Genomic DNA, 115,343 nt, shown 5'->3' with positions numbered 1-115,343 from the left:
TGGTCGGGGATGTTACTGCCGTAGCCTTCTCCCAGGGCATACCCCGTTTTACGGTGCAAGTGGGTGAAGAGCAGTTCCTGACCAACATTACCTTGGCGCAAGTCGTACTGGTCCGATAGAGGAAAAGGAGACAATCAATGTTTGGATCTATCTACACCGGTCTTACCGGCATGATGGCCTTTTCACAAGGTCTGGATGTCATCAGCAACAATGTGGCCAACCTCAATACACCTGGATATAAGGGGAATGATCTGTTATTCCAGGATATTTTCTATCGTTATGGACTCTCTTCCGACTCCAACGCCAACTATCCAAGCAGCGAGATTGGAAACGGGGTTACCGGTGATAGAACTTTGATGCGCGAAGCTCAAGGAGAAATCCGTGAGACCGGCAACCAGAATGACGTGGCCATCGATGGCAATGGCCTGTTTATATTGCGAGACGGAGAGGATATCTACTATACCCGTGCCGGCCAGTTTGAAATCGATGACGATGGCTATCTCGTCGATCGTGTCAATCAGGCGAGGGTCGCCGGATTTGAAGATGGAGAACTGGTTGACATCAATGTCTCCGAGTTGGGTAATAACCGCCCTCGCGCAACCACCGAGATTATATTGACCAATAACCTATCCATAAATGGTGTTGAACATGAAATCCCGGAGGTGGAGGTTTTCGATGCGCTTGGCGGATCACATCTAATCGATCTTAAGTTTATCAATGACGGCGATTTATGGCGGGTGGAAATCACCGATGATGCGGAAAACATGATCGCCAGTGATGGCGAGATCCGATTTCGCACAGACGGTTCGCCGGAGGAGGGGTTCAATCGCTTCAGTTTCCAGCTTGCTCCCGATGACGTACCGGCAACCGAAATCCTCTTGAACTTCGGCGAAGCCGGTAGTTTCACAGGGGCCACATCATTTGCCGCGGGTGAAACTTCGGACCTTGTGGTTGAGTCCCAGGATGGCTATGCACGAGGTGCGTTGATCCGCATGGGATTCGACCGAGATGGTACCTTGACTGTCGAGTATTCAAATGGCAAGGATAATGAAAGCACCCAACTTGCCTTGGCCTGGTTCGATGACATGCAGGCACTACGCCAAATCGGCGGCGGACTCTTTCTCGCGGGCGAAGAGCTTGAGCCGATGATCGATACGCCAATGCAAGGTGTGATGGGTGAGATCGTCGAGGGGAGTCTTGAGCTATCCAATGTCGAGCTGACTCTTGAGTTTACCGATCTCATCATTATGCAACGGGGATTTCAAGGATCCTCACAGATCTTGACCGTGTCCAACGAAATGATACAGCAGCTGCTGGATATTGGGCGGGGCGGCCGATGAGTAGTCACCCATACCGATTGATAGGTGAACGCCTCGGTGGCTCGTTTAAGCAGGCATTGGAACCAATTGTCAAGGGTTGGGCGGAGGATTGGCTGCCAGACAATACAACATATTCACTGAATAGGCTGTTACCGCTCTTCGACTATTGCCAGGAAAATGGGACAGCGGAGATAGATCAGTTGGTCAGCTGGGTGGACGACAATTGGTGCGGATTGCTAAAGCCTGTCGAGAAGGGCCTTCTCGGCAGTATATTGATAGGCGTGACAGATAAAGAGCTGCGTAAGATGGCGTCCTCGACGTTATTGCAGGATGTCGCACAACAAGCACTGAGTGAGCTGGCTCAGCGAATTCTCTCAGCAAACAAAACCGCCTATGAAAGTGTGCCGATAGTCGTGACTGACAATCCAATGCCCAAGGGATCGGAGTTACGAGGATCCGGAGCGTTAGCACTCAATATCAGAATAGGGGGTCTCTCTTTAGATTATGTTGTTTCACCGATGACAGTCGAGCGCTATCTTGAAGCTCAGGAATCGCCTGCTCAGACATCACCACAGAAGTTGACCCGGCTACATGCTGCTCTCGCAAACCAAAAATTAAGTGCCAGGGTTTCCCTGGGATCTGCAGCATTGAGTCTTGGAGAACTGGCGACCATGCGCATCGGCGATGTTGTCGCACTGGATAAGCATATTGATGAACCAGCTTTAATGAGACTTGGATTCAATGGTGATGCATGTGACGGTTTTATTGGTACAAAAGGGGAGTCCCTGGCGATTCGTCTTTCACGGGTCGGTGATCAAAAAAGTTAGTGAGCAAATATTATGTCTAAATATGTGAGTAAAAACAGCGGCAACTCAGTCGAGCAAGTTCAGCTCAGCGAGTTATCAGATAACCAACCGCAGGGCCGTGCACTTTTCAAAAGCAATTTCGAAATCATTAAAGATGTACGTGTGACGCTGGAAGCCTGTGTAGGAGAGGCGGAACTCTCGGTCAGCGAACTCTATGACCTCAAAGCCAATTCGATTGTAAAGCTGGAGCGTGATGCCCAGGCGCCTATCGACCTGGTATTGGATGGCCGAATCGTTGCACGCGGTCAGTTGGTTGTTACCGGGGATAATTTCGGCGTGTGCATTACCGAGATTCTCAATAAAGATGAAGTCTAGTTCGTTGACAGTACGAATTCCTATTAATCTCAAACAATCAGGTATGAGCGATGCGATTTAGCCTGGTGTTGATCGTGCTCAGTATTGGAGTTTTATTGTTGTGCACAACAGCTGTGCAAGCAGAGGACTCGGATCTTCCATCTCCGGCTGCTACGGAATCATCGACTACGGAACCAACCCAGGGCTTACCGCTACGGAAAGACAGTGTTATCCCTCAGGGAACTCTGTTGCGTGTCTCAGTGGCCATCGTTATCGGCTTGATTTTGGCTATTGCAGTAGTCTATCTCATTAAAAGGTATATATTCGCGCGAACCCCGATTGGCACCAGCGACCAGCATATGCAGCTGCTCGAGGTAAAGCGCCTGTCAACCCGGCTCATGCTGTTCAGGGTACGTGTAGACGACAGGACAATAGTCCTCGCCCAAAGCGGTGAACAGTTGATTGAACTCGATCCCAACAAGGCCTACGCAACCAGGCAAGAAGTTATTGATGAAGATAATTGATAAACATCATAGACTGAGCCCACTTGCATTCCTCCTGCTTTTATTTGGATTGATTGTTACCACGGTTCCGTCCTCCATATCGGCGGCAGATATAGAGTTGCCCGGTATCGGTATCGAGTTGAATGAGGCAGAGGGAGAGGAGGGGGAGGTCGCAACTGCGATCAAGATCGTGCTTGGTCTGACTGTACTGAGTCTGGCCCCGGCGATAATGATCGTGATGACCTCATTTACCCGCATCATAGTCGTCCTCGCCATATTGCGTCACGCCTTTGGAATGCAGCAAACCCCCCCCAATACAGTATTGATCAGCCTGGCATTGTTTCTTACCTTGTTTAACATGTTACCAACACTGAATTTAATCGATGAAAACGCCGTTCAGCCCTACGGCAATGGCCAGATAAACAGCAAGGAAGCGTTCCAGACGGGCATGGCGCCACTCAGGGACTTCATGATACGCCAAACCCGCGAACAAGATTTGGCATTGATGGTGGAAGTCTCTGGCGGACAAATGCCTCAAACCATCGACGATGTTTCTAATCTGCAGGTTATTCCCGCCTTCATGCTAAGTGAGCTCAAGGCGGCATTTCAAATAGGTTTTATAATTTTTTTACCATTCGTACTCATCGATATCGTCGTTGCCAGTATACTGATGTCGATGGGAATGCTGATGGTGCCGCCGATGATGATATCGCTACCGATCAAGATTCTGATGTTTGTATTGATCGATGGATGGAATCTGGTAGTCCACTCCCTTCTGGGTAGTTTTGTCTAAAGCTGGCCAATATTACTGCAGCGCGAATGGGAAATGTTCGGTAATGGACAAGGAGCAGGAACACGAACTTTGGCTGGCTGCAGGTCAGGACAGTGACAGTACTGCCCGACTGACACTTATCGAACACTATACTTATCTGGCCAAGGTGATTGCCAATCATTATTATCGAATCCGACCTGATGACACTGTAGAGTATAAGGACTACTTACAATACGCCATGCTCGGACTGCTCGAGGCGGCACAGCGATACGATCCTGGCAGGGGCGCATCATTTTCCACATATGCCAACTATCGAATCAAAGGGGCAGTTTTGAATGGCTTGGAAAAAGCCACTGAACAGCGAGAACAAGCCGCTTTCCTGCGAAGATACCAGCGTACCAGGATAGAATCGATCACCAATGCGCGAAATCAGTCCGACCAAGATCCATTTACTGAAATGGTTGGTATAACAATCGAACTGGCATTGAGCTTCATGTTGGAAGATGCAGGCATCCTGTTAAATGAAGAGCCGGAGGCAGATGAACTGTTCAATGGTGAGGTGGAAAAAGCACTCTCAACGCACTTGAGCGCACTTGTAGATCGCTTGCCCGAACGTGAACGGCTAATCATCCGCAGCCATTACTTTCATGGGATAATATTTGAAGATCTAGCTAAATTTTTAGACATATCAAAAGGTCGGGTATCTCAATTACATAAGCAAGCGTTGCAACGAATCCGCTTCGACTTTGATATGGGATCGAGTTTGGACAAGCGGTATTAAGGTGAGCATACTTCAAGCAAACTATTCTTCTCCTGTTAACCGTTTCTTAACACCCCAGCAAAAGTGTCGGCATGGAAGGGCAACACAATAAAGCACATGGGCCAGGTTATCGCGTCGGCGTTGTGTAGCACCGTATCGAATCGAACTGATTTTGCTGAGCAGGCATCCCAGGATGTTGCTGCGGTTACTGCCTGGAAGCCGAGCAAATCGGATCAGAAGAACACCTATATCAATGACTTGATCCAATCTGAGCGGCCGGACGGCCTTTTATCGGAAACCTTGCAGGCCAATCCAAGCCCGCAAAAGACTTTGTTGTCACTGCGCATTCGACAGGCACAGCGCCGGCAGGAACAGGCCACCCGCCAGCCGAGCATTGAGGCTGGTTGACCGGCGAGCGGATGGAAGACAGCGATGATGGCTACGCATTAGCGCTCAATGTGAGCTTGTAGATCGATTTATGGCAGAAACTCGCGGACGATACCGCAGCGCGTGTCTCCATGCCGACACTGTCAAGTTACATGTTTTGTAAACAAATAGATGGCAAATGGAGGTTACGCCACGTGGCCCCTGCTATCAACCCAATCTGAATTTCGCAAACGTACAACATGTCCTGGATATCGCGAATCATGTAAACCAAAACAGAGCCACGAGCATTTAGAGAAGAAGATGTTATGAAGGAATCGATCACCAACCAGGTCGGGCGCATTACAAGCGGAAACGTGAATGCACTCCTTGATGCCGTTGAAAACGCAGCGCCGGATCTCGTAATGGAAGAGGCGATCCGTGAAGTCGAGGGGGGGGGTAATCGACGAGGTGCGTGCTGATAATGCCACCTCTGTAACCATTCCCGGATTGCTTGTGTGGCACAGGACCTACTGTTTCCACTTAAAATAATCCACTGCATTTTTGTAACGGACCTTTTGGGCAACTTCGGCAGGTAGCTGCTGTAACCACTCACGATGAAAGTCGAGGAAACGCGAGAGCTGCTGCCAACCCGTATCAGGCTCGTCCCAGGGATTGAGTCGTTCCACCGGCCAAACCGGGTCAGATCCGATCATGAATCGATCCGCGTAAGCGATCACGAAATCCCGCCATTCAGCTTTCAATAAACCCGTCTCATCGGCGATACGTCTTCCCACATGCCGCCATGGATCGCGAGCTGACAGCTCCACACTCAGGTTTGGGCAATGTTTCAATGCGCGCGCCACCTCACCTGGCGGCAGAATCGATCCGGCATGGGCCCACAGGAAGCGGGTTTTCGGATGTGCACTGCAGAATCCAATGAGATAATCGGCCCTGGAAAATTCCGTATGCACGAGTACGGGCACATCAAACTCCGCCGCGAGTTCAAACAGGCCGGAGATATTCGGGTTCTTCCAATCAGTGACAAAACCGCTGATCATATGAAGTTCACCAATACCCCGGTAGTGACCCGATTCCAATGCCAGTCGGACACGCCCAACCAATTCGTTATCGAAATACCAATTCGACCAGTCGATACCGTTCTGATAGACCCCATAAATAGGTATTACTATCTCAGGCGCCAACCGCTGCAGTTCGAGCGCCAGTTCCGGGGGAGTGCCGGTAACAACCGCTAACGTGACATTGTTATCACGCAAGATGTTGATGGCCTGTTCCGGTTCCGTGACCTCTTTCTGATTCCACTTCCAGTGCAGATGAGTATCAGCCAGTTTTGCCGGTCCTTCATCGCTGATACAGGGTGAAGAAATCGCGAGGAGTGAAAGCAGGGCAGTGAGCCATATTATTTCTGTGAGTCTGGTCATGAATATTCAGACAACCTATTCAGCATTGTACACCAAACTCACAATAGTTCCTGAATACTATTTTTGCCATTTCCCGGATACCATGACGTGCTCCTACGTGAAATCCAGAACGCTCGTGTTGGTATTGGGTGGCGGATTTCACGTTGCGTGCAGCCGATAGTGCTCATGACCAAGAGTTTAACAACGACTGGTGGAGTGTAATGCGTTTACTTCGAGTTATAGGAGAAGCTGCCGATATACAACTTGAATTTTCGCAAAAGTCAGAGCCAACCTGTTCAGTTAACAGGTTATGGCTACTCGCTTCGGAAGGGTTTTTGAATTGTGGAGAACAAAATCCAAAACCTTCACTCGATGTTGAAGCAGACACAAGATCCGTCAAAACGGCGTTGTTGGATCCTCTTCAGACGAGGGCAAAGGTTATTAACCTCAATAGACTGGCATCCAACTATCTTGCACAGAAGAGCTTACCGACTTCGCGCTCCGGTGAGCAATCTTGAAGCACTATTTAACACTGCAGGTTTCGGGAATAGTGCCACACGAGGAAGAATAGGAACGATTGGTAGAAGGGCAGCAATCACTTCCTATCGTTGGCAGGTCGAGGGTAGGTGAACCATGTCTGTCCTGTTTCGTTAATTTGGCAACATGTTTTAAGATGACTGGCATATCCATCATTTAACATAATATACATTATGCATCTTTTAATATTTTATACTTTAATCAAATAAGTAACTTTAAGAATAATACTTAACCATCTTATTTATATGAATATTTTTTAATCCAGCATGGTAAACCTATCCTACTCCTCGAGATTGTTCATCTTTCAACAAATCTTGAACTCAAGTTTCTTTTTTGTGGAAAATGTTTTCGTATCCGTCGCTTCTCACGCAATTCATTCGGCATTACCGCCTCGTACTACATTCTTTGTAGAGAATCATGCCAGATTCCTTCCCTTTGTTCTTTAATGCTGGCATTGTTATGGCCTGGTTCCCAGATTCATTCATGATGAGAATCAAACCAGGATCGAAATAATAGCGTTGCGCTATGTGAAATCTAGAGAAGTTCCTGCACAAGTATTCAGTGCATTTCAAGTAGGATTACGCCGCTGAGCGTTTCTCAGACGCATCAGAACTGTTTTCATGCGAATGCACCTATTCTCACTTCACACCTGGTATGTATTTCGAATTGACATGAGCAAGATAGAAACCATTCGTGCTTATCATCAACGCACCAAGCATCACCTGGACGCCTATGCACGTGGTCCGGAGTACCTGGATTGGGATAACCAACCCAATCCGTTTCGCAGGTTCTCGGGTGCTCCACTGATTTCACTGCCACTTGATCCAGACCCGAATGGCGGTGTTGCTACACTCGACCAGGTGGGTATCGCCAAGCTTCTGGAACTATCCATGGGGCTCTCTGCCTGGAAAATGTTCGGACCGGACCGCTGGGCTTTACGCTGCAATCCATCCAGCGGCAATCTCCATCCCACCGAGGCCTACGTTGTATGCAGCAAAGTTACCGGACTGGACGACGGCATTTACCACTACGCACCGCGGGAACACGCTTTGGAACAGCGAGCGGCCCTTGTCGGTGGCGAAGCGTTTACCTATTGCCTGCTGGGCCTGACTAGTATCGCCTGGCGTGAAGCCTGGAAATATGGTGAACGGGCCTACCGCTATGTACAGCTGGATGTCGGGCATGCCCTGGGGGCGGTACGATATGCTGCAGCACTGCTGGGATGGCAGGTCAGCTTGTTGTCGGTTGGCGATAGCGCTATTGGTGACTTACTAGGCCTGTCGAGGGAAAGGGATTTCAAGGGCGCCGAACAGGAACAAGCGGATCTGTTGATGCAGATTCATCCCGTTGGTTCAAACCTGATTGCCAGTCTGCCTGAAGGTGATCAGTGGCAGGGCAAGGCCGATACCCTCGGTGGGGACCCCTGTTTAAACTGGCCGATAATCGACACGGCGCACCAAGCCTGCCATGAAGATTCGCCGCACTACCCGGTATCCCTCACTCCATCGAAACTTTCAGGTGAAAGTGCCACCCATCTTACGCAATTGATTCGGCAACGCCGCAGTGCTCAATCGTTCATTGGTGAGCAAAGCACCCTTGGGATGTTATCGCTACAAGGTTTTCTGCAAGCGTTGATGCCGCAAACCGGCACCCTGCCCTGGGACTTTTGGCCTGGTACGCCAAGGTTGCACCTGGTGCTATTCATCCATCGGGTCGAAGGGCTGCCGTCAGGTGTGTACGCATTACCCCGTCACACTGATGCCCTGTCCCCATTGCAATCGGCCATGAGTGAAAGATTCGTTTGGCAGCCGACGTCGATAACAACCGATGACCTGCCACTCTATTGCCTGGCTGAAGGTGACGTGCGTAAAGTGGCGCGTACTCTCTCCTGCCACCAGGAGATCGCATCCGCCAGCAGCTTCAGCTTCTGTATGCTGGCAGAATTCGAGCAAGCCCTGGCGCAAGGAGTATCAAGCTATCGACACTTGCACTGGGAAGCAGGATTGATTGGCCAGGCGGCCTACCTGGAAGCGGAACGTATCGACATGCGCGGCACCGGAATCGGCTGCTTCTTTGATGACAGCGTGCATCTCACGCTTGGCATAACCGATACGCAGTGGCAAAGCCTGTATCACTTCACTGTCGGTTTTCCACGTGTCGATGCCCGTTTACAGACGCTGCCGCCTTATGAACACCTTGACAAACATCTGTGTGATTGAGTGAAACTCGATCATGGATTGCTCTAATAAAAAAGGCTGTTTCACAACAGCCTAAGGGGGGTATCGGACAATACGAAATATCAAAATAGATGATACCGTGTATTCTCGGTCATCAAACTGTATTGTAACATTCGCAGGTCCAATTCTGGTATCTGAACAAGCGTTTTGTTCTTCTCAGATAAGATTGTCCAGCTTTCGACTGTTTCAAGTGGCACATTAAGGACTTTTGCAACATCCGTGCAGCTTAGATTTTTATCCCCCATGATTTTAAGGAGATCTTGGTTAATTGTATTCATTTCGATCTCCTTTTGCAGAGCACTAAAAGTCGGTGATAACAACATTGTTTAGCTTCTTAGCTTTGATGTCATCCAGGCTGGGCATGAGATCGTATGCAACCAAATTCTGGCCAGAAAAGCTCTTATGGAGTCTGATTCGGTCCATCCATTGACTAAGACTATGGCGTTGATCAATCAGCGACTGTTCTCCGCTTACCATTAAAAGATGTAAGTAAGCAGTCCAATGCACATCGGCATAACTGTAGTCACCTACAATAAATTCCTTGTTGGCTAACTGGGTATCAAGTGCATCCAGTGGTGAAATCAGGGCTTGGCGTGCCACATCAACAGCGTTGGTGTTCGCTTGTGCTGAATTATCACTCATAGGCTTTAATACCAATTCATCCATGATTGTCTGCACGTGTGGTGCTACATTGGTACGAGCTATATCTATCCAATAATTCTGTTCTGCCAACACTGCTGCATTTCTGGGCGCAAGGCGATTGCCCAATCCTCGCCCTTCTATAAAAGTAAGAATACCCAGATCACCAGCCACCTGATAGTGGGCCTCTTTTAGTGCAGGCGTGATGCCCAGGCTTGAGATGTTCAGATAGTCCTCTGTTTTGTCTGCTCCCTGGGTGATATCCAGTATACCGCACTCGATTTCAATACCCTTTTCAGCAGCAATGATGACTGCTTTTAGGGTATTTGCATCACCAGGAAAGCCTAACAATTGCATCACATACTGGGTTTTTTTTAGGTCACCAGCGGTGCCATATCGACCTTCTGCATCCAGACTCTGTGTCGCGCTACCAAATGCGAATAGATCTGTCATATCATCTTCTCCTGATTAAGGACCTATCAGGCCACTGATTTGAGGCGTTTTTCGCGGATCTCTTCCAGCGAAGCCAGACTGGTATAGGTCTGTTTTTTACTGACTTTGCTTGTGTGGCTCTTGACCTGGTCATACCATCTCTTGATGTTTGGCCGGTCATTTACCAAGTCCTGGTGATCCGCCAGAACACACAGATGAACCGCGGCTGTCCAGTGAATGTCTGCAAACGAGTAATCACCGACAATATAACGACGCCGGTCCGAGAGTACGTTATCTAGGGTGTCCATTACCTGTCCGATCTCTGCTTTTGCAGCCACGACCTCAATCTCAACCTTTGCTTCTTGGGTATTTTTTAACCCGGCTGTAAGGACGCTTACATTCGGATCAATGAATCTTTCTGCAACATCCACCCAGTAATTCTGCTCACCAAGAATTGCTGCTTTTTTCGGATTTAGTGATCCTCCTTCACCACGAACGTCCATGTAGGCCAAGATAGCTTGAATCCCACTGACTATATATCCACCTTCCTTGAGACAGGGCGCCTTGCCAAATGGAGACAATCGACGATACTCTGGATCATCACAGGCGCCAGCCTCGATATCCAATAATTCACAGTTAAGACGAATATCCTTTTCTGCTGCCATAAGTAAACACTTGTTGGTGTTTGGGTCAGCAGGATACCCCCGCAGACGCATATCAGTGGTTTCATTTTGCTTTTTTTTGCTAAAGAGTCTCATAAATCTATTCCTCCTTTGGGATTGTTTCGTCCCATCCGCCTGTAGAGATCCACGAAATCATTTTTATTATGGGATCTCCAACAGGCATGTGCGTATGTTGTGGTTACTCCCAACGGAAGGGTTCGTCCTTCGCGATGGCAAAAAACATCCAGACATTGAAAAGCAGGATAAAAATAAAACAGATGGATGTTCCAAGCGCCCAAAGTGGGTCAGTATGGTGCTCCCCAACGCCTAGCTTGACCAAACCCCAACCACTGGCGGCTGTAAATAGTAATACAAAAAAAAGTGCTTTATAGGTTGCCATGTCTGTATCCTCAATGAATTTGTAGGGGTAGGAGAATGCCAGGCATCGGCACCCTCCTCCTTCGGCCCGAAATTATGCGCGACTTACATGAGCCGAAAGTTCGTCCATGTCATGCCAACCGGCCTTGGCATTCATACGCTGTGCGATCCGTCGCTCACCCTCTGAAGCCATTTCCGCATCCCATTTAGCCAGGTGAGGTTTGATGAAGCTCTCCCACATAGGTGGTACCAGTAATAATGAAAACATCGCGTAATAGCCAAGACCCGTGTCTGGTGAGCCGACCTCCTCCAGCTCCCAAAAATGAGTCTCCCCACGATCGTGATGATCACCCTGACGACCGATTTCTATAAATCCAAACTGAGTGAATGGTGACTCACCAACATCCCAGGAGTGACGGTACTCGATGGGTTGCCCCTTCTCGCGAATAAGGCCGTAATGCTCAAGAAAATTTAGTACTTCCAGTTCAAAGCCGGAAATCACCCATGTGATGGCCATAATCCCAAGTCCTTCCCAACCACCAGCGAACCAGAAAAGGAAGACGGTAGGCAGGCTTATAAAATAACCCCGGATCCAACGATTGGCAGGTGAAAAAAACATCTTCCCGAGCCGTTTTAAGCGCTGTTGCTCCATGACGTAAAGAAATCGTGACTGACCGAAATGTGACAGCAGATAGTGCCTATAGATATCTCGTCCACGAGGACAGGTTGCAGGATCATCTTCATGTGCCAATTCAAGGTGGTGGTTGTAGACGTGTGCGTAACAGAAGTGTGCAATTCCGCTCAACCCCATCATCCAACGAGAGAGAACGAACGTCCAACCCTTGGTATGAGAAAGCTCATGGCCAAACATGATACCCAATCCCATATATAAAGCGCATGAAATTGCTGCACCAATCAGTTCAATACCTGTAATACCTGTCTGGATACTGAGTGCAGGTAGGGAGATGCCGGCAATTTCCATTGCACCAAGAATTTCCGTTGAGCCTATGGGTACGCCTGTTGTATATTCATACACACGCCATACAAGTGATAGTTGTAAGGCCACGAACACAGGGAATTGCATATACATCATGGTATTCAACAGCCACGGTATGCCGTTGAGTTCACCATTCTTGTCGGTACCGGCTGGTCTGGCATGGGTTGGCAATACGCTAGTTACCCAGTCCAGTATGATTGAAGCTACGAACATCGCTACGCCGAGCCAAACCCATGGACCACCGATCACAATACCTATTAACGATGCGACGATAAGTGCTGGTGTTAGAAAGTATCTTAAATTGACCATAAATTTATTCATTTGAGATCCTCCAGTTCTAGTACAGGTGCGATATTAAATCTAATAAGAGAACGTCTTCAGTCCTATACGTATCACTACGTGTTTTCTTATTTAATGCTGAAAAAAAGTGATATTTAGCAAAATAGTGTTGCTTAAATAGGTAGAACTACATATACGTGGAGAAAATAGTATATGTAAAGTATTGAGAAAAATATTACACGCCAGTCGAGTTCAATTCACTCGAGATACTTGATAGGTCATTGACGGCCATTTGGCATGCTGCTGGCATCAAGGAATTTGTCAAAATGTATCTCACTATTGTTGACCCCTTGCTGCTTAAGTGACTCGATTGCTGCATCAATCATTGGCGGAGGACCACACAGGTAGGCCTGCGCTGAAGCCCAGTCTGATAGTTGACCGGGAATGTGCTCGGTCACCATGCCGCGTAATCCCTGCCAGTCACTATCAGCCGGTTCATCAGATAGAACTGGGATAAACCGCAATTTACTTCCAGAATTCCACTGATTTTCCAATGAACTCATTGCATCCAAGCAATAAAGGTCTGCCTGAGTCCTGGCTCCAAACAGATAGACGGTATCCCTGGTGCAACCCTGGTTGGCAGCATGCTCCAGCAAGGCCTTAATGGAACTCATGCCGCTACCACCAGCTATACATACTACAGGCCCTTCACCTTCTCTCAGCCAGAATGAACCATAGGGCCCACTCACAGTTACCGGGCTGCCAGTTCGGTCTTCCTCAAACAACCATGTTGTAAGCTCACCATTTGGTACTTTACGGATGAAAAAAGTGAGTTCATTACGATCATCATCTTCCGGAGCTGCTGCAAATGAGTATGATCTTGGACGGCTAATTCCTGGAAATGTGATATCGGCATATTGCCCTGCTTTGTAGTGACCACCCTTTACACGTAAAGGGTGGTCGATGGTTATAGTCAACTCCATGATATCGTGCGTCAGCATACGTGTTGCACTCAATACTCCTTCTGTTGTGCTTACACCTGCTGCTTCTGCATCACCAGTGCCTAATTCAACCTCAACAACAATATCGCTCTTGAGCTGTGATTGACAGGCCAGGATCATGCCATTATTCAACTCATCACCATCGAGTACATATGCAAAATCTGAGAGTTCTTTAACTTTCCCCTCAACTAAGCGGCATTTGCAAGTACCACAACTTCCTACACGGCAGTCATGGGGCCAATTCAGACCGGAAGCCAGTCCCGCCTTAAGCAGGTTGTCACCAGCTTGTACCTCAAGGCTCTTTCCAGAAGGCTGGACTCTGGCCTGGAACTCTTTTTTCGATTTTCCAAAAAGGCCAAACATATTATTTCTCGCAGCACTAAAGCTTAATATTGAACCCTAACAATACCTTCCTTGGTAAATTCACTAGGGTTATTTTTTGGACTCAGGCATTGATTGTAATAGACCGAAGTTCATTGGCCTTTATTTCATCAATGGTGGGAAGAACGTCGTAGGCTATGTAGTTTTCCTTACTTGTGCTCTTATGCGCTTTTACCTTATCCCACCAACTTTTTACTGCAGCGCGAGATGAGATAAGATCACCCTTCCCAGTGATTTCACAACAATGGACATATGGCGCCCAATGGATGTCAGCTAATGAATATTCTCCAACGATAAAGTCACCACGATAACGGTTATCCTGTAGCTGAACATCCAATGCGTCAAGCAATGCAGCTAGTGCTGCAACAGTAGTTTCGTCAGCATCACCTGATATTAATTTTGCAATCTGGGGCGCTGCGTGCTGTGTAGCCAATTCAGACCATTGATAATGAATTGCACGTGCTACACCATTTCGTGGAATCAGCGAAGGTCCAAAACCCTTATCGTTGAGATAAGACATAATGGTTGATGTACCGCAAAGAACAAAGTCCACATCTTTAAGGCAAGGAGTAGTACCAAATGGTGACATAGATCGAAACTCCTGGGAGTCAGCAGATAATGCTGTCTCACCCACTACTCGACTATCAATATCTACTCCCTTTTCACCTGCAGTCATCAGGCATTTCAGGGTATCCGGGTCTTTTGCAATACCGAATAGCATCATCTTGGTTTTCAAGTGGTCGCCTAACATAATCTTGGTTTCTCCTCGTCTGGTATGAGATGAATAATAACTGTTAAATGCACCTAATCTTTATACTTCAAAGCACCAGATGGACAGCTATCGACAACTTTCTTTATTTCTTCAGCACTGGCCGCATTTCCATCAATGACAAACCTGCCATCATCGATCTTGAAAACATTCGGCAGACCTTTTACACAATTACCTGCGTGCTGACAGCTTTTTTCATCCCAGCTGATTTTTCCCATTAGTTTGCTCCTGATGAAATGTCATTCTAGTAATTCGTTATAAGCGTAATTCTTAGACGTGAACGATATCGCCCTTCATTGAATAGAGAATGCACAAAACCTCATCTCTCTCTTTCTGGCCAACACTATTTTTGTCAAGTGCACTTAATACATCATCAACAACGGCAACAAATTCCTTATCGCTGATATTCATGCCTTTATGGGCAGTGAGCATATCATCGCCAGTATAGGTTTCAGGCCCGCCGATACCCGCCCCGAAGAATTCACGTACTAGTCGCTTCACATTATCAGGATCACTTGCTGCATACCGCTGTTTTATTGCAGGATTACTAACATGGTTATCCCAGATGTCATCCACGATAGCAGCGATGCCCTCCTGACCACCTAATCTCACATATAGAGTTGATTCTGCTTCGCTCATAGTTCTCTCCAGTTTTCTTACATGGTGGACTTCTACTAATGAAAGTTGTAACACCTGCCATTAGCTATAGAAATAGTTAGTATTAATCATACCGGCGCGACAAATGCACGACGAAAGGTGTTATACAAGATGTTAGATTCGGCATCGTCAAGGGTATATACGTAGTAACACGTGAAAAGCCCCGACTATGACTAAGAGTATTCAGGTTGAAACTCTTGATCAGCTAGTAATGATGATTTACCGCTGATCTATAGCGGCATATTGAAGTTAGTATTGTGAATGTGGATTGGAGCGGATCAAGCCATTGTGTGAAGCATAGCTAGACGAACAACATCAGAGAGAGACTTGGCATTGAGCTTTTCCATGATCTTTGCACGATGTAATTCTACAGTCCTAAAACTGATGAATAACTCCCGGGCAATCTCCTTATTACGTCGACCTGCTACAAGCAGTTCCATTATTTGATATTCTCTGGGCGTCAATTGTGCAAGCAGCTTGCCTGACTCGAGTTTTTGTTGCTCCAATTCATCCTTTTTTGCTGCATTGCTCAGGCATTTATGTACCCGATCCATCAGATCTTCGCTGTCAAATGGCTTTTCTATAAAATCTTGTGCCCCATCCTGCATTGCGCGTACTGCAACAGGGACGTCGCCATGGCCTGTGATAATAATAACCGGCAGCAAACACCCCCTATTCTTCAGCTCCTCCTGAAGCTCAGGTCCGGTCATTTCTGGCATACAAACATCAAGCAATAAGCAACCAGGGCCTACTTTATCGATTTCATCTAAAAAGGCCAGAGCTGAACTATAGGACTTTGACTGCAACCCATCAGCCTTGGCCAGTAGGGTCAATGCACGACGAACCGGTTCTTCATCATCGACAATATAGATAGTCTGTTGTTTATTCATCAGCGTTTATTGGTAGTGTAAAACTAAAGCTGGCGCCACCCTGTGGCGTATTACTTACAAGCATCTGTCCAGCATGTGCTTCTACTACGGAGCGTGCAATAGCAAGTCCCATACCCATACCTTTTTCTTTTGTACTAAAAAATGGTTGGCATACTTGTTTGAGCATGGATTCATTCAATCCAGGACCAGTATCTTCTACTGATATTCTTATATTTTCAGAGTCGTCTTGTCGGCTGGAGATAGTCAGAATTTTACTATCACTGCAGATATCCTGCATTGCATGACAAGCATTACGCACTAAGTTGAGCAACACTTGTTCAATCAAAATTCCATCACCTGTGACATTTGGAAGATTATCATCCAATAACAACACTATTTTTATATCGCTCCAATAAGCGTCTACATTGGCTAATCGAATAACAGAATTGATTAGATCATTTAGATTGATTGATACTTGCCGGAGCTCATCGTTACGCACAAAATCACGCAGCCTGATAATAATCTCGCGTGCGCGGTTTGCTTGTGTTTGAATCGAAATGAGACTATCAGTAATATCATCAAAAGATGATGTTCCAGCATCGAGAAGTTTCAGTAAAGCCGTACTCAAACCACCAATGGCGCTCAACGGCTGTGCAAGTTCATGTGCTATTTGGCTACTCATTTCGCCGATGGTGGACACTCTGGATGCTTGGGCCAACTCAAGCATGTGTAACTTTTCCCGTTGTTCTACCTCCTTCCTGTCAGTGATGTCAGTAAACACCCCCAGACAACCCATATATTGTTGGTTTTCGTTAAAAATAGATTTCGGTGATGTCAACGTATAGATTAAGTTGCCATCCTTTCGTAGCCAGGTGGTTTCGAAACTTTCCTGATCCACAGATGGATTGTCAGCCATTCTCTGGAGCATAATATCCTTGGTATTTTCGTGAACCAGGTCGATAAGTGGTTGTCCGATAATCTCTTCTCCGGCGTATCCAAAAAGGTCGCAGAAGCGTTGATTAATAAAGGTGATATTGTACTGGGCATCGGTTAAGGCTAGTGCCTCACTCATCGTTTCTACCAGTTCGCGATAGCGGTGTTCGCTAGCACGTAGCTCATCAAGGGCTTTATTTCGATCCTCCTCAGCATGAATTCGATCTGAAACATCCTGTAGAATGATGGTTGCACCAAGTTGCCCAGAACGGTCAACAAAAGAGGAAGCATTTAATTCTACAAACCGAATTGGGTTAATCCCTATCTGAAATATCTCAGACATCCTTCTGCCAAGCGGTGCAACACAACGAGCAATTATAGCTTGTAGCCTATCCCTCTCAGACTCTGTAAACAGATCACCAAGAAGGGTACCCAGGGCATCACGTTCATTGATATCCAATACCTGGCAGGCATGGCGATTTAAATTAAGTATGGCTCCGTTAATATTGATATTCACTACACCAATAGGTGCATGATCAAGCAATCGTTCATAATAGCTGGTAATTGGTGGGCGGCTTCTCGATATTGATCCCAGACTGACCTGAGCCGCTTTCATTGAACCTATGTAGCGTCGCCGTTTGTGGACCCTTTCCACTGCGTCATATAATTTTTGTGGTAGGTATTCAGCATTGGCTATCGAACAGAGTAGAACATCATTACCAATAAATGGGGCAAACTTTAGTGCATTTTTGAGCTTTTGGTATTGTTCGGGTTCGGTTAGTATTAATACGGGTATATCGATACCAAGTGACTGAATACGCTGTGCGATCCGCACCGGCTCTTCAAGACTTACACCAAGCACTAGAGCATCAACACAGACACGTCCTTGTTCCAACCCGTTATACAGTTGCTCTAATGCTGTCAAATCCTCTAAATTAAGTTTTGAATTTAGCTTCTCATGGATCAAGCGGTAGATAGGCGGGTCAACATTAAGAAGTGCAACATTTCCCATAATACCACTGGATACTAAATTGTTAGTGGAAACACCTAACCTGGCATCAACTTCTTGAGGCTGATGTTTTCCATCCTTATACTGATTATGTAACTCACCACGTTCACTCCCTTTGATCGCACGACTCACGACTTATACCCCCAATATTGGCAGGCCGAGTAATACTCTACCTGTCCATGTTCGCAGCATGTCTGTAGTGGGAGCCATAACATGTGCTGCTCTAGCATCACGTAAAAGTTGATGCAGTCGAGAGTCGTCTCGGTAAGCAAGCCCCCCCGTTAGTGTCATAACCTCATTGACTACGGTCACTGCGCAATCAGCAACCTCTGCCTTCGCTGTAAACACCGTCGGAAGTGCATCTGGATCTCCAGCATCAAAAGTTGCTGCCGCGTGGTAGCACAGACGTCGGGTCCGCTCCAACATCCCCCATAGCGTTCCAAGTCGGTGTTGCACGACAGGTAGTTGAGAAAGCCCTGTTCCACTTTCGGTGTATTGACGTCTGAGTAGATGGATTCTCGCCTCTTCCAAGGCAGCACTCGCTATACCCAGGTAGGTGCCCGTCATTGCCATAAGAAAAAATGGTGCAACGACTTGAAACACATACCATATCTGATCACCCTCTTCGCCAAGCAAGTTGTCTCGGGTTATAGCTACCTTATCCAAGGTCAGGCTGGTGGATGAGTTACCGCGCATTCCCAATCCAGACCAGGGAGGTCCCCAACTCAAACCTTTAGCGTCAGCGGGCACCACAATACAGGAAAACTCACCCATTGGGCCATCCTGGTCAGCTGCCACAGTTGAGATAACGTATGAATCCGCATGCTGGCCGTTGGTTACAAATGTCTTGGTGCCTGTAACGTGATACTTTTCCGGGGATTTAGCATCCAAGCGTGTATTAGGTATATAGAAATGAGAGCCAGTCCCCGCCTCGCTAAGGGAAAGCGTTGTGAGATGCTCCCCAGCAGAAATTGGATGTAGAAAACGCTCTTGTTGGTCTGTTGTTGCCTTGGCAGAGAGCACAGCTGAACCCACGCAATGCATGCCAAAACACATTGCCGTAGATGCACATTCCTGTCCGAGCAGTTCGCATACCTGAGCGACAGCAAATGAGCCATGCCCAAGACCCCCGTATTCTACGGGCACAGACAGCCCGGCAATCCCTGCCTGCTGCAACGCGCGAAGGCCCTCCTCTGGCCAGCGTGCTTGCTTATCGACATCGAAGGCGTTTTTAGCGACTACACCTTTTGCTATGTGCTGGACCTGCTCAAGAATGGATTCCAAGTCTCGAGGATACATGGATAGGTGACCTTAATGGGCAGTTATATTCATTATGCTATATGCGATTGAGTCATTCAATCCAACTAGTAGCAGCTCGCAAGTTTTAGTCCATACTTTATTTCCTTCAACCTGTTGGGGTGAAAGTTAAATCTGATATTAGCCAGCATGCTCAGGATTTATTACATCTTGTACTGTATATCTATTGAAAATCAATATCTAAGTGATGTCTGTAATTATTATCCTGAAAGACTTTGTACTGGCGAGTCCATATTTCGGTACAAAATAACCGTAACACTCAAATGACACACCGTAATATTACGTGTCTCACCCACGTGACAACAGATATTCACTGACATATACCATAGCAATATCTACCTTCATAGCATACACGTAGTTCTGCGTATATCGCTGTACAGCTTGAATCACTAGAGTTATCTGTCAATGGCAGGCAAATGCCATCTTTATATAAGTTCACGGACGACATCTAGCGCACAGAGTACATTCCACTGCTGGAGGTAAGGCCGATGTCCCGAGCGATAGTATCCAATATTGTGTTCCGGGTTGAGACAAAGTGGCGACAACAGACGCTTCATGGCGTTCAGATTCGTGGCTACCCAGTTCTAGATATTTTAACCCTAGCTCAGCAGGTCGAGAGCTTTGCGAAAATTAAAGGCCGAGTACTCACCCCTAATATAGGCGTCAGAGTGGCCTGAAGCGACCATAAATATCTCAACTAGATGGGAATAACATGAAAAACTCAACTCACAAGTCTCGACACGCATCGCTATTAGCCGTTGCTATTGGCAGCATCTTCTCAGCAAACAGCATTGCCGGCCCACATGGCTATGACCTGCATAATACCCTTTCACCCGCTTCGGGAGGTATGGCAGGTACCAGCCTGGCGCGCCCACAAGATGTTACATCTTCCGTCTTTGGAAATCCCGCGACACTTACCCAATTCAAAGGCACCAAGTTCAGCTTTGGTGCAACATTCTACATGCCTGAAGTCGAGCTGACACACGATGGCAGCATAACCGGCACAGCATTCAGTGAGGATTCCGGTACGGATATATTTGCTGTGCCCAACACCGGGATTACTCAGGATCTTCGCGGTTTGGGGATTCCGGCAACCATCGGTTTGGGATTGACAGCGGTATCTGGCATTGGGGCTGAGTTCAGGGGTGATCCAGGCAGCCTCGGAGCTGGAGCGGAATTCATCATACTCGGTGTCAACGCAGGGCTTGGCTACGAGGTCAGCAACAATCTCTCTTTAGGAGCCGCTGCCACTATCAGTTTTGCGGAACTGGATCTTGGTCTTTCATCGACTTCTGCAGCCACCCACGACATTGGCTTGAGGGCTACCTTCGGTGCCACTTATGATTCCGGCCCGACGACAGTTGGAGCCTATTATCAAACAGAACTGAAACACACCTTCGACAATCAGGTCCAGACTAGTGCTACAAGCTATGCTAGCCCGGAAATCGAACAACCGGCCAATATTGGATTCGGTATTGCTAATGACAGCCTCATGGGTGGAAATCTATTGTTGGCAGCGGATATCACCCACAAATTCTGGGATGACTCAAAATTCTGGCAGGATGTTTACGATGATCAGACTGTCTTCTCCATGGGTGCTCAATTAACGAGTGGAAACTGGAAATACCGAATCGGTTATGGTTACGGTGATGATCCTACAGATACAGGAACCACAGGACCTATCGGAGGTATCTCACAAGTCTTCAGTAATGTTGGTCCAATACCTTTGAATCAAGGGGTTACCCAGTATATCCAGGCTACCCAGGCCGAAGTTATTTATAAACATAGACTTACGGTTGGATTTGGCTATCAAGGCTTTATAGCACCACCTATCGATCTTGATGTTCAGTTTGGCTGGCAGTTCGCGGAAGATCGTGACTATGGTACGGGTAACCTTTCAGGCGGCGGCCACACCAATGCCGAAACCCATTCTTGGCATACGGGTTTTGCATTGACCTGGAATCTCTGATGCGTGGTATGAGGGTTTTTACCGAAGCCAGCAGTCTCTGCAAAAGGAGGCATAATGATTACTGAAAATGCGAACAGAACTCACTATGGTTTGGTGAAAGCTGCTGTTCACAATAACAGCAATCTTGCTTGTACTGTCAATGAGCATATTCTCCGTTCATGGAGACGCTGTCTTAACGACCATGATCTGGATCCGGATCATAACCCGGAACCGATTATCGTCGATCATTCCGACCTGAGGGAAAGGAAGGAAAAATACTACCAATTATCCGAGATAGCACATTCAGAAATGACCAACCTCTATCAGCAGGTTGCAGGGTCTGGTCACTCTATTTTGCTCACCGACAATGATGGGGTAGTTGTAAATTACGTTGGTGACCCAAAATTCACAGGTACCGCAGCCCAAACTTCTCTTCAATTGGGTGCGGTTTGGACTGAGTCCGCACAAGGAACCAACGGTATGGGGACTTGCTTAATTGAAAAACGTCCTTTGATTATTCACCAGAACGAACACTTTTTCTCCAAAAACACCCATCTAACCTGTTCTGCAGCACCCATCATGGATCCAACAGGGGTTCTGGTTGCGATTTTGGATGCATCAAGCAGATCGCATCAGGCTCAGCAACATACCATGGTTATGGTAAACATGTCGGCTCAACTGATTGAAAATCGACTATTCCTTTGCTGTATGCACGATGATTATATAATTCGGTTTCACAGTCGAAGGGAGTTCATTAGTACATTAGGTGAGGGTGTACTTGCCTTCGATGGTGATGGACGCATAAATGCAGCCAATCGTAGCGCCTTGTTCCAGCTTGATATACCCGACATTAAGGATATCCTCGGTCAGCGGATTGAAGAACTGTTCGACGTACGTATGAGTAATATTATGAGCAATGCCCACAATAAGATCACAGCCCCGATAGTACTGCGTGATGTCAATCATGGGCGACGTTTCTATGCCGGTTTTCAACCACCCAACAAGAAGCATGCTGATAAACGACAGTCTCAAAGATTATCAGTATCAAATTCTGAGGATTCACCTGCGCTGGATGGCCTGGAGTTTGGTGACACACGCATGCGTCGGAACATTGAACGCGCCAAAAAACTATTAGAACGAGACATACCCTTTATTTTACTTGGAGAGACAGGCACTGGAAAAGACGTGTTTACCAGCGCCATACACAAATCCAGTAGCCGTGCGGATAAACCACTGATTGCGGTCAACTGCGCATCTTTGCCTGAAACGCTGATTGAGAGCGAACTGTTTGGATACCGTCCAGGTGCATTCACCGGTGCGAGTAAGGATGGTTCTCGAGGCAAGATTGCACAAGCAAATGGTGGAACTCTGTTCCTTGACGAAATCGGTGACATGCCTCTACATCTGCAAGCCCGCCTGTTAAGGGTTTTGGAGGAGCGAGAGGTTATCCCTATCGGTGGAGAGATTCCGATAAAAGTGGATATTCGTTTGATCAGCGCCACTCATAAGGACCTGAAATTATTGGTCGAGGAAGGAAGATTCAGGATAGACCTCTATTACCGACTCAACGGCATCAGTCTGCAGATGCCGCCGTTGAGAGATCGTGAGGACAGACGTAGTTTGATCATGCATTTGTTGCAACAGGAAGCGGACGGTCCACAAATGATTACGATTGACGATGAGGCACTGGATATCCTTCAGGACTATCATTGGCCTGGCAACATTCGTCAGTTGCGCAATATCCTTCGCACCCTTATTGGCCTGTGTGACAACACGGTAATTAGAGTTGACGACCTGCCAGATGATGTTTTTGACAACGTAAAGGATCGCGAAACACAACAGCACTTGCGCCCAACGAATCCATTAGAGATTGCTGAACGCGATGCGATTTTACGTGAAATGGAAGCTGCGTACTGGAATGTAACCCAGGTTGCATCCAAGTTACACGTCAGCCGCAACACTCTTTACCGAAAAATGCGAAATTTTGATATCCGTCGACCAGATTGATCCTATCCCTATTTATCGGCTGTACGCTTTTCGTGCGACCAATGCGGATCATCTTCAGTGATATCTCCCACCGGCGACGCAAAACCATCGGCAACAATCTCATTAACATTGCTGCCAGTGAGGTTCTGCATGAAGAGTACCAGGTAATCAATCTCCTGTTCACTTAACCCCAGTGGTCGGATACGCGGATCCAATAACTCATTCGAGACACCACCTTGATTGTAAAATTCAACGACTTCTCGCAAATTACTCATGGACCCATTGTGCATATAGGGTGCAGTCAACGCCACGTTTCGTAAGCTTGGTGTGTGGTACTTCCACCGGTCATTTGGATTCTGCGTAACCTCGTAATAGCCCACATCTGTCGGCGGAGGATGGCCAACCATATCTATGACCTCCCGTCCCACCTCGATATAGACGCCTGGTGCAACCAGGATCTTCTCCTTGTCGGGCCTGATTCCCATAGATTCGCGGTAACCCATGCCGGTGTTATGCATCTGGTCGTCGGTAAAGAGTGCGGACTCTTCTCCTATCGTATGGCAGGATGAACAACCCGCTTTACCTGTAAACAGTTCATAGCCCTTGATTGCCCTTGCAGACATAGCATCATGCTGTTTACCATAATACCAGCGATCGAAAGCAGAATTGCCTGAAGCCAGGGTGCGCTCATAACTGGCAATTGCTTTGCTTACAGTCTCCATATTGACACTCTCTCCGTCGAATGCCTGTTCGAAAAGGCCACGATAATCAGCCAGGCTTCGGATCTTCTTGATCACTGCTCCAACTGATGGATTAGCCATTTCATTACGCGCCAACAGTGGCCCCCATACCTGTTGTTCAAGTGACTCTTCTCGGCCGTCGTGAAAAAGTCTTTGTAGATATCCACTGTTATAGAGAGTTGGAGAATTACGCCGCGTGCTTCGCCCTTCAAAGCCGATAGCCATGGCTAATTCATTGTTTGTAAACCCTTGCTCAGGGATATGGCACATGGCACAGGAAAATGTGTCATTGAGTGATAATCGCCGGTCATAGAACAATTTTCGACCTAGCGCAATTTTTCTACGCGTCACCTGATTATTCGTCGGTTGCGGCATTGCTGGCAAGCCAAGTGGAGGGTTCTCAATATACGCAAGCAGGTCCGTTTGCTTGCCTTTTCGTTGTTCTACCGCCAGGCTGCGTGTCTCATATGTGTCCGATTCATAACCATCTTTATAGTCGCCTGGTTTTGATAATTTGGAAAACTGATTAAAATTGTCCAGGTTGTTGTTTACTAGGGTCTGTGACTCTGACAGTACTGTCTTGGCGTCATTGATAATAAGTTCTGGATATAAAAATGATACGCTGTAGATATTGCGAATCTTCTTCTGTGGATCAATAAGAAAAACCTTCAGCACATGTGAAAAGGATGGGAGGATATTGCCACTTTCATCTATATCGCGTACCACCGATTGCCCATAGCTTTCCAGGATAGGGTTTATGTCATTTAATGACGCGGTAGTGATAAATCGCCAATCACCGCCTTGGGCGAGCCCAGTACCGTAATGTGAAATTATCTCGGGTGTATCAAATGTCGGATCAAAACTCAGGCTGATCATACGGAAACGATCATGTAATTGAGGATCTGTTTTAATGATTTGTTGCAACTTGTACATTACCGCAGTCGCTAGTGGGCAACCGTTGATATCACTACAAGTACTGTAGAAAAAACTGAGTAGGACTATTTTTCCATTACCCAGTAGGTCATGCAGGCGCTGTATCTCTCCCTGTCCATTTATGATGGCTCCATTGGCCGCATTCCCAATAGGTGGTAGTTTGTAACTACCTACCTCAGGTGGGGGATATTCAGGATCGGTATAGAAAGGTGCCAGTACCGCTGGTTGATCTGATTCTTGGGTCTGGAATGCTGCGGCATACGAGTTCGGGCTTATAACCAAACAGCTGACAAATAATAGGTAAGCTGTAAAGTTCTTCATGCAATCAGCCTCATTCTACCAGTTAGCCAAAAAAAAACCCTAAGAAGGGCCTCAAAACGGAGAGGAGAAAAAACTCTACCCAAATGAATGGGTAGAGTTTAAGAGGAAGCTATTCAGTAGCCGCCAAATCGGTACCATTCAATCTATCGTCACGTTTGCCATAGAGTGCGTAAGCACCGAAACGCATCTGGTGAGCGCGCCCCAGTTTCTCTTTATAGAAATCAATCTTGAACTGCTCAGTAAGATTATTTCCATCCCAATGATAGGACTTGAAATACTGCTCATCGTCTTTACCTTTCTTGTCCCAATTGGCCAATAGAGAGCTGGTGTAGTAGACGCGCTTCCCATCCCAACTTGACGAAGCCATATTCACTTGGGCTGCTATCTGTTTCTCATAGACTTGTTTGGGGCTGTGAGGATCACTTAGATCAAAGTAACGAGTCTTTCCATCCATGAAAGTATTCACCCAAAGGCCAGAGTCATCAGAGGCAATTGAAATATCCACTGGGAGTGGGATCTTAGACGGATCACCAATATCAGCAACAGCTTTGGAATGCCATTCACCATGCTTATCTTCGTAAATCAACCAGATTTTTGAGGTCAATGCTGTAGTGGTCACGCACCAGTTGTTGTTTGGCTGCCATGCACAACGGACTTCCAGCGGAGCACCGGGAACATCCAATACCTTCTTCGGTTTACGTGTATGCAGATCCCACACTACGACAGTATTGCCGAAGCGTTTCATCGCCTCTTTGTCTTGTAGCATTTTCCCGAAGTCCATCATATAGTTGGACCAGCCAGTAAAAGAAGATGAAACCATTACGTTGCGACGCGGCAAGGCACGAACATCATAACCGTAACCGTCAGCGAACTTTCCAGCTTTTTCCGCGCCTTGCAGATTCGCATCGGTCGGCATCCAGTGTGTTGCAATATATTCACCGTCATTGGTGTACTCTACCAGTGCAGTACGACCACCATGATCTTTATTGTTTGACAAGCCTGTTATCATCATACGGCCTGGAAGCGCATAGGTGGTGTGCGGGCCGACAACACCGCCGCTTTTGGCAACAAAATCTGTAACTACATGATGAAGTTTTGGTTTACCCGGATCACTGAATACATCAAAGACGAATATTTTGTTGGTATCCAGGCCTCCAGCCCATAAATAACGACGGTCATCAGTAAAGCCGGAATGGTGTGCCTCATTTCGGCCACCAACGGACAGACTGTTGACCACCTTGCCGTAATGTTTGGATTTTGGATTGACATCGACGGTAACCAGCTTGTCCTGTCCATCACCAACACCTTCAACACCAAGTGTCCAGACATAAACAAAGTCTTCCTGGCCGACGATTTTAGCCATGTAAGGTGACTGACACGTTTCATCTGCCACTGCTGTAGTTGATAGAGCAGATACTGCAGCACCAGTCACAAGGGATATTGTCAGTGCGACCTTACCGACCTGCTTCAGGGTTGTAAAATTCATATCATAATCCTCAAATTTACTTACATCTACAATCAGGTGGTTCGTGTGAAAATAAACCATGGCTAAAAACAATGTTTTACACCGACCACATTATTCACTGCCATTGAGGGACAGTTAGAAATACATCTGCAATGAAGGTGCCAACTATCAAGATGCACTCATACCCCAGCAAAATGCAACACTCTGAATTACGTGCAATGTTTGTGGTGTAACACCCAGGTTACAACCAATACCAGTGGCGTATTAGCGGCGTAACACTAAGCGGTATCCCCTACCCTCTGTAACGGCTGTTAAGGGATTGGCATCATTTGTGCTGTTTGTTGATGTGAACCACTGCTGGAGAGTCTGATGCTGTTGATTGTTAGAAACTGTCTTATGCTCATCGTGATATCTGCTGTTGGCGTCTGTAGTGCTAAGGAGGTGGGTGGTGATTTCACTTTGGTGGCACACGATGGCTCCGAATATTCCTTGCAGGATTCTCGCGGCAAGGTGGTTGTGATTGCTTTTGGTTACACTTTCTGCCCCGATATCTGCCCAACAGCTTTAAGTACAATAAGTAGCGCTCTCAACAGTCTCGGCGATGATGTAGATCTAGTTGACGCGCTATTTGTTTCGCTTGATCCTGAGCGTGACACACTTGAGCACCTGGCTGAATACACCCAGTATTTCCATACAAACCTACTGGGATTGACTGGTACGCCAGAACAACTGCATGAGATTGCCAAGCTTTATCAGGTCAGGTATGACTTTGTCGATAAGGGAACAAATAAGTATTACACCATGGACCATAGCGCCAACCTCTACATTATCGACGCCGAAGGCAACCTCGTTCGGATACTACCGCATGGACTACCTCCTCAGGCATTACTAGATAGTCTACGTTTCGCCATCGTGACATCGCAGCAGTCCATGTCGCATCAGTCAACTCATCACGAGACATTTGTTAAGCGGTAACACAACACCCCCATAGCAATTCCGCAGCTATGAAAGAGAATAGTCAACCGACCATTTAGATCCGTCTGATCCCCAACGCTGAACATGATCGGCACGCAGAAAAGGTATTGCAGTAACGGTTCTGTTACCTATCACTGAGACTTTTTAACACTTTGATATTGTATTGGTTTGTTTCGTTATCTATAATTGTATCGTACGATACATTATTTAAATATGAAATCACCCACACACAGTTTCTATCACTACCTGGAAGCGGCTTACGACCACTTCAACAAGACGTTGTTTAACGGGCGTCTACCCACCTGTCTTCTGACCGTGCAGCGCGAGAAGAATGTCATGGGTTACTTCTCGGCTAACCGCTGGACCGATGCTGAGGGACGTATCGTGCACGAGATTGCGGTCAATCCTGCCTACTTCGCCCGGCACAATATGATGGAGGTGTTGCAGACCATCGTGCATGAGATGGTGCATAACTGGCAACACTGCTTCGGCAAACCCAGCCGCAGCGGTTATCACAACAAGGAGTGGGCCGACAAGATGGATCAGATCGGTCTGATGCCAAGCAGTACCGGTCTGCCAGGTGGCAAGAGAACCGGGCAAAAGGTAAGCGACTTTCCAAAAAAAGGGGGCGCATTTGAGCGTGCCGCCAGGGCATTCATTCTCAAATCCAAGGGCCTCCCCTGGGTTGACCGTTTCACTGCCCTCACCCCATCCTGCCAGCCGAGGGAACAGGATCATGCCTGGGAAGAAGATCTGGACAACTCAGCTATGGAAGAGAGGATTGATGACGAAACCCTGGCCGCCCTACTCCACTGCCCTATCAGTGAACTCTTCAGCGATCTGGTGCCCAGTGAGCAACTGCAATTGGCGGCACGCAAGAAGGTGAAGTCGCGCTACACCTGCGCCCACTGTCAAACCAATGTCTGGGGTAAATCAAACCTGAAAATTTTGTGTGGTGAATGCGGTGCTGCCTATGTGGAACATGAGGCCGCTTAAAAGAGCTTGAATATGAATTGCAGGAGAGCTACATGAATCGAGTCTGGATCCATCAAGAGAAGCGTCGTTACTATCGAGTACACCTGCAGCCGGATCTGTTCGGGGCTTGGACAATCACCCGCTGCTGGGGAAGCCTGGACAGCCAGCAGGGCCAGGTGCGAACCGAACTGGTGGCCAGTCAAGGTAAGGGGCAGCAGATCCTGGCCGGCATCAACAAGCGAAGGGCCAATCATGGTTATCGATTGACGCATTCACCCGTTTGAGTAGTGGTATGGCCATCACTATGTTATCAGCTGAAGAACTCGAACAACGCATTCGCGATGGTATACCCATTGCCGGGCAGATGGCATTCCAGGTAGATGATTTACAGCACAATTGGTTCGCGAATGACCGCAGACCGTCCAATTCAGTGCATACCTTATTCCATGCTGTTAGCAAGTGCTCCATCATTGAGCAGAGCAAATCACAGCTACTTCATACCTGACTAACAGCCATAAATGTATGATTTAATATACATGTTGTATTTCAGTAACTTACTATTATATTTTAATCTAATATATCATTGTTGATTTATCGTTAAATTGGCTCATTGTTTGCTTCTAATTAATGCTTATTGATCTGAGTAATGAAGCTGATGTCGTTATCTGTCCCCTACACTGTGTTTGTCGCCAAGCAGCTGGAGATCCAGGCATTGAAGCGTTTGAAGACGCGGTCCAATATGGTTGGGGTGATCGGCCATATGATCCACGTGCTGCAGAGCGAACGCGGTGCATCCAGTATCTATCTCGCCTCCTCGGGAAGGCGTTTTGAATCGACCCGCCTGGAACTCATTCGCGAGTCCGAAGCGGTTGAGAACTCTCTGCGGGATAAGATCGAGCTTGAACTGGATTATTCCACCCACTCCAATGCCAAGATCATCTCGCTGATGGCGTGGGTGCTGCTCGGTCTCGACGCCCTGCCCGAGCTGCGCAAGCGAGTCACTGAACAACAACTCTCGGGCAGCGATTCGGTAGCCGCTTTCAGCCGTCTCATTGCGGGAATGATCTCATTGATCTTTGAGCTGGCCGATGCTGCGATCGATCCGGATATCACCCGCTTACTGGTTGCCCTCTTCAATCTCATCGAGGGCAAGGAGTTGGCGGGGCAGGAACGCGCTATGGGCGCCCTCGCCTTCGGCTCCGGTCATTGCGACAATCCACTCCAGCAACGGATATCCCACCTGATCGATGCGCAACAGCGTAATTTCCGCATATTTTTGGAATTTGTCGACGAGTCGATAGAGACAAAGTGGCAAGCAATGGAAGCGATGCCCTTTGCCGATGAACTACAGCGGCTGCGCAACATATTAACCACAGCAGAAACAGATACCCTACTCGATCCCAATCTCAGCGACACATGGTTCGAGTGTTGCAGCGAACGCATAACCGCCATCTGGTCAGTTCAGTGCCACATGGTGGATAGACTGGAAGCAAGATGTACCAGGCTGATTGCCGAGGCTGAAGCAGAGCTGCTCGATTCCAAAGGGTTATTGCGCGCACTGCGGGAAAGCCCTCCAGCCAGAGCGGGCGTCATCGACCGTTTCTTCGATCCGGAATTGCCTGTGGAACAGTCCCTGAGTTTCAGACCGGCCACGGGTAAGGATCAGGATGGGTCCCACTCCATCATCGAGCTGTTACAGGCCCAGTCTCAGCGCCTGGCCAATGTCGAGGTGGAACTGGAAAAGTCCAAGCGGGCCTTGAATGAACGCAAGATTATCGAGCGCGCCAAAGGCATTCTAATGGCGCGTTATGATCTGTCTGAAGACGCGGCCTATAAAAAGATGAGAGCGGCATCGATGGATAAGAACATCCGTTTGGTGGATGTTGCAGAATCCATCTTGCCTCTGTCATAGATCAATCACTGGTCGCGGATAAATCCCAATATTTTGGGGAGTGGTATAGGCGCGCCAGTTGAAGCTCCCGCTCGAGCTCCATCTCCCGTGGGAGGTGGTCGCCAAACCGGGTGAACAACTCTTCCTGGTCGATGGTTTCGTGGCGGGCCACTTCCCGGTCGATATTCATGATTTCGAAAAAGTCGGCTTTATCGAAATCCAGTCCCTCCCAATTAAGGGCATCATGGGATGGCACCCAGCCTAAGGGGCTCTCCACGGCGTGCGCACAACCGGTGCAACGGTCAACCACCCACTTCAGTACCCGCATATTCTCGCTGAAGCCCGGCCAGATGAAGCGACCGTGCTCATCCTTGCGAAACCAGTTGACCCGGAAGATGGCGGGTGGTGTGGCAACGTTTTTACGTCCGATACGCAGCCAGTGTTTGAGGTATTCCGCCATGTTGTAACCGCAGAACGGCAGCATCGCCATGGGATCGCGCCGCATGGCGGCCTGACCGATGGCGGCTGCGGTCGCCTCCGAGCCCATGGTCGCGGCCATGTAGACCCCATGCTCCCAGTTGTAGCTCTGAAACACCAACGGAAAGTTGTGGCTGACACGACCGCCAAACAGAAACGCGCTGATCGGCACACCGGCGGGATTCTCCCACTCCGGATCGATGGAAGGACAGGCGGCAGCGGGGGCGGTAAAGCGGGCATTGGGGTGTGCCGCCGGACGACCACAACCGATAACCCAATCATCGCCGCGCCAGTCGATCATATGCTCGGGCGGATCCTCGGTCAGTCCTTCCCACCATATATCCCCATCATCCGTCAGGGCGCAATTGGTGAAGATGCAGTTCTCACGTAAGGCGGCAATCGCATTCGCGTTGGATGATTCATTGGTGCCTGGGGCAACACCAAACAATCCATACTCAGGATTGATGGCATAGAACTTACCGTCCTCGGGATTGGGTTTTATCCAGGCAATATCATCACCAATAGTTGTGACCTTCCAGTCGTCAAAACCCTCCGGTGATTTGAGCATTGCAAAGTTGGTTTTTCCGCAGGCGCTGGGAAAGGCCGCCGCCACATAGAACTTCTCCTTCTTGGGGGTTTCAACGCCCATGATCAACATGTGTTCGGCCAGCCAACCCTCATCCCGCCCCATTACCGAGGCGATACGCAGGGCAAGGCACTTCTTACCCAGCAGGGCATTACCACCATAACCACTGCCAAAGGACCAGATCTCCCGGGTCTCGGGAAAGTGGGTAATGTATTTGTCCTCGATGTTGCCGGCGCAGGGCCAGGGGACATCTTCCTCACCCGGCTGTAAAGGTGCGCCAACTGAGTGCACGCAGGGGACGAATTCGCCATCCTCACCCAGTACATCGAGTACTTTCTGACCCATACGGGTCATGATGCGCTGATTCACCACCACATAAGCGGAGTCCGAGATTTCCACACCGATATGTGCGATGTGAGAGCCAAGGGGTCCCATGCTGAATGGAATGACATACATCGTCCTTCCCTGCATGCAGTCTTTGTACAATCCATTGAGGATCGATTTCATCTGCTTGGGATCCATCCAGTTGTTGGTCGGCCCGGCGTCTTCTTCCTTCTCCGAGCAGATATAGGTACGCTCTTCAACACGGGCCACATCGCTCGGATGGGAACGGGCCAGATAACTGTTGGGCCGCTTCTCCTCATTGAGGCGAATAAAGGTGCCGCTTCTGACCATCTCGTCACACAAGCGGTCGTACTCTTCCTGTGAACCATCGCACCAATAAATCCGGTCCGGATTGCATAGCTGAGCGACTTCATCGACCCAGGCTAAGAGTTTACTATTGTTAGTGCGAACTGCGCCGTCATGTTTCATGGTCATGGTGAAAGTCCACCTCTCTTTTTCGTTACATTACCAGCTTTATGTTTGCTTTTTTTACCGATATCCCACTCGAACAATAGGATAAATATAATAGATCACAGAGAACCCGGGCAACCAGTATAAGGAACTCGGCTAAAATTAGCTATCCCGGGCTAAGTCGGGTTTCTGACCTGTGCAGTTAATCGAAAGCTGCATGGGTTATCGACAAAAACACAACAAAAACAAACAATAGCAATGAAAGCCCTTTCCAGAAGAATAAGGGATTGCGCTCAAGCAACGGTGCGCGCGTTTTGTTCAGCATGCTCCGGTTGGGATGACGAAGATCGTATATGAACTCCGATATTTCGTCATGGCGTTTATAAGGATTGGCATGAACCGCTTTACGAATGGTCGCGTCTATCCAGACGGGAATCGTGCGTTCATCGTCGAGTACAGATCGATAGACAAGCTTGCGTTGCGCCGCCCTGCTGGTGGCCCTTGCCACTTGCACACCATAGGGTAAGCGCCCTGACAACATCTGATAGGCAATAACCCCAAGGGAGAAAAGATCCGAACGAGTAGTGCCCGCTTCTCCGAGAAAGTACTCAGGGGCTGTGTATTGTGCGGTACCGAGGATCTGTTGTTGTTCGATACCGGTAATCTCATCCACACCAGCCACCCTGACGGAACCGAAGTCGATGAGCTTTACCGTACCGGTCTTGTCTATCATGATGTTGTTCGGTCTGAGATCCTGGTGCAGCATCTCCTGACGATGCAGTGCGTACAATCCCATAGCGATCTGCTCCACGATATTGCGTACCGCTTCGAGATCGGGGTTTGGGTTGTCGATCATCCATTGGGCCAGGGTTTGGCCATCTATATATTCGGTAGCGATGTAGAGGTAGTTGCGTTTACGTCGCTGTTCGCAGGGTTTGAGCAGGTGAATATTGTCCACCCGCCGGGCCACCCACTCCTCCATCAGGAAACGTTCCAGATATTCTGCATCGTCCCGCAGATCAATTGAGGGGATCTTGAGGCTGACCTGTTGTTGGGTCTCCATATCCACCGCGAGATAGACATGACTGCGACTGCTGTGATGCAGCTCGCGCACGATTTCATAACCATCGAACTGCATCCGCTGTCGCAGTTCCGGCGGGAAGGGCAACTGGGATGCCTGCCGGTGCAGCTCATCGATATCATGTTGTGGCAATTGATCGATGCGTACGATCTGTAGTGTCAGGTTGTCATCACTGCCCTGCTGCAGTGCATGATCCACAATCGACCTGGCTGCTTGATCGAGATCGTCATGATGCCGATTAATCGTCTCGGTGAAGATACGTTCCTCGACAAACTCATACACACCATCCGTTGCGAGTATGAATATGTCACCGGCATCGATGGCAAGTGTGTGGTAATCGAGATCGAGCCAGTCACGCATTCCCAAAGCGCGGCTGAGATAACTCTTATCCCGAGACACCCACAGCCGATGATCCTCAGTCAACTGTTCGAGTCGGTTGTCGATGAGGTTGTAGATCCGGGCATCCCCGGCGTGAAAGATATGTGCAGTAGCTGATTTAAGCACCAAGGCGGAAAAGGTACAGACATAGCCACGATTCAGATCGTAACGATAGGGACTGTTACGCGTCTGTGCATATAACCAGGAGTTTGTCGCCTGCAGTACACGCTGCACCGAACGCTGCACCGACCATGATTCCGAGGTTGAATAGTAGTCCTCAAGAAAACCGTTGACCGAGGTCTCACTGGCAATCTGACTGACATCGCTGCTGCTGATACCGTCAGCCAGGGCAATGGCGATACCCTTGGAGCTCAACAGTGGCTCCTTTGGCATCATCGCCCCATGGAAGTCCTGGTTGATCGGTTTCTGCCCCTTGTCAGAGCATTGACCGATAGCGATGCATAGGTGTGTTGTCATGTAAAAAACTCAGCCCCTGATGGGGCTGAGATATTACCCCACTGGAGAGATCAAGCGGGTGCTTTCATGGTGGACTGAGTGGAGGCGCGTGCTTTCACCTCCGCTGCCGGACGTCCTTTCAGCATACGTTCCGGGCTGGTGCGTACATGGGTGAAATAGAGGGGCAGTCCAACCAGGGCGAAACCGCCGACCAGGTTGCCCAATGCGGTGGGCAGTTCGTTCCAGACTATATATTCCATGAAGGTGAAGTCACCACCCATGATCATGGAAAAGGGAAACAGGAACATGTTGACGATGGAGTGCTCGAAGCCCATGAAGAAGAAGAGCATGATCGGCATCCACATGGCGGCCATCTTACCGCTGGCGGAGGTTGAGATCATGGCGCCGACCACACCCATGGAGACCATCCAGTTGCACAACATGCCACGGATGAAGATGGTGATCCAACCATCCAGTCCATGTGCCTGGTAACCGAGGGTACGGGATTCGCCGATCGTACTCACCTTCTCCGCCAACGCGCCGCCATCGATGTTGTAACCATAGGTGAGGATGAACGACATCATGAAGGCCACCGACAAGGCGCCGGCGAAATTACCGATAAAGACCAGCCCCCAGTTACGCATAACCTGGCCGAAGGTGACACCGGGCCGTCGGTCAATGAGCGCCAACGGCACCAGGGTAAAGACACCGGTAAGGAGATCGAACTTCATCAGGTAGAGCATGATAAAGCCGACCGGGAATAGTATCGCTCCCACCAGTGGCGATCCCGTCTTGACAGCGACAGTGATGGCGAACATGGCGGCAAGAGCCAGTATTGCGCCGGCCATGAAGGCTCGAATCAGGGTGTCCTTGGTGGACATGTAAACCTTCGATTCACCCTGATCGACCATCTTCGAGACAAACTCGTTGGGTTCTAAATATGACATGGTTACTTCCTCTTAAAGAATAAAAACTGAAGATGAATTAGGGTCTTTGTCCACTAGGCCGCCACCTCCTGATCGATCAGGCCCAGAAAGATCCGACCATCCACCACCTTGATGGGGTAACTGCGCGAGCAGCCTTCGTCCGGTGCTTTGGCCTCGCCACTGGCCAAGTCGATCTTCCAGTTGTGCAACGGACAGGTGACGGAGTTGTCATGGACAATGCCTTGGGAGAGCGGCCCCTTGCGATGTGGACACTCGTCCTTCAGGGCAAAGACTTCATCGCTGGCGGTACGGAACACCGCGATATCGACTGTGTCTGTCTTCACTACCCGCGCACCCAACCGAGGGATCTCGTTCAGTGATGCGATATCGATCCAGTTACTCATGCTTAAACCTCGTGGTGATTTACAAATACGATCAGGCCGCACAGATTTCGATTTTGCGGAACTCGTGGGAGTCGTTACCTTCGGCGCGTTCCTTCCACGGGTCGATCTGTGAGAATGTCTGGGAATAACGGAAGCGTTCGGCCAGGGCCTTACGCTGCTGCTCGTCGAATATGGCATCCTTGATGTATTGCAGACCAACCCGCTCGACCCAGGGGGCGGTGCGTTCCAGATAACGACCCTCTTCGCGGTATTTCTGAATAAAGGCGGCGCAGTACTCCAGGACATCTGCTTCGGTTTCAACCTTGCATAGCAGATCGGTAACACGCACCTTGATGCCGCCATTGCCGCCCACGTGCAGTTCGTATCCCGAGTCAACGCAGACTATGCCGAAGTCCTTGATGGTGGCCTCGGCGCAGTTACGCGGACAGCCCGATACCGCCAGTTTGAATTTGTGGGGCATCCACGAACCCCAGGTCATCTGCTCGAGTTTGACGCCCAGGCCGGTGGAGTCCTGGGTGCCGAAGCGACACCAGTTCTTACCGGCACAGGTCTTTACCGTACGCAGTGCCTTGCCGTAGGCATGTCCCGAGACCAGACCCGCATCGGAGAGATCTTTCCACATCGCCGGCAGGTCTTCCTTGTGTATGCCGAACATGTCGATACGCTGACCGCCGGTAACCTTCATCTCCGGCACCTTGTACTTGTCGCAGGCGTCGGCAATGGCACGCAGATCCGCTGGGGTGCAGAGACCGCCGAACATGCGTGGCACCACCGAGTAGGTGCCATCCTTCTGGATATTGCCGTGGGCACGTTCGTTGATGAACCGCGACTGGGCGTCGTCCTGGTACTCACCCGGCCAGCTCGACAGCAGATAGTAGTTGAGGGCAGGTCGGCAACTGGCGCAACCGTCCGGTTGTTTCCATTCAAAGAAGTCACGCACTGCATCCATATCCTTGAGTTGATACTCCCTGATGCCGGCGATCACTTCGTCATGACTGAATTCAGTGCATCCACACATGGGCTTTTTGCTGGGGGTGGCGCTGTAACCCTCACCTACGGTGCTGGCCAGAATCGATTCGACCAGGCCGGTGCAGGAACCGCACGAACTCGAGGCCTTGGTATGGGCGCGCACGTCTTCCAGGGTGAACAATCCCTGCTTGACGATGGAATCTACGATTTCACCCTTGCAGACACCATTGCAGCCGCAGATCTCCGCCTCGGGGCCGAGAGAGGCGATGCGCGTCTGGTCACCGTGTCCCGCATCACCCAGGTCGTGCTGACCAAAGAGAATGGTGTTGCGAAAGGCGCTGATGTCGGTGCCTTCGCGCAATAGCTGAAAGTACCAGCTGCCGTCCAGGGTATCGCCATACATGACGGCGCCCTTGACCCGATTGTCACGCAATACCAGCTTTTTATAGACACCCGCGCCCGGGTCCTGGAGTACCAGGGTCTCGTCGCCCTCCCCTTCGTTGAACTCACCGGCGGAGAAGAGATCGATCCCGGTCACCTTCAGTTTGGTCGAGGTGATCGAGCCCTCATAGCGTGCAATGCCGAGATTGGCCAGGTGATTGGCGGCGACTTTGGCTTGATCGAAGAGTGGTGCGACCAGGCCGTAGCAGACATTGCGGTGCTGCACACACTCACCCACGGCATAGATGCGCGGGTCGTATGTCTGCATGGTATCGCTGACCACTATGCCCCGGTCGCAGTGGATACCGGCATCCTGAGCCAAGGCCATGTTGGGACGTATACCCACCGCCATCACCACCAGGTCGGCCTCTATCTCACTCCCGTCTGCGAACTTCACTCCCCGCACCCGTTCATCGCCGGTGATCTCTGCGGTCTGGGCCTGCATCAGAAACTTAAGCCCACGTGTTTCCAGTGAGGCCTTGAGCAGATCGGCAGCCGGCTTGTCCAACTGGCGTTCCATCAGGCTATCCATCAGGTGTACAACGGTCACCTCCATGCCGTTTTTCTGTAGGCCGTTGGCCGCCTCCAGGCCGAGTAGACCACCACCGATGACCACCGCCTTTTTGTAACGCCCGGCCGCTTCGAGCATCCGCTCCACATCGGCAATATCGCGAAAACCGATGACCCCGGACTTGTCGTGCCCGGGCACGGGAATGATGAATGGATTGGAGCCGGTGGCAATCAACAGGCGATCATAGGCCATCTCTTCACCACTGTTGGTGACCACCTTGCGGGCAATCCGATCGATTCTTGTAACCGCATCACCGGTTTTCAAGGCGATGCCGTGCTCTGCATACCAATCGCGCTCATTGAGTATGATGTCAGATATGCTCTTCTCTCCAGCCAATACCGGTGAGAGCATGATGCGGTTGTAATTGGGGTGCGGCTCGGCACCGAACACCGTGATTTCATATCGCTCCGGCGCCAACTTGAGAAGCTCTTCCAGGGTACGCACCCCGGCCATACCGTTACCGATCAGCACGAGTTTTTCTTTCTGCATCTGCTCAATTCCTCAAACCATAAAAAAAGCCCTAAGCGCTCAAACCAAATTGGTCTGAGACGCTTAGGGCTTCGTTACCCATGCTAACGCTGAGTTAGCTTGTTTGTTAAAAATGGAAGCTGCAGCGCCATTACCACAGCTCTCTAATCAGTTATCAATGCTAGAGCAATGCTTATGCCAAAAAATATAAATTGTTATTTTTCTGCAGCTTATGGAAGAGGACCTGGAATTGGGGATGATCTTAGCGCACATGTTGAGTGCAGTTTGCGCACCAAACTGAGGCACTCCCAACACCAGATGCATCTATCCGTCGGCATGGTCTCCTTCCTGGAGAAACCACATTCAGGACAACTAATGGTCGAATCAGGATTCACGTTCATACCACCCTCGAGTGTTGTTGACGATCTTCACCACGGAGAGCATCACCGGTACCTCGACCAGCACCCCGACCACGGTGGCGAGCGCCGCCCCTGAATCGAAACCGAACAGCGCGATCGCCGCGGCCACCGCCAGTTCGAAGAAATTGCTCGCACCGATCAGAGCCGAAGGAGCAGCCACGCAATGGGCCACCCCGAACTGGCGGTTAAGCAGATAGGCCAAGCCTGAGTTGAAATAGACCTGGATCAGGATCGGTATTGCGAGCATCCCGATCACCAGGGGTTGATCCAGAATCTGCTCACCTTGAAAACCGAACAGGAGCACCAGGGTGGCCAGCAATGCCGACAGGGAGACGGGATGGAGCCGGGCCAGCATCGCCTCCAGCGCCTGTTTGCCGCCATGGATGAGCAGATAGCGCCGCCATACCTGGGCAAAGATCACCGGCAGCACGATATAGAGCACCACCGAAAGAAACAGGGTCTCCCAGGGCACACTGATGGCGGAGAGCCCCAGCAGCAGGCCGACAATGGGCGCAAAGGCGAAGACCATGATGGTGTCGTTGAGGGCTACCTGGGTCAGGGTGAAGTTGGCGTCACCGTTGGAGAGCCGGCTCCAGACGAAGACCATCGCCGTGCACGGGGCCGCAGCCAACAGGATCAGGCCGGCGATATAGGCATCGAGCTGTTCGCTTGGCAGATAGGGTGCGAAGACACCACGAATAAACAGCCAGCCCAGCAATGCCATTGAAAAGGGCTTGACCGCCCAGTTGATGAACAGGGTGACACCGATACCCCGCCAGTGGGCGGCGACCTGGTGCAGCGCGCCGAAATCGACCTTGAGCAGCATGGGGATGATCATCAACCAGATCAGCACCGCCACCGGCAGGTTGACCTGGGCGATCTCGAGTCGCCCCACTGTCTGAAACACGCCCGGCATCAGATGCCCTAGCGCGATTCCCGCAACGATGCACAGCGCCACCCAGAGGGTCAGATAACGTTCGAAGAATCCCATGGAAGCACCGGCGGCACGCCTGCCCGTGACTTCGCACTGAGTACTCAACTCGGTTCTCCTTCTGAAAATTTCATCGATATCGTGACATGTTTATCCACAGATGCTCGTCACATCTCACTATTTAGGTGGCTTATTACAACAGGCTGCTGGAGGTGTTTTGGCATTCTCTTTAGTATTGGCATCGGAATATTGATACCAGTTACTCTTGACACGACACCACCAATTATCCAAAGGCGGAAAGCCGATGCTTACCATAGCTTCGATGATTGTCTGATAAGCCGCTTGGCTGGCATCGTAACATACTATGACCTGATGTTTATCCAGATTCGTTGCTACCTTCAGCACCCCATTCAAATCACCGACGACGCGTTCCACGGCCATCGCGTCGGCGGCATGAACCAGTGCCGGCAGTTTGATCCTGCGCCTGACTTCCCAGGGACCTATGAGTTTCATGGATCGTGTTATAGGCACCATGCTTCACCTCGCTGAGGTTTGTATCATTCAACCGTGATTGTGATCTTCTCAGAAAACAGCGCTGGATCCTGTGGTTCATGTTCCTCATCACCCAGCAACAACTGCAGGGTATGCCTGCCGGGTGGGAGTTCCAACACGGTCTCCGTCTCGCCCTGATCGAAATGGATATGGTTTTCGTCGCTGGGTATGGGGGCATCCAGGTCGGGTAACTGTTCCACATCCACGAGTAGATGGTGATGACCGGCGGTGTGTCGCCGCTTGCCTTTAGTCCCGGCAGGGGTGATGCCGAAGCCCTGAATGCCGAACTTCACCTTGAACGGGCTCTTCACCACGTCACCCTGCTGCAGATCGATGAAATAGACCTTGGCATGTTGTGGTGGAGAGTGCGCCTCTGCGACAGCGGTTATCAGCAGGAGCGCCAGGACACCGACTAAAATCGCTCGCCTGATCATCACCATCGACTCCTATTGATTCTTACTGGCAAATACACGGGTTTTACCGTCATGCTGAATTGAGAGGACGTCATAGGGATCGCTCCTTGGGCCTTCCATGCCAGGTGATCCCATGGGCATTCCGGGCACGGCAAGGCCCTTTATGGAAGGTTTTTGCCGCAACATGCGCACAATCTCACTCGCCGGCACATGCCCCTCTATGACATAGCCGCCGACCATGGCGGTATGACAGGATTGCAGATGGCGGGGAATCCCCATTTCGGCCTTGATGGGATTCATATTGCGCCGGTCGTGGACCTCCACGGAAAACCCGTTGTCCCGCATATGATCCACCCATTTAGAACAACAGCCACAGGTAGGGCTCTTGTAGACCACCACGTCGGCTGCCTCGACCGTCTTTTGATTGAGCAACAGGGTGCCGATAACCAGGGTTGAGATCACCAGCAGAAAAGTCGCCAGGGTGAGTGATTTGTTCGATTTCTTGGTCTGTTTCTTAGTCATTCTCGACTCCGTAGGTTTGTCTGATTACTTCAGCCCTTTTTGATCGGCTGCAGTGGCCTGTTGGCCTGGGTATTGCGCTCATACCAGATGCGATAGACCTCATCAGTCCAATGGGTTTGTACCCAGGCCAGAATGTCGTCGATCTGTGTCGCATTCAGTTTGTCGCCGAATCCCGGCATGCTTCCGCCCAGCGGTATGCCTCCCAGCCTGACCGTTCGGCGCAGTACGGACAGGGGGTGATGCCAGGTGTGGGCGGTACCGTTGAGGGGTGGCGGAGGCAACTTTCCGTTGGCATCCAGCCGCTTCCACTCCTGTGTGCCTGATGCATCGGGTTTATGACATTCAGCGCAGTGCACCTGGTAGAGTTTGTTGCCCCTGGCAACCTGTGTCTGGCTGTACCAGCGCTCTGTTGGCAGGGGTTTTGTCGCCGCCGGGCCTGGTCGGTCTATATTGGCCGCTGCATCCTGTTGATTGCTGCAAGCGACCAATCCAAGCAAGCCGGGCAGTAGTATTAGAATCAATAGTCGTCTCTTCATGCGCTGATACCTGGGAAAGTTGTTGGATATGTCAAAACCAGGCCCTGATCCCGGCAACCACTTGCGTGTCACTGGTATCTTCACCCTCCTCCTTGGTGAAATCGGCGGTTTGACCGAACTGCTTTGTCCAGTTGATTCCGATGTAGGGTGCGAACTCCTTCCACACCGCGTAGTGAAGCCGCAGCCCCAGCGAGATGTCGGAGAGGCCGGAACCGATGCCGACCTCCTCATCATCCTTACTGTAGAGGTTCATCTCGATTTCGGGTGAGAGGAATACCCTTTGGGAGAACATGTATTCATACTCCGCATCGAGCCGGGCGCTCACCTGGCCCGATTCACCAAAGAAGAGGCTGGCATCCACTTCAAAAAGATAGGGCGCCAAACCTTTGAGAGCGAGTGCCAGGAAATCCCGCTCCGGCTCCGGTTTGATGTCACGGCGCCAGCCGATCTGGAAGTCCCAAAAGGGGGCGACAGCACGACTGTAGAGGAACTGTACCTCCGCCTCTTCTGTCTCCCCATCCACTCGCTCCACTTCGGTCTTGAACCAGAACTTGTTGAGGTCTCTGCCGATCCAGGCATCGGCATCCAGGACCAACGGGTCTGGACCATCCGTGTACCTGATCTCCAGTTTGTCGATCATCACCTTATACAGCAGCGGATCGTCCGCGCCGCCGGCGTAGAGCGTGGTGCTAAATCCGATCGCCATCAACGCAGTTATTTGTTTAATACCCATTTTCATACCCCTCAACTGACGATGACAGTACGGAACATACCCAGCATGTGGTAAAGCAGATGACAGTGGTAGGCCCAGCCCCCTTCCGCATCCACACTGACCCGGTAGCTGATGCGGGATCCGGGTTGTACGATGACGGTGTGTTTGCGCGGGATATAGTTGTTGTCACCGGTCTCCAGGTCGCTCCACATTCCATGCAGATGCATCGGGTGGTTCATCATCGTGTCGTTGACGAAGGTGATGCGCAGGCGCTCGCCCATTTTCCATCGCAGGGGTTCGGCATCGCTGCGTTTGACCCCGTTGATCGACCACATGTAGCGCCCCATGTTGCCGGTGAGATGGAGTTCGATCTCCCGGTCCGGTTCCCGGTGGTCATGGGTGGTGCGCAGATTCTTCAGGTCCGCATAGGTCAAAACACGACGGCCGTTGTTGCGCAGACCGACACCGGGATCGTCCAGGCGGTATTGGGGCGCATCGGCCCGCATGTCCACATGTGGTCCGTATTCGGTCTTGGCGTGTTGCACGGGACCGGCAGTAAAATCTGACGGGTTGGGTTTGATTTGGTGGTCCGGCATCTGATGCTGGCTATGATCCATGCCCGGCATCGTTTGATCCGCGGACATCTGATGCTGGCTGTGATCCATTCCCGGCATCGCTTGCCCATCAGGCATCTGATGCTGACTGTGATCCATGGCGGACATGTCGTGCCCCGCGTGATCCATCATATTCATGCCCATATCGCCGTGACTCAGACTGGGCACAGGGTCCGGCTCCGGTATTGCTGCAGTCAAGCTCGGATCGGGTGTCAATGTCCCCCGTGCATACCCCGAACGAGCGATATCCTGGGCAAAAATGGTGTAGGCCCTGTCATCCTTGGGCTCGACGATGACGTCATAGGTCTCCGCCACTCCCAGGCGAAACTCGTCCACCGAGACCGGCTCCACATTCTGCCCATCCGCCGCCACAACTGTCATCTTGAGCCCGGGAATGCGGACATCGAAAAAGGTCATGGCGGAACCGTTGATAAAGCGCAGCCTGATCTTCTCGCCTCGCTTGAAGAGCCCTGTCCAACCGTCGGATGGGGTTTGGCCATTGGCCAAAAAGGTGTAGGTGTAGCCGGTCACATCCGAGAGGTCGCGCTGGCTCATGCGCATATGGTTCCACATCTTGCGTTCGTTCCAGGTGGCGGCCAGCCCCTTCTCTTTCAGATCCTTCATCAGGTCGCCATGGGTACGCTCGCTGATGTTGTAGTAGTGGCTGAGCTTCTTCAGCTTGGCATAGACGTCATTCGGATCCTCGTCGGTCCAGTCGGAGAGCATGACCACATAGTCGCGGTCATAAGCGACAGGGTCGGGTTCCCTGGGATCGATGACGATGGGGCCATACAGCCCTGTCTGTTCCTGGAATCCCGAGTGACTGTGATACCAATAGGTCCCGCTCTGCACCACCTGGAATTGATAGGTGAATGTCTCACCGGGCTTGATCCCGGAGAAGCCATCAGAGATACCAGGCACGCCATCCATTGCGCTCGGCAGGATAATGCCGTGCCAATGGATGGAACTGGTTTCAGGCAACAGGTTGGTGACTCGGAGTGTCACATTGTCGCCCTCACGCCAGCGCAATATGGGGGCCGGCAGCGAGTTGTTTACCGTGGTGGCCATCCTGGTCGCGCCAGTGAAATTCACCGCCTGTTCGCCGAGAGTCAAACTGAAATCGGTACCACGCAGGGTTTGTGGACCCTGCTGCTTCATGTCAGCCGCCAACAAACGGCCGCCGAAACCGAGTCCGGCGTAGGCGCCGCCCATTGCCAGTCCGGTGACAAATCGACGCCGTGTCAGGCAGATACCATCTCTTTTTATGGGATCATGAAAATCACTCATGGATTGTCTCTTCCTCTGCAAGCCAGTCCACCGAAACGGCATCACTGGCAGTAACCAACAGATATTTCAAATCGGGAATATCGTTAAGCGATCACTAAGTCAGTAGCGATCGATTGCAGGAGAGATCAGGCCCTGGGGGGGCGAAAGAGTGATGAGATGCTTTGATTGACCAGGTCGCTATGCGTTTGCATAACGGCGGTGAAAGTGGTTTGGAGTGTTGAAAACGAGAAATCCGGCAACAGCCCCAGCAGACAAGAGACGCAATGGCCGGATGAACAGCTACCGCCACTGCAACCGGTATCGGCATTGCAATTCTCGCAATCCATCATGGCGCCATGCTCAGTAGTCATAACCTGACCGCCATCATGGTGATTCCCCATCTGATGTTGATGCACCTCGCTCTTTTGCTCGAGAGATGAGGTGAAACCGGCCATCGCACCCTGGAGCGGGATCAGACCCAGCACGACAGAGAGCAGAACAGCTAGCAGTTTTTCAGGGAACCGGCGCATAGTCTTGAGTATTGCTGAGATCCATTCTTAGTTCAACTGATTATTTTGTACTTGAATGGCCAGTGAAAGTTCCACCCGTTCATCTGATTCAATTATAAATCAGGACAGGGTTCACCCCGATCGATGCGCTTGGTATTCACCACCGGTATATCTTCCTGATGGTCATGGAAGCCCTTGATATTTGGTGGATTGTAGTTGCACTTCGCCAGCTGCATACGATCCAACACCGATTGATGAACCGCTTCACCATCATTGGTATGTTTTCCAATCTGCCGCTCATATGGCCCCATAACCCGATAGGCAATGGTCATTGAGTCATTTAGTACAGAGTTGAAGCAGGGCCAGAAGTGGTCCAGATAGTCTTTGTCACATTCGAGTCCTAATCCTTCGGCTTTTTCCACCATCCAATGCAGCGCCTCGTTGGCCAGGCCATCGGGAGAGTAACTACCGCCAACATTGCTGTGCACACCGGCAAACCAGGCCTGTTGTAACTCACCCTGCCATGACATTGGTCGATGCCAAAATGAAGGTTTGAAAGGCTTGCGACGTTCATCGATTGCAATGGCATGCATGGCATTTTCGATATTTGGATTCAAATCGATATCGTGATATTGATATTTCTTTTTGTTGAAAACCTGACCAATGACTCCAGGGGCGCCGAGTGCACCCACTGTGTCCCAGACGCCGATTAGCTTAATCGGCGGACATGGACGGGTACCTTTGCAATTGTGAAAGGCACTCTCCCACTCCGATGAACCGGGCCCCTTGCTCTTTTCATAACAGAGATACATTTCCGGCACATAGTAGTCGTCATCTTTTTCGATCAGTCCGATTAGATTCATAAAACCGGCAAGGCTTCTTACCGTAAATGCACCGCGACTGAAACCAAACAGATAGATTTCATCGCCAGGCTCATAGTTATAAACGATAAACCTGTACATGTTACGAATATTCTCTTCCATACCTTTGCCAAAAGCCCCGCCGGTGAATTTGTCAAGCGGACCACTAGTCCCCACTCCTTCGTGGTAATAGACTATCTGAGAAGTACCATCACTGGACTTTGGTTTTATGGCACGGGCAATTTTGGTCACATTGGTTGGGTGGCGGCGTCCTGTTTTTTTATCGACCTGATCCCGGATGTTCCATGTGCCATCGGCACAGATTATGATTCTTTTCATTTTAAACAGCCCCTAATAACGGTTAATCTCTATTACAAGCAGTAATCTTGATATCGGTTCCAACCTCGACCGTAGCCTGAACCGCGGGCACTTCCACTGAACCCGGAATCATAACTTCCATCCTCCCCGCCATCCTATTTTATTATAATCAGCCACTAAACACATCTAATAGATATTTGCAATTTTACAAAAAACACTTCATAGATGAAGGCTATCAACAGTGGCCGGGAAATTGACATATTGTTAACAGCTCAGTCTGCATCCTGAGGGGATTTAGTATCAGGGGGGCATTGGGAACGACAACATACATTGGCCAATAACGACGGTTAGTTCACAGCCTGAAATACACAAAGGATGTATACAAACAAAGGCCAAGGAAAAACCATGGCGTTAAACTCAATTTCACGGAAAAGAGGATTGAATCAATGAATAAAATGACCATTGCCATCGTCATTTGTACTGCCCTAACCCTGACAGCTTGTGGCAAGACGAGTGACACGGAATCAGTAAATCAAACCACTTCCAGCGACACAATGAAGGATCAGAACTGGTCAACAGTTACTGAACAACAAGCGCCTACCGACCCGACCGCCGAGACCGGTACTGGAAGCGCAACACCCACCGAACAAGCCGCATTCGAGGTAGAACAAACTGTAAACGAGAAAGGTGAAATGATAGAGGGTACGAACAAGGAATGATATTTAACTGATGAAAAACGATTAACCCGGTGAGCCACACCTTGATCAATGGCATGCTTAAAGCCCTGAAAGCAGTCTATCAGGCCGCCGGGTTAATCAGACATAGGCCCCAAAACCTTCCAGCTCCTGTTCATGTAAGCTATGTAATATCATTGATACTTGCTCATGCAGCTCCCGAGTGTTAAATGATTTTTTAAAATATTATTGTATCTTGTTGTTATTAAATATATTATTAATGTGATATCTTAAGTTCATTGTCGAATATTTCGTTAGAACAAAAGCGTTGATTACCCCACCCCGATGAGACATTTAGCCAAGATATGTCAAACACCCTGATCAAAGCACAGAAGAAACTAAGACAAGGCAAGCTTGATGATGCAAACAAACTCCTCTCACGGGTTCTAAAAAAAGATCCAGGCAATCCGCAGACTCTCTATCTTTTAGGCGAGACACTCCTGCTTCAGGGGAGGTTGAATGAAGCCCTGGTCAAGCTGAGAGAAGCGGTAGCAAGCGGTCAGGCCAAACCTTGCTGGTACGTCATGTGTGGCGTAGCCCTGGAAAAGAAAGGCCTTCTCGCTGATGCTGAAAAGTCCTACAAGCTGGCAGAGATGTCAGGATGTACCGATGAGCAAATGTACATCTTGCTTGGGAGTTTTTATACGAACTCGTATCAAAACTACCAGAAGGCTGAACAATACTACACCAGTCTGATCAAGATGAATCCAAATGCATTTCTTGCATATGTAGGGCTTAGCAGACTTTATATAAAACAGGAACGATATGAAGATGCAATTCAGGCCTTGGATTATTGCCTGTCCAATGAATACGAAACTGCAGATGTATATATTAATTTAGGTCATGCACTGTCACACCAAGGGCGTCAAAAAGATGCTTTAACGTGTAACAGGAAGGCCATTGAAATATTACCAACCAGCATCATAGCGCGCCAAAATTGCATTTTGCAGCTTTTATACACTCTAGACGATCAATCAGAAATATACCGGGAAACAATCGAGCATGCGTCGAAAATCAATGATCTCGTAGAGCCACGATTTACACATACTATAGATTGCAATCCTGATAGAAAATTGAAGCTTGGTTTTATATCAGCCGATATTCGAAAGCATGCCATAAGTTATTATTTCACGCCTATATATAATCTTTTCAATAAAGATCTATTCTCTTTGCACGTCTATTACAACAATATTCTCTATGATGATATTACCGAAAAGGTCAAAAAGAGATCTGACTCATGGTGTGAATGCCAACTATATGATGATGAACAGTTAGCCAATCAAATCCACTTCGATAAAATTGATATTTTGATTGACCTATCAAACCATACTTCAGGCAACAGGCTTACTACCTTCTGCAAAAGACCCGCGCCAATGCAAGTATCCTGGATGGGCGCTCCAATTTCCACCGGACTTGAATGTATGGATTTCTCGTTAAAAGACAAAAGTCTTTTGGAAATATGTAAGTTCGCAGACAATGCTACTGAGATAATACTTCCAGTGGAAAAGCTGACATTCTATGATCCACTTGTAGAGCTTCCGCCCCTCTCTGAACCACCATGTATAAAGAATGGATATATTACCTTCGGATCATTTAATGGATTACAGAAGGTTGATCAGAACCTGATAGAAACATGGGCAAAAATACTCCATCAGGTACCTGAATCAAGGATCAGAATGGTTGTAGAAGATTTCAATAACTCCTTGATGAAAGAGTATATTTTTGATCACTTCATAAAATTCGATATTGACAAATCAAGAATTGAGCTGCAACCAAGGCTTAGCCTAGAGGGGTATTTGGAATCTCACAATAAAGTCGATATCGCATTGGATCCTTATCCTTTTCATGGAGAAACCACTACCTATAACTTATTACTCATGGGTCTCCCTCTCGTATCACGTGCAGGCAAGTCAACGGTAAGCAACATCTCTACAAGAATTCTTTCGGTATTAAACAGACAGGAATGGGTAGCAAAGGATTTCCAGGAGTATATAGAAATCGCCATCACTCTAGCTATGGATACTGATAGGCTTGTAACGATCAGACAGTCTTTGCGTGATGAGATTACTAATTCGTCTATTATGGATTATCAGGGAGTCACACGAAGGATTGAATCAGCGCTGTTATCTGGATGGAAACAAGTGTGTAATAAACAGGATTCTGAAAAAGATTGATTGCTTTCGTTAGGGCCTGTTAACACTAATAACCTAGCAGTTATTGGCTATCTTTAATTAAGACTGCTATTGCTGTAACTATGGTATCAATCATCTCTTTATCAACAGCTACTCCGGATGGTAATACCACTACCCTATCAGAGATAATTTCGCTTTGCTCAAGAGAACAGGATTGTGCCGGCAGCATGCTCTTGTAAGGTCTCATGCGATGACAACATGGCCAGAAGTATCGTCTGGCCAATATATTTTCTGCTCGCAACACCTCGACCAATCTATCACGCGATACTTTACAATCTTCACTTATTTCAATAACAATATATTGATAATTATTGGTTTCTTTATCGTCATATTCAAGTAATTTGATGCATGGAATATTGGATAATGCATGTAGATAATGATGATAGACGTTCTGGTTATGCTCTATCCGGGTTTCAAGATATTGAAGATTTGTTAATCCCATCGCCGCTGACATCTCATTCATCTTGCCGTTAGTTCCGGGATGAATGACATTGTCAAAACCGGAAAATCCAAAATTTCTCATCAGCCTCAGGGTGTCGGCTAAGCTATCGTCATTGGTCAGAACAGCGCCGCCTTCCAAGGTTTGAAAAAATTTCGTGGCGTGAAAGCTTAATACTTCGCAAGCACCGAAGTTTCCCACCTTTATGCCATTGTGTGTACAACCAAACGCGTGAGCAGAATCAAATAATAGTTTCAGGTTGTGTTCGTCAGCAATCGCCTGAAGCTCCTCGATCGGAGCAGTGCGTCCCCAGAGATGCACACCAATGATACCTGTCGTTCGGTCACTGATCATCCGCCTGACTGAATCAGGATCAAGATTGTGGGTGTCCGGACTGATATCTGCAAAAACGGGTTTAATGGCCTGCCAATGCAGTGCATGGGCCGTGGCAATGAAGGTGAACGATGGAACAATCACTTCACCTTCAAGCTTTAATGCGCGGATTGCGATTTCCAATGCAACTGTACCGCTGCACATTGCAACGCAATGTTTGACATCATGGTGTTCTGCTACCTGCTTCTCGAGAGCCATAACCATTGGCCCATTATTGGTTAACCAGTTATTATCCAGGATCTCGTCGACATACCCAAGAAAGACTTTCCGATCTCCCACAAAAGGATGACCAACGTGCAAAGGTTCGGAAAAAGCGGGATTTGCTCCATTTATCGCCAGGTCATCAAGGGATTTTATTGTTTTCATACTTAGTTATTTCAGCTTTGGAACAATGATGGAGAGTTGTTAATCTAGAAAAATCTCAAGTGCAGTATCTTTTATGTCTGCCTCTATCTCGCTAATAATCTCAGCTGCCAGTAGAGATTTCCACGCGTCGTCAGTTTGTGCCGATCGATATACAGAGTATGGATCATCGTCTTGAGTATTTGTGCTGTCGGTTATAAATTTTTCTGTTTGCATGGTGTATTCCAAATCAAGAAACTGAAACAGGTTTTTTGTCTCTTGAACGGTATTTGCGAGGAATTTCGAATACTGTATCAAGTATATTCGATCAGGATACTGTTGTTCGAGTTGCAGAATCAGATTGCCCAGTTCCTTCCATTTCTCAAAACCATTGAACTCTTCCGGTTTGTTCATGTTTTTCTTTAGTGCGTATCGCCACTCTTCCATAATATTCCAACCCAGGTCCTCCCTGAACTCTCTCCCTGCGTTCAACCAGGAGTTTAATACTGACAATGGATTTCTTATTATCGCGACCAGCTTTAACTCATCGGTTCGACGCATCATATTGTTGAGAATATTGTGATACCTTACTTCCTTGTACGCGACGTGGGAGATTTTTCGTTTCTCGAAAGTTGGTAGCTTGCCTGCATCCCTCTGATTTGTTCGGTTTGTGAACTTATCTTTGCAGCCCGCAAGGCGATAAAAAAATTCCTGTATATCCTGCTTTGTCGATGCAGGCGTCAGAAAATCTTTATGTGCATATGAAAAAAGCGGCTGGAACTTATATATAGTGTTGGGAGAGCTGTTTATCACCTCACCTATCCATGTGGTACCTGAGCGGGGGGCTCCATGAATGGCGACAGGGATATACTTCTGCTCACGCATTGTTTGTTACTCCAGTTCGTATTGTGTGAGTATTTCCCTTAATACATCAATACCATTAAACATCAAAATATCTATAATAGAAAGCCATGGCACAAACTCATGGTTAAACTGCCTATAGACAACATCCCTGCTATTGATAAATGATAGTTCTATGCCAAGTTCTTTGAATGATTGTTTACTGTAAAGCGCCTTTCCATTGGTTGCATTCACATATGCAGAATACCCCAGGTCATTCGTTATCGCTGCAATTCGTTGCTCTTTGCCTAAACCCTGTGTAAGCGGTGAAATAACGGATGCCTTCCTGAATTGCCGGGACATCCCCAAGTAATCATACACATGCAGTATTGAATTTATTGCCAGGTCGGATATTGAGTCCACTTCATCATCCAGCACCCCGTGAAGTAATTCGATGACATGATTGTAGTAAGGGGATTTATTGTATGCTTGAGTGATTGTCTCAAAAAACTTTCGTCGCCACCTGGCATCAATACATATTTGAGTATCTTTGATTAAAGTGTTAGAGCTTAAATCAGAAATCGGTATTGTGAAGGTATAAGGTTTTTTTTGCACTAGGATTCTGTTTCTGTTGATCCAGCCCTGTTTGATGAAATTCACATCATCGTAAAACACAAAAACATTACTAGCTTCGATCAGATGGAAATATCCGATGTAGGGAAACACATAGGGTTGCATGATGGCAACCTTGCCGCTACTCGTTTTTTTGTGCTTATCCTCCAGATCATTATTGGATAGGCATGACCTCACAAATAAAACTCCTAACTACAATCTAGACTTAGACGTTATATCAAAACCGGGCAGTTTACTTGGCCATCATCTTTTCAAGATCGCGCACCATATATCTGGCGGCACGCAGCCAAGCCTTCTCATTATCCCCTCTGAAGTCGTAGGCCTTACTGATCAGAGTCCTCTCATTCTCGACATCCTTGATCTCAATGTGCATGGTCAGCACGAGAATGCTCATCTTGTATATCCAGCCTATCATTACCTTGTCGCCTTGTACCTTTTTGGCGAGATCGTATTCGCATTGATTGCAGGTGTGTATATAGGTGCCCAACTGGGCATCGTCTACAGCCTGATTAACCTGACTTTGCGAGACCACCTTGAATATGCCTTCATTATCGATTGTCTCAGCGATGAAATTGGTAAGTTTATCCAGCATTTTTTCGTTACGATCCTCGCCGCCGCTGACCGGTGTGTTGTCAACGATTTCAAATGGAAGCACCACCAGCCTCTCACTCTGTAAAGCGGTTGCGGATCCGGGCAAAGTCGCGAACACTATTATCAACAAAACTCGCGAAACCACAGCGATATGCAGGCTTACAAATTCATCAATTATTCTAAGAGTATAATGATTGATACTGCTCATCAGTTTCCTCCATGCTGCGGTATGTGATTAAAAGGAGATGGCCGACCGATGAGACTTCCAGTTGACCCTCATTTACCATGCGCCTTTCATGCTGGGCCTGAGCTGTATGGGTAGCAGTATAGCTGATCTGGCGATAGACTACTCGACCACTGAACAGGAGACATTACCATGCGCATGCTGCACACCATGATCCGGGTCGGGGACCTGCAGCCATCAATTGACTTCTATACCCAGGTACTGGGTATGAAGCTGTTACGCCAGACGGACTACCCAGACGGAAAGTTCTCATTTAATTGACCCACAAATGGGATACCGACAGTTACGATCTGGGTAACGGATTCGGCCATCTGGTGATCGAAGTTGACGATGTTTACAAGGCGGCGGCGCAGATCGATGAGCGGGGCGGCAAGAAATTACAGAGCCGGTTAGCTCTCGGCCATGGGTATTACTTTAATATATTCATCGGTCGCTTCCCGATCGGTGCCTATGACGATGCGAAGATGGCCAACCGCTGAGACCTCCAACTGCCCCCGAATCTCCACCCGCTCTCCCCGCTCGGCCTGACCCACATAGGTGGCGGTATAACTGACAGCCTCCTGTATGGAGGGGTGATCCAGTCGGTAGCGGGCGGGATAGTCGAAGCTGTGGCTGTCATCATCGATACCGGCCTGCAGGCTGCATCTGCCCTGTTTTCGATAGCGGAGCAGATCCTGCCATGGTTCGGGACTCAGGAGGGTGATATCGAACTTCGTCTGTGCTATCGCGGCTTTATTGTATTTGCGTTTCTCATGCCAGAGATACTCTTCAAATGTCAGGGAACAACCACGCCGTTCATAGGCATCTCGCCATAATGCGTCGTCCAACGGCTGCAACTGCTGTTTGCGCAGCAGGGATTTGACCATCTCACGGGCTTTAAAGAATTCATCAGGCCGATAGAACACCAGGTCAATGTCGGAGCCTTTTTTCTGCGCCCCAATCAGGAGTGAACCGGTGACGCCTATCTCCCCTGTATCCAGTCCATGCGTTGCAAACAGGCCCATCAGGCGATGTAACTTCTCTTCAATTTCGTCACCCGGGGTTCGCTGAAGAAGCTTGCGCAATCTCTTGCGCGGTCGATGGTGGACTTTGACCAGATCAGGGTGGACCCCATGCAGGATCACATCCCTTGCCTTGGAATAGTGGATATAGTGCGGATGGTGATGCTTCAGCAGTTCATCGGCATCCCGGGTGGAGAGCTTCTGATATCCCCCCTGGATCTGTCGATAGCGCAGGGACGCGAGCACCCGTTGTTGATCCAGATCCGCTGTCACTACCGCAAAGATCAGGCCCTCGGCTGTCTCGATGAAATCCTTGGGCTGATAGCTGTCCAATAGCGCCTATCCCGCACCGGTTTTCATTGGCTGGCATACACCTTCTTCTTCGCTCCACTGTCGGCGATAGTCGTCATAGTCATATGCCTTCATCAGCATCGGTATGCCCTCGTCACTGAGGAGATGGACCGAGGGCAGATTGTGTCCGTTGAAGCGGGATGCCTTTATCAGACTGTATGCCCCCACATTCCTGAACACCACTCGATCGTTTATCCCGAGGGGACGGTTAAAGCGGTATTCACCAAACAGGTCGCCACTGAGGCAGGTCGAACCCGCCAGGGTGACGGCATATCCACCCTCCGGCTGTTCTTGAAGCAGCTGCGGACTGCGCTGATACTCGAAGACTTCCGGGAGATGGTTTACAGAGGTGTCGAGGACGGCAATCGATTTGCCGTCACTTTCAAAGGTATCGATGACACTCGTCACCAGTAGACCGGCGTCGTCCACCACCGACTTGCCAGGTTCCAGGTAGACTTGGACGCCCCAGGCCGTTTGAATATGTTCGATGATTGACAGCAAGACCTCCAGGTCATTCGATTCCTGGAACAGGTAGCCTCCCCCCAGATTCACCCATTCGATTTCGCGCACCAGCTCTGGCAGACGGGCTTCCAGGTGGGCAACCGTCGATTGTAAGGGTGCAAACGAGCGTGCGCCGAAATTGGTGTGCAGATGCAGACCACTCAGGCCACTTGCCGACAGCTCGCCGGATTGCCATTGCTCCAACACCTGCGGCAAGGGAACACCCAACTTGGAGTGAGTGCGGCAGGGATCGTAACGGGGATCTTGTATAAAGGAGAGTTGAGGGTTGATGCGCAACCCCGCTTTGGCCTTGCCGCCAAGGAGGAAGGTGAAACGCTCCATCTGGCTCAAGGAGTTGAAACTCACACTATCGCAAAGCTCACCAATCTCGGGCATCTCATCCCGCCGCAGACCCGGGGTGGTGATGTGAAGCGTGCCTGTACCGGCCAGGACCTCATGGGCCAGCCTTGCCTCGAACAGAGAGCTTACCGAGAATCCGTCCACCACGCCGCGCATCCGTTTCAGTAGCCCGGTAAAGGGACACGCCTTGATCGAATAGAGGATTCGGCAGTCACTGATGGACCTGATGTTATCCAACAGGGCAAGGTTCTGCCCCAGGCGTTTATCATCGAAGACGAAACTTGGCGTGTTAGGAAGCGCCTCGAACCAGGCCTGGCGGTATGTTGGTTTATCTTCCTTGGTTGCAGTGAGATTGAGTGTCATGGACATAGCTCCAATGCTGCCTGGTCCATCCGCGGAGCTGTTTGCACCAGTGCAGCTTGAATCTCCAGCAACCGCTCGGGTACAACACTGGCTGTGCGCACACTCCCTTCACACAGTGCACCGCGGAATCCAAGATAGTCTGGTAACAGGGGATGCAGATGGGGGATATCCTCCAATCCCAGGGATCCGGCGAGACCGCTGAGCATATCCAACGCCCTGACTTGATTTACGAATCTACCGAGCCGGTTAACACCTGTATGCGCCAACAACCCTCCCCCACCCTTGCCTGCCGTGTCCAACATGACACCGTGAAAACCGGCATCGGCAAACTCATCCAACCTCTGCAGCGGTGGATCACGATCCGCAAACAGCACTGCCACCAGGTTATGTCTATGGGTGAGTCCGGATATGGCTTGCAGACATTGGTTCAGGTTTTGACTGGAGAAGAAACCCACCTTCACATAGTCAACCCCGCATGCGGCGGTCTGGCGAATGGCCTTGTTGAGTTGTTGCGGATCGGCAGGCAGATCACCGACAGTGGCACTGACCGGGCAGCGGCCGGCACACTGGGTCACCAGGTTGCGAATTGACGCTATGGGGAGTGCCCCCAACGCCCCTGTGTGAGGATTCTTCAAATCGATGATGTCCACACCGGCCTGGATGGCTATATCAAGTTCCCGTGGGTCGATTACACTGGCCAACATACCCGTCATACCGCATCCTCTTTCTGCTTCTGGAACGCCTCTACCCGTGCCATCAACCAATCCCAGGCCTCCCGCTCCCGTTCACCCGCGGTCTTGTCGATGGCAATGGTCAGGTAGGCTATTTCTGCATCTATCTTTTCTGCCGGCAGCCGCTCCAGCCGACTAACCAGAATCGCCAGCTCCAGCACCGCCGACTGGGCCCGGTTGAACCCCTGAAATGGCCGGTGATTGGCTTGGTAAACAGGTTTGCAGATCAAGCGCGGACGGACCTGATCCTCCTCCACCCTTAGCAGCCGCACCTCACTGTGGGCCAGGGCATCGACCAGTCGCGGTGCATCCACCTGCTCCGCCTCCACCAGGGGCCAGTCGTAGCGCCCGGTAAGACAACCGGCGAAAACCCTGACGTCGTCGCAGTAGTTGATGACCGCGCACTCCCCGCCAAGGATGTTGTCGAGGGTGCGTGAGGGACGGAAGGGGGCGATAACAACCTCCCCTTGCCGCCAGACCACACCCATCGGGGCGATCTGATCTTCCCCTTCCTGGCTGCGGCAGGTGACGATTACTTCGTGGATCATGAGGTTTTCCTGACCTTTTTCATGGTGGTGCCTGGTGCCTGCTGTTGGGTCATATCCTGTTCCTCCTCGGACAGGGCCGAGCCCCAGCGCAAGGGTTGATCCTGCACATAGCGTTTGCCGAGCAGATGGGCGATCTGCGCCCTCGCCAATTCAACCCCGAGGTAAAAGGCATGCCCGCCATCCTCTTCGACCTCCAGCTGAGGAAAGAACTCGAAGGGATCCTCATGGGTATGCAGACCCTCCCGGTTGTAGAGGTGGATGCCCTCGTCGCTGACCTGGATGCGGTAGTTCGGATCGCGAATCTCGGCGGCCAGCTCGCTTATCTGGTCAAAGGTATAGGGAAAGGGTCTGATTTCATGCACGGCTGTAAGCCGATTGTCGACCTGTTTCGGCAGGCTCTTCTCCTGGCGTGCCCAATACATGATACGCCGCGCCGCGTCCGCCTCACGCACGGCGCTGCGGCAGTGGGGACTGACCTGGGTGGTGAGGATATTGCTGATGTGAAGTTCCGAGATGATGCCCATCAACACCGCATTGATGCCGGTGGTATCGGCCTCTGTCAGCTCAGTGATGTTACCCACCCCCATCATTATTTCTGTTTTCGGATGATCTCTCCGTAGACGCTGGTAGCGAACGATGGACTCAGTGAAACCGAAGTGAATGGGATCCAGGATAGGATCTGCAATATAGGCACGCTCCTGATCATCCAGCTCTCGCATGGCACGCTGCAGGGAGTCAAGGTCACCGGGTTTGGCGGGAATCACCACCGGTTTGGACGCAACCTTGTCGGCAATCCAGAGGTTGTTCTCATGCAGGCTGAGCAGGAAGTCGGCGCCGGCTTCACCGCCGGCCAGCAGCTCTTCGCTCTGCATCGAATCCACACTGACCCGGTAGCCGGCAGCCTTGAGGGCCTTCACACTATCGGCAAGATGGGGGAAGGGTGTCTCCGGCAGACAGCCGAGATCGATGACATCAGCCCCGTCGGCGGCATAGGCCGCGGCCCGCTCCAGGATCGCTTCGACGCTGAGATTGGGGGCATCGACGATTTCGGCAAAGATGTTCACATCGTAACCGCTGAGATCGGGGGCCTTGCCTGCATAGCCGAAATGGCGAGGCAGGTCCATCAGCTCCTCGGGGCCCCGCTCCACTGGAATACCGAAGTGGCGGGTGAGTTCATCCAGATCGCCCCGGCAGCGACCCGGCACCAGGATCCGTTGTGCATCTCCGGTGTCATCAAGGCGGCGCTTGATCATATCGGCGGTCATCAACGCCGCCACCTTGATACCGAGATTGTGTACCCGCCACTCGAACTCCGCGGCGGCCATCTCCTGCAGAACCCGATAGAGCTGTTTCTCGGCCAGTGATCCGGTGAGAAAGAGGATCTTCTCAGCCATGCTGCCGCTTCCTCGAAAATATCGCGAACACTACCTCGCTCTGTCTGTCTGATTGCACCATTTCATACCCGCCCGGATTTAATCCTGCGCCGGCAGATACCCCACTGATTATCTGCCTCCTCCACAGCCACTTCCAGGGTCTCTACATGGGTCAACGCAGAAGATGCTTCGAGCTTCGGCAGCAGGGATTCCATAATATGCCAGGCCAGCATTTCAGCTGTGGTATTGGCGACAGGCAAAATGAGGCAATTGACCGCCGGCAGAGAGAATCTCTTGTCATAACTGGCGACCTCTATCTGGCCATCACCCTCCTCGATCGTGACCTCAGTACTGGTGCCTGGGAGTAAAATCTTGTCATGCAGACTTAAACACACCTCGGCGGCGAGTCGGTTGAGCTGGACGAAATCGATGACAAACGCATCATCGTTATTATCCCCATGGGCCTGGATGCGGACATGAAAGTTGTGTCCGTGAAGATTTTCACAGCTGCTGTCGAAGGTGATGAAATGGGCGGAGTTGAAATGTAACTCCCCCGGGTGGACATCGACCGCAAATGTTTGAGCATGATTTTGCAAAGGTTGGCTCCGAATTTAATTATGTTGATAGCCTTATCCCTGGTTCGCCAAGTATCACGGGGCACCAGGTAAGCGTCAACCTGACCTTCAATGTCATGCAAGTTTGGATCCAACTGAAATTGCGGGATCTGACCGCTTCTATTGCACCCAGTGTCGAGGAGAATCGATGCTTGGGGAATCCGGGTATGAGAGGTATGACGTGATTGACACAGGCAGTGTCTCAGAAATGGAAGACCAACACTGGCTGGATATGAGATCGAAGCATACTATTGATGGGGCCCGGCCCCACCAATAGTCATGGGAGATACTTGTAATCTTGTTTCAGATCAGCTCTTCTATGACGAGTCAGACTCATCGCATCGCAGCATTGGTATAACCCGTCCTACTGGATAGTAGGTGCCGTATTCGACCAGAAACTGACTCTGTATACTGTAGGCTTCTCGCTCCGCGGCGATGCTTTGTTCGCAATTTTCCAGCACCGCGCCTCGTTTGCCCTGAAGCCAATGTACCAGTTCATGCAGGGCAACCGATGTATGGAAGATATTGTTCTCCAAATCCATGCGGTCATCGAGATAGACCACATCCCCTTCTCCGGGATACCAGCCCAGCACCTTGCAGGAGCGTCCGTTACAGGCACGTTCCTGCAACCAACTATGGCTCACCATCTCCATTTCAGGACATTGATTGTCGACCCGATTGTAGTCAGAAAGGGTGAACACCCAAGAAAGCAAAACAGCGCATAATTCCATAATAACCCCCAGTCAAAGGTCGCCAGAGATGAATCTCGACAACCATGGGACGACCTTGTTGAGAGGAGGAATCCATGCCACATCTGTTAGGCCATCAGTAGTCTGATACTATATATAGCGGAATCTTGCAGCAGTACTTTAATAAAAGCTAATAGAGCTGTTTCAAGAAAGCCTATATCCATCAGAGCATACTAATATTCTGCATAACATATGCCATAGTGGCATTGATAATTGTTAATCGCTTAATTTTCATACAGTTAGAACATATCTCGACAAGTTGTATGATTTTTTATTCCTATTTGAAAGTCGAAATAGCCAAGAAATTGTCAGATTTGTTCTAAAAAGGGTCGTGCAGCTGGCCCAGAATAGTGCAAAACCATCTACCGATCATTAGGGGCTCATTAATCCTCAGGGCCAATCACTATCCTGGTAGCAACCGCCGAGTTGCCAGCATATACCTGGGTAAAATGGGCATGCTCACAGTCTGCCATCACTAGCGCCTGGATAGCACTCGACCTCAGATAACTGCCGAATCGATTATCCACAATGTTACGGGCCGTCAACTCATCCAGGGACAGGCTTTCACAATCAAGGGATAGGGATTTCACCAAAATCAGGTTTTGCGCGCCAAGCTGGTTGCAGAGCCACACCGCCAGGGAATCGGATGTCAGATCCCAACTGTGTTCCACGTCGGCAGCGGCCATGGTCATGGCGGTGGGCATCCATACCGGTGTCTCACCCCGCTTGAGTGCATCTTCCATCTGCAAAGGATTGGCAGTGGCAGTCAGTCCGGGCTGCAGTCCACACAACATCCGACCGAACTGTTCCATGGCAAGTAGCGCCATCCTATGGGCGGTGGATTCGTCGAACTGAAGTTGTTGTTGCGCCTGTCGCACCTGGTCGGCGAAAGGTCCACCGCCAGGGACAATGACCAGCGCTTGCGTCTGCGCCAGTAGAGTCAGCCATTTTGTCAGATGATCCGAGGTAAATAGACTGCCACCCAGCTTGACTACCCACATCGTTCGCTGTTCATCTGCTCCATTCGTTGTAGCAGATCCAACAGGGCGGCAGCCTTGTGATAGGTCTCCCGATACTCGGCCTCGGGATCGGAATCGGCGACGATACCGCCACCCGCCCATAGACGGGTGATGCCCTCGGAATGGATCATGGTCCGAATCGCAATATTGCAATCCATATCGCCATTCAAACCGATGTAGCCGATAGAGCCGCAGTAGATACCCCGCCGCTGGGGCTCCAACTCCTCGATGATCTCCATTGAGCGCAATTTCGGTGCCCCGGTGATCGAGCCACCTGGAAAGCAGGCGCGTAACAGGGAGAGTGCGTCCTGACCCTCAGCCAATCTGCCGCAAACCTTGCTCACCAGATGATGCACCCGGGCATAGCTCTCCAGCTTGAACAGCTCCGGCACCTCCACACTGCCGGTGGCGCAGACCTTGCCCAGGTCGTTGCGCAACAGATCGACGATCATGAGATTCTCCGCCTGATCCTTGGGGCTGTTTTTCAACATCTCCGCGAGCATCATATCCTCAATCGGATCCCCTCCTCTGGGCGCGGTTCCCTTGATTGGCTTGGTCTCCACGCGACCATTGCGAAGTTCAAGGAAGCGTTCGGGCGATGTGCTCAATACCTGGCAATGGGGCATGTTCAAATAGGCAGCGAAAGGGGCCGCATTGAGCTGGCGCAATCCCTTGTAGGCCTGCCAGGGATCGCCCTCGGCAACCACCGAGAAGCGTTGTGCGAAATTGACCTGGTAACAGTCCCCGTCCAGGATATAGCGCTTGATTCTTGCGATGGACCCGTGATACTCGTCCCGGGTCATGTTCGAACACACCTCACCCAGCACACGATAGGGCGCTGCTGCCGATTTCTGAGACGAACGCTCCGTCACCCTTTGCAATAGCCTGCGGTATCTTTCCAGACGGGCCGGATTCTGACCAACCAGGCAACAGCGCTGTTCCTGGTGATCCACCACCAGCGCCCAGTCATAGATACCCACCGCCATCTCTGGCAGATGCTCCATATCCTCGGCAAGGCTTGGCAGTCGCTCAATTCGCCGCCCCAGATCATAGCCAAAATAGCCGATTGCACCGCCGCAGAAAGGAATGTCGTGAATACCCTCGACTACCGGTCCAAGGGCTTGCCGTAGCAGTTGAAACGGATCTTCCTGAGAGATGCGCTTACGGCCGCCACTGCTGTGTATCTCGGTCTGCTCTCCCCGGGTAGTGAGTATGTTTATGGGATCTGCCGAGAGGATGTCATAGCGTCCCTGCTGAATATGTGGGTTGCCACTGTCGAGAAAGGCCGCCCACGGTAGGTGCGCCAGGGCCTCGAACAGCTCACTGCTATCCTCATGGTAGGGAAAATCGAGGCTAACGGGTCTCATGCGGCGCCATCCTTGGCCAGGCTGGCAACGGCTACAGCCGGGGCACACTCGGCCACCTTTGACTCGATCCGTTGGGCACAGCTGAATAGCTCTTCGAAACCGATATAGGGCCGCTTCAGTCGGCGGCAGATGCGCTCCACCAGGAATCGTCCCACACCAGCACCCACCAGGGGTGCCGTGGCTGACAGACCAGGCCTTGAAAGAATCCGTTCACAGGCATCCGCCAGGGACCGCAGTTGTTGTTCTGCCATATACTGGGATACCTTGCGCCACCCATCCATATCTGTCGCATCGGCATCCAAACCGAGCATGCGCGCCAATCTCCTGGCACTGCCGGCAACACTCTTTTCACCATTGTCGGCACTGGGTAGCAGATCGGCGGCTTCGGGCAGATCACCGTTCAATCGATAGATATCCGCACTGGTTGCAAAATGCTCAGCCATTAAATAAACCCACTCTCCTGCAAATGGGACCTTGTCAGTAATCGCCATCAAAGGTGTTCGAGCCACACCCGTATAGATCAGGGCCTGACTGACCAGCCGTTGATGATCGCTATAATCGCATGTCAGCACCTGCTTGTCAGCGAATGGTATCAGGTCGGTGGTGGTGCTCCCCACATCGAGCAACAAACCTTCCGGCAAGCGGTTGGCGACCCAGGATGCAGTGGCAAGCCAATTGGCTGAAGCCACCTGTTGAGCCTGCTTGATTGCAGTCTCAGGTTTCAGAAATCCAGCCGATCCGGCATAGATCCTCAGCTTCGAATCTGAAAAACGCTGATCCATGGTATCGATCAACGCCTTAACACCGCTATTACGATCCGGAAACAGATCCACCAGTTCACCAGTCATGGTAACAGCATGCATGAGACCGCTATCCCTACCGATTTTCTCCACTACCGATTGAATGCCCGAATCAAGATGTTCGAGTCCCTGCCATAATGGACAGGCGATCTGTTGTACGGATTCCACACAGCCACTGTTGCCAATCAATGCCGCCTTGGTGTGGGCACCCCCCAGATCCCAACCCAGGACTGCGTCATGCTGCACCGGCATACTCCAGGTTAACATCGACAACTGATGCATTCAGAATCTGGTCCGGCAACGGAAGTTTATTGCTCAATAGATCCAACACCATGCCAGCCGGGTTGACCCCGGTAGACTCTCTTAGCCCCACATAGGAGGTAGTGATCCTTGGATTGACCTCCAACACCTTCAATTCTTTCTCCGTTTCGATGACATCCACGCCAATGATACCCCACAGCTCGGGTAGTGCGGCGACTACTTTGCGACCGAGTCGGTGGTAACGAGCCCGCTGTTTCATATGACCGTTCACTACACAACCCAGCAACACGAATCTGTTGTCGGTGACTGCAATGCGCTGGTGATTAACACTCAATATAAAGGCTTCGCCTTTACAAGCCAATATATTGAGACTGGTTGGTGTGCCGTGAACGAAGGGTTGAATCACATACTCGCTACCCGCAGGCAAAGACTCGCATTGCCGAGAAAGGTCATCCATGTCCCGGCATATCCTGATACCGTGGCAGCCAACTCCGTCATCCGGTTTCAATACCCAACTGCCTGAGTGATCGGGCACAACCTCATCAAACCTGTAGGTCGGTACCACGGGGATACCCATATCCATCAGGCAGCTAGAGGTCATAATCTTACTCGACGTGGTCTGGATGGCCTGTGGCGGACTGTTTAACAGAAGTTTTCCATGACTGATAATCGTCTCGCTGATGTGTTTCAGTACATTTGAGAATTCCGGTGCGATGGGCCATACTGCATCGGCGGATTCAATACACTCCTGCCATGCCAGGGGAAAATCTTCGAGATCGTGCAGCATGTGGAACTCAATCGGCAGGTCTGGCTTAAGCAAGCGGGCATCACGGGTTGAGTGGACTTCGATACCGTCGATTTCTGACAGATCGGAAACCAATGCCTTGAGCATGATATCTCCCTCTTCTGCAAGAGATGGCGGCAAGGGGCTATTCAGCATCCCTCCTCCCGTAATATACTCAAACACGAATATTCGCATGGTTATTTATCCGCACTGATGAAACTGATACCCGTCATAGACTTGATGCAGGCCCGTGTCGTTATCGCGAACAAGGGTAAACGAGATGCTTACGCCCCATCCGATACTCCCTTGTGCCACTCCAGCAAACCACAGGAGGTATTGTCGTCACTGTTAGATCTCTACCCATTCGATACCCTCTATATTGCTGACCTCGATGCCATCTGCGGAAGCGGCTCGAATCTCGAATTGATTTACACGCTCCACCTCGATCATCCCGATATAAATCTATGGGTGGACAACGGCCTGACCGACCTGGGTCGGTTGTGCAGCTTTGCCCGCCCCGTGATAGGCACTGAATCCATTGTCAGTTGCGAAGAACTTGCTCATCTAATTGCCTCGCTGCCCTCTCCCATACTGTCACTTGACTATCATGACGAAGACTTCAAGGGCCCCGCTGATCTCGAGCAGCATATTGAATACTGGCCCAAAGATGTAATCGTCATGTCACTGTCCCGGGTCGGTACTTCCAGCGGCCCAGACATGGCTCGCTTACAACAACTGCTTAAGCTGCAACCGAGACTCCGTCTCTATGCCGCCGGTGGCGTTCGGAACCCACATGATCTGGAGCAACTTCGCTCTATCGGCACCACAGGTGCCCTGTTGTCCACTGCCCTGCATCAGGGTGTGATTGATCACAAGGACATAGATCACATCATCGATGCATAGCGTATTTGATACGGCTATCGCTTCGATTTTGCGATAATTTCCAAGGTGGGTGGCTTAACTCTGATCAGGTCACGCAACTGTGACTCGCCCAAGCTACTGTCAACAAAGTGGGTCAACAGGCTGTCGCTGCCCGATTGTTGGAATGCCTCCAGATCAGGACCACTGTAGTTACACCAGGACTGGGTGGTTTCGTACAACTGCAATTCAACCAGCCCTGGAAGATATTCAATTAACTGCTCCCAGATGAATACACACAACATCTCGGTGCTCGACCGCCAGGCCAACTCGGAGCTGGCATAGTTCAGGTTATGATGGTCGAACCTGTCAATCACACGCTTGGTCGCGACCCGCTTCAGATAGCCGTAATCCACCACACAGCCGGTGACCGGATCGACACGATCCCTGACCTTCACATGCAGCATATATCTGCCACCATGCAGGTTGGAACACTTGGCTGGATGATCGGTGATGAAGTGTGCGGCATCGAATACCAGCTCTTTCGCCACCGTCACCTCCGGGGTTTTCTGCTCGAACCGCTCCAATGCACCGGGAATCGCCATCAGCTCTCCCCTGAGCAAGTCTAATAGATGTTTGGTATCGGAACGGGTCAAGGTTCGCAGCAAAAGCCCTTCCGAGTGGTCTGCTGCATCGAGCTCTCTGAATTCAACGCCACGACGGGAAGCCTCGGCTATCACCGTTTCACCAGCCGCCCGCTCCGGGAATTGTAGAAACAGATAGCCGGCCTGCAGTTCGCCGATATGGGCCACAAGTACAGCCAGACTCAATAGAAAATCTGGAGGGGGAACCGGAGACAGATGCGCCTCAGCACTCTGTGCCAGGTAAGTTGTGGGTATCTTCAGACGATTGGTCGCCACCACCCGATGGCTGGCGTCCGCATAGCTGTACTCCTGTCGAAACATGAATCCATACTGACTCAGCCATTGTAGATTCCATAGCAATAGATCGAGCCGTCTGATCTCCCCAGGTAGAAGGGTGAATGCGCCATCTCTTTGCAGCAGCCCTCCCCACTTCAGACCCCTGAATATGGCACGTGCCTGTTCTGATGGATAGGACTTGGGTTGTGGATAGTCGTCTACGGTATCAGGCAGATTCACCTGATCACGATCGACCAGAAGATCCAGCGGCAGGTGGTGCCGGATGGAGTACTCCTGGAGTGTCAATGAACAACAGTGAAGTAAATGGTCGTTGTCCAGACTGGCAACTTCACTGCCACATTCAAGACATTGCATAGTCAGCCTCCACTATCGATTAATAACTCGCTCACGAAAATAAAAAGACAATTGTTGTTATTGTTTGCCCGTCATACACACCTTTCCAGCCACCACCTGTTAGCTCGTTACATGCTCGAAATAGCTTTCGAGCGAGCCGTCGACACTTCCCTGTGGTGACGGCATCATCATGTAAACCTTAGTCGTGTGCGGCAAAGGGATGCGATGCCGAACCCTTCTGTGCAACAACCGCGCTGGCCTTTGGTTCGCCGGCAACTGCACGTTTGATCGACTCCTTGGTCGCCTGGTAGTTGTAGTCCTGGATCTTGGTGTCGTCTTCGGCTTCCCAGTGGATGAATACACCGACACAAACGAATACATCGTCGGCCTCATCGGCAGGGATGGTGCCGTCTTCGACACAGTCGGCAACCGCCATGGCGACACCACGCTGAGCCGGACCAAACATCTGTACCGCCTGCTTGGCGCCTTTGATGGTCACTTTATTGAACATCATGGTGCTGGGTTTGCAGGCCAGATTCGGCGCAACAACAGCAAGCAACGCGGTAAACCCGTCCTTATTGTTGACCAGGCCGTTAGCGAAAGCTGTTTCAGCAGCGGAACCTCTTGGACCGATCAGGAGATCGATATGTGCAACTTCGTTGCCGTCTCCGACCAGCGATTCTCCGACCATCGTTCTATTGATAACTGGCATTTCAGTTTCTCCTTACTTGTTATTGAGAGTTAACTTCGTATCCCCACCTCTTCCGGGCGGGAATCGCGGACACGGGTAAATCCCGTATTTTTCTCAAACGCAGGAAGCATCGTTTCCAGGTGCGAGATGAATAGAGTGGCGACCGTCAAGTCCGCCGATGTACCTGGATTGATGCCTTCACGTTTGAATTCGTTGTCAGCCTGTAGCAGACGTAATTGATAATGTTCCGGTGTCTCGACTTGCGACAATCCTTTAAGCAACCCAGCTGCATGCAGACTGATTGCGACTGCCTTGTAGAGACCACTCTTGCGCTGTATATGGGTGTCGGGAAAGTGTGCCAGCAGACTGAGATAGAGACCTGTTATCGCCCATTCCTTGCTTTGCCAACGCGCTTCGTAACTGCGTAGTTTCGGTAGCGCAAATTCGAAAAGGTCTGTAAAACCCGTAGCGTATTGGCGGGCGATCTGATCTCGTTCAGCCGCATGCTCCATCACTTCGAGCAAATCAGCGCTGGGAGCCTGGGTGACATCATGTTTATCGGATTGGCCAAGCCCACCTGGGGCAGCCAGCCGAATTGCACGAAACAGCCAGTCCAGCTCTTTTGCATCAACCTGTAACAAGACAGCGTTGATATTTTCGCGCAGAGTGGCGGCTTGTTGTCCCGGGTAGAAAATAGCCTGGATCACAGGGGCGCAGAGCATCAGAATACCTAAATTGGTATTGCAGCCTACAGCCTCGTGAGTGGCCGCCACGGCTGTGTAGATCCGTTCACCCAGTCCCAATCCAGGTTCGGTAAGAGGCGCCGCACTGACGTTGGCACTGGTAATGAAATCCTCCAATGTCATGCCATGACCATCTGAAAAACGATGCACATTCCCCGGTTTGAGTGCATCCAATTCACTCAGGCATGCCTGACGATAAGCGGTGGATATCTGACTTCTGAGATCACTCTGGATTAATGGTAATCCAGTCATCAGATCACCTCCGTAAGTGTGTTGCCGCGGCAGCTAGTGAGAAAGTCATCCACCAACAAACCTGTGACATCGATCTGGCAGACCTGCTGCAACCCTTTCCATGCGGGGATGCTGTTGACCTCAATGACATAGGGTTGGCCCTTATGGTCACGCAAGATGTCGACACCTGCGTACCTCATATCCAAGGTGTTCGCAGCGGCTTCTGCCAGTTCTCTCAACTCCTGATCGAGCACCGCCGGGTGGCACTGAGCGCCTTGCGCCACATTACTGATCCAGCCCTTCCCTCTGCGCAACATTGCCGCGACCGCCTCTCCGTTGATGACAAAAACCCGCCAATCATGGGCATCTTCATTACCGGTATGTATGAACTGCTGCAGATAATAGACGCCGTTATATATTTCCCGCTCTGGTAGTTGGTCGCCATTGCGGATGCGCGCCAAACCGTTGCCCTGGGAACCGAACAGGGGCTTTAAGACCAATTCATTACCAGCCTTGAACACCCGCTTCATGATGCTCGCCAGTTCGTGTTCCTGACTAACCACCCATGTGGGAGGGGTTGGAATTCCAGCCGTGTGGAGTAAAAAACTGGTCATTCCTTTGTCAACGCTGCGCTCGATGGCATGGCCGTCGTTATAGACACAGATACCGAGATGCTTTAGTGCATGCAGAATATCCAGATAGAGTACGACCTGTTCCAGGGAACCACCGGGAACACCACGCACGAACACACCGTCCGGTAGGGTTTTGAAACCCGGTATCGTCAAGCCTCCACCTGCACCACTGATATCGAATCCGCACTCTTGCAGAGAGACAAACTCGCAGCTGCAGCCATGCAGCTCAAATGCCTCGCGCAGACGTGCGCCATGCCAGCCGGGATCATCGGTAAGGATGGCGATGCGTCTGCTCATGGTTCGATACCGAAGGAGGTTGCCATCAAGCTTGTGTCCAGTGCCCCCGCTGCAAAGCTGTTACCGCTGTCGAGTGCACTGACCATGACCCGTGCCGGACTGAACAGCATGGGATCGATCTTGAAGAAATCGTATTCGTAGGCCTTGAAAACCTCACCGAAGGGACGGCCATAGTCCCGGGAAGCACTGCTCGGAAGATCCGTGGCAAGTTTCTCTGCGGCCGCATCCTCCCCGCTGACGAAGAGTTGTACCAGGCCGGCAAAGAGAATGGCGTCGTTGGTGCGTCCCATGGCGTTGAGAAAATCCGGGGCCGGCGGCGGCAATGGGGCACTGCCCATGCCATCCCGTATGGCATGCAGATCGAATCCCAGTTCATGGGCCTTGTGCATGGCCACCTCAAGTACCCGCGCAACGATCTGTACCGTGCCGGCAAGACTGCTGGTAGGGGTCAGGATCAGCGTCAACGCATCAAGGTCGACAGCGCAATCCCGCGCGATCTTCTCGCATAGGGGCAGAGGGGGAAACCGGTCCACCTCCAGCACCAGGCAGGCCTGGTCCGCTTGGTCCCGATAGTCCAGCTCTTTGAACAGGGGCTCTTTGACCGAGAGAGCCCTGCCCGGCCCTGAGCCCAGGGCATTGAAGCCTTTTTTACCCTCCTCCTTGTGGGACAGACTCCAGCCGGCATATTGGCTGCCCAAACAGGCAAGTACAGGATCGGTGGTATGTACGTGCACCGACAGTGGCCAGCCAGCCACCGGTCCGTTACCGCTGAGGCTGACGCTGCCAAGTCCACCGAGACAGATCTCCGCAATACGCCGTCCGGCCTCCAGAGAACCCGGGGCATTGATCCCCGCATCCACCAGTAGGCAACCGTTATCGAGACGCTCGACACCGAGACGCAGAATCCCGGCATCTTCAACCAGCGAATGCACCAACGGCGCCGTCAGTGCATTGATGCTCGGACGACTCATACCGCCACCTTGCGTGGTATAGGTTGGTATAAAGGCGAGCCTAGGGTGTGAAGAATTTCATCCCGATATCTCAATAATGCCGCTTTCACCTCCTCACTGGTGGCGGCCTGCGCATACAGACTGCAGATCGGTTGCCCCTGTTCGATCCGGGTACCGGCCAAGGGACGGTCCTTGGCCCATAGCGGCCAGGCCATATCAGCAGGAATCTCGATCGTTTTCGGTGCGTATAAAATCTGCTGTCCATGCAACATGGCAGAACCTATGCTCGACATCACCGGCAACTCGCCGCGGCAGGCTTGGATATGCTGCTTGATCCAGCCATCGGCCGTCAGGTGTTCATAAAGTTCCAGGGTAGCCGTCGGCCTTGGATTGATGTCGATGACAAAGATTCCGGCATCGTTGTGCACGAAGTCCAGACTGTTAACGCCCCGCAATCCAAGCTCTGACACCAATTTCTCAACCACCAGTTCAACCTGGGTGCGCACATAATCCGGTACTGATGATTGAGCGATTGCACCGCTATAGAGGAAGGGTGCGGGAGCGCTGGATCCTGTCATCCCGAGCAGGTTGTATCCGATGCTACGATGCCTGTTACCATCCGCGATAAACAGCACCGACATCACCTGGCCGGGGATATGCTTCTGGTAGTAGCAGACGGAATCCGCTACCGCATGTGCAGCGGAAAAATAGGCAACACCCTGACCACCGCAGCTTGCGGCCCGTTTAATCAACCAGCTTTTTCCCGCTGCGGCGTACGGCGGTCTGAAACTCACTTCCGGGTAGGGTATCTGTAACCGGGACAGTAAAGAGAAAAGACGCCGGGGCCTGCGCAACATCTCCAGCACCGAAGGATCATTACCATGTAACTGGCAGCGACTCGACAGGTGTTTCAGCAGCTGAGTTGACTCCTCCAGTCCAGCCCCATAGACCAAACCACAGGGATAATCGGGGATGATGGAAGTTAGCTCTTCAGCAAATATCTCCACATCGAGGTTGGAGAAACCTTGAGTCACGGGCCAACAGTCAGCGACAGCCAAACTATCCTGATCGCAAAATCTGTCAAGCAGAGTGACCTTGTAACCGCCACGGCGTGCCGACTCTGCCATCGCCCGGCCGCTGTTCGCTAAAACCAACAGAGAGGAGGTATTAGCCGACATACTCGCGTGCCACCTCAAATGCATGGTTGAAATCGAGAAATTCAGGCGAGCCGGTCTCATACATGCGCTTCAACAGGATATGCTGGGTCTGGTATTTGACATTCCCGACCGCCAACGCACCGATACCGATCGCGCCGCTTGGGGAACCGCTTATGGGTACGCCATCATCCATCACACCGACACCCTCGATCCCCTCCGGAGGCACTGCATTGGCATCACAGGCCACCTTCAGCTTACCCGCTTTCTGCAGATGGCTGCTGTTGAGCACCTGCACTCCCTCCGTGGCTGCGTTGAATACCACATCCGCTTCAGCAACCAGAGCTATGACCGACGCATCGTTACTACCATCGGCACCCGACAGGGAGGAACCGTAGCGCTGGTTGCAGAGATCTACAATGGACTGTGCCTTGGCCAATGACTTGTGGCTGACGATTACCGCCTCGGCCCCTGCATTGTCGGCCAGCATCGCCGCGGTTGAACCGACTGGCCCGGTACCGCCGAACACTACGACCTTTTTCTCCCCCAATCCTCCTTGGTTAGCCTTTTTCAGCTCCCGCTCAACACAGGCGACCATCCCCGCTGCAGTGGTGAACGCGCCGCTAGGATCGGCGAACAGTGAGACCTCGAATGGCGGCACCATGGATTTCTTTGCCGCCTGCATCATCTCCATTGCCAGATGAGTATCCCGTCCGCCGACGAATATGCCGGTGCGTTTGACCCCCTTTGGACCACGGGAGAAGATCGCGTCCTGGACCAGGTCGCGCACCTCATCCAGGGTGACATCGTTATAGGGTGTGCAGGCGGTCCAGCCTGCATCGTAAGCCATGTTTACATCAAAGGGACTGGGATTCTTGGTTGCAGTCAACATGTGTAATAAAAAGGGTTTTTCCATCAACTAAACTCGCTTTTCTTGTCTTAATATTGTTGGTTGTTGTAACAAACTCACCGCTGCGCCCTGGTTACGAGCTGACACCAGCTGAGAATGGAATGAGGAGAATTTGCCGAAATGTTTTTTTAGGGCACGTTCAAGCTGCTGCGCCTGGTCAACGTCTTCCAGCAGTATAAAACCGGTTGGTCCCCAGGAGCTCTGACCAACACCGAGATGCCCCTTCTTGGTTGCCCACTCCAGGGCGGCAGAGATCACCGGGCTTGTATAGCGCCCACCCTGGGCCGGTGCGAAATGATCTCCCACTACCTGTTGAATCTCGCCGATGGCCGCCGTGACTGGCGATAACCGGCCTTCAAGAACCCCTGGCAATACCCGCATCAGAACCAACCGGCAGAGATGGGCAGCGGCCTGTTCCGGGAACTCGGGTAACTCGGAAAATGCGGCCACCTCATCTTTGCCGTGCAAACCCTGTCCGCGTCTATCTAGCAACAGCAGCATGCGCCACTTCTCGGGAAAGGGTAGCCTGACTGCAACCGGCGGCACCTCCTCCTCTCCACTGCGACCACAGTCGAGAATGAAACCGCCCTCATCAAAGGCACCGATGCCAATACCGGAACGATTGCCTCGATTCAGCGTTCTCGCAATGGCGGCACTGTTCTTGTCGCCTCCATAGAGGCGTTCAATAGCTGTACCCACCGCCAATGCCATTTGCGTACCCGAGCCCAATCCCACATGATCGGGTATCGCTTGTTGCAGACTGATATCGACGCCACCCTGTATGCCTTGCGCCGTTATGTACGACCTGGCATATTTCAGCGCCCGCTCTGCGCCAGGGCCTGTTGCTGTAATGGCGTCGCATCTCTCAGCACGCAGTCGGGTCGCAAGCGTGTCTATGGTCAGTCCTATGCTACCGAAGCGCCTGCCTAAGCCTCCATGAAGGTCGAGGAAGCCCAGATGCAGCCGTGCAGGCGCATTGACCTCTACGCTGAATCCAGCACTACTTGACTTCGATGAGTGTGTCATCTGGTTGTCTATGTGTTTTCGCATTATCATTCTACTGCAATTTACATGCCTGCCATCCCTGTCATGGCCGCTACAGACCTGTTTCACTGTCGTGTAAAGATCGAAGGTTAGCGCTTTAGGCTTTGATCAGTAGACAATCAAGCCTTGAAAACAGACAACTTTGTCACTGACAAGGAATATCCTGACGGCGTAGCCGCCTCATTTGTACCTGCCCCGCTCCCTTTAGCCGGTTCAAGCATCAACTATATATGCGCCTGACTTGAACCACTGTGTCACCTGCCCTGCCCCAGCAGTTAACAGTTGATACAGGACATCGATTGGAGCCAAAGAGTCTAATTCGTGCATGATGCTTTGGGCATCTATTAGCAACTTCTCACATGGGATTCAATGGATAACCGGAAGCAGCGCTGACTGAGCAGTTAATAATAGTCAGCCGGTTGCACTATCCCTATGCGACAGGTAACTGTCGTGATTTCAGCTACCCGAGATTTAGACTCTAAAATTGTGCCTTTCTATTAAACTGCCTTAGCGCTGGCATAGCCAGCACAAAGATGTGATTATCCTTACAGGTCACTTTCAAGGACAGATCCTCATCTGACTTTATTTTAGAGTGGCACGCTTTCTGCACTAACTCGTGAATCAATACATTCAAGCAGTACTCATTGCAGGGCCATCAACATAGCATGTGGAACAAAGAAATCGAACAGACAACGAGCGAGGTAACCTGTCCCGGTTGTGGATTAAGTTGCGATGATCTGAAAATCGAGCTGAGTAATGGACAGCTAAAGTCACTGCAAAACGGCTGTGAACTGGCGCGTAACTTTTACAACAGCGCCTTTAAATATACCGACTCGAATCCTATGATCGAGGGCAAGCCGGCCTCTTTGGATAAGGCGTTGGGATATGCCGTGGAGTTGCTACGGCATGCTCGCTCGCCACTCTTTGCGGGATTGGCCACCGACGTCAACGGCATGCGCAGCATGCTTGGACTGGCGGACCGCTGTGGCGCCACCCTGGACCACCTCAACGGCGATGCCATGTTTCGAAATGTGCGTATAGTTCAGGACAGTGGTTGGTTCACCACCACCTTCACCGAGGTGCGCAACCGGGCGGATTTGATTCTGTTGGTGGGAAGTCAATGCATCGATCGCTTTCCACGACTTGTCGAACGGGTGCTGCATCCTGATGAGAGCCTCTTTACTGAAACCGATCAGCGAAGAGTTGTGTTGCTCGGTCCCTGGAAGCAAGAGAGTCTGCCAGATGAGTTGGCGCAGTTGAATCCGACGCTTATAACAACAGAGATCGAGTCATTGTCGGACGTTATCGGACTGTTGCGAGGTCTTATCGCCGGCAGAGCGGTAAATCCGGATCGGCTTGGCCATGATCTGTCCGATGCATTGAGACAGCTTGGCAAGGATTTGCAGCAGGCAAACTACAGTGCCATCTGCTGGAGTGCGGCAGAGCTCGATATCCCCCATGCAGAACTGACCGTTCAGGGATTGGTGGATTTGGTAAAAGAACTCAATCTCAAGACACGTAGTGCCGCCCTGCCTCTGGCAGGCACCCAGGCGGATATCACTAGCAATCAGGTCTGCACCTGGCAGCTCGGATATCCCCTGCGTACCCGACTGCAGCGCGGTTACCCGGAGCACGATCCCCTGCTCAACCGCTGGCAGGGTCTGTTAGAGCGGGGCGAGAGCGACCTGTTGCTGTGGGTCTCCTCCCTGTCCCCCGAGGCTGTTCCACCGCCATCCGAGACAGCGACCGTGGTGCTTGGTCATGCAGGCATGGTATTCGAAAAACAACCCGCGATCTTCATCCCAGTAGGTGTGCCGGGTATCGACCACCAGGGACATTGGTATCGCAGTGACGGGGTCTGTTCACTGCCCCTGGGAAAGCTGAGAGAGATCGGTCTGCCCCCGGTCAACCTAATCGCTGACCGGCTCAAGGAACGGTTGCTACCCTCCGCCAGCGAGACTGAGGGGGCTGCCTGATGCTGATCAAACTTGAAGGAGGCAAGGTCTACGATCCCGCCAATGGCATTAATGGGGAGATCCGGGATATCTACATCGAAGATGGTGAGATCGTTGCTGCCCCGGACACTAGTGAAACCGTGCATCGAACCTACTCCCTGGATGGCAAGATCGTCATGGCCGGCGCCATCGACCTGCATACCCACATCGGTGGCGGCAAGGTCAATATCGCACGTACCATGCTGCCAGAGGATCAACGGGGCAGCGCCAGATTAAAGACCGACCTGACCCGCTCCGGCGGTGGTCATGCCATTCCATCCACGCTGGCGGCGGGTTACCGCTACGCGGAGATGGGTTATACCAGCTGTTTCGAACCCGCGGTACTCCCGGCCAATGCCCGTCAGGCCCACATGGAGATGGCCGATACACCAATGCTCGACACCGGCGGTTATGCCATGCTCGGCAATGATGATCTGTTGTTGCATCTGATGGCGGAAGGGGCCGAACAAGAGACCATCAATGACTATGTGGCCTGGACCCTGCATGCCGCTCAGTGCATCGGTATTAAGGTGGTCAATCCCGGTGGAATCAATGCCTTCAAGTTCAACCAGCGGGCCCTGGATGTGGACGACGCCCATCCCCACTACCGGATCACTCCGCGCGATATCGTGCGCACCCTGACTCGTGCCCTGAATGAACTTGGAGTACCCCATCCCCTGCACGTGCATGCCAGCAATCTGGGTGTACCCGGTAACTATCTCTCCACCCTCGCCACCATGCAGGCTGCCGAGGGCCTGCCGATCCACCTGACCCATATCCAGTTCCACAGCTATGGCGCAGAGGGAGACAAGAAGTTCTCCTCATCCGCGGCGGAGATCGCCGAGGCCGTCAACAATCAGTCCAATATATCCATCGATGTTGGCCAGATCATGTTCGGGCAGACGGTAACCGTTTCCGGCGACACCATGGCCCAACATGCAAACCATAGCCACGCTCATCCAAACAAATGGACCTGCATGGACATCGAATGCGACGCCGGTTGCGGTGTGGTGCCCTTTCGTTATCGTGACAAGAACTTCGTCAATGCCCTGCAGTGGGCGATCGGCCTTGAACTTTTTCTGATGGTGGATGATCCCTGGCGGATCTTTCTCACCACCGACCACCCCAACGGCGCCCCCTTCACCAGTTACCCGCATCTGATCCGGTTATTGATGGATCGCAGCTTCCGCAACGACCTGCTGGCGCAGATCAATCCCGAAGCCGCGGCCGCCAGCCACCTGGGCAGCCTGGAGCGGGAGTATTCCCTCTACGAGATCGCCATCATGACCCGGGCCGCACCGGCCAGGATCCTGGGCTTGAGTGATCGCGGCCACCTGGCGCCAGGCACCCTGGCGGATATCACCGTGTATCATCCCCATGATGATCAGGAGCAGATGTTCGAGCGACCGATGCTGGTTTTCAAACAGGGTCAGGTCGTGGTCGAGGAGGGGCGGATCACCCAACCCGTCAAAGGTACCACCCAGGTGGTAAGGCCCGAGTTCGACCGGGGCATCGAAAAGCTGATTGGACGCAGGTTTGAACGCTACCACAGCATTCGTCTGTCGAACTTCGTCATATCCGACGATGAGATGGCCGAGGGGATCGGCAGCCAGATCAATATCCACCCCTGTACGGGGGGACGCCCATGATCATCAATGGCACAGAGATCGAGGAGACCTTTGCCGAGGCCTTCGGCATGAGCGCCACCCGGGTCATCATCACGGCCATCAATCTCCACTGGGCGCGCATCGCGGGTGAAACCATGACTGGATTTGCCACTTCTGTAATCGGTTGTGGCGTGGAGGCGGGTATCGAAGCGGAGATAGCCCCGGACGCAACCCCCGATGGCCGCCCAGGGGTGAGTGTGTTGCTGTTCGGCATGTCAGGCAAGGCCCTGGCGAAGCAGTTGGAGACCCGGGTGGGTCAATGTGTGTTGACCTGCCCCACCACGGCCCTGTTCGCCGGCATCGAGGGCGAAAAACAGATTCCCCTGGGTAAGAACCTGCGCTTTTTTGGCGACGGTTATCAGATATCCAAGCAGATCGCCGGTACCCGTTACTGGCGGGTGCCGGTAATGGATGGCGAGTTTCTTTGTGAGGAGATGGTTGCCCGGGTACCCGCCGTGGGTGGAGGCAACTTCCTGGTGCTGGCTGAAACCCAGCACCAGGCACTGATCGCCTGTGAAAAGGCCATCGAGGCAATGCGGAAACTACCCAATGTAATCATGCCCTTTCCCGGGGGTATCGTGCGTTCCGGCTCCAAGGTGGGATCCAAATACAAGGCCTTGATGGCCTCCACCAACGACGCCTACTGCCCCTCCCTGAGAGGCCTGGTTGAATCCAGGCTCGATCCGGAGATCGGGTCTGTTATGGAGATCGTCATCAACGGTCTGAGTGACGAGGATGTGGCTCTCGCTACCCGTACCGGTATATCCGCGGTGTGCGAACTGGGAGCAGCGGGTGGGATCCGACGCATATCCGCAGGTAACTATGGTGGCAAACTGGGGCAGTTTCATTTCCATCTGCGGGAGGTGATGGCATGAGCAACCTGACCCTGAAACTACGCGAAGGCCTCTCTCAACGCATCGACATGAGCCCATTCACCCCCGCAGTGCTCGCCGGCAAGCAGGCCAATGAAATAGCGCGCACTCCCCTCTGGCTGGGTAACCGCCAGGTCGAGACTGGTGAACTGTTCAGCATCGATGGTAAGGGTCGTGACCAGATCGTGATCCAGTCTGACAGCGATTGCCTCGATCGGATCGGCGCCAACATGGCTGGCGGTAATATCAGGATCGAAGGGAACGCGGGCGCCTATCTCGGATGCGGCATGCGCAGCGGCATGATTCAGGTTAGCGGTGACGTGGGACCTGCCGGTGGTTGTGCCATGTCCGGTGGCACCCTCACCATCGAGGGTAGTGCCGGTGATTTCCTGGGGGGCGCCATCACCGGTGAACGCCAGGGCATGCGTGGCGGGACCATCCTACTCAAAGGCAGTGCAGGGGACCGCGCGGGGGACCTGATGCGTCGCGGCACCATCCTGATCGGCGGAGAGTGCGGTGACTATTGTGCGTCACGCATGGTGGCGGGAAGCATCGTGGTACTGGGTCAGTGCGGCGCTCAAGCCGGGATGGGGATGCGCCGCGGTACACTGATTCTGACAAGACAACCCGACTCGATGCCGGCCACCTTCAACGATAACGGCAAACAGCGTCTCAACTTCCTCACCCTGCTGACCCAGAGTTTTAAGGATTATCCACCCTTTTCAGATCTGCAGGAACGAGGCAGTCAGGTGCATCGCTGGCTGGGTGATCTGAGCTGTGATGGCAAAGGCGAGATATTGATCTATTGACAGATTGCTCACCGGAACAAGGTAACCGGCAAGCGGTCTCGATTGGAATTTACTATTGTCATCATAGGTAGTCCAAATCTTAGGGACAACTCTCGCCTGATACATTTCCTATCTGTTAATTCTATTTATTCAAACCGATCATGAGGTTATGCGGGAATGGGTCGCCACTCCCACTAACCTCTATCATCCAGTGTCACTGTTTTAAGACAGTTCATATGCAACATACTGCCCCATCTCCCACCGGTGTCGGGAAAAATTCCCAATGGTTCTTTGCCATTATTCCTAGCGAGCCTCTATGCATGGTGAATACCGTGAATAGAGACTACTAGCAGTAGAAGGCACAAATGTTGCTGGTTGTAGGTTTGTTGTCCTGCTTCCTCGGGATGCAGCCAGCAAAGCTCAAACAACTTTTTAAGACTAGCGAAAATTACACAGGAGCGATACTTCATGAATTGGTCTACACCTTCCTATCAGGATCTGCGACTCGGTTTTGAAATCAATCTTTATATCAACAACCGCTAAGCAGTAGTCACCGGAACCACCTGCATGACAGGTGGTTCCACACACAATAATAACTATTCATGCTAATACATATCTTAGGTTCCGGAGCAGGTGGTGGATTTCCTCAGTGGAACTGCAATTGCAATAACTGCCAGGGAGTACGGGCAGGCACCATCCAAGCAACATCCCGCACCCAATCCTCCATCGCCATCAGTGCCAACAGTGAAGACTGGGTGCTTTTCAACGCATCGCCTGACATTCGCGCACAACTGGAATCCTTCCCGGCTTTGCAGCCTGGCAGAACGATACGTGATACCGCAATCCGTGCCATTCTCTTGGTGGATGCGCAGATCGATCACACCACAGGACTGCTGTTGCTTCGCGAGCACACAGCACCTTGGGATGTCTATTGCACCCAAGCCGTGCATGACGATCTGACCAGCGGTTACCCGATCTTCAACATACTCGGCCACTTCAGGGGTGTTAACTGGCATGAAGTCCTAACCGATCAGTCGATCTTCACCATCCCGGGCATCGAAGGTTTGGTGTTCACTGCAGTACCCCTGAAGAGTGAGGCGCCCCCCTACTCTCCTCATCGTCACAACACGGTACCAGGGGACAACATCGGTGTGCGGGTTGAGAATATAGCAACAGGCAAGAACCTGTTTTATGCACCGGGGCTCGGTTCCATGGAGCCGCATATCCTGCCCTATATGCAACAGGCGGACTGCCTACTGGTGGACGGCACCCTGTGGCAGAACAACGAGATGATCGAGGCCGGTATCAGTAACAAGCTTGGCAGTGAAATGGGCCATCTCGATCAATCCAGTAATGGTGGCATCATCGATATTCTGAGCGGCCTGGAAAAACCGCGAAAAATACTTATTCACATCAACAATACCAATCCCATCCTCGTGGATGATTCACCCGAACGTCTGGCCCTCAATGATGCCGGAATCGAGGTCTCCCACGATGGCCTGCAGATTGAACTGTAAACAGGAACAGCTATGACTCCCCATCCAAATCAACCATGGTCGAAAGAGGAATTTGAACAGAAACTCAGGGAAAAGGAGAAGTTCTATCATATTCATCATGAGTTCCACATCTTGATGAACAGTGGCAAACTGGATAAACCGGCTATCCAGGGTTGGGTGGCGAACCGTTTTTACTACCAGGTCATCATTCCGGTGAAGGATGCAGCCATCCTGGCCAACTGTCCCGATCGAGATGTACGCCGTCATTGGATACAGCGCATCATCGATCACGACGGTACTCAGGGTGACGAGGGTGGCATCGAGGCCTGGCTGCTTCTGGGCGAGGCCGTGGGCCTGTCGCGGGAGGACCTTCTGTCCCACAAACATCTGCTGCCTGGCGTGAAGTTCGCCATCGACGCGTATGTCAATTTCGCCCGCCAGCAACCCTGGGAGATTGCAGCCAGCTCTTCACTCACGGAACTCTTTGCCCCGACCATTCATCAAAAACGGCTCGACAACTGGCCGGAGTACTATCCCTGGATCGATGAGCGCGGCTACCACTACTTCCGCAAACGCCTGACCGAGGCGCGCCGGGATGTGGTGCATGGACTGGATATCACTTTGAACTACTACAAAACCCGCGAGCAGCAGGAGAAGATGCTTGAGGTGCTGCAGTTCAAACTCGATATCCTGTGGACCATGCTCGACTGCATGTGGATGGCCTATGTGGAGAACAAACCCCCCTATCACAATATCCCGGCCTGACCCATGAGCAACCATTTCAAGGCCGAGGACATTCCGCAGATGGCGCCCACCTTCCGCTTTCAATGGGAGGAGGCCCAGGGTTGCCACGTCATCCTCTATCCCGAAGGCATGGTGAAGCTCAATCCTGCCGCGGGAGAGATCTTGAAGCGCTGTGACGGGGATGCAAGTGTCGCCGCGATTATCGATAACCTGAAGTCTGCCTTCCCCGACGCAGAGCTGGAAGACGACGTCTATCAATTTCTGGATACCGCTTATGACAACCAATGGATCCGACACAAGCCCGCCTAAACCCCTTTGGCTGCTGGCGGAGCTGACATACAAATGTCCGTTACAGTGTCCCTACTGCTCCAACCCGCTCGATATCGCCCGTTATAAGGACGAACTGTCAACCGAGGAGTGGATCCGGGTGTTCCGTGAAGCCCGCGCCATGGGGGCGGTGCAGCTCGGTTTCTCCGGTGGTGAAGCACTGGTTCGCAAGGATCTGGAAATACTCATCGCGGAAGCCAACAAGCTAGGCTATTACACCAATCTGCTCACCTCCGGCGTAGGCATGGATGAGGCGCGCATCAAGGCCTTCAAGAAGGCGGGGCTGGACCATATCCAGGTCAGCTTCCAGGCCAGCAGTGAAGAGCTCAACAACTTCATCGCCGGCAACAACTCCTTTGAGCACAAGTTGGAGATGGCGCGACTGGTGAAGAAGTACGACTATCCGATGGTGCTCTGCTTCGTCCTCCATCGGCATAACGAAGACCAGGTGGAACAGATCCTGGAGATGTCCCATGCCCTGGAGGCAGACTACGTGGAGCTTGCCACCACCCAATACTACGGCTGGGCCCTGCACAATCGTGAACAGTTATTGCCATCCCGGGAACAGGTAGAGGCGGCGGAGGCGGTGGCCCATCGATACCAGGAGAAATACAAGGGTAAGATGCGCATCTTCTACGTGGTGCCCGACTATCACGAAGAGCGTCCCAAGGCCTGCATGAGCGGCTGGGGCTCTCTGTTTCTGACAGTGGCCCCGGACGGCACCGCCCTTCCCTGCCACGCCGCCAGCGAACTGCCAGGGCTCACCTTTCCCAACGTGCGTGACCACAGTGTGGAGTGGATCTGGAACGAATCCTCCGACTTCAACATGTTCCGCGGCTATGGCTGGATGAAAGAGCCCTGCCGCAGCTGCGATGAGAAAGAGAAGGACTACGGTGGCTGCCGCTGCCAGGCCTACCTGTTGACCGGCGATGCCGCCAATGCCGATCCGGTCTGCAGCAAATCACCCCAGCACCAGCAGATAGTAGAGATGGTCGATGCGACCAAGATCGAGCAAGAACCCGGTACCGCACCCCTGGTGTTCCGCAATATGCGCAATTCGAAAAAACTCACAGCCGAGAAATGGCCCAAGGCAAGCGGCCAGTAACAGCCATGATTGATGCCGCCAATAGATGTAAATGCTCTTTATGTAGGGTGCGGCTTGCCGCACCAACAGAGGTATGTTCAACGTATACGGTGCGGCAAGCCGCACCCTACGTTATGCTAAAGCCAGCGGCCAGTGATTTAAACGATTCATACCGCGAATGGATATAAAAGATCATGAAGTCCGCAAATGAACGCTAATAAACGCGAATATTGATCACCCTACATCCTCGTCACACGCTCACACGTGGAAACGAGATGAATGAGATAAAAGGATTGGCTAAGCGTAGGGTGGGGCCCTGCCCCACCATTTAAATTGGAATATAGAGTGTTAGGTGGGGCAGGGTCCCACCCTACATTGTGATCAATAATTGCGTTCATTCACGAACTCTTTTCCTGCAACAACTCCCGCATTCGGTCGGTCTCCCCCACCAGGGCCGAAATCATGGCGGGTTCGTCGATGAGATGACCGGCGTCGGGTACCTGGACCAGGCGTGAATCGGGGATCGCCTTGTGCAGCAGCCAGGCAGATTCCATAGTGCATGTGAGATCGTAGCGGCCATGCACGAGTGTGACAGGCATGGCGGGGAGTGAACCGATGCGGGAGAGTATCTCGTTATCTTCAATGAAGTAGCGGTGGTGGGCATAGTGAGTCTCGATGCCGACCTTTGCCAGCAGTCGCTCCCGCTGCGCATCCGTTGCCGGCTTCTCCTCCAGGTGGTTTCCAGACCCTGACTTATGCCAGTTGACCATCAGGGTACCCCAGCCGGACCAGTTGCATGCGGCACCCAGTGAGATGGCGGGGTCTTCACCCTGCAACGCGGAATAGTACCAATCGATGATATCCCGTGCATGTTCGCAATCCGGTATCTCCTTCGACAGCCTTTCCCAGGCCTGGGGAAAGAGGCGCTTGAGGCCCACGAAAAACCAATCCAGATCTGATGCCCGGGCCAGAAACGTTCCTCTTAAGATCATGCCCAGTACAGATTCCGGATGAGACTGGGCATACAGGAGTGACAATGTCGCCCCCCAGGAGCCGCCAAACAGCATCCATTGAGGAATATCCAGGCGATGCCGTATCACCTCCATGTCTGAGATAAGATCCAGGGTACGATTTCCTGCAGTCTCTCCCAGGGGCTGAGACCTGCCTGAACCACGTTGGTCGAAAAGGATGATTCTGTAGAAACCGGAATCGAAAAAGCGCCGGTGCTCCACCGAACAACCCGACCCAGGTCCGCCATGGAGACATACCACAGGGATCCCACTGGGATTGCCACACTCTTCCACATATATTACATGGGGATTTTCCACGTCTATATGGTGTACGGCATAAGGTTCAATGGATGGATAGAGAGATCTCATTGGTCACCTGACTGAGCTTGAACAATATTCAAATCGGGATCGATTCCTGGATCAATTCACTCGTGAATCTACCACTTAGGTCTTCTGGAAAGTGTCACACCGGTGACACACAACATAATTCCACACTAAAAAAATGAATCACATCGTTTCCCCTAATCAGGCCCCCTCCATTTCAAAACAATTATCAAACACACAAGCGTTGCCCAGGACCTGCTTGGATTTGTGATTGGCAACCTTCGCAAATCCGCTATTCCGCTAATCCAGATCGAAAACAGCTTGGTAACTCATTGAATAGATTAGCAATAGAGACACCTATCTCAGAAATGATGAGAGTTTGCCGAACTGTGTCATGAGCCAGTATACACCTATTTTTACAATCATTAATCTTTTGTATTCAGTGTCTTATAAGGTTTTTATAGAATAATTTTAATAATAATATGGTAAATGAAGCAAAAATATAGTTGTCCTATGAAATGTTGAATTTCTACATGGGCGGCGATCTAACTGTAGAAGAGTGCCAAACTCACCGCTTACCCCTGCAGCCGCCACGGACTGCCCCTCTCCCTGAACCAGTATTCACACATGGAAGAAGCAACGGCAACTCGATGAATTTCGTTTGGCACACATGTTGCTCTTTAGTCATTGTCGCTCATGAAGACTGCCTGTAATAGCGCGACAAGATAATTATTTATTTACCAATTGAGAGGAGTTTAAGCATAGCGATGGAGAAGCTAAATCGAGTGTATTTCCCTTGTTGAGGCAGTCCCACTAACGAATAAAACCCGAGGATTCAAACTATGGTAAAAGCAAAACGCAAAGTTCTGGCGATCTGCTTCACCGCCTCTGCAATGCTCAGTGCTGCAGGTGGGGTGTCGGCAAATTCAGAACTGTTGAAGATGCAAAATAACCCAAACGACTGGGTAATGCCTAACGGTGACTATGGAAGTACCCGCTATAGCAAGCTGGACCAAATCAACAAGAGTAACGTTAAAGACCTGAAGGTTGCCTGGACCTTCTCCACCGGCGTTCTCCGTGGTCATGAGGGTGGTCCCCTGGTGCTTGGCGATGTGATGTACATCCACAGTCCGTTTCCCAACAAGGTATTCGCCCTCGATCTGAACGATAACGGCAGGATCATCTGGAAATACGAACCGAGACAGGACACCAGCGTTATTCCTGTTATGTGTTGTGACACTGTCAACCGTGGCCTGGCCTACGGCGACGGCAAGATCATTCTTTCCCAAGCGGACACCACCCTGGTGGCCCTGGATGCGAAGACCGGCAAGAAGGTCTGGTCAGTGAAGAATGGCGATCCGTCCAAGGGTGAAACCTCTACCGCAGCTCCGATGGTAGTCAAGGACAAGGTCTTTATCGGTATCTCCGGTGGTGAGTTCGGTGTGCGTGGTTCCATGACCGCCTACAGCCTCAAAGATGGCAGCATGGTCTGGCGTGGCTACTCCATGGGACCCGACAGCGACACCCTGTTGGATCCGAAGAAGACCACCCATCTTGGCAAGCCGGTAGGTAAGGATTCCGGCATCAACACCTGGAAAGGTGACCAGTGGAAGATTGGCGGTGGCGCCACTTGGGGTTGGTACTCTTATGATCCTGATCTGAATCTGATCTACTACGGATCTGGTAACCCTAGCACCTGGAATCCGGTTCAGCGTCCTGGCGACAACCGTTGGTCGATGACCGTTTTCGCCCGCGATGCCGACACTGGCATGGCTAAATGGTTATACCAGATGACCCCCCATGATGAGTGGGACTACGATGGTATCAACGAGATGATCCTGGTCGACCAGAAGGTCAAAGGCAAGATGCGCAAGGTCCTGGTGCACTTTGATCGTAACGGCTTCGGCTATACCATGGATCGTGTAACCGGTGAGTTGTTGGTCGCCGAGAAGTATGACCCGGCAGTCAACTGGGCCACCCATGTCGACATGAAGACAGGTCGTCCACAGGTGGTAGCGAAGTACTCTACCCATCAGAACGGCGAAGACGTGAACTCCACCGGCATCTGCCCGGCGGCCCTGGGTTCGAAAGATCAGCAACCCGCGAGCTACTCGCCACGCACCGGTCTCTTCTATGTACCCACCAACCATGTCTGCATGGACTACGAGCCGTTCCAGGTTTCGTATACCGCGGGTCAACCCTACGTGGGTGCAACCCTCTCCATGTATCCGGCACCTGGCGGCAACCATCTGGGTAACTTCATTGCCTGGGATGCTGACAAGGGCAAGATCGTATGGTCCAACCCTGAGCCTTTCTCGGTATGGAGTGGCGCACTCGCCACGGCTGGTGACGTGGTCTTCTACGGTACCCTGGAGGGTTACCTGAAGGCGGTGGACGCCAAGACGGGTAAAGAGCTGTACAAGTTCAAGACCCCATCCGGCATCATCGGCAACGTCAATACCTACATGCATAACGGCAAGCAATACATCGCTGTCCTCTCCGGACTCGGTGGCTGGGCCGGTATCGGCATGGCCGCAGGCTTGACCGATCCGACAGCCGGTCTGGGTGCGGTGGGTGCCTATGCATCTCTCAGCGACTATACCCAGCTGGGCGGCACTCTGACTGTATTTGAACTGCCTAACTAATGGGTTGATTGCCCTTCACTAGAAATGCCGCCACCCATCCCTGGAGGAGGGTGGCGGCAAAATCCCAATAAAGATAGTTCACACTATTAGTTTCCATGAGGCTAAACATGCAGCATTATAAATTCAGTAAATTTTTAATTGTGGCGACCATCGCCCTCACCTATTCCATCTCAGGCTATTCAGCTGCATCCAAAGCCGATTACAGAGATTTCGTACCTTCCCCCGAACAGCCCTACTACTTTGAAGACGGTAAAGTTGACTTCGGTACCTATAATGGCTTTCGTCGTTATCATGCCGACTGTCATGTCTGTCACGGACCGGCCGGCCTTGGGAGTTCCTATGCACCGGCGCTGCTAGAGTCTTTGAAAGTAATGAGCTATGGTGAATTCGTTAACGCAGTCGTTACCGGACAGGAGGGATTGGACACCAGAGTAATGCCCTCTTTCGCGAAGAATATTGACGTGATCAAGAATATTGCCGATATATATGCCTATCTGAAGGCTCGCGCTGATGGTGTCATCGGAGCAACCAGACCTGCAAAGTTTCCCAAGGTTAAAAAACTGATTGCAGACAATTAGCTGACATCGAGCAACACCACAACTGCGGTGATAAAACCCACAACAGGGAACAGCAGTATTGGAATAGATGTCAAACCGAATATCTATCGATTTCATGAGTGGCCGGGGTCCAAGTAAAATGCCAATAACAGGTTCAACGTTTTTTAATAAAGCGCTGAACCTGTTTTTTTACCTCCTGCCATTGATTCTGTTGCTTGGCCCTCCATCCTCTTGGGCCAAAACCACCTACGAAGCCAGAAACAAGGACTACCTGACCGTCTGCGGCGATCCCAACCACATGCCCTTCTCCAACAAGGCAATGGAGGGATTCGAAAACCGGATCGCCCAACTGATCGCCGATGATCTCAATCGCACCCTGCGTTATCGCTGGTGGCCCCAGACCGTAGGATTCGTCCGCAACACCCTCAGCGTTCGCCTTTGCGATTTGGTGATGGGGGTTACATCAGTCAACGAGCTGCTCCAGAACACCAATCCCTACTACCGTTCCGTCTACACACTGGTATACCGCGAAAATGCCGGTTTACAGATCCAGTCCCTGGATGACCCGACACTGAAGGAGCTTAAAATTGGCGTTGTCGCGGGCACCCCGCCAGCCACCCTATTGAGCAAGTATGGATTGATGGATCAGGTCAGACCCTACCAGCGCACCGTGGATACCCGTCTCTACTCACCTGCCACACGGGCCATCGAGGATGTGGCGGAAGGCAATCTCGATATCGCTGTAATCTGGGGCCCTATCGCAGGCTATGCATCGACCCAGCAAAAGACCCCTCTCTCTATCATTCCCCTGCCGGCAAAAGTCGATTCCGTTCCAATGGCATTCAATGTCTCGATGGGCATCCGCCGGCGCGAATCCAATTGGAAACATCAACTCAACATGGAGTTGGAAAAACTCACCCCAAGCATTCAGAAGATATTGCTTGAATACAAGATACCCTTGCTGGATAGAAATGACAGACTGATAAAACCTTGAAACAGACAAGCAAACAGAGACCGCACATGCAAACACTCTCTGCCATGGTGTTGGTCTGGTTGTTGTTAATGGTTCCCACAGGATACTGCTCACACTCCTTCGCCACGGAAGATGAGGCCGAACACTTTTCATCCGACGGCTATCGCATATCCCTGTTTCGCGCCCCCGTACCCGACTCGGTGCCGGCTGGAACCACGATCGATACTGAGCAATTGCACGCCTTGATCAAGCAACATCAGCCGCTTCTGATCGACGTCTTACCGGCACCCGTCAAACCCAAGGATCGTCCCGACAACCTGTTATGGCTACCGCCAGCGAGACAAAACATTTCAGGATCCCACTGGCTACCCAATGTGGGTTACGGCGCCCTTTCCATGGAACTGGACAGTTATTTCAAAGAGAATCTGCAGCGGCTTACCGAGGGTGACAAGAGTAGAATGATAGTGATCTATTGTCTTGCCGATTGCTGGATGTCCTGGAATGCGGCAAAACGGGCAGCGACGGAGTACGGTTACACCAACACCTACTGGTACCCGGATGGCACGACAGGATGGGAGGCGGCGGGGCTGGCGGTTGAGAACAGTTCGCCGATTCCGATGGAAAACGCCGAATAACCAATACGGTGCGGCAAGCCGTACCCCAGATTAAATATCTGGCGTAGGGTGTGGCTTGCCGCACCATAAATTGCTAGTCGAGATAATAAGCAATACTCCGAGCCAAGACGCCCAGTCGCTCTTCAACAACCATCGGGCGGGTGCAGAGATGCTGAATGAAGTCTTCACGTTCATCGAACATACGCTGCTTGATCTCCATCTCTTTCTGCATCAGTGCCAGGCGTTCTTGCGCGGCTTGTGAGGGATCTTCCTGCAGCTGCACCATTTCATCCAGCTCCCCACTCAATTTATTCGCGCGTGCCGCCTGTCCCCGCGCATAGCGCATTATACCGTCGAGTTTTTTCTTACGCTCTTCATTCAGTGTCTGTAAGACACCCGCAAACAGCAAGGTAAGCTTGTGATCCTTCTGTGAGGGATCCTGTTTCGAGGAAAAATCCGCAACTACCGCATCGGCTGCATCCAGATCGTAATAGGGCGAGACAAACTGCTCTACCAGTTTTTTCACCGCCTTGTCCTTTTCCCAGGCGTCTCCCAAGCCGTCGATGGACGGTCCTGCCCATACCACAGCCGCAGGCACTTCTTTTACCAGGATCTGCTCGCAGGGCCAGTCGGGGGGGCGATCTTCCGCAACCAGGGCCTGCGCCAGGCCACAACCGGTTATCAAGCAGAGAAAACATCCGATCTTTTTCATCTTTGAATACACCTTTTTAACCTCCACCCTGTTTACGAGTCATCAGTCCGCGTGCCGGATCGTAACCATAGAGCGCGCCTGCCAGGAATAGCAGCAGAGAACCGGTAACAGCCGCCAGGGCGATCCAGCTGATCTGTTCATATAGGGAAAACCTGATCAACTCCACGGCATGGGTGAAGGGATTGAAGCGACAGATTTCATACAATAAAACACTGGAGTCCTTGATGCGCCATAAGGGATAGAGTGCGGACGAAGCAAAAAACATGGGGAAAATGACAAAATTCATCACCCCGGCAAAATTCTCCAATTGCTTGATTGCGGATGAAAGCAATAGGCCTAATGCCCCAAGCATCAGCCCCGACAGGAACAGGGCCGGAAATGCCAGGAGATAACCCATCAGTGGCGGCTGCACATCCCAAAACCAAGCAATGGCCAAAAACAGATAGACCTGGGCGATCGCGACCAGGGTGCCGGCTGTCAATTTACTCAGCAGCAGATACCAGCGCGGAAAGGGACTGACCATCAGCATCCGCATGCTGCCCATCTCCCGGTCATACACCATGGAGAGCGAACTCTGCATGCCGCTGAACAGCAGGATCATCGCGGTCAAACCAGGCACGATATACTCCTCGTAGAGGATATAGGTTTCATAGGGTGGAATGATGGAGACACCCAGCACAGAGCGGAAGCCGGCGGCAAAGATAAACAGCCATACCAGTGGACGGACCAGGGCGCCGAAGAAGCGCTCCCGTTGATGGAGAAATCGCAGCGACTCACGTGTCGTGATACCCAACAGGCAATTAAGATACTGCACAAAGTTCATGATGCATCACTTCGTGTCAGGTGGTTGAATGCCTGTTTCACACTATCCGTTCCGGTCTCTTGCATGATCTGACTGGCGCTGCCATGGGCAAGCACCCTTCCAGCATGGAGCACTACCAGGCGATCTTCCGGCTCTACCTCATCAACCAGGTGGGTGGCCCACAACACGCCGATACCGTCTTCTCGACAGCGTTTGCGTACCTGCTGCAGGATTGCCTGGCGGCTATGGATATCGAGTCCTACGGTTGGTTCATCAGCCAGTAAGAGACGTGGCTGATGCAGTAGGGCCCTAACCAGTTCCACACGACGACGCTGACCACCACTGAGCGCCCTGACCTTCTCATCGGCACGATCTCCCAGTTCGATTTCATCCAGCACGGCCTGCATGCGTTTTTTTAATTCATCGGCTTTCAAGCCCTGCAGCGCACAGTGATAGCGAAGGTTCTGTATCAATGACAGATCCAGATCCAGGGTCGGCTGCTGAAACACCACCCCCAGTTGAGCCAACGCCTTGCGGGTCTGGCTCTGCAGATCATGGCCGTAGATATGGATAGATCCACCTCGACTGACGAAGAGTCGGGTGATGAGCGAAAAAAGGGTGGTCTTGCCTGCGCCGTTGATCCCCAGCAGCACACAGAATTCACCCGGCTCCAGGGAAAAGCTGACGTCATCCAGCACCGGTCGCTTGGTGTAGGAGAAGCTGACAGCTTTCAATGCAAGGGCGGCTGCACTCATGGACGGACCACGACCCCCCAAGGAAGACGCCCTACCCTGATCGACTTTTTGACCTTCAGCCGGTCGACATCGATCACCGAGACATCGTTACTCACCCCGTTGGTGGTAAAGATGCGCTTTTCGTCGGGTGAGAAGTCGAGATTCCAGACCCGTTGTCCAACCAGCAGATACTTATCCACCTCAAAAGAGGCGGTGTCGATCACTGCCACCCGGGCGGCCGGCCCCAGGGCGACAAATGCCAACTTACCGTCTTTACTGATCCTGATCCCCACAGGCTGGATGGACTCCTTGTGAATGCCAGGGATCTCGAAGCCGATCTTCTTTATGATCTTGCGGCTCGCTGTATCGATCACGCTCACCGTGCCACCGATCTCCGATGAGACCCACACCTGTTTGCCGTCATTGGTGAACTGGGCCACACGGGGCCGCTGGTCGACCAGCACATTGTCTTCCACCTTGAGTGTCTCGAGGTTGATGAAGTGGGCCATGTTGGTGGTCTCCGAGGTATTCACCAGCCACTTGCCATCTGGGCTGATTCCCATCCCTTCAGGTTCCACCCCGACCTGGATCTCCGTCACCTTCTCCCGCTTCTGGATATCCACCATGGTCACCATGTTGTCATCCTCATTGGCGGCATAAAGATATTTACCCTTGGGACCAAGCACCAGCAGTTCCGGATCGGGGCCGGATGGCAGGATATGGGTGACCTTGAGGCTCTTCAGATCCAGCACTTCGATGTGATCCGCGTCGCTGGTACAAACATACAGGGTATTGCCATCCTTGCTGAGTGCAATGCCTCGAGGACGTTCCCCTACCGATACCGTTTCCAGTACCTTGAGACTCTCTCCATCAATTACCGTGATGTTGTTGTCCTTCTCACTGCTCACATAGACGGTGTAGGCCTGTGCTCCGCTGCTCACTATCATGCAGATAGTCAATATGAGTGGATAGATTGTGGGCCTGGCGTCCAGACGACAGTGAAAAGATGGGGGAAACATGTTTAATACTCCTGCGTTTTTATCGCCTATGAATACCAATCAGACCGAGAACAATTGCTGTAGGTCAGTTTTACCGGGACCCTATTTACCACATTTACTTTCCGCCCGATCGTAACCCAGGGTATCCAGGGTGGAAAACTGGTGCAAAAATCCCTTCTGCGGCGAAACAGAGATCGTCAGCCGTGGCGAAGAGATAAGCAGGGGTTGGCGTAACTGGCCATTCCAGTCCCGGTAGGTAACCGGCCTGCCCTTGAAGGCAGCCAGGTTAAAATCCGCACTGAGGATAAAACTCTTCAGTTTGTCCGCCTGGTTACTGGTGGTGCGTGTCGTGGCCTCACCGATGCTGCGTACAGCCAACCAGGCCGCGTAGTCACGATCGGTCATCCAGCGGCCATTCTTTTCATGGAAGCGACGTTGAAACTGGGTCGCCCCCCACTGTTCATGGACACCACTCCAGGCTGTGGGAGAGAGTCCCTGAGAACCGCCCACCGGGCGTGGCAGATAGGTTCGATAACTCAAAAACTCTCCGAACTCATCCTGCTCATCGGCCACGATCAGAATGTCATAATCGCCCACCTGGCTGAAGGCATTCACCTCTTCCTGCTCTCTGGTGTGTCCGGAGTCGGTACGCCTCGCGCCTGGCTCAAAGGTCCACTGTTTCTGTTCGACAATCTTGTGGCCATATCGTTTAGCCGCACGCTTGAGGGCATCCGCAAAGGCTTTATCCTGCGGATGCCGGCCCACCACGAGAAACCATTCGTTCCAGCGCTTCCATGTCAGGTACTGGGCCAAGGCATCAGCCAACATGGCCCGGCTTGGGATTGTATGCAGCAGGTTGGGATAACAGATATGGGTTCTCAACGCGTCATCCATGGCGCCGATATTGAAGAGCAGGCTCTGCTTCGCCTCGGGTGTGGTTATAACTTCCTTCAGCTTATCGAGGGGTAGATTGAGCAGGAACAAGCGGGTGCCCTGCGCATACAATTCAAGAAAGTTCTCACGCACACTCTGTTCGGCTTTGACTTTCACTGCCTCGAGCTTAAAAGACTGTCCGGTAAATTGCCCGGTGGTGTTATTGTCGTTTATCCCCTGTTCGGCCCCCGCCATACCGCTATCGTCGATAACCGGTTGCAACAGGGACAAGGGTATATGTTTCTCCTCATCCACACCCAGCAGAGCGATCGATATTTCGAGATTCGCTGCGCTGCAGCTGATGCCGTAGGCGATCAACCCGCTGAACATGAGAAAGAGGACAACAGGGATTTTACACAAGGGCTTATTTTTATAATCAGGGTCCAATCTACTCAAAACAGCTCCAATATTAGGCTCAAGAATTAAGGTTCAGAGATTATTTTTGCAAGTTCCATACCATGGAATGGGGTTCCAACCAGCCGTGACCCGGGCTCAGAAACGGGGCATCAGCCAATTTGATTGAATCACTCAGTGTCAATGGTGACACACTGTATCAATTCGGATCTCTTGCAATGATCTTTGGATAGGCCTAGGTGCACTACCCAGCTTCATCTCATCTTAGCCCAATTTACAATAGCCAGATAATAGGTTTTGTCCACATACTTCGTGCGGTTCCAGGTCTGGGAAAAATATAATAGCGTAATTAACATACCCAAGGAGTTTTTCCCAATTGCTCAGGCACGATTATTGCTCGTTAGCATATGGCTATCCGAAAGGAGTAATCAGCCCTGTATGAGAAACCCCACAGAGGTAAATGTAAGTGAATAAAAATATCGTCCTCCTCTCCTCCATGCTCACACTGCTGCTATTTACCGTTATAGCCCAGGCCCATGGCCCGACCCGGCAAAAGATGGTCGTGAAGCAACAGATCTCCGCCCCACCGCAGGCGGTTTGGGAGTTGGTCAAGAATTTTCAAGATATGAGCTGGCATCCAGCAGTGGCAAAAACCGAAGGTGATGGTGGCAATACTATTGGCGCAACCCGGATACTGACCCTTGGTAACGGCGGACAGATTCATGAAAAGCTGGAGAAATATGAGCCTGAAAAACACTCCTTTTTCTATCGCATAGAATCAGTAGATGTAAAAGTATTGCCTGTTACCAACTACTCCTCATGGTTCAGCATCAAACCTTCTGACGATGGAGGAAGCCTGGTTACCTGGAAGGGTGCATTCTATCGAGGCTACCCGAACAATGAACCACCACCGGAACTTAGCGATCAGGCTGCCAAAGATGCAGTGAAAGGGGTTTATGAGGGCGGACTGGGCAACTTGAAGAAATTGCTTGAACAGGGTTCCTGATCATAGATTGACGATGAGCAGCACAACCGAATCAAAATACATGCGATTGAGACCCGGGGCGATCTATCTGGTCCTGCTGCTATCCATGCTCGCCGGGAGCATGCAGGTAAGTGCTGCACCATTCGCCTTCGTCACCAATCAGGGTGATGACTCTGTCTCAGTGATTGATCTGGCGGACCTAAGCACCACCGCAACCATCAAGGTCGGCTCCAAGCCAGCTGGTATCGCGGTATCCAGCAACGGCAGCCGCATCTATGTCACCAATCCGGAAAGCCGTGATGTCTATCTGCTCGACGGTGTGGCCTTTAAAACACTAAGCCATAAAGAGGTGGGAAAAGGTCCGCTGGGGATTGCCCTCAGCCCGGATGACCGCCGGGTCTATGTTGCCGACTGGTACGAGGACCTGGTGTATGTACTCGATGCCTTCGATCTCTCGATAGTGACAAAGATAGCAGTGGGTGACTCGCCATCCGGTCTGGAGGTGAGCAAGGATGGTAAAACCCTCTATGTTGCGGACAGGGACGACAATATGATCTCAGTAGTCGACACCCTCAGCAATCGAGTCACAAAACGCATACCGGTTGGCAATCGCCCCTTCGGCATCCGCATGGGACCCGATGGCCGGCGACTCTATATCGCCAATGTGGCGAGCGATGACCTGAGTGTCATCGACCTGGAGAGTCTGTCGGTCATTGCCACGATTCCCGTCGGCAGTACCCCCTACGGTGTCGCGGTCACACCTGATAACAAGCGTGTCTTCGTGACTAATCAGCATGAAAATACAATTTCCGTTATCGACTGCGTTGAATTGCGAGAGATTCGTCGCTTGGATATCGGTGAATTTCCTGAAGGTATCATTGCTGATCCGAGCCATGGGCGAGTCTACATCGCCAACTGGTTTGACAATGAACTGGTCGTGCTCGATTCGGAAAAACTGGAAATAATCAAGCAGATCCCGACTGGTGAAAGTCCACGGGCCTTCGGGGTATTTGTGGCCGGTGGGTCATAAGTACAGGATGATATGCCTAGCCATGCGCCCTGTGGGAATTTGAAATCATATAAGATAGTGTCTTGTGAATAATCAAGAGGCAGGAGGAGCGAACCATGTACCACACACAGCACCCAGAGGATTCCATCCTCAAACGCCATTTCGATGCAACTGTTGAGATGAAGCGCCAGATGTGGCTTCAGACCCCACCGACGGATTCGATCCTGCATAGACATGCAATGAGTCTGAGCAACCACCCTTCAGTTCGTCCAGGCACAGCAGCAAGAAACAATGCCGCAACGATGCGAGCACGCCAGGTGAATGAGGATAAGAAAGGTTTTCTATCCTGGTTTTTCGACCTGTTTCGTAGCGCATGATCAGGAATTCGGGATATTCCGGATAGACGCTTAGTCTAATGCACAGGTAAATATGTTTTAGGAGTTAGCTTACATGCTCAGACGTAGTATTATTCGCGCTTTTCAGTTTGCACTGCTTTTCATCCCCGCAGTTTCGGTTGCCACCAAGGTTTTACCACCACCGAAGCTGAATCAAGCGCAGAAAATAATTTTTTTCAAAGACCATCTCATGGGCGTGCCCAAAGGCAGTCAAATCGATTACGCTTTCAAAAGCATGACCAAGGATGCGGACAGTTTTTCAGATAAAATCGAAATCAAGGTCATCGACGTAATTGCCGAAGGTAAGCGAGACTTGGAATTCAACTTCCTGAGCGGCTCAAATCACATCGATTTCAGCCCTGCCAAGTCATATTCAGGGAATCCGGTCATCATTCATTTTCTGGAGCGGGACATATCCTTAATGGCTAAAAGTACCGGTGGAAACATCGGCTTTTTTCGCAATCGGATTCGTGATTCGTTTAAAAAGCCTGCCGAACTACGCGATATAAAATTTCAGTTCAAAGGCAAGGAGATTAGCGGCACCGAAATTGTTGTTACCCCCTTTGTTGATGATCCGTACGCTGAAAACTTCGAACTGTATGTCAATAAACGTTATGAATTCATCTTCTCTGAGCAGGTCCCAGGAGGTGTATATCGTATCCATACCAAGGTGCCCAACGAAAAAGGAGATGGTGTGCTTATCGACGAAGATATGACTTTCCGGAACATCACGCCGGCGATATAGTGGAAGCCTTGCACATCAAAGTGGAATTTATTGGAGGTTGACTTCAACCATGATTAAAACAAAGTTTTTCCCGGCCATGCTCTTGTTCGGCCTGATCTGTAGTAACCATGCCATAGCTGAGGAGTGCAACGATGCCTCGATCAGCAGCGACTATCCAACCTCCGCCAGGGTCGACTATGTGATCGGGTGCATGGCTTCAAACGGCCAGTCACATGAGATGATGCAGAAGTGCTCGTGTAGCATCGATCTCATAGCCAAGGCCATTCCTTACGAAGAGTATGTGCATATTTCGACGCTTTTGAGTCTGCAACAGATGACCGCCGCGGGAAGAAATGCGGTGTACAAAAGTTCCACCTGGTCGCAAAAGGCGGTGGCTAGACTACGCGACGTACAGGCCGACTCAACCTTGCAGTGCTTCTGAACTCAGCCTTTGCTGTTTGACTGCAGGTCCACGCTGTGGGAAAAGGTTCTCCCCTTGGAGTCTTTCACGTGGACCTCGAGGACACCCGTCTCATTCGGTGTGAAACCAAAACGTATATTCGGGTCCTCACTGATGGAGATATCGGTGTCAGCGGTGAATACTTCATCACCATTGTAGGTGACCTGTATGGTTCTGATGAAATCCGCCGGTATATAAAAACGTGATACCTGATCGAACTGCAGGCCCGAGTTGTTCGGATGCTTGATCATCAGCTGGGTCGGAATGAGATCTCCCTGATTGTAGTCCTCTGGCAGACGGAATTTGATCTTGCCCAACTGTGCCGCGGCAGCTGCGGGATCCTTAAGTGACGGCGCGGAGCACCCGCCTGACGCCTTGACATAATTGTTAACCATATAGAGATTGCCGTCGTTGAGTTCGGCAATGGCTCGCAGGTCGGTATAGGCGTTGATACGCACCCGGGTCGACAAGGTTTCCCAACTGTGTTTACCAGGAAAATGAAAAACAGCAGCAACCGGAGAAGGATTGTTGTCGATCACCAGATAGAGACTCTTTATATAGCGCTGTGGTGTCTGCTCGATCTTCGAATCGATGGAGATGGGGACGATGGCTGCGTCCATGGCCCTGCCTGGGGTCTCCAATCCAAGGATCTCTCCACCACTCTGGATGTTTTTATCCCCAAAAAGCGAGGTCTTTATCTGAAACCAGCGATTGCCATCATCATTTGCCCATGCAGTGTTCACGGCAACGAACATACACATCAAGCTGATGGTGAATTTAAGCCCGGCCTTCCATAACCAGCCATTGCGTTTCATCGTCGAGACAGCTGTCATAGCAATTATCCTCATATGATAAAAATAATTTGCTGGCACCAGTAAATCATTGCCAATCATTCAGTGTTAGATCAAGATTCTTAACAAGCGTTCCAGTGAGTAAAACAAACTGATGCGTCAACGCCAGTCTCTGGCCTGCAAAAGGCCTGATAGGGTATATACAAGATCGCGAATCCCTTCTACCACAAAAAATGTATAACTTTAGTGATCGTCTTTCACCAGTTTTCATGGGGTCTATCGTCTACTCCCATTCCAATTCCGCAAATACAGCAGTGACATTTCGACCATGGAATTCATCGAACAAGAGCCAGTTTTCCCGTTCCTCCCAACCCACATTCTCCACTGCTTGGGAGATACTACCCCCCTTGCTGATGACTTTTCTGATACCCGCCGCAACGAAATCGAGATATCGGCGCTGATCGGCCAGCGCCTTCTGCCATTGGGTTGTAACAGGGCCATGACCGGGCACAATTCGTCTGACTTCACCGCACTGTCCACTACCCCCTGTCTCTGCAGAAACCATCGCTATGCAGGGCTGGCGGCTGATCTCATCCATGACCTTCAACCATCCCAACAGGCTGCCATCAACCACCGGGGTTCGCTCTATGAAGAGCAGGTCCGAGAGCCACAATGTTCCAGTCTTCTGGTCATATACACTCAGATCGTTATTGGTATGCGCCGTCGGATAGGCATGCAGATGGAGCATCCTTGCACCAAGATCCAGGGTTAAGCTGCTATCAACAGCAACCGTCTGGGTCGGAAACACCATTTCTGTACCCTCTGCCACTGCTCCCAGTATCTCTTGCATCCGCTTCAGGTAGACCGATTGGCGTCTTGCCAAGGCATCACTCAGCTGTGCATGGCCGATATATGCCGGCTTATCCTGCTTGAAGGCGGCGGCACCGAGCGAGTGGTCGGGATGCATATGGGTAATGATCACAAACTCGATGGGAAGTTGTGTCGTTTCACGAATCGCTTTACGTAGTGCCAACCCCTCCTGATAACTGCTGCCGGTATCGATCACGGCCACCCGCTCGCTACCAACAATAAATCCAATATTGGCGATATGCCCCTGATTGTGTGAAGAGAATTCTTCCTGATGTCCTGGCCACATGAAGATCCCTGGCGCTATCTCCATCACCGCAGCTGACCGCGCCTGAAGTCCGTCCACGCATACAAACAATGCCACAATCAGCGCCAGGTTTCGCAGGTATGGGATTAGCGGGAGATTGATAGCCGCCTGAATGATAGGGCGACCTGGAAAGCATGATATCACTGGTATATTCACCTCTTCGCCTAGGGCCTGTTAACACTAATCCAATGCGCCCCGAAGGAAGTGCCCTTGGGGTGCGCTCTGCTGGGACTGTTTTTGCGCCCAGCAAGGCAGAATGAGCGTGGTGTAGCCCGGCTACATGAGCGAATGATAACGCCGCTGGGTGCAAAAACAGCCCCAGCCCTTCGGGTTGCGCCCCGAAGGAAGTGCCCTTGGGGTGCGCCTGAAAAAGCGCCACTCAGCGTTGCTCGTCGTTCATTTGGAGTGACCAAACTTCTCTCCTCGCGCCCGTAGGAAGTGCCCTTGGGGTGCGCCTTGATTGGCGTTTTTTCAGGCACAACAGAGTGCATTGGATTAGTGTTAACAGGCCCTATGTTTACTGACATATGCACTTTTACTGCCAACAGCTATCAAACCTTATATAGCCATCTATGGGGCACTGAATGGTTATTCTGTTAGACCACAGTTAGTGAATCATTGTCTTGCTGAAGACACAGCCAGTGCTCAATGTGCCAGAAATCTGGGGCACTGCTTTGCTTCGTATTGGATCTTAAGGTGATCCCTGATAACACCTTAACAATGGCACACGATTTGCAAAACATAATTAAGCATCAACTAAAAAAACCGACACCCAACCACTATTTATCAATGGATACTCACTTGTCCTCAGATGTGAAACAAGACAATCGCCGGCGTGGCCGCAAAAAAGGCCGCAACATTAAGCCAGCGGTATTAAGCGAAATTCGACTACTGCTGGGAGAGACGCCGCGCCGACCTGACCTATTGATCGAAATACTGCACCGTATTCAAGATCGCATGGGATATATTTCAGTGGATCATATAGCGGCGCTTGCCCAGGAGATGGACCTCTCTTCCGCGCATATCTTTGAAGTGGCCAGTTTCTACCACCATTTCGATCTGGTTAAACAGGGTCAGACACCGCCACCGCCACTGACAATCCGGGTGTGCGACTCCATCTCCTGCAACCTGGCCGGTGCAGAGACTCTGATCAGTGACCTGCAGGCGAGTCTGGGTCATGGAATTCGACTGCAACGGGTGCCCTGTGTGGGTCGCTGCCAGGAGGCACCCCTGGCCGTGATAGGTAGAGAACCGATCCCCCAAGCCGATCCCGCTAAAGTGATGCAACGGCTTGAAGCGAGTGATGGCGAACCGGAGTTACCCGACTATCTGGATTACAAAGGCTATCAGAATGGCGGCGGCTATGAACTGCTGAAAAGGATCGAAGCAGATGATGGTAACGGCAGTCACCCGACGCAGCTGTCAGTGGAACATGTGATTCAATGCCTGGAAGACTCAAATCTCAGAGGCCTGGGAGGCGCCGGTTTCCCCGCCGGTCGTAAATGGCGCATTTTGCGTGAACAACCGGCACCGCGTCTGCTGGCGGTGAATATCGACGAAGGCGAACCGGGTACCTTCAAGGATCGCTACTATCTGGAACGGGATCCACACCGTTTTCTCGAAGGGACCCTTATCGCCGCACGGGTGGTCGGTATCAGTGAGATCTACATCTATCTGCGTGACGAATATGCAGCTATCCACAGGCTGCTGGAGAGGGAGTTGAAGGCTCTTCAGTCAAACCCTCCCTGTCCGCTACCGCCCATTCATCTGCGCAGAGGGGCCGGTGCCTATATCTGCGGCGAGGAATCGGCGATGATCGAATCGATCGAGGGGAAGCGCGGCATGCCCAGGCAACGCCCCCCCTACGTGGCCCAGGTTGGACTCTTCGGCCGTCCCACCCTGGAACACAACATGGAGACCCTCTACTGGGTGCGTGAACTGCTGGAACGGGGTGCCGACTGGTTTGCCCAACAGGGGCGTAACGGCCGCCATGGCCTGCGCAGCTTCTCGGTGAGTGGCCGGGTCAACCAACCGGGCGTGCATCTGGCCCCCGCCGGCATCACCATGCGTGAACTCATCGATGAATATTGTGGGGGCATGCCGCAAGGTCATGAACTCTATGGTTACTTCCCTGGTGGCGCCTCAGGGGGCATCCTCCCCGCCTCCCTGGCCGACGTTCCGCTCGATTTCGACACCTTACAACCCTATGACTGTTTCATCGGTTCGGCCGCCATTATCGTTCTCTCCCAGCACGACAGCGCTCGCGATGCGGCCCTCAACGCCATGCGCTTCTTTGCCCATGAATCCTGTGGACAGTGCACACCCTGCCGGGTGGGTACCGAGAAGGCAGTGGCGCTTATGCAACAGGGTGAATGGGACAAGGATCTGCTCCAGGAGCTCTCGAGTGTCATGATCGATGCCTCCATCTGTGGCCTGGGTCAGGCCGCACCCAACCCCATGTTGAGCGTGCTGAAATATTTTCCTCAGGAGTTGGAACATGGCGAATGATCCTCAGCCCCCCCAAGGCAGCATCAATTTCACCCTGGATGGCAAGCCACAAAGCGCCATGCCAGGGGAGAGCCTGTTGCAGGTAGCGAAACGCTCCGGGGTCGAAATCCCCCATCTCTGTTACAAGGAGGGTCTGCGACCCGACGGCAACTGCCGGGCCTGTGTGGTGGAGATCGAGGGTGAGCGCACCCTGGCCGCCTCCTGTTGCCGGGCACCAAGCGACGGGATGGTGGTGAATAGCCAGGGCGAACGACCTCGCAAGGCACAACAGCTGGTATTGGAGCTGCTTCAATCCGACATGGCCGAGACCTGCTACAGCCACCACAATGAGCTTGACCAGTGGTCGCAAAAGATGGATCTGGGCAAGCCCCGCTTCCCCAGCCGCCGCCAACCGGTGGCGGACAGTTCTCATCCAGCCATCGCGGTTAATCTGGATGCCTGTATCCAGTGCACCCGCTGTCTGCGCGCATGTCGCGAAGAGCAGGTCAACGATGTGATCGGCTATGCCTGGCGAGGTGGCGCCTCGAGTATCGTCTTCGATGCGGAAGAGAGCCTGGCCGAGAGCAGCTGTGTCGCCTGTGGCGAGTGTGTACAGGCCTGTCCCACGGGGGCGCTGATGCCGGCCAACGGCCTGGGATTGGAGCAGACCGAGAAACAGATCGATTCGGTATGTCCCTATTGCGGCGTCGGCTGCCAGCTTACCTACCATGTGAGTGATAACCGCATACGCTATGTTACCGGGCGCGACGGGCCGGCCAACAACTCCCGCCTGTGTGTCAAAGGACGTTACGGTTTCGATTATGTACACCATAAACACCGTCTGACCGTGCCGCTGATTCGCCGTGATGATGCCCCCAAACGGGCCGAGCTGGCCCTCGATCACAAAAACCCCTTCGCCGGTTTCCGCGAAGCGAGTTGGGAGGAGGCCCTGACATTTGCCGCTGGCGGACTGGTTAAGATGAGGGATGAGCGGGGAGCTGCCGCGTTGGCGGGCTTCGGCTCCGCCAAGGGCTCCAACGAGGAGGCCTATCTGTTTCAAAAGCTGGTCCGTACAGGCTTTGGCAGCAACAATGTGGATCACTGCACCCGCCTCTGTCATGCCTCTTCCGTAGTGGCACTGCTGGAGATGATCGGCTCAGGCGCTGTCTCCAACCCGGTGGCGGACGTGGACCAGGCAGAGCTGATACTGATCATCGGTTCCAATACCACCGATAACCACCCGGTGGCGGCAACCTTTATCAAGAATCAGGTCAAGGCCGGTAAGACCCTGGTTGTGATGGACCCACGACGCACCACCATTGCCAGACACGCCTCCCATTTCCTCCAGTTCAAGCCCGATACCGACGTGGCCCTGCTCAACGCCATCATGAATGCGGTGATCGAACAGGGGCTTGTGGATGAGCAATTCGTCAACAACCGCACCAACGGCTATGAGGTGTTGGCGGAGCACCTGCGCGCCTTCACGCCGGAAGCCATGGAGCCTATCTGCGGCATCGACGCTGAAACCATTCGAGAAGTGGCGCATCTGTATGCATCATCCAAGGCCTCAATTATCTTCTGGGGCATGGGGGTCTCCCAGCATGTGCATGGCACCGACAATTCCCGGGCACTCATCTCCCTGGCCCTGATGACCGGACAGATCGGCCGTCCGGGCACCGGGCTGCACCCTCTACGGGGGCAGAACAACGTACAAGGGGCCTCCGATGTAGGGCTGATACCTATGGTCTTCCCCGACTATCAGCGGGTGGACAACCCGGAGATCCGCGCCAAATTCGAAGCCCTGTGGGGGACACCCCTGGATGCTAAACCGGGCCTGACCGTGGTCGAGATCATGCATGCCATCACCGAAGGCACCATCCGGGGCATGTACATCATGGGCGAGAACCCGGCCATGTCAGATCCCAACCTGAACCATGCCCGCAAGGCCCTGGCCAGTCTGGAACATCTGGTGGTGCAGGACATCTTCATGACCGAGACTGCCTGGTACGCGGATGTCATTCTGCCCGCCTCCGCCTTTGCCGAAAAGGACGGCAGCTTCACCAACACCGATCGGAGGGTACAGTTGGGGCGCCAGGCTATCGATCCACCGGGCGAGGCCAGACAGGACCTGGAGATCATCCAGGAGATGGCACGCAGGTTAGGCCTGGACTGGCACTACGATCATCCCAAGGAGGTGTTTGCCGAGATGCGTCAGGCAATGCCGAGTATCGCCGGTATCTCCTGGGAGCGCCTGGAGCAGGAGGGTGCCATAACCTACCCCTGTGAAAATGAAGACGATCCGGGACAGCCGGTTATTTTCACCGATACATTTCCAACCCCGTCCGGCAGGGCGAGCTTTACACCCGCACCCTTTACCAACGCCGACGAGCTGCCGGATCATGAGTATCCCTGGGTACTGATCACCGGTCGCCAGTTGGAACATTGGCACACCGGAGCCATGACCCGACGTGCGGAGGTGCTCGACAAGATCGAACCGATCCCGGTTGCCAGCCTCCATCCCCAGGAACTCGCACGCATCGATATAGAACCTGGTGGCCCGATCATGTTGCAATCGAGACGAGGGGTGGTAACCGCGTATGCCCGAGCCGACGAAGGTGTCTCTCCCGGCCAGGTATTCCTCCCCTTCTGTTACCACGAAGCGGCGGCAAACCTGTTGACCAATGAAGCACTGGATCCGGCGGCGAAAATACCAGAGTTCAAGTTCTGTGCCGTGCGGATAGAACCTGGTCAGGATTCCAACCCTATATAGAGTCGGTAAATGTCAAATTTGAGAATGGTTACAGAAGGTGTGACACATCTGTAACAGTTTTCCGAGATATGTAGCAACCAATCACATACGGCTCAGTTGCTCATATAAATATATCAATTATTTTGTATATTTTTCAGTATGTTATAAATTATTTTCGCATCTTGGCCCGCATTCTGCCTAGGAAAAGACAGAAGCCAGACCTGAATCGTATGGATTACCATCGATTCTGCTTCGATTGTTGAAAAGATTTCCTCCACCCTTAATGCCCTTCTAGTGGCTATCCCCTAGCCACAGGGGGCATTTTTTTTAACCATACCACAACATCATTGGAATGAGTTGTTATTACGGATGGCCCAGGCCACATCAAGCGCTTGTCGATTCTGCCACACATCATGCACCCGAAACACCTTCACCCCGGCCATGACTCCCAAGGCGGTACAGGCACAGGTGGCGGGTATCAACTGTTCAGGCTGTGTCTGATTGCTGATGGCGCCCATGAAACGCTTACGACTCACACCGAGCAACAGGGGATAACCCAGTTCACCGATCTGCTGGAGATCAGCCAGCAACTCCAAGTTATGTCGCTTTTGCTTGCCGAACCCAATTCCCGGGTCCAGCAATAGCGCTTCGGGTTTCACCCCAGCCCGCAGTGCCGCTTCAATCCGCTGCTCCAAAAACGCCTTCACTTCTGAAACCACATCCCGGTACACCGGTGCATGCTGCATGGTTTCCGGTGTTCCCTGCATATGCATCAGCACGAGTGGAATATCAGCCGATCCTGCCAACCCGAGCATCTCGGGATCCTCGCGCCCAGCTGATACATCGTTGATCATACTGGCTCCAGCGTCGATCGCATCTCGGGCAACCTCACTCAGGGTGGTGTCGATGCTGATAGGAAAGCCTTCGGGCAGGCGCTCCCGCAATATCTGTATGGTCTGCAAGACCCGACGTTTCTGCTCGGCGGCGCTGACCCTGGATGCCTGTGGACGGGTTGATTCCCCACCAATATCAATGATGTCTGCCCCCTCTGCCACCATCTCCATTGCGCGATTGACTGCCGATGTCGTTTCGTAACGCCCACCATCGGAAAAGCTATCCGGGGTCAAATTTAGAATTCCCATGATGAGAGGGCGTGAAAAACTAAGCATTACCATAGGGTTACCCCTAATAACCAGACAGATTGCGATTTGTCAATCGAGCCATATTGGCATAAACTCAGCACGATAAATAAAGTATATTGATAATATTTATAAATTCCCCTGAATAATAAATAAAATGTGGTGGCAAGGAGGCATCTTTCTTACAGGGACTGATTGCGACCAGAGGTAAATAAAGGTGGACAAAGCCATCCTTCACAACGACATATCCAATCACGAAGAGTTCGTACGCGCCGCCCTTGACGGCAGCCATATCATCCACTCTTCCGATATAGACGACCTGACACTCAGGTCCTGGCGTCGCTGCCGTGATGAATACGGACTCGATCCCGGCGTGTCACCCAAGCCTGTCATTATCGATCGACAGGATCTGCGCGACCGCCTGCAAAAGTATGATCGTCTGCTGGACATCGCCCGGGTCGAGATGACCGATCTTTATCAGCAGCTGGCCGGTTCCGGTCATGCCATTATGCTGACAGACAAGGACGGAATCCTGCTCAATTTCATCGGTGATCCCCAATTCACCGATGCTGCCGCACACGCCGGTATGCAACTGGGCGCCGTGTGGAGCGAGTCTGTTCAGGGCACCAATGGCATGGGCACCTGCCTGGTTGAGCAGAAACCCCTCGTTATCCACAAACAGTCACACTATTTCTCCCGCAATGCCACCCTGACCTGCGCCGCCGCACCCATATTCGATCCCCATGGAGACATCCTGGCGGTACTCGATGCCTCCAGCGAGTCGCAGATGGCTCAGCAGCACACCATGGTGCTGTTGAACATGTCCGCCCAGGTGATTGAAAACCGGGTTTTCTTCTGTGCCATGAAAGAGGCCTTCGTGCTGCGCTTTCATTCCCGTTCAGAGTTCATCAGCACGCTTGGCGAGGGCGCCATCGCCTTCGACGCAGAAGGTAAGATACTGGCCATCAATCGTAGCGCCATATTCCAACTCAACCTGGAATCGCCACAACAGATCGTGGGACACCCGATTCAGCAACTCTTCACCACCTCCCTCGGCTCCCTGCTGAATAACGTCCACACCCATGCCTTCCCGATTCGGGAATCGCAACACGGCAAACGTTTCTTTGCAACCCTCCAGGCGCCGGAGAAGAGCTGCCGCAGCAACGTCTCCCAATCCAAGGCTAAAACACCTTACAGCAACAAGGGTGACGAGAATGACTACCTGGGGAGTTCCGATTCCCTGGACGCACTGCACTTCGATGAGCCACGCATGAAGCGCAACGTGAAGACCGCCATCAAACTGATCGAAAGAGATGTCCCCTGCATGTTGTTCGGTGAGACCGGCACCGGTAAGGAGATGTTTGCCCGGGCATTGCACCAGGCCAGCTCCCGACACGAAAAAGCCTTTATTGCAGTGAACTGCGCATCCCTGCCTGAATCCCTGATCGAGAGTGAACTCTTTGGTTACAGACCTGGCGCATTCACCGGGGCCAGCCGGGAGGGCAGCCGCGGCAAGATCGTACAGGCAGACGGCGGCACCCTGTTTCTTGATGAGATCGGCGATATGCCCCTGCACCTGCAGGCCCGCCTGCTGAGGGTGCTCGAGGAGCGTGAAGTGACACCCCTGGGCGGAGAAAAACCGATCAAGGTCTCCCTCAAGCTGGTCAGCGCCACCCACCATAACATCAAGGACATGGTGGAGGATGGTGATTTCCGCGAGGACCTCTACTATCGGCTGCATGGCGTCTCGATGACCATGCCTCCCTTGCGGGAACGCACTGACAAGCTTGAACTGATCAAACACATCGCCCAGTTGGAGGCAGGCTCCTCGGCGGAATTGACCTGGGAACCCGAAGCCCTGAAATTGCTCGAAAACTTCCCCTGGCCAGGCAATATTCGCCAGCTGCGGAATGTGCTTCGCACCTGCACGGCACTGTGTGAAAACAACTTGGTGACAATCAACGATCTGCCTGAGGAAATCCGTAATATTGTCTATGACGATGAATTTCCAGACGCAGCGGAAGCCAATCTCAATGCCCTGGCGATTGCTGAACGCGACGCACTCTTGAGCGAGCTCGAAGAGATGCATTGGAATATCAGCAGGGTCGCCAAAAAGCTCGCCCTCAGTCGAAATACTCTCTATCGGCGCATGAAACGGTTCGGAATCTCGCCGCCCCGTTGATAATTCCCAGACCATGGATGGTCCTAGTCCTGCATAACATCCTATCTGACGAATTCTCTATCCTTTACGACTGAAAAGCGTGCCGGTATCTTTTACTATACGTTCACTATGAATGAATCATCCTCGAAATCAAAGTTGCGCGAAGCATGGGCGATCACCGGATCCGGTCACTATCTCAAAGAGTGTCTTGAACTGATACAACATCGATCCGACGTGGACCTGTTCCTGAGCAAGGCGGCGGCGGAAGTGCTGCCAATGTACGACTTCGATGTAAAAACACTTAAAGAGCGCTTCACCTGTTTCCGTGATACCACTGCCAGCGCCTCCCCGGTGGGACTCTTCTATCAGGGTCGTTACAGGCGCCTGGTAATCGCCCCTGCCACATCCAATACCATTGCCAAGATGGTTTGGGGGATAGCCGATAGCTTGGTAACCAACATTTACGCCCAGGCCGGAAAGTGCCGGATTCCGAGCATTGTCTTCGCCTGCGATACCGAGCCGGAAATGGAGACAGAGGCGCCAGGCGGCATGGTCATGGTCTATCCAAGACAGGTTGACCTGGATAATGTCAAACGATTGCAGGATTTTGAATACACCTCGGTGGTAACCAGCTATGCACAGCTTCTCTCCACCCTTGAAGAGCTGGATTGAGTCAACGGTGCGGCAAGCCGCACCCTACATGTAAGCGAAGTGTAGGGTGCGGTTTACCGCACCAGTGCATGGCTTATCCAGTTGTCAGATATGGTGTAGGGTGGGGCTCTGCCCCACCAAAATGCATTGCAAGCACCCACCTATTCTCGACCCGGACATTAGGGCGTAGGGTGGGGCCCTGCCCCACCAAATGTACAGCTGTTAGCTGCTGCTCTTCTTTTTGAGTAGCGGTTCCAGCAGATCCATTGGCAGCGGAAAAACCAGGGTATGACTCTTATCCCCGGCGACCTCTGTCAGGGTCTCCAGGTACCTGAGTTGAATCGCCTGCGGCTGTTTGGCCAGGATACTGGCCGCTTCAACCAACTTTTCAGCAGCCTGCTGTTCGCCTTCAGCATGGATAATCTTCGCCCGCCGCGACCGCTCTGCCTCGGCCTGGCGGGCGATCGCCCGGATCATGCTGTCATCCAGGTCGACATGCTTGATCTCCACATTGGATACCTTGATCCCCCAGGTATCGGTCTGTTGGTCAAGGATGTTCCTCACATCGTTATTCAGGCGGTCGCGTTCTGCCAGCATCTCATCCAGTTCGTGTTGCCCAAGCACGGAACGCAGTGTGGTTTGAGCCAGTTGGCTGGTGGCGGCCATGTAATCTTCTACCTGAATTATCGCCCGCTCAGGATCCAGTACACGGAAGTAGACCACTGCATTGACCTTGACCGAGACATTGTCGCGGGAGATGACATCCTGGGAGGGCACATCGAGCACGATGGTGCGTAGATCGACTCTGACGAATTGCTGGATTATCGGGATGATGATGATCAGTCCTGGCCCCTTGACCCGCCAGAAGCGCCCCAGCAAAAACACCACACCCCGTTCATACTCACGCAATATCTTGAGTGCCGAGGTGAGAAACGCGATGACCAGAAACAGAATAACCGCATAGAAATAGAGCGTCATGATCCCTTCTCCTTATCAACCGGCATAATCTTTAATACCAGGCCCTCTCTGCCGGTAATCTCTACCAGCTGATCTTTTTTAACAGGTTGCTCGGAGCGGGCCCGCCAAATCTCACCATGCACCCTGATATCACCATCACCGGTGAAATCTTCCACTACCACACCTTCGCTGGTCAACATCTCCTCACGTCCACTCACCACAGGGCGGTTACGGGATTTAAGGGCCATGCCGATGACGAAGACCATGAGGAAGGCACTGCTCACGGCTACAACCAGGATCAGTGGCAGCGATATACCGAATCCCGCCTGGTCGGTATCGATGAGGATCAATGAGCCGATGGTGAAGGCAACCACACCGCCTATGCCCAAGGTACCGAAACTGGGCACGAAGGCCTCCCCAACCATCAAAGAGAGTCCAAGCAGGATCAATGCAACACCGGCATAGTTGATAGGCAGCAGATGGAATGCATAGAGCGCCAGCAGCAGGGAGATGGCGCCCACCGTACCGGGGACAATGGAACCGGGATTGGCAAACTCGTATATCAGGCCATAGATGCCCACCAGCATGAGGATATATGCCAGATTGGGATTACTGATAATGCTCAACAACTGACTCTGCCAATCTGGCAGGTGTTTCTGCAAAACCAGATGCTCGGTATTCAGGGTCTTACCGCCCAGGGGTAGCTCCACCTCGGTGCCGTTCAGTGCAGAGAGCAGGCTGTTGATGTCTGCTGCAATCAGATCGATCACACCCTGTTTCAACGCCTCTTCAGCGGAGAGACTGGCCCCATCCCTAACCGCCTTTTCGGCCCAATCCCCATTGCGCTTTCTTAAAGTTGCCAGGCTGCGTATATAGGCGGCTGCGTCATTGACGACTTTGCTTGTCTTGGCATCTGTCGCCGGGACTCGATCATCCTCCCTCTCATCTTCTGCCTTGGTTTTGTCTGGTGTCGCTTTCGGAACTCCACCCAGGGACACAGGGGTGGCAGCCCCCAGATTGGTGCCCGGTGCCATTGCCGCGACATGGCTGGCATAGAGTATATATGTACCGGCACTCGCGGCACGCGCACCACCAGGCGCCACATAGGTGACCACAGCCACCTGGGAGGCGATGATGCGTTTGATCATGGCCCGCATCGAAGTGTCCAGACCGCCCGGGGTATCCATCTGCAGGACAACCAACTCCACGGCTTCCTGTTCAGCCTTATCCAAGGCCCGATCAAGATAATCCGCAGTGGCAGGTCCTATGGCACCAGAGACCTGGAGAAGAAGACCCTTGTTGCTTGGCGGATCCGCAGATGGCTGACCAAAACATAGGAAAGCAAAACAGCTGAACAACAGAAGGGACATCACATATCGAGACACAATCCACCTCACAATGTAACTACCTTAATTCTAGACTCTTGGGAAATCACTGCCTTCAGCTGCACAATGCCCACCAGGGTGCCGCATATATAACAGTGAAATATCAATTAGTTATAAATATGTTTACCAAACAGTCAGATCTACGCAATCATCACACCAGGTCCCTGTCGGACGGGTCAGTTTGGCTGGCAGCATGTAATTTTCACTGCGCTGAAAAAAAATAAATAAATAAATAACCTTTTCTTGTCACGAAACTGTAATATTATTTACATATAGTTGTAATCTTTCTGTAATCATTGATTGCGGGACAGAAAAAAATAACAAGGTACCTGACGTTGATTTAGGTTACCAGTTCAACCATCCATTTTCGTTTTTTGTGCTTTTTCGGATAATCGAATACAACTATTTAAGGGTGTTCATAATGAGGAAAATCTCAATTGTCATTTCAGTGGCAGCCAGCAGCCTGTTTTGTCTTCTCTCCGCACAGGCGGCGGATCGCACCGTCATTCAGAACAAGGGCTCTGACACACTGGTCAATGTTGCCCAGGCCTGGGCTGAGGAATACGGTAAGGTTGACGCCAATGTGGCGGTTGCCGTGTCAGGAGGCGGTTCGGGTACAGGCATCGCCGCCATGATCAACGGTACGGTAGACATCGCCAATGCCAGTCGACAGATGAAGAAGAAAGAGTTAAAGCTGGCGAAATCCAAGGGGCAGGATCCCATTGAGCATGTGGTTGGTTACGACGCCCTCGCTGTTTTTATCCATCAGAACAATCCGGCAGATACCTTCAACTATGAACAGCTGAAATCCATATTCGGGCGCGGTGGCAAATCCACGAAATGGTCCGATTTAGGTTTGGAAGTGCCAGGGTGTAAGGGTGGAGAGATCGTCGTTGTGAGTCGTCAGAACAACTCCGGTACCTACGTCTATTTCAAAAAGGAAGTCCTCGGCAAAAAAGGCAAGTATCGCCAGGGTACACTTGACATGCATGGCTCAAAGGATGTGGTCGATCTTGTTGAGAAGACCCCATGCGCGATTGGCTACAGCGGATTGGCCTATGCCACCGACCATATCAAAATGGCCTGCGTTTCTAAGGAAGGCGCTACTTGCATCAGTCCCAGTGTCGAGACGGCCAGTGACCGCAGTTACCCTATTGCACGACCACTATTCATGTATACCAATGGTGAACCAACGGGAGCCATCAAAACCTATCTTGACTGGGTCAAAAGCGACACCGGTCAATGTATTCTGCTGAAAAAGGGATACGCACCGATACGCGGCGTAAGCTGTAATTGAGATGACGATTTTCCGGTCCAGGTACGTATTGCGCGCCTGGATCGGGATATCCACCCTCTGCCCGACGTAATAAACTTATCGAATAGGATTTGGATCTCATAGACGAGCACCAGATGGGCATTTATGCCATCTAAACATTACTGATTCTATATAAGAAAAGCCTTTGTCATCAGTGACGGCATGCAAAGCGGAGCATCTAACAATGGGCCACCTCGAAGAACGACTGGAACGCGACCTCAATAATATCCACGACCGGGTGGCAAAAATGGGTGCGCAGGTACAGGAAGCTGTCAAAAATGCCGTTAAGGCTTTGCAGACAGGGGATAATAAACTCGCCTACATCACGGTGTTGAATGACAACCCGATCAATCGCTGTATGCGTGATATCGACAGCATCTGTCACCGCTTCTTCGCCGTCCATATCCCTAGCGGCGGGCACTTACGACTTCTCTCCTCAGTGATACGCGCGAATATCGAACTGGAACGTATTGGTGACTATGCCGTCACCATCGCCCGGGAAGCGGCACAGCTATCTCAACCCCCCAGTGGTGGTTTGGGCAGGGAACTCGATCGTATCGCCAATGAAACCATGAATATGCTGCAACTGGCCATCAATGCCTTTACGGAGCTGAATGCCGACAGCGCCAAGAGCACCATGCAGATGGCAAGTGAGATGGAGCACAATCTGGATGTTGTCTATACCGAGATGATGGAGAATGACGATCGCGCCAAGGTCGAAGAGGTGCTTGCGATTTTCGTCATATTCACCCAACTCAAACGTGTATCCGACCAGGCTAAAAATCTTTGTGAAGATACTGTGTTCGCCGTTACAGGAGAGCAGAAACAGCCGAAGACCTTCAACATCCTCTTTGTCGACGAAGACAACAGCAGCCTGAGTCAACTGGCGGAGGCCATCGCCAGAATCAATCATCCGACTATAGGCAACTATACAAGCGCCGGACGAATAGAGGCCCAAGCGCTCAATTCCAACCTGGTCAAGTTCATGCAGGAAAAGGGTATCGATTACAGCGATGCCGAGCCGACCTCCATTGAAAAGTTAACCCCTAAAGAGATATCTGATCAGCATGTGGTCGTTAGCCTGCAGGGAGAGATCTCCTCTTACCTGCCACGCGTACCCTTTCACACATCGGTAGTCGAGTGGGGCCTGGGTGAGGCACCGGAGGATGAGGATATCCATGAATACGATTCGATCTATCGTCAATTGGCAATACTGATTAAGGACCTGATGGAATTGCTTCGTGGTGAGGGAGCAAACTGAGATGTCAGAGGTCGAAAACATCCAACAGTCGATACCTGCGGATTTCGACAGCCGGAACCTGGACTGGTATATCGACAAGCTTGTGCAGTCCCTGGTCTTTGTCGCGGGCATCTCGGCAATCATCTTCATCATAGGTATATTTGTATTTATCACCATGGAAGGTATGGGCTTTCTGCTGGAGGACTTCAGCTTCAGAGAGTTTTTCCTCTCGCCATTTTGGGAACCCTCTGATGAGGACGACCCTGAGTATGGCATTCTCGCCTTGGTGGCAGGTACAGCCAGTGTTACCGGTCTTGCCATGGTGGTGGCCATCCCCTTCTCCCTCGGCGCCGCTATCTTTATCGGTGAGTTTGCCACCGGCAAGCTGAGAGAGTCGCTAAAGGTCCTGGTGGAATTGTTGGCTGCCATCCCCTCGGTGGTCTGGGGATTCATCGGTCTCTCCATCATGAATCCGTTGATTATCGATCTGTTTGATGTGCCTGTGGGTTTAAATGTGCTCAATGCCGGCATCATACTCGGTTTGATGGCGGCACCGATCATGACCTCAATTGCGGAGGATGCCTTGAAAGCGGTACCCGACCGTTATCGTGAGGCGGCGGAAGCACTGGGTGCTACCCGTTGGCAAGTCATCTTCAAGACAGTTCTTCCTGCTGCGAAGAACGGTCTGCTCGGGGCAGTCCTGTTGGGCGTGGGGCGTGGCTTTGGCGAGACCATGGCGGTATTGATGGCCACCGGGCATGCGGTGAACATCCCCGGCAGCCTGTTTGATCCGGTACGTGCGCTGACCGCGACCATCGCTGCGGAACTGGGTGAGACCGCGGTGGGATCACCTCACTATCAAGCGCTGTTCACCATCGGCATCTTTCTCTTCATCATCACCTTCCTGATCAACCTCACCGCGGATCTCATCGTCCGTGGTATTCGTAAGGGTTAAATCGCAATGTTCGCCGAATCTGCATTGAATGTACGAAATAAAAGGGTTCAGAACCTGTTCCGTATCCTGTTTCTCATGATGACCGTTCTATTGATCATTCCGGTTGTCATTATCCTGGCCACGCTGATCATCAAGGGCGGAAGTATCATCTCCATCGATTTTCTGTTTACCGACCCCACCAACGGCATGACAGAGGGCGGCATCTTCCCCGCGCTATTGGGGACGATTTGGATCGTGGCGGTTGCGCTGCTGGCATCGGTTCCACTTGGCGTGGCAGCAGCCATTTATCTCAATGAGTATGCCGGTGACAACTGGTTCACCCGAATTATCCAGTTGGCCATCATCAATCTGGCAGGGGTTCCATCCATCGTGCATGCCCTGTTCGGTGTCGGCGCCTTCGTTATCTTTTTCGGATTTGGCACCAGCATCCTGGCAGCCAGCCTGACCCTGGCCATCATGACCCTGCCGGTGGTGATCGTCTCCACCCGGGAGTCGTTACGTGCCGTCCCCCAGGCATTCAGAGAGGCCTGCTGGAACATGGGCGCCACCCGCTGGCAGACCATACGACGAGTAGTGCTGCCGAATGCGGTCAGCGGCATCCTCACCGGCGTAATCCTGGAGGTGTCACGCACCACCGGCGAAACCGCCCCCATCATGTTCACCGGCGCGGCATTCTTTCTGCCCTTCCTGCCCCAAGGCGTCTTCGATCAGACCATGGCGCTTTCGCTGCACCTGTTCGTGGTCGCCACCCAAGTACCCGGGGTACCGGATAACCTGCCGTTCGGTGTCGCCCTGGTGCTGATCGCCATGGTGCTGTTGATGAACAGCATCTCCATCGCCTTCCGCATGTATCTGCGAGGTAAAAAGAAATGGTAGACATGAGCCTCAATACCGCAGCGGCCGACGTTATACCGGAAGAGGCGGTCGAAGCCACCGCCCCTGTCAAACTCGGGGTCAATGACTTGACCATCAAGTATGGCGAGACACCTGCCCTGAGCAATGTCAATCTGACGATTCGCGAGCACGAGATCTTCGGCATCATCGGTCCGGCCAACGCCGGCAAGACATCTTTTCTCAAGGCCCTCAACCGCATGGACACCTTCAACGCCAACATGAGTGTTGAAGGTCAGATTCTGTTCAACGGCCTCGATGTGCATAAGCTGAAAAACATCTATGCCCTGCGCAGCCGTATCGGCGTCGTCTTCCCGCTTCCCGTCGGCCTGCCCCTGACGATCTATGAAAACGTCGCTCTCTCACCCCGCCTGCGCGGCATCAACAATAAAAGCGATCTGGACATCATCGTCGAACGCTGCCTTACCCGGGCCGCATTGTGGGACGAAGTCAAGGACAGGCTCTACTCCCTGGGCAGTCTTCTCTCCGGTGGCCAGCAACAGCGCTTGACCATCGCCCGCGCCCTCTCCCAGGAGCCGGACCTATTGATGCTGGACGAGTTCTCCATCGCCGTGGACCCGGTAACCACCATGCGCATCGAGGATGTGTTGAAGGAGCTGAAGCATGACATGACCATCATCCTGGTCACCAACCTGGTACAGCAGGCGAGACGACTTGCGGATCGAACAGCCTTTTTTCTCGAAGGTGAATGTGTGGAGATCGGTGAAACCGAGGATCTCTTCACAGGCGAAGTAGAGGACCAGAGAACCCGTGACTATGTAGAAGGTAAATTCGGTTGATCAGCAACAACTGTCAAAAAAGTCACAATTTGAACGTTGGTGGCGCCTGACGGTTGTTTTTCGCAGTAGCGGCAAGGACGCCGCGTAAGCCCCGTCAGCATACCCCAAGGGCACTTCCTTCGGGCGCATGGAACTGCTGTCGGTGCGTCGGAGAAAGACAACCGTCAGGTGCCGAGGGTCAGAAAAGTACTCCTTGTTACAGAATTGAAAACTGCAAATACTGAGAAACTTCTGCCAGTTACAAACAAACACAAGCTAATACAATGAATGAACAAGCACCCGAGTTAGCCATCAAAACCAGCAAGCTCAACCTATGGTATGGGACCTTCCAGGCCCTCTTCGATGTCGATCTCAATATCCGCAACGGTATGATCACCTCGATGATTGGACCCTCCGGTTGTGGCAAGTCGACCTTCCTGCGCAGCGTCAACCGCATTAACGAACGACTCGGCTATGTGCGTATCGAAGGCAACATCGATGTCATGGACAAGAACATCTACGATCCGGACGTGGAACTCGTCCAGGTACGCAAACAGATCGGCATGGTATTCCAACGGCCGAACCCCTTACCTATGTCGATACGCGACAATATTCTGTTCGGTCACCGCATCCATGCCAAAAAAGCAGGATCATCGAACTCCGACGAGGATGAGATTGTCGAATCCGCACTGCAGCAGGTGCTGTTATGGGACAAGGTAAAAGACCGGCTCAACCAGAAGGGAACCGAACTCTCCCTGGAAGAGCAACAGAAGCTATGCATCGCGCGGCTTCTGCCGGTAAAGCCGAGTGTACTGTTAATGGATGAGCCCTGCTCCGCCCTCGACCCTAAAGGTACCGCCGCCGTCGAGGAACTTATCTGGGAACTGCGTGGCAAATACACCATCCTCATCGTCACCCACAACATGGCGCAGGCCAGGCGTGCCAGTGAAGAGTGTATCTTCATGTTGATGGGCAAGGTTGTGGAGCACCAGGCAACTGAAGACTTGTTTGTTACGCCGGATAAGAAAGAGACTGCGGATTATATTGAGGGGCGTTATGGGTGATGAATTTTCAGATTTTTTCAAAATTCAGACGATACACTGCATAACCATTCAGGTCTCTTGCAAATAGATTCAGCATCAACCAGCTGACAAATTTCGGTATTTTCACTTCATCCCAAAGGAGACCCAGCTCTCCTGCCCGTTTGAACATTGGAGTGCGTTCAATCTCTTTATAGTCATGCTCAAAGAAAATCTTCTCCGGCAAATCGGGTCTTTCCGTGAATCTACCACCGGATGCTACGAGTTTTGAATGAACACTCTGCGCAAACTTTGTAAAAAAACGCTTTGTCATCAAATCGCAATAGAGTACGTGCCTGGGAAACAATCCTTGGATGCTACAAATTGTTTTTCTGATCGCCTCCGGTTCCAGATACATGAATACGCCTTCAATAATAATAACTGTTAAATTCTCGCTACTTTCTTCTCTAAGCTTCTCAGACAAAGAATCATGGGTAAAGTCAATTGAAATCCGACTTAGTGGGTTAGAACACTCCTGCACTGGCAACCTTTCATTTTTGTAGTTGATTATCTGTGGTTCATCAATTTCTATCCATATGCCT

113 protein-coding genes (2 of these 113 cut by a window edge) are annotated in these 115,343 nt (G+C 51.6%); 49 read left to right on the top strand and 64 right to left on the bottom strand.

The window, feature by feature from the left end; genetic code table 11:
• From R2K28_RS09950 to R2K28_RS09910, 9 genes are all read left to right on the top strand, one after another.
• On the top strand, positions 1-119 hold the end of the coding sequence (locus R2K28_RS09950) for a flagellar hook assembly protein FlgD (protein WP_316369617.1). 289 nt of this gene lie to the left of the window's left edge; the window shows 119 of its 408 coding nt (coding positions 290-408); the start codon falls outside the window, past its left edge; the stop codon is at positions 117-119.
• An 18-nt stretch (positions 120-137) separates the two neighbouring features.
• Positions 138-1,340 (top strand): flagellar basal-body rod protein FlgF, encoded by a 1,203-nt coding sequence (gene flgF, locus R2K28_RS09945; protein ID WP_316369615.1) that lies wholly within the window; start codon positions 138-140, stop codon positions 1,338-1,340.
• Positions 1,341-1,357: 17 nt separating this feature from the next.
• Positions 1,358-2,146: a FliM/FliN family flagellar motor C-terminal domain-containing protein gene (locus R2K28_RS09940; protein WP_316369613.1), complete on the top strand. Its 789-nt coding sequence runs from the start codon at positions 1,358-1,360 to the stop codon at positions 2,144-2,146.
• Positions 2,147-2,158: 12 nt separating this feature from the next.
• Positions 2,159-2,500: a FliM/FliN family flagellar motor C-terminal domain-containing protein gene (locus tag R2K28_RS09935; protein WP_316369611.1), complete on the top strand. Its 342-nt coding sequence runs from the start codon at positions 2,159-2,161 to the stop codon at positions 2,498-2,500.
• A 98-nt stretch (positions 2,501-2,598) separates the two neighbouring features.
• Positions 2,599-3,003: a hypothetical protein gene (locus tag R2K28_RS09930; protein ID WP_316369609.1), complete on the top strand. Its 405-nt coding sequence runs from the start codon at positions 2,599-2,601 to the stop codon at positions 3,001-3,003.
• Positions 2,990-3,775: a flagellar type III secretion system pore protein FliP gene (fliP, locus tag R2K28_RS09925; protein WP_316369607.1), complete on the top strand. Its 786-nt coding sequence runs from the start codon at positions 2,990-2,992 to the stop codon at positions 3,773-3,775. The genes R2K28_RS09930 and fliP overlap by 14 nt, the downstream gene beginning before the upstream one ends.
• 43 nt (positions 3,776-3,818) lie before the next feature.
• Entirely contained in the window at positions 3,819-4,535 is a 717-nt protein-coding gene (locus tag R2K28_RS09920; RefSeq protein WP_316369606.1) for a sigma-70 family RNA polymerase sigma factor, read from the top strand.
• A gap of 96 nt (positions 4,536-4,631) precedes the next feature.
• Entirely contained in the window at positions 4,632-4,922 is a 291-nt protein-coding gene (locus R2K28_RS09915; protein ID WP_316369604.1) for a hypothetical protein, read from the top strand.
• Positions 4,923-5,206: 284 nt separating this feature from the next.
• Complete coding sequence (locus tag R2K28_RS09910; protein ID WP_316369602.1) at positions 5,207-5,359, top strand: hypothetical protein; 153 nt, start codon at positions 5,207-5,209, stop codon at positions 5,357-5,359.
• A 48-nt stretch (positions 5,360-5,407) separates the two neighbouring features.
• On the opposite strand, the gene R2K28_RS09905 is transcribed toward R2K28_RS09910, so the two are convergent.
• Positions 5,408-6,319, bottom strand: a complete 912-nt coding sequence (locus R2K28_RS09905; protein ID WP_316369600.1) for an amidohydrolase family protein — start codon at positions 6,317-6,319, stop codon at positions 5,408-5,410.
• Positions 6,320-6,462: 143 nt separating this feature from the next.
• Here R2K28_RS09905 and R2K28_RS09900 point away from each other — a divergent pair, with 143 nt between their 5' ends.
• On the top strand, positions 6,463-6,816 hold the full coding sequence (locus R2K28_RS09900) for a hypothetical protein (RefSeq protein ID WP_316369598.1): 354 nt from the start codon (positions 6,463-6,465) through the stop codon (positions 6,814-6,816).
• A 690-nt stretch (positions 6,817-7,506) separates the two neighbouring features.
• Positions 7,507-9,054 carry a SagB/ThcOx family dehydrogenase gene (locus R2K28_RS09895; protein WP_316369596.1) on the top strand — a complete coding sequence of 516 codons (1,548 nt, stop codon included), beginning with the start codon at positions 7,507-7,509 and terminating at the stop codon, positions 9,052-9,054.
• 80 nt (positions 9,055-9,134) lie between these two features.
• On the opposite strand, the gene R2K28_RS09890 is transcribed toward R2K28_RS09895, so the two are convergent.
• The 12 genes from R2K28_RS09890 to R2K28_RS09835 form a co-directional block, all read right to left on the bottom strand.
• Positions 9,135-9,350: a hypothetical protein gene (locus R2K28_RS09890; RefSeq protein WP_316369594.1), complete on the bottom strand. Its 216-nt coding sequence runs from the start codon at positions 9,348-9,350 to the stop codon at positions 9,135-9,137.
• A gap of 22 nt (positions 9,351-9,372) precedes the next feature.
• Positions 9,373-10,164, bottom strand: a complete 792-nt coding sequence (locus R2K28_RS09885; RefSeq protein WP_316369593.1) for a glutathione S-transferase family protein — start codon at positions 10,162-10,164, stop codon at positions 9,373-9,375.
• 26 nt (positions 10,165-10,190) lie between these two features.
• Entirely contained in the window at positions 10,191-10,901 is a 711-nt protein-coding gene (locus tag R2K28_RS09880; protein ID WP_316369592.1) for a glutathione S-transferase family protein, read from the bottom strand.
• Between the two features lie 103 nt (positions 10,902-11,004).
• On the bottom strand, positions 11,005-11,205 hold the full coding sequence (locus R2K28_RS09875) for a hypothetical protein (RefSeq protein ID WP_316369591.1): 201 nt from the start codon (positions 11,203-11,205) through the stop codon (positions 11,005-11,007).
• Between the two features lie 72 nt (positions 11,206-11,277).
• Complete coding sequence (locus tag R2K28_RS09870; protein ID WP_316369590.1) at positions 11,278-12,501, bottom strand: fatty acid desaturase; 1,224 nt, start codon at positions 12,499-12,501, stop codon at positions 11,278-11,280.
• Positions 12,502-12,737: 236 nt separating this feature from the next.
• Positions 12,738-13,823, bottom strand: coding sequence for a 2Fe-2S iron-sulfur cluster binding domain-containing protein (locus R2K28_RS09865; RefSeq protein WP_316369589.1), 1,086 nt, complete (start codon positions 13,821-13,823; stop codon positions 12,738-12,740).
• An 82-nt stretch (positions 13,824-13,905) separates the two neighbouring features.
• Positions 13,906-14,592: a glutathione S-transferase family protein gene (locus R2K28_RS09860; protein WP_316369588.1), complete on the bottom strand. Its 687-nt coding sequence runs from the start codon at positions 14,590-14,592 to the stop codon at positions 13,906-13,908.
• Positions 14,593-14,645: 53 nt separating this feature from the next.
• Entirely contained in the window at positions 14,646-14,828 is a 183-nt protein-coding gene (locus R2K28_RS09855) for a (4Fe-4S)-binding protein (protein WP_316369586.1), read from the bottom strand.
• A gap of 52 nt (positions 14,829-14,880) precedes the next feature.
• A complete protein-coding gene (locus R2K28_RS09850; RefSeq protein ID WP_316369584.1) occupies positions 14,881-15,249 on the bottom strand; it encodes a group I truncated hemoglobin in 369 nt (122 codons plus the stop codon).
• A gap of 296 nt (positions 15,250-15,545) precedes the next feature.
• Positions 15,546-16,157: a response regulator transcription factor gene (locus R2K28_RS09845; RefSeq protein WP_316369582.1), complete on the bottom strand. Its 612-nt coding sequence runs from the start codon at positions 16,155-16,157 to the stop codon at positions 15,546-15,548.
• Positions 16,150-18,210: a PAS domain S-box protein gene (locus tag R2K28_RS09840; protein ID WP_316369580.1), complete on the bottom strand. Its 2,061-nt coding sequence runs from the start codon at positions 18,208-18,210 to the stop codon at positions 16,150-16,152. The genes R2K28_RS09845 and R2K28_RS09840 overlap by 8 nt, the downstream gene beginning before the upstream one ends.
• Before the next feature lie 3 nt (positions 18,211-18,213).
• Entirely contained in the window at positions 18,214-19,362 is a 1,149-nt protein-coding gene (locus R2K28_RS09835) for an acyl-CoA dehydrogenase family protein (RefSeq protein ID WP_316369578.1), read from the bottom strand.
• Positions 19,363-20,107: 745 nt separating this feature from the next.
• Between R2K28_RS09835 and R2K28_RS09830 the strand changes: the two genes are divergently transcribed.
• Together R2K28_RS09830 and R2K28_RS09825 are read left to right on the top strand one after the other, a co-directional pair.
• A complete protein-coding gene (locus R2K28_RS09830; RefSeq protein WP_316369577.1) occupies positions 20,108-21,364 on the top strand; it encodes an OmpP1/FadL family transporter in 1,257 nt (418 codons plus the stop codon).
• Between the two features lie 54 nt (positions 21,365-21,418).
• Positions 21,419-23,350, top strand: a complete 1,932-nt coding sequence (locus R2K28_RS09825) for a sigma-54-dependent Fis family transcriptional regulator (RefSeq protein WP_316369575.1) — start codon at positions 21,419-21,421, stop codon at positions 23,348-23,350.
• 8 nt (positions 23,351-23,358) lie between these two features.
• Here R2K28_RS09825 and R2K28_RS09820 read toward each other — a convergent pair whose 3' ends face one another.
• Entirely contained in the window at positions 23,359-25,323 is a 1,965-nt protein-coding gene (locus R2K28_RS09820) for a cytochrome c peroxidase (RefSeq protein WP_316369573.1), read from the bottom strand.
• Positions 25,324-25,432: 109 nt separating this feature from the next.
• Complete coding sequence (locus R2K28_RS09815; protein ID WP_316369571.1) at positions 25,433-26,809, bottom strand: selenium-binding protein SBP56-related protein; 1,377 nt, start codon at positions 26,807-26,809, stop codon at positions 25,433-25,435.
• 348 nt (positions 26,810-27,157) lie between these two features.
• On the opposite strand from R2K28_RS09815, the gene R2K28_RS09810 reads away from it, so the two are divergent.
• The 4 genes from R2K28_RS09810 to R2K28_RS09795 all read left to right on the top strand — a co-directional run bounded on the left by R2K28_RS09810 (position 27,158) and on the right by R2K28_RS09795 (position 30,650).
• Entirely contained in the window at positions 27,158-27,763 is a 606-nt protein-coding gene (locus R2K28_RS09810; RefSeq protein WP_316369569.1) for an SCO family protein, read from the top strand.
• Between the two features lie 213 nt (positions 27,764-27,976).
• Positions 27,977-28,759 (top strand): SprT-like domain-containing protein, encoded by a 783-nt coding sequence (locus R2K28_RS09805; RefSeq protein WP_316369567.1) that lies wholly within the window; start codon positions 27,977-27,979, stop codon positions 28,757-28,759.
• A gap of 32 nt (positions 28,760-28,791) precedes the next feature.
• Positions 28,792-29,022, top strand: a complete 231-nt coding sequence (locus R2K28_RS09800) for a WGR domain-containing protein (RefSeq protein ID WP_316369565.1) — start codon at positions 28,792-28,794, stop codon at positions 29,020-29,022.
• Positions 29,023-29,393: 371 nt separating this feature from the next.
• Entirely contained in the window at positions 29,394-30,650 is a 1,257-nt protein-coding gene (locus R2K28_RS09795; protein ID WP_316369563.1) for a nitrate- and nitrite sensing domain-containing protein, read from the top strand.
• 1 nt (position 30,651) lies between these two features.
• Here R2K28_RS09795 and R2K28_RS09790 read toward each other — a convergent pair whose 3' ends face one another.
• The 14 genes from R2K28_RS09790 to R2K28_RS09725 form a co-directional block, all read right to left on the bottom strand.
• A complete protein-coding gene (locus R2K28_RS09790; protein ID WP_316369562.1) occupies positions 30,652-32,511 on the bottom strand; it encodes a phosphoenolpyruvate carboxykinase (GTP) in 1,860 nt (619 codons plus the stop codon).
• Positions 32,512-32,689: 178 nt separating this feature from the next.
• On the bottom strand, positions 32,690-34,423 hold the full coding sequence (locus R2K28_RS09785; RefSeq protein WP_316369560.1) for a bifunctional protein-serine/threonine kinase/phosphatase: 1,734 nt from the start codon (positions 34,421-34,423) through the stop codon (positions 32,690-32,692).
• Between the two features lie 50 nt (positions 34,424-34,473).
• A complete protein-coding gene (locus R2K28_RS09780) occupies positions 34,474-35,349 on the bottom strand; it encodes a formate/nitrite transporter family protein (RefSeq protein WP_316369558.1) in 876 nt (291 codons plus the stop codon).
• A gap of 53 nt (positions 35,350-35,402) precedes the next feature.
• Positions 35,403-35,732, bottom strand: a complete 330-nt coding sequence (gene nirD / locus R2K28_RS09775) for a nitrite reductase small subunit NirD (protein WP_316369556.1) — start codon at positions 35,730-35,732, stop codon at positions 35,403-35,405.
• A 31-nt stretch (positions 35,733-35,763) separates the two neighbouring features.
• Entirely contained in the window at positions 35,764-38,202 is a 2,439-nt protein-coding gene (gene nirB, locus R2K28_RS09770) for a nitrite reductase large subunit NirB (RefSeq protein WP_316369554.1), read from the bottom strand.
• A gap of 363 nt (positions 38,203-38,565) precedes the next feature.
• Positions 38,566-39,639, bottom strand: coding sequence for an ACR3 family arsenite efflux transporter (arsB, locus tag R2K28_RS09765; protein ID WP_316369552.1), 1,074 nt, complete (start codon positions 39,637-39,639; stop codon positions 38,566-38,568).
• Between the two features lie 69 nt (positions 39,640-39,708).
• Positions 39,709-40,044, bottom strand: a complete 336-nt coding sequence (locus tag R2K28_RS09760) for a heavy-metal-associated domain-containing protein (RefSeq protein ID WP_316369550.1) — start codon at positions 40,042-40,044, stop codon at positions 39,709-39,711.
• A gap of 44 nt (positions 40,045-40,088) precedes the next feature.
• On the bottom strand, positions 40,089-40,517 hold the full coding sequence (locus R2K28_RS09755; RefSeq protein ID WP_316369548.1) for a DUF4399 domain-containing protein: 429 nt from the start codon (positions 40,515-40,517) through the stop codon (positions 40,089-40,091).
• A gap of 12 nt (positions 40,518-40,529) precedes the next feature.
• Complete coding sequence (locus tag R2K28_RS09750; protein WP_316369546.1) at positions 40,530-41,018, bottom strand: DUF411 domain-containing protein; 489 nt, start codon at positions 41,016-41,018, stop codon at positions 40,530-40,532.
• Between the two features lie 29 nt (positions 41,019-41,047).
• Positions 41,048-41,554, bottom strand: a complete 507-nt coding sequence (locus R2K28_RS09745) for a c-type cytochrome (protein ID WP_116445192.1) — start codon at positions 41,552-41,554, stop codon at positions 41,048-41,050.
• A gap of 31 nt (positions 41,555-41,585) precedes the next feature.
• The gene (locus R2K28_RS09740) at positions 41,586-42,287 is read right to left on the bottom strand and encodes a copper resistance protein B (RefSeq protein ID WP_316369544.1); all 702 of its coding nucleotides are present in this window, start codon (positions 42,285-42,287) and stop codon (positions 41,586-41,588) included.
• A gap of 11 nt (positions 42,288-42,298) precedes the next feature.
• Complete coding sequence (locus R2K28_RS09735; RefSeq protein WP_316369542.1) at positions 42,299-44,167, bottom strand: copper resistance system multicopper oxidase; 1,869 nt, start codon at positions 44,165-44,167, stop codon at positions 42,299-42,301.
• Between the two features lie 125 nt (positions 44,168-44,292).
• Entirely contained in the window at positions 44,293-44,676 is a 384-nt protein-coding gene (locus R2K28_RS09730; protein ID WP_316369540.1) for a hypothetical protein, read from the bottom strand.
• A 92-nt stretch (positions 44,677-44,768) separates the two neighbouring features.
• Entirely contained in the window at positions 44,769-45,854 is a 1,086-nt protein-coding gene (locus R2K28_RS09725; protein WP_316369539.1) for a DUF2235 domain-containing protein, read from the bottom strand.
• Positions 45,855-46,279: 425 nt separating this feature from the next.
• Between R2K28_RS09725 and R2K28_RS09720 the strand changes: the two genes are divergently transcribed.
• Together R2K28_RS09720 and R2K28_RS09715 are read left to right on the top strand one after the other, a co-directional pair.
• On the top strand, positions 46,280-46,552 hold the full coding sequence (locus tag R2K28_RS09720; RefSeq protein ID WP_316369538.1) for a hypothetical protein: 273 nt from the start codon (positions 46,280-46,282) through the stop codon (positions 46,550-46,552).
• A gap of 320 nt (positions 46,553-46,872) precedes the next feature.
• Complete coding sequence (locus R2K28_RS09715; RefSeq protein WP_316369537.1) at positions 46,873-48,741, top strand: O-linked N-acetylglucosamine transferase family protein; 1,869 nt, start codon at positions 46,873-46,875, stop codon at positions 48,739-48,741.
• Positions 48,742-48,781: 40 nt separating this feature from the next.
• Here R2K28_RS09715 and R2K28_RS09710 read toward each other — a convergent pair whose 3' ends face one another.
• The 4 genes from R2K28_RS09710 to R2K28_RS09695 form a co-directional block, all read right to left on the bottom strand.
• Positions 48,782-49,957, bottom strand: a complete 1,176-nt coding sequence (locus tag R2K28_RS09710) for an aminotransferase class I/II-fold pyridoxal phosphate-dependent enzyme (protein ID WP_316369536.1) — start codon at positions 49,955-49,957, stop codon at positions 48,782-48,784.
• Between the two features lie 39 nt (positions 49,958-49,996).
• On the bottom strand, positions 49,997-50,818 hold the full coding sequence (locus tag R2K28_RS09705; RefSeq protein ID WP_316369534.1) for a sulfotransferase: 822 nt from the start codon (positions 50,816-50,818) through the stop codon (positions 49,997-49,999).
• A 6-nt stretch (positions 50,819-50,824) separates the two neighbouring features.
• A complete protein-coding gene (locus R2K28_RS09700) occupies positions 50,825-51,511 on the bottom strand; it encodes a WbqC family protein (protein WP_316369533.1) in 687 nt (228 codons plus the stop codon).
• 127 nt (positions 51,512-51,638) lie between these two features.
• Positions 51,639-52,103: a DUF2380 domain-containing protein gene (locus tag R2K28_RS09695; RefSeq protein ID WP_316369531.1), complete on the bottom strand. Its 465-nt coding sequence runs from the start codon at positions 52,101-52,103 to the stop codon at positions 51,639-51,641.
• A gap of 270 nt (positions 52,104-52,373) precedes the next feature.
• Between R2K28_RS09695 and R2K28_RS20435 the strand changes: the two genes are divergently transcribed.
• Positions 52,374-52,502: a VOC family protein gene (locus R2K28_RS20435; RefSeq protein ID WP_316369529.1), complete on the top strand. Its 129-nt coding sequence runs from the start codon at positions 52,374-52,376 to the stop codon at positions 52,500-52,502.
• 128 nt (positions 52,503-52,630) lie between these two features.
• Here R2K28_RS20435 and R2K28_RS09685 read toward each other — a convergent pair whose 3' ends face one another.
• The 11 genes from R2K28_RS09685 to R2K28_RS09635 all read right to left on the bottom strand — a co-directional run bounded on the left by R2K28_RS09685 (position 52,631) and on the right by R2K28_RS09635 (position 63,219).
• The gene (locus R2K28_RS09685) at positions 52,631-53,575 is read right to left on the bottom strand and encodes a nucleotidyltransferase domain-containing protein (RefSeq protein ID WP_316369527.1); all 945 of its coding nucleotides are present in this window, start codon (positions 53,573-53,575) and stop codon (positions 52,631-52,633) included.
• Positions 53,576-53,581: 6 nt separating this feature from the next.
• Positions 53,582-54,817: a hypothetical protein gene (locus R2K28_RS09680; RefSeq protein WP_316369526.1), complete on the bottom strand. Its 1,236-nt coding sequence runs from the start codon at positions 54,815-54,817 to the stop codon at positions 53,582-53,584.
• Positions 54,814-55,530: a (5-formylfuran-3-yl)methyl phosphate synthase gene (locus R2K28_RS09675; protein ID WP_316369524.1), complete on the bottom strand. Its 717-nt coding sequence runs from the start codon at positions 55,528-55,530 to the stop codon at positions 54,814-54,816. Before R2K28_RS09675 ends, R2K28_RS09680 begins: the two co-directional genes overlap by 4 nt.
• Positions 55,527-56,096, bottom strand: coding sequence for a DUF447 domain-containing protein (locus R2K28_RS09670; protein WP_316369522.1), 570 nt, complete (start codon positions 56,094-56,096; stop codon positions 55,527-55,529). Before R2K28_RS09670 ends, R2K28_RS09675 begins: the two co-directional genes overlap by 4 nt.
• Positions 56,093-57,490, bottom strand: coding sequence for a DUF6513 domain-containing protein (locus R2K28_RS09665; protein ID WP_316369520.1), 1,398 nt, complete (start codon positions 57,488-57,490; stop codon positions 56,093-56,095). Before R2K28_RS09665 ends, R2K28_RS09670 begins: the two co-directional genes overlap by 4 nt.
• A gap of 62 nt (positions 57,491-57,552) precedes the next feature.
• Positions 57,553-58,065 carry a 6-pyruvoyl trahydropterin synthase family protein gene (locus R2K28_RS09660; protein ID WP_316369519.1) on the bottom strand — a complete coding sequence of 171 codons (513 nt, stop codon included), beginning with the start codon at positions 58,063-58,065 and terminating at the stop codon, positions 57,553-57,555.
• A gap of 335 nt (positions 58,066-58,400) precedes the next feature.
• Complete coding sequence (locus R2K28_RS09655; protein ID WP_316369517.1) at positions 58,401-58,814, bottom strand: DUF6647 family protein; 414 nt, start codon at positions 58,812-58,814, stop codon at positions 58,401-58,403.
• Positions 58,815-59,215: 401 nt separating this feature from the next.
• Positions 59,216-59,833: an amino acid kinase family protein gene (locus R2K28_RS09650; protein WP_316369515.1), complete on the bottom strand. Its 618-nt coding sequence runs from the start codon at positions 59,831-59,833 to the stop codon at positions 59,216-59,218.
• Positions 59,824-61,218 carry an aminodeoxychorismate synthase component I gene (gene pabB / locus R2K28_RS09645; protein WP_316369513.1) on the bottom strand — a complete coding sequence of 465 codons (1,395 nt, stop codon included), beginning with the start codon at positions 61,216-61,218 and terminating at the stop codon, positions 59,824-59,826. Before pabB ends, R2K28_RS09650 begins: the two co-directional genes overlap by 10 nt.
• Positions 61,215-62,264, bottom strand: coding sequence for a hydantoinase/oxoprolinase family protein (locus R2K28_RS09640; RefSeq protein WP_316369511.1), 1,050 nt, complete (start codon positions 62,262-62,264; stop codon positions 61,215-61,217). Before R2K28_RS09640 ends, pabB begins: the two co-directional genes overlap by 4 nt.
• The gene (locus tag R2K28_RS09635) at positions 62,254-63,219 is read right to left on the bottom strand and encodes an ATP-grasp domain-containing protein (protein ID WP_316369509.1); all 966 of its coding nucleotides are present in this window, start codon (positions 63,217-63,219) and stop codon (positions 62,254-62,256) included. Before R2K28_RS09635 ends, R2K28_RS09640 begins: the two co-directional genes overlap by 11 nt.
• Before the next feature lie 57 nt (positions 63,220-63,276).
• Between R2K28_RS09635 and R2K28_RS09630 the strand changes: the two genes are divergently transcribed.
• Positions 63,277-63,966 carry a HisA/HisF-related TIM barrel protein gene (locus R2K28_RS09630; RefSeq protein ID WP_316369508.1) on the top strand — a complete coding sequence of 230 codons (690 nt, stop codon included), beginning with the start codon at positions 63,277-63,279 and terminating at the stop codon, positions 63,964-63,966.
• A gap of 14 nt (positions 63,967-63,980) precedes the next feature.
• Here the strand turns inward: R2K28_RS09630 and R2K28_RS09625 are convergent, their stop codons facing one another.
• The 8 genes from R2K28_RS09625 to R2K28_RS09590 form a co-directional block, all read right to left on the bottom strand.
• Entirely contained in the window at positions 63,981-65,216 is a 1,236-nt protein-coding gene (locus tag R2K28_RS09625) for a 6-pyruvoyl trahydropterin synthase family protein (RefSeq protein ID WP_316369506.1), read from the bottom strand.
• A gap of 178 nt (positions 65,217-65,394) precedes the next feature.
• Positions 65,395-65,907: a formaldehyde-activating enzyme gene (gene fae / locus R2K28_RS09620; protein ID WP_116446217.1), complete on the bottom strand. Its 513-nt coding sequence runs from the start codon at positions 65,905-65,907 to the stop codon at positions 65,395-65,397.
• Positions 65,908-65,936: 29 nt separating this feature from the next.
• Positions 65,937-66,881 (bottom strand): triphosphoribosyl-dephospho-CoA synthase, encoded by a 945-nt coding sequence (locus R2K28_RS09615; protein WP_316369505.1) that lies wholly within the window; start codon positions 66,879-66,881, stop codon positions 65,937-65,939.
• On the bottom strand, positions 66,881-67,789 hold the full coding sequence (locus tag R2K28_RS09610) for an ATP-grasp domain-containing protein (RefSeq protein ID WP_316369504.1): 909 nt from the start codon (positions 67,787-67,789) through the stop codon (positions 66,881-66,883). The genes R2K28_RS09615 and R2K28_RS09610 overlap by 1 nt, the downstream gene beginning before the upstream one ends.
• Entirely contained in the window at positions 67,786-68,760 is a 975-nt protein-coding gene (mch, locus tag R2K28_RS09605; RefSeq protein ID WP_116446220.1) for a methenyltetrahydromethanopterin cyclohydrolase, read from the bottom strand. The genes R2K28_RS09610 and mch overlap by 4 nt, the downstream gene beginning before the upstream one ends.
• Positions 68,757-69,917: an ATP-grasp domain-containing protein gene (locus R2K28_RS09600; RefSeq protein WP_316369502.1), complete on the bottom strand. Its 1,161-nt coding sequence runs from the start codon at positions 69,915-69,917 to the stop codon at positions 68,757-68,759. The genes mch and R2K28_RS09600 overlap by 4 nt, the downstream gene beginning before the upstream one ends.
• Positions 69,907-70,743, bottom strand: a complete 837-nt coding sequence (locus R2K28_RS09595) for an NAD(P)-dependent methylenetetrahydromethanopterin dehydrogenase (RefSeq protein ID WP_316369501.1) — start codon at positions 70,741-70,743, stop codon at positions 69,907-69,909. Before R2K28_RS09595 ends, R2K28_RS09600 begins: the two co-directional genes overlap by 11 nt.
• Before the next feature lie 69 nt (positions 70,744-70,812).
• A complete protein-coding gene (locus R2K28_RS09590; protein ID WP_316369499.1) occupies positions 70,813-71,853 on the bottom strand; it encodes a beta-ribofuranosylaminobenzene 5'-phosphate synthase family protein in 1,041 nt (346 codons plus the stop codon).
• Between the two features lie 659 nt (positions 71,854-72,512).
• On the opposite strand from R2K28_RS09590, the gene R2K28_RS09585 reads away from it, so the two are divergent.
• The 9 genes from R2K28_RS09585 (at position 72,513) to pqqE (ending at position 80,840) form a co-directional block, all read left to right on the top strand.
• Positions 72,513-73,823: a formylmethanofuran dehydrogenase subunit B gene (locus R2K28_RS09585; protein WP_316369497.1), complete on the top strand. Its 1,311-nt coding sequence runs from the start codon at positions 72,513-72,515 to the stop codon at positions 73,821-73,823.
• Entirely contained in the window at positions 73,823-75,490 is a 1,668-nt protein-coding gene (locus R2K28_RS09580) for a formylmethanofuran dehydrogenase subunit A (RefSeq protein WP_316369495.1), read from the top strand. The genes R2K28_RS09585 and R2K28_RS09580 overlap by 1 nt, the downstream gene beginning before the upstream one ends.
• Positions 75,487-76,383, top strand: coding sequence for a formylmethanofuran--tetrahydromethanopterin N-formyltransferase (gene fhcD / locus R2K28_RS09575; RefSeq protein WP_316369494.1), 897 nt, complete (start codon positions 75,487-75,489; stop codon positions 76,381-76,383). The genes R2K28_RS09580 and fhcD overlap by 4 nt, the downstream gene beginning before the upstream one ends.
• The gene (locus R2K28_RS09570; protein ID WP_316369493.1) at positions 76,380-77,189 is read left to right on the top strand and encodes a formylmethanofuran dehydrogenase subunit C; all 810 of its coding nucleotides are present in this window, start codon (positions 76,380-76,382) and stop codon (positions 77,187-77,189) included. Before fhcD ends, R2K28_RS09570 begins: the two co-directional genes overlap by 4 nt.
• 447 nt (positions 77,190-77,636) lie before the next feature.
• Positions 77,637-77,711 carry a pyrroloquinoline quinone precursor peptide PqqA gene (pqqA, locus tag R2K28_RS20430; protein WP_116446244.1) on the top strand — a complete coding sequence of 25 codons (75 nt, stop codon included), beginning with the start codon at positions 77,637-77,639 and terminating at the stop codon, positions 77,709-77,711.
• Between the two features lie 59 nt (positions 77,712-77,770).
• Positions 77,771-78,685: a pyrroloquinoline quinone biosynthesis protein PqqB gene (pqqB, locus tag R2K28_RS09565; protein WP_316369492.1), complete on the top strand. Its 915-nt coding sequence runs from the start codon at positions 77,771-77,773 to the stop codon at positions 78,683-78,685.
• 12 nt (positions 78,686-78,697) lie between these two features.
• Positions 78,698-79,429 carry a pyrroloquinoline-quinone synthase PqqC gene (gene pqqC, locus R2K28_RS09560; RefSeq protein WP_116446228.1) on the top strand — a complete coding sequence of 244 codons (732 nt, stop codon included), beginning with the start codon at positions 78,698-78,700 and terminating at the stop codon, positions 79,427-79,429.
• Between the two features lie 3 nt (positions 79,430-79,432).
• Entirely contained in the window at positions 79,433-79,717 is a 285-nt protein-coding gene (gene pqqD, locus R2K28_RS09555) for a pyrroloquinoline quinone biosynthesis peptide chaperone PqqD (RefSeq protein WP_316369491.1), read from the top strand.
• Positions 79,683-80,840, top strand: a complete 1,158-nt coding sequence (gene pqqE, locus R2K28_RS09550; protein WP_316369490.1) for a pyrroloquinoline quinone biosynthesis protein PqqE — start codon at positions 79,683-79,685, stop codon at positions 80,838-80,840. The genes pqqD and pqqE overlap by 35 nt, the downstream gene beginning before the upstream one ends.
• 377 nt (positions 80,841-81,217) lie before the next feature.
• Here pqqE and pip read toward each other — a convergent pair whose 3' ends face one another.
• Positions 81,218-82,198: a prolyl aminopeptidase gene (gene pip / locus R2K28_RS09545; protein WP_316369489.1), complete on the bottom strand. Its 981-nt coding sequence runs from the start codon at positions 82,196-82,198 to the stop codon at positions 81,218-81,220.
• Positions 82,199-82,995: 797 nt separating this feature from the next.
• Between pip and xoxF5 the strand changes: the two genes are divergently transcribed.
• The 4 genes from xoxF5 (at position 82,996) to R2K28_RS09525 (ending at position 86,963) form a co-directional block, all read left to right on the top strand.
• Entirely contained in the window at positions 82,996-84,798 is a 1,803-nt protein-coding gene (gene xoxF5, locus R2K28_RS09540; protein WP_316369488.1) for a lanthanide-dependent methanol dehydrogenase XoxF5, read from the top strand.
• Between the two features lie 107 nt (positions 84,799-84,905).
• Positions 84,906-85,376, top strand: a complete 471-nt coding sequence (locus R2K28_RS09535) for a c-type cytochrome (RefSeq protein WP_316369486.1) — start codon at positions 84,906-84,908, stop codon at positions 85,374-85,376.
• A 118-nt stretch (positions 85,377-85,494) separates the two neighbouring features.
• Positions 85,495-86,349: a substrate-binding domain-containing protein gene (locus R2K28_RS09530; protein WP_316369484.1), complete on the top strand. Its 855-nt coding sequence runs from the start codon at positions 85,495-85,497 to the stop codon at positions 86,347-86,349.
• Positions 86,350-86,375: 26 nt separating this feature from the next.
• Positions 86,376-86,963, top strand: a complete 588-nt coding sequence (locus R2K28_RS09525) for a PQQ-dependent catabolism-associated CXXCW motif protein (protein ID WP_316369482.1) — start codon at positions 86,376-86,378, stop codon at positions 86,961-86,963.
• 73 nt (positions 86,964-87,036) lie between these two features.
• Here the strand turns inward: R2K28_RS09525 and R2K28_RS09520 are convergent, their stop codons facing one another.
• From R2K28_RS09520 to R2K28_RS09500, 5 genes are all read right to left on the bottom strand, one after another.
• The gene (locus R2K28_RS09520; RefSeq protein WP_116448023.1) at positions 87,037-87,654 is read right to left on the bottom strand and encodes a hypothetical protein; all 618 of its coding nucleotides are present in this window, start codon (positions 87,652-87,654) and stop codon (positions 87,037-87,039) included.
• A gap of 16 nt (positions 87,655-87,670) precedes the next feature.
• A complete protein-coding gene (locus tag R2K28_RS09515) occupies positions 87,671-88,477 on the bottom strand; it encodes an ABC transporter permease (protein WP_116446237.1) in 807 nt (268 codons plus the stop codon).
• Entirely contained in the window at positions 88,474-89,211 is a 738-nt protein-coding gene (locus tag R2K28_RS09510; RefSeq protein WP_316369479.1) for an ABC transporter ATP-binding protein, read from the bottom strand. The genes R2K28_RS09515 and R2K28_RS09510 overlap by 4 nt, the downstream gene beginning before the upstream one ends.
• Positions 89,208-90,209, bottom strand: coding sequence for a YVTN family beta-propeller repeat protein (locus R2K28_RS09505; RefSeq protein WP_316369477.1), 1,002 nt, complete (start codon positions 90,207-90,209; stop codon positions 89,208-89,210). Before R2K28_RS09505 ends, R2K28_RS09510 begins: the two co-directional genes overlap by 4 nt.
• A gap of 81 nt (positions 90,210-90,290) precedes the next feature.
• On the bottom strand, positions 90,291-91,517 hold the full coding sequence (locus R2K28_RS09500) for an ABC transporter substrate-binding protein (RefSeq protein ID WP_316369476.1): 1,227 nt from the start codon (positions 91,515-91,517) through the stop codon (positions 90,291-90,293).
• Positions 91,518-91,941: 424 nt separating this feature from the next.
• Here R2K28_RS09500 and R2K28_RS09495 point away from each other — a divergent pair, with 424 nt between their 5' ends.
• From R2K28_RS09495 to R2K28_RS09475, 5 genes are all read left to right on the top strand, one after another.
• A complete protein-coding gene (locus R2K28_RS09495) occupies positions 91,942-92,481 on the top strand; it encodes an SRPBCC family protein (RefSeq protein ID WP_316369475.1) in 540 nt (179 codons plus the stop codon).
• A 13-nt stretch (positions 92,482-92,494) separates the two neighbouring features.
• Entirely contained in the window at positions 92,495-93,490 is a 996-nt protein-coding gene (locus R2K28_RS09490) for a YVTN family beta-propeller repeat protein (RefSeq protein WP_316369473.1), read from the top strand.
• A gap of 95 nt (positions 93,491-93,585) precedes the next feature.
• A complete protein-coding gene (locus R2K28_RS09485; protein ID WP_316369471.1) occupies positions 93,586-93,846 on the top strand; it encodes a hypothetical protein in 261 nt (86 codons plus the stop codon).
• A 73-nt stretch (positions 93,847-93,919) separates the two neighbouring features.
• Positions 93,920-94,609: a hypothetical protein gene (locus tag R2K28_RS09480; RefSeq protein WP_316369469.1), complete on the top strand. Its 690-nt coding sequence runs from the start codon at positions 93,920-93,922 to the stop codon at positions 94,607-94,609.
• 49 nt (positions 94,610-94,658) lie between these two features.
• Positions 94,659-95,030, top strand: a complete 372-nt coding sequence (locus tag R2K28_RS09475) for a hypothetical protein (RefSeq protein ID WP_316369468.1) — start codon at positions 94,659-94,661, stop codon at positions 95,028-95,030.
• Positions 95,031-95,032: 2 nt separating this feature from the next.
• Here R2K28_RS09475 and R2K28_RS09470 read toward each other — a convergent pair whose 3' ends face one another.
• Entirely contained in the window at positions 95,033-95,881 is an 849-nt protein-coding gene (locus tag R2K28_RS09470; RefSeq protein WP_316369467.1) for a quinoprotein dehydrogenase-associated SoxYZ-like carrier, read from the bottom strand.
• Between the two features lie 241 nt (positions 95,882-96,122).
• Positions 96,123-97,070 (bottom strand): quinoprotein relay system zinc metallohydrolase 2, encoded by a 948-nt coding sequence (locus R2K28_RS09465; RefSeq protein WP_316369465.1) that lies wholly within the window; start codon positions 97,068-97,070, stop codon positions 96,123-96,125.
• Positions 97,071-97,814: 744 nt separating this feature from the next.
• Between R2K28_RS09465 and R2K28_RS09460 the strand changes: the two genes are divergently transcribed.
• Together R2K28_RS09460 and fdhF are read left to right on the top strand one after the other, a co-directional pair.
• Positions 97,815-99,521, top strand: coding sequence for an NAD(P)H-dependent oxidoreductase subunit E (locus R2K28_RS09460; protein ID WP_316369463.1), 1,707 nt, complete (start codon positions 97,815-97,817; stop codon positions 99,519-99,521).
• Positions 99,511-102,270: a formate dehydrogenase subunit alpha gene (gene fdhF, locus R2K28_RS09455; protein WP_316369461.1), complete on the top strand. Its 2,760-nt coding sequence runs from the start codon at positions 99,511-99,513 to the stop codon at positions 102,268-102,270. Before R2K28_RS09460 ends, fdhF begins: the two co-directional genes overlap by 11 nt.
• A 323-nt stretch (positions 102,271-102,593) precedes the next feature.
• Here fdhF and folP read toward each other — a convergent pair whose 3' ends face one another.
• Positions 102,594-103,424 (bottom strand): dihydropteroate synthase, encoded by an 831-nt coding sequence (gene folP, locus R2K28_RS09450; protein WP_316369459.1) that lies wholly within the window; start codon positions 103,422-103,424, stop codon positions 102,594-102,596.
• A 181-nt stretch (positions 103,425-103,605) separates the two neighbouring features.
• Here folP and R2K28_RS09445 point away from each other — a divergent pair, with 181 nt between their 5' ends.
• Positions 103,606-105,570, top strand: coding sequence for a sigma-54-dependent Fis family transcriptional regulator (locus R2K28_RS09445; protein WP_316369457.1), 1,965 nt, complete (start codon positions 103,606-103,608; stop codon positions 105,568-105,570).
• A gap of 108 nt (positions 105,571-105,678) precedes the next feature.
• Positions 105,679-106,221, top strand: coding sequence for a flavoprotein (locus R2K28_RS09440; RefSeq protein WP_316369455.1), 543 nt, complete (start codon positions 105,679-105,681; stop codon positions 106,219-106,221).
• Positions 106,222-106,422: 201 nt separating this feature from the next.
• Here R2K28_RS09440 and R2K28_RS09435 read toward each other — a convergent pair whose 3' ends face one another.
• Positions 106,423-107,178, bottom strand: a complete 756-nt coding sequence (locus R2K28_RS09435) for a slipin family protein (protein WP_316369453.1) — start codon at positions 107,176-107,178, stop codon at positions 106,423-106,425.
• Positions 107,175-108,527, bottom strand: a complete 1,353-nt coding sequence (locus R2K28_RS09430) for an NfeD family protein (RefSeq protein ID WP_316369452.1) — start codon at positions 108,525-108,527, stop codon at positions 107,175-107,177. The genes R2K28_RS09435 and R2K28_RS09430 overlap by 4 nt, the downstream gene beginning before the upstream one ends.
• 436 nt (positions 108,528-108,963) lie before the next feature.
• Between R2K28_RS09430 and R2K28_RS09425 the strand changes: the two genes are divergently transcribed.
• The 6 genes from R2K28_RS09425 to R2K28_RS09400 all read left to right on the top strand — a co-directional run bounded on the left by R2K28_RS09425 (position 108,964) and on the right by R2K28_RS09400 (position 114,786).
• Positions 108,964-109,839 carry a PstS family phosphate ABC transporter substrate-binding protein gene (locus tag R2K28_RS09425; protein ID WP_316369450.1) on the top strand — a complete coding sequence of 292 codons (876 nt, stop codon included), beginning with the start codon at positions 108,964-108,966 and terminating at the stop codon, positions 109,837-109,839.
• A gap of 202 nt (positions 109,840-110,041) precedes the next feature.
• The gene (phoU, locus tag R2K28_RS09420; RefSeq protein WP_316369448.1) at positions 110,042-111,118 is read left to right on the top strand and encodes a phosphate signaling complex protein PhoU; all 1,077 of its coding nucleotides are present in this window, start codon (positions 110,042-110,044) and stop codon (positions 111,116-111,118) included.
• A 1-nt stretch (position 111,119) separates the two neighbouring features.
• Complete coding sequence (gene pstC / locus R2K28_RS09415) at positions 111,120-112,052, top strand: phosphate ABC transporter permease subunit PstC (RefSeq protein WP_316369446.1); 933 nt, start codon at positions 111,120-111,122, stop codon at positions 112,050-112,052.
• A gap of 6 nt (positions 112,053-112,058) precedes the next feature.
• Positions 112,059-112,928: a phosphate ABC transporter permease PstA gene (pstA, locus tag R2K28_RS09410; RefSeq protein ID WP_316369445.1), complete on the top strand. Its 870-nt coding sequence runs from the start codon at positions 112,059-112,061 to the stop codon at positions 112,926-112,928.
• Between the two features lie 2 nt (positions 112,929-112,930).
• Positions 112,931-113,743 (top strand): phosphate ABC transporter ATP-binding protein, encoded by an 813-nt coding sequence (locus R2K28_RS09405; protein WP_316369444.1) that lies wholly within the window; start codon positions 112,931-112,933, stop codon positions 113,741-113,743.
• Between the two features lie 263 nt (positions 113,744-114,006).
• Positions 114,007-114,786 (top strand): phosphate ABC transporter ATP-binding protein, encoded by a 780-nt coding sequence (locus tag R2K28_RS09400; RefSeq protein WP_316369443.1) that lies wholly within the window; start codon positions 114,007-114,009, stop codon positions 114,784-114,786.
• A gap of 7 nt (positions 114,787-114,793) precedes the next feature.
• Here R2K28_RS09400 and R2K28_RS09395 read toward each other — a convergent pair whose 3' ends face one another.
• A protein-coding gene (locus R2K28_RS09395; protein ID WP_316369441.1) for a class I SAM-dependent methyltransferase crosses the window boundary here: on the bottom strand, positions 114,794-115,343 show its 3' portion. 284 nt of this gene lie beyond the right edge of the window; only the last 550 of its 834 coding nucleotides appear in the window; its start codon lies beyond the right edge, outside the window — the gene reads right to left on this strand; the stop codon is at positions 114,794-114,796.

It is taken from the genome of Candidatus Thiodiazotropha sp. CDECU1, assembly GCF_963455295.1.
GTDB lineage: Bacteria > Pseudomonadota > Gammaproteobacteria > Chromatiales > Chromatiaceae > Thiodiazotropha.
This window is presented reverse-complemented; position numbering and strand designations above follow the sequence as displayed.

Excerpts from the sequence above, each read along its gene's own strand:
- flgF (WP_316369615.1), top strand. The coding sequence starts at position 138 with ATGTTTGGATCTATCTACACCGGTCTTACCGGCATGATGGCCTTTTCA.
- R2K28_RS09935 (WP_316369611.1), top strand. The coding sequence starts at position 2,159 with ATGTCTAAATATGTGAGTAAAAACAGCGGCAACTCAGTCGAGCAAGTT.
- fliP (WP_316369607.1), top strand. The coding sequence starts at position 2,990 with ATGAAGATAATTGATAAACATCATAGACTGAGCCCACTTGCATTCCTC.
- R2K28_RS09920 (WP_316369606.1), top strand. The coding sequence starts at position 3,819 with ATGGACAAGGAGCAGGAACACGAACTTTGGCTGGCTGCAGGTCAGGAC.
- R2K28_RS09915 (WP_316369604.1), top strand. The coding sequence starts at position 4,632 with ATGGGCCAGGTTATCGCGTCGGCGTTGTGTAGCACCGTATCGAATCGA.
- R2K28_RS09910 (WP_316369602.1), top strand. The coding sequence starts at position 5,207 with ATGAAGGAATCGATCACCAACCAGGTCGGGCGCATTACAAGCGGAAAC.
- R2K28_RS09905 (WP_316369600.1), bottom strand. The coding sequence starts at position 6,319 with ATGACCAGACTCACAGAAATAATATGGCTCACTGCCCTGCTTTCACTC.
- R2K28_RS09895 (WP_316369596.1), top strand. The coding sequence starts at position 7,507 with ATGAGCAAGATAGAAACCATTCGTGCTTATCATCAACGCACCAAGCAT.
- R2K28_RS09890 (WP_316369594.1), bottom strand. The coding sequence starts at position 9,350 with ATGAATACAATTAACCAAGATCTCCTTAAAATCATGGGGGATAAAAAT.
- R2K28_RS09885 (WP_316369593.1), bottom strand. The coding sequence starts at position 10,164 with ATGACAGATCTATTCGCATTTGGTAGCGCGACACAGAGTCTGGATGCA.
- R2K28_RS09880 (WP_316369592.1), bottom strand. The coding sequence starts at position 10,901 with ATGAGACTCTTTAGCAAAAAAAAGCAAAATGAAACCACTGATATGCGT.
- R2K28_RS09875 (WP_316369591.1), bottom strand. The coding sequence starts at position 11,205 with ATGGCAACCTATAAAGCACTTTTTTTTGTATTACTATTTACAGCCGCC.
- R2K28_RS09870 (WP_316369590.1), bottom strand. The coding sequence starts at position 12,501 with ATGAATAAATTTATGGTCAATTTAAGATACTTTCTAACACCAGCACTT.
- R2K28_RS09865 (WP_316369589.1), bottom strand. The coding sequence starts at position 13,823 with ATGTTTGGCCTTTTTGGAAAATCGAAAAAAGAGTTCCAGGCCAGAGTC.
- R2K28_RS09860 (WP_316369588.1), bottom strand. The coding sequence starts at position 14,592 with ATGTTAGGCGACCACTTGAAAACCAAGATGATGCTATTCGGTATTGCA.
- R2K28_RS09855 (WP_316369586.1), bottom strand. The coding sequence starts at position 14,828 with ATGGGAAAAATCAGCTGGGATGAAAAAAGCTGTCAGCACGCAGGTAAT.
- R2K28_RS09850 (WP_316369584.1), bottom strand. The coding sequence starts at position 15,249 with ATGAGCGAAGCAGAATCAACTCTATATGTGAGATTAGGTGGTCAGGAG.
- R2K28_RS09845 (WP_316369582.1), bottom strand. The coding sequence starts at position 16,157 with ATGAATAAACAACAGACTATCTATATTGTCGATGATGAAGAACCGGTT.
- R2K28_RS09830 (WP_316369577.1), top strand. The coding sequence starts at position 20,108 with ATGAAAAACTCAACTCACAAGTCTCGACACGCATCGCTATTAGCCGTT.
- R2K28_RS09825 (WP_316369575.1), top strand. The coding sequence starts at position 21,419 with ATGATTACTGAAAATGCGAACAGAACTCACTATGGTTTGGTGAAAGCT.
- R2K28_RS09820 (WP_316369573.1), bottom strand. The coding sequence starts at position 25,323 with ATGAAGAACTTTACAGCTTACCTATTATTTGTCAGCTGTTTGGTTATA.
- R2K28_RS09815 (WP_316369571.1), bottom strand. The coding sequence starts at position 26,809 with ATGAATTTTACAACCCTGAAGCAGGTCGGTAAGGTCGCACTGACAATA.
- R2K28_RS09810 (WP_316369569.1), top strand. The coding sequence starts at position 27,158 with ATGCTGTTGATTGTTAGAAACTGTCTTATGCTCATCGTGATATCTGCT.
- R2K28_RS09805 (WP_316369567.1), top strand. The coding sequence starts at position 27,977 with ATGAAATCACCCACACACAGTTTCTATCACTACCTGGAAGCGGCTTAC.
- R2K28_RS09800 (WP_316369565.1), top strand. The coding sequence starts at position 28,792 with ATGAATCGAGTCTGGATCCATCAAGAGAAGCGTCGTTACTATCGAGTA.
- R2K28_RS09795 (WP_316369563.1), top strand. The coding sequence starts at position 29,394 with ATGTCGTTATCTGTCCCCTACACTGTGTTTGTCGCCAAGCAGCTGGAG.
- R2K28_RS09790 (WP_316369562.1), bottom strand. The coding sequence starts at position 32,511 with ATGACCATGAAACATGACGGCGCAGTTCGCACTAACAATAGTAAACTC.
- R2K28_RS09785 (WP_316369560.1), bottom strand. The coding sequence starts at position 34,423 with ATGACAACACACCTATGCATCGCTATCGGTCAATGCTCTGACAAGGGG.
- R2K28_RS09780 (WP_316369558.1), bottom strand. The coding sequence starts at position 35,349 with ATGTCATATTTAGAACCCAACGAGTTTGTCTCGAAGATGGTCGATCAG.
- nirD (WP_316369556.1), bottom strand. The coding sequence starts at position 35,732 with ATGAGTAACTGGATCGATATCGCATCACTGAACGAGATCCCTCGGTTG.
- nirB (WP_316369554.1), bottom strand. The coding sequence starts at position 38,202 with ATGCAGAAAGAAAAACTCGTGCTGATCGGTAACGGTATGGCCGGGGTG.
- R2K28_RS09760 (WP_316369550.1), bottom strand. The coding sequence starts at position 40,044 with ATGAAACTCATAGGTCCCTGGGAAGTCAGGCGCAGGATCAAACTGCCG.
- R2K28_RS09755 (WP_316369548.1), bottom strand. The coding sequence starts at position 40,517 with ATGATCAGGCGAGCGATTTTAGTCGGTGTCCTGGCGCTCCTGCTGATA.
- R2K28_RS09750 (WP_316369546.1), bottom strand. The coding sequence starts at position 41,018 with ATGACTAAGAAACAGACCAAGAAATCGAACAAATCACTCACCCTGGCG.
- R2K28_RS09745 (WP_116445192.1), bottom strand. The coding sequence starts at position 41,554 with ATGAAGAGACGACTATTGATTCTAATACTACTGCCCGGCTTGCTTGGA.
- R2K28_RS09740 (WP_316369544.1), bottom strand. The coding sequence starts at position 42,287 with ATGGGTATTAAACAAATAACTGCGTTGATGGCGATCGGATTTAGCACC.
- R2K28_RS09735 (WP_316369542.1), bottom strand. The coding sequence starts at position 44,167 with ATGAGTGATTTTCATGATCCCATAAAAAGAGATGGTATCTGCCTGACA.
- R2K28_RS09730 (WP_316369540.1), bottom strand. The coding sequence starts at position 44,676 with ATGCGCCGGTTCCCTGAAAAACTGCTAGCTGTTCTGCTCTCTGTCGTG.
- R2K28_RS09725 (WP_316369539.1), bottom strand. The coding sequence starts at position 45,854 with ATGAAAAGAATCATAATCTGTGCCGATGGCACATGGAACATCCGGGAT.
- R2K28_RS09720 (WP_316369538.1), top strand. The coding sequence starts at position 46,280 with ATGAATAAAATGACCATTGCCATCGTCATTTGTACTGCCCTAACCCTG.
- R2K28_RS09715 (WP_316369537.1), top strand. The coding sequence starts at position 46,873 with ATGTCAAACACCCTGATCAAAGCACAGAAGAAACTAAGACAAGGCAAG.
- R2K28_RS09710 (WP_316369536.1), bottom strand. The coding sequence starts at position 49,957 with ATGAAAACAATAAAATCCCTTGATGACCTGGCGATAAATGGAGCAAAT.
- R2K28_RS09705 (WP_316369534.1), bottom strand. The coding sequence starts at position 50,818 with ATGCGTGAGCAGAAGTATATCCCTGTCGCCATTCATGGAGCCCCCCGC.
- R2K28_RS09700 (WP_316369533.1), bottom strand. The coding sequence starts at position 51,511 with ATGCAACCCTATGTGTTTCCCTACATCGGATATTTCCATCTGATCGAA.
- R2K28_RS20435 (WP_316369529.1), top strand. The coding sequence starts at position 52,374 with ATGCGCATGCTGCACACCATGATCCGGGTCGGGGACCTGCAGCCATCA.
- R2K28_RS09680 (WP_316369526.1), bottom strand. The coding sequence starts at position 54,817 with ATGACACTCAATCTCACTGCAACCAAGGAAGATAAACCAACATACCGC.
- R2K28_RS09675 (WP_316369524.1), bottom strand. The coding sequence starts at position 55,530 with ATGACGGGTATGTTGGCCAGTGTAATCGACCCACGGGAACTTGATATA.
- R2K28_RS09670 (WP_316369522.1), bottom strand. The coding sequence starts at position 56,096 with ATGATCCACGAAGTAATCGTCACCTGCCGCAGCCAGGAAGGGGAAGAT.
- R2K28_RS09665 (WP_316369520.1), bottom strand. The coding sequence starts at position 57,490 with ATGGCTGAGAAGATCCTCTTTCTCACCGGATCACTGGCCGAGAAACAG.
- R2K28_RS09655 (WP_316369517.1), bottom strand. The coding sequence starts at position 58,814 with ATGGAATTATGCGCTGTTTTGCTTTCTTGGGTGTTCACCCTTTCTGAC.
- R2K28_RS09650 (WP_316369515.1), bottom strand. The coding sequence starts at position 59,833 with ATGTGGGTAGTCAAGCTGGGTGGCAGTCTATTTACCTCGGATCATCTG.
- pabB (WP_316369513.1), bottom strand. The coding sequence starts at position 61,218 with ATGAGACCCGTTAGCCTCGATTTTCCCTACCATGAGGATAGCAGTGAG.
- R2K28_RS09635 (WP_316369509.1), bottom strand. The coding sequence starts at position 63,219 with ATGCTGAATAGCCCCTTGCCGCCATCTCTTGCAGAAGAGGGAGATATC.
- R2K28_RS09630 (WP_316369508.1), top strand. The coding sequence starts at position 63,277 with ATGAAACTGATACCCGTCATAGACTTGATGCAGGCCCGTGTCGTTATC.
- R2K28_RS09625 (WP_316369506.1), bottom strand. The coding sequence starts at position 65,216 with ATGCAATGTCTTGAATGTGGCAGTGAAGTTGCCAGTCTGGACAACGAC.
- fae (WP_116446217.1), bottom strand. The coding sequence starts at position 65,907 with ATGCCAGTTATCAATAGAACGATGGTCGGAGAATCGCTGGTCGGAGAC.
- R2K28_RS09615 (WP_316369505.1), bottom strand. The coding sequence starts at position 66,881 with ATGACTGGATTACCATTAATCCAGAGTGATCTCAGAAGTCAGATATCC.
- R2K28_RS09610 (WP_316369504.1), bottom strand. The coding sequence starts at position 67,789 with ATGAGCAGACGCATCGCCATCCTTACCGATGATCCCGGCTGGCATGGC.
- mch (WP_116446220.1), bottom strand. The coding sequence starts at position 68,760 with ATGAGTCGTCCGAGCATCAATGCACTGACGGCGCCGTTGGTGCATTCG.
- R2K28_RS09600 (WP_316369502.1), bottom strand. The coding sequence starts at position 69,917 with ATGTCGGCTAATACCTCCTCTCTGTTGGTTTTAGCGAACAGCGGCCGG.
- R2K28_RS09595 (WP_316369501.1), bottom strand. The coding sequence starts at position 70,743 with ATGGCTTACGATGCAGGCTGGACCGCCTGCACACCCTATAACGATGTC.
- R2K28_RS09590 (WP_316369499.1), bottom strand. The coding sequence starts at position 71,853 with ATGCGAAAACACATAGACAACCAGATGACACACTCATCGAAGTCAAGT.
- R2K28_RS09585 (WP_316369497.1), top strand. The coding sequence starts at position 72,513 with ATGTGGAACAAAGAAATCGAACAGACAACGAGCGAGGTAACCTGTCCC.
- R2K28_RS09580 (WP_316369495.1), top strand. The coding sequence starts at position 73,823 with ATGCTGATCAAACTTGAAGGAGGCAAGGTCTACGATCCCGCCAATGGC.
- fhcD (WP_316369494.1), top strand. The coding sequence starts at position 75,487 with ATGATCATCAATGGCACAGAGATCGAGGAGACCTTTGCCGAGGCCTTC.
- R2K28_RS09570 (WP_316369493.1), top strand. The coding sequence starts at position 76,380 with ATGAGCAACCTGACCCTGAAACTACGCGAAGGCCTCTCTCAACGCATC.
- pqqB (WP_316369492.1), top strand. The coding sequence starts at position 77,771 with ATGCTAATACATATCTTAGGTTCCGGAGCAGGTGGTGGATTTCCTCAG.
- pqqC (WP_116446228.1), top strand. The coding sequence starts at position 78,698 with ATGACTCCCCATCCAAATCAACCATGGTCGAAAGAGGAATTTGAACAG.
- pqqD (WP_316369491.1), top strand. The coding sequence starts at position 79,433 with ATGAGCAACCATTTCAAGGCCGAGGACATTCCGCAGATGGCGCCCACC.
- pqqE (WP_316369490.1), top strand. The coding sequence starts at position 79,683 with ATGACAACCAATGGATCCGACACAAGCCCGCCTAAACCCCTTTGGCTG.
- pip (WP_316369489.1), bottom strand. The coding sequence starts at position 82,198 with ATGAGATCTCTCTATCCATCCATTGAACCTTATGCCGTACACCATATA.
- xoxF5 (WP_316369488.1), top strand. The coding sequence starts at position 82,996 with ATGGTAAAAGCAAAACGCAAAGTTCTGGCGATCTGCTTCACCGCCTCT.
- R2K28_RS09535 (WP_316369486.1), top strand. The coding sequence starts at position 84,906 with ATGCAGCATTATAAATTCAGTAAATTTTTAATTGTGGCGACCATCGCC.
- R2K28_RS09530 (WP_316369484.1), top strand. The coding sequence starts at position 85,495 with ATGCCAATAACAGGTTCAACGTTTTTTAATAAAGCGCTGAACCTGTTT.
- R2K28_RS09525 (WP_316369482.1), top strand. The coding sequence starts at position 86,376 with ATGCAAACACTCTCTGCCATGGTGTTGGTCTGGTTGTTGTTAATGGTT.
- R2K28_RS09520 (WP_116448023.1), bottom strand. The coding sequence starts at position 87,654 with ATGAAAAAGATCGGATGTTTTCTCTGCTTGATAACCGGTTGTGGCCTG.
- R2K28_RS09515 (WP_116446237.1), bottom strand. The coding sequence starts at position 88,477 with ATGAACTTTGTGCAGTATCTTAATTGCCTGTTGGGTATCACGACACGT.
- R2K28_RS09510 (WP_316369479.1), bottom strand. The coding sequence starts at position 89,211 with ATGAGTGCAGCCGCCCTTGCATTGAAAGCTGTCAGCTTCTCCTACACC.
- R2K28_RS09505 (WP_316369477.1), bottom strand. The coding sequence starts at position 90,209 with ATGTTTCCCCCATCTTTTCACTGTCGTCTGGACGCCAGGCCCACAATC.
- R2K28_RS09490 (WP_316369473.1), top strand. The coding sequence starts at position 92,495 with ATGAGCAGCACAACCGAATCAAAATACATGCGATTGAGACCCGGGGCG.
- R2K28_RS09485 (WP_316369471.1), top strand. The coding sequence starts at position 93,586 with ATGTACCACACACAGCACCCAGAGGATTCCATCCTCAAACGCCATTTC.
- R2K28_RS09480 (WP_316369469.1), top strand. The coding sequence starts at position 93,920 with ATGCTCAGACGTAGTATTATTCGCGCTTTTCAGTTTGCACTGCTTTTC.
- R2K28_RS09475 (WP_316369468.1), top strand. The coding sequence starts at position 94,659 with ATGATTAAAACAAAGTTTTTCCCGGCCATGCTCTTGTTCGGCCTGATC.
- R2K28_RS09470 (WP_316369467.1), bottom strand. The coding sequence starts at position 95,881 with ATGACAGCTGTCTCGACGATGAAACGCAATGGCTGGTTATGGAAGGCC.
- fdhF (WP_316369461.1), top strand. The coding sequence starts at position 99,511 with ATGGCGAATGATCCTCAGCCCCCCCAAGGCAGCATCAATTTCACCCTG.
- folP (WP_316369459.1), bottom strand. The coding sequence starts at position 103,424 with ATGGTAATGCTTAGTTTTTCACGCCCTCTCATCATGGGAATTCTAAAT.
- R2K28_RS09440 (WP_316369455.1), top strand. The coding sequence starts at position 105,679 with ATGAATGAATCATCCTCGAAATCAAAGTTGCGCGAAGCATGGGCGATC.
- R2K28_RS09435 (WP_316369453.1), bottom strand. The coding sequence starts at position 107,178 with ATGACGCTCTATTTCTATGCGGTTATTCTGTTTCTGGTCATCGCGTTT.
- R2K28_RS09430 (WP_316369452.1), bottom strand. The coding sequence starts at position 108,527 with ATGTCCCTTCTGTTGTTCAGCTGTTTTGCTTTCCTATGTTTTGGTCAG.
- R2K28_RS09425 (WP_316369450.1), top strand. The coding sequence starts at position 108,964 with ATGAGGAAAATCTCAATTGTCATTTCAGTGGCAGCCAGCAGCCTGTTT.
- phoU (WP_316369448.1), top strand. The coding sequence starts at position 110,042 with ATGGGCCACCTCGAAGAACGACTGGAACGCGACCTCAATAATATCCAC.
- pstC (WP_316369446.1), top strand. The coding sequence starts at position 111,120 with ATGTCAGAGGTCGAAAACATCCAACAGTCGATACCTGCGGATTTCGAC.
- pstA (WP_316369445.1), top strand. The coding sequence starts at position 112,059 with ATGTTCGCCGAATCTGCATTGAATGTACGAAATAAAAGGGTTCAGAAC.
- R2K28_RS09405 (WP_316369444.1), top strand. The coding sequence starts at position 112,931 with ATGAGCCTCAATACCGCAGCGGCCGACGTTATACCGGAAGAGGCGGTC.
- R2K28_RS09400 (WP_316369443.1), top strand. The coding sequence starts at position 114,007 with ATGAATGAACAAGCACCCGAGTTAGCCATCAAAACCAGCAAGCTCAAC.